This window comes from Actinomadura sp. NEAU-AAG7 (assembly GCF_018603865.1).
Lineage (GTDB): Bacteria > Actinomycetota > Actinomycetes > Streptosporangiales > Streptosporangiaceae > Spirillospora > Spirillospora litoris.
The window spans coordinates 521,979-629,480 of the sequence record NZ_JAHFZY010000007.1 but is presented as its reverse complement, the minus strand read 5'-3'; the positions used below and the strand labels follow the sequence as shown (position 1 = coordinate 629,480).

Genomic DNA, 107,502 nt, shown 5'->3' with positions numbered 1-107,502 from the left:
GCTTGGTCGATGAGGTCGACGAAGTCGCCGAGGTCGCCGAAGTCGGGGAGGATGGTGGTGTAGTCGGCGATGTCGTAGCCGCCGTCGCGCAGGGGTGATTGGTAGATGGGCAGCAGCCACAGGCAGTCGATGCCCAGCCATTGCAGGTGGTCGAGTTTGTTGATCAGGCCGCGCAGGTCGCCGTAGCCGTCGCCGTTGGAATCGGCGTAGCCCCGGACCGACACCTCATAGAACACCGCCGTCTTGAACCAATGCGGCTGCCGTGGCGTCTCGGTGCGGAAGGGATCGGCGACCGGCTGCGCCAAAGGCTCGGGCGGCTCCGGCGGTGGCCCGGCGGCGGGCGAAGGGGCGGGCTCCAGGGCCTCCACGGCCTCCAGAAGAAGCGGATCGGCGACATCCGCGCCCGCGTTCGCGTCGCCGCCGGTGTTCTTCTGGACAGGCATGGGCCACCCCGGAGTGTTGGAGACATCTAGATCAGCAATTCCCCGGTGCCGCGGTCCGGGACGTGCGCGACGTCCAACCGTTCGTAAATTCTCAGTACGCTCCGAGATTCTCGGCGCCTCCCTTCTGTCCAGGCCCATCCGGGGGACACCAGGCGGCAGGCGCGGTGCCGGGATCCACGCCACCATCGCTTCGGCGCGAGGTTCACCAGGAAACGGTCATCGCATGGCCGAGCCTTGGTGTCACCGGAGAAAGGCGATGCAAAATCACGGCCATTTCCGCTCGTGTCAGGGGCGTTGCGTCGTGACGCTGCTTGCCGCGCGGCGGCTGTGTCATGTCCGTGTTTTTAGATTCGTCGCTTTTTCCGTCCTGGCGCCCGGGTAGATCGCCTCCATGCTCACGACCCGCCGCCCGATGCGGGCCGGCGGGCGGCCAAATGACCACCGGACGGAACGGATCTTCGTCCGCGGCGATCGGAGGGGCAGTGGAGCGCTGGGAGAAGTCGCCATCGGTCGTGCCGGCGCGCGAGGGCCTCGTGGCGCGGCTGCGCGTTCGTTTCGCGGACGTCCCGGCCGAGAGCGTGCGCCGCTGCGTGGACGACCTGTGGTGCTGCTGCGCGCATCTCGGAGTGCGGCTTGAGGAGCAGGCGATCGAGCGCCTCGCGGAGTCCCGGCTGACGGGCGTCGTGCGAGGCGCCCGCCCGCCCTATCCCGATCCTCCGCCCTGTCCGGACGGCGGCGGGACCGCTTCGTCCACCCTGGCCCGCGCGGCCGTGAGAACTCCGATCGGGATGTGACCATGCGAGACACCTCCGTGCCGGGCCTGGAGATCGGGACCCGGCGGGGCTTCACCGTGCTGCGCCTCCCCGCGCAGGTGAGCTGGCAGAACTACGCGGGCATCAGGGAGGGCGTGTGCCGGGCGCTGGCCCCGGCGGCGCGCACGGCCGGGACGGGACGGCGCCGCGCGGGCGTCGTCGTCGACTTCGGGGAGTCGGTGCTGCTGGACGCGTCGGGCCTCGTCCTGCTGGCCCGCACCGAGACCCGCGCGCAACTGCTCGGCTGCCCGCTGCGCGCCGTCGTGCCCGCGGTCGACGGGCCGGTGCGGCGGGCGCTGCGGCTCACCGGCCTCGACCGGATCGTCCCGGTGTATCCGGACGTGGCGGCGGCGACGGCCGCGCCGCCCCCCGACGGCTCCCCGGCCGCCGTGGACACCGCGCACGTGCTCGACGCGATCCGGGCGATGCATCCCGGTGACGGCGACCTGCCGCCCGCGCCGGCGCCCGCGTCCGAACTGACGATCACCACGACCGGGGCCGGCGACGGCGACCACACGGTCGTGCACCTGTCGGGCGTCCTGGACCAGATCACGGTGCGGCGCCTCGGCGCGGCGCTGACCACGCTGGTCGAGGGCGACCTGCGGCACCTCATGGTGCGGATGCACGACAGGCTCGGGCTGCGCTGCGACCCGCTGCCGGTGCTGCTCGGCATCCGCTGGCGCGTCGCCGCCGAGGGCGGCTGCCTGTCGCTGCCCGCGCTGCCGGCCCGCCTCCGCGAGATCATCGACCGCGAGGGCCTGGGCTCGGCCTTCACCGCGTGCCGGGGCGGAACGGCACTCGCCTAAGGGCGTGCGCCCCGCGCGTGTTCTCCGTCCTTCCGCCTGAAATCAACTCGGCGTCCCGGTCGCGCGCGACCGGGCCGTCCCACGCCTCGGCCCGGAACGACCACGTTCCCGTCTCCGGTCGGCGTCGCCCCGGCTCCGGTTTCCCCCGCATGCGCCCGGCACCCGCCCCCGTCCATGCCCCGCCCGCAGCCCCGGGCGTCTCCCGGACGAGAAGATCACGCGAAGAGGTCCCCGCGCGGGTGCGGCCGCCTCCCCCCGGCGAGAGCGGGTCAGGCGCGCGTCCGGCGGGCGATCGTGAAGCGGTCGATCTCGGTGCCGTTCTCGGCCAGCGCGCGGACGGACAGCGTCGCCGTCCGCCCGCGCCGGGCCGGGTCCACGTCCACGCGGATGAAGGAGTAGCCCGTGAAGCGGACGCGCGACCAGTGGACCGTCTCCGGCACCTTGTGGCCGGATCTGTCCCACGCGTAGGTCGCCACCGAGTCGAGGGGCTTCTCGTGGCCCTCGTAGGAGTCGGGCACGGGGAAGCTGTAGAGGCTCTTGCCCGCGCCGCCCGCCGTGACATAGACGACGCCGTCGGTCTGCGGACGGGCCGTCCCGCCGATCGGGACCTCCCGGCCGACCGCGCCGCCCTTGACGGCGTCGGTGCGCTCGTAGACGTGGTTGTGCCCGTTGATGACGAGATCGACCTGGTACTTCTCGAACAGCGGCACCCACGCGTCGCGCACCCCGCCCTCGGAGGCGTGCTGGTTCGTCGTGGAGAACGCGCAGTGGTGGAAGAACACGACGACGAAGTCGATGTCGCGGCGCTGCCGCAGCCCCTTGAGCCGCGCGTCGAGCCACGCGGTCTGGCGCCCCTTGGACAGGTCCAGGTTCGCGGGGATCTCGTAGGAGACGTCGTTGGCGTCCAGCGAGATCACGGCGGTGTCGCCGTAGACGAAGGAGTACACGCCCGGCAGGTTCTCCGGGTCGGGGCCGTTGCGCGGCAGCGGGAAGCGGGCCTCCTCGCCGCCGTAGCCGTTGGGGGAGTACCACGCCTCCATGTCGTGGTTCCCGTAGGACACCATCCACGGCACCTGCTTGGCGACCGTCTCGGTCTGGGCGAGGAACTGGTCCCACAGGCGGGCGTCGAAGGTGTCGGTCGGCTTGCCCGCGCCCGAGGAGTCGGCGTAGCAGATGTCACCGGCGTGCAGGTGGAACGCCGGGTTCTGCGCGAGGATCAGGCTGTCGTTGCCGAGCGCGTGGTAGCTGACGCCCTGGTCGCCGAACGCGGTGAAGGTGAACGCGCGCGGGCCGCGCGGCGCGGTGGTGAACGTCCCGATCGTCCCGGCGAGGTGGGCGTGGGCGGGGTCGAAGCCGTCGTGGCCCACGCCGTAGTAGTAGGTGGTCCCCGGGCGGAGCCGGTCGAGCGCGACGTGCAGGTAGTACTGCGTCACGTCCGGGCTGGAGCCGACCCCGGCGGGGGTGTGCAGCGCGCGGACCTCGGCGGGGATCCGCTGCGAGAGGCTCCACGGGTGCGTCCCGACGCGGAGGAACGGCTTGCGCACCGCGACCGGCACCTGCCAGGACACCCGCATCTGCGTGGACGGGTCCTCGCCGAATGTCAGGTGCCGTCCGATCGGTGCGACCAGCGCGCCCTCGACGCGGACGGGCGCGGGCTTCAGATGGGGCGTGGCCGCCGCCCGCGCGGTGCCGGTGGCCGCGCCGCCCGCCGCGAGCGCGCCCGCGGCGACCGCGCCGCCGCGCAGGAGGCCGCGGCGGGAGAACCTGGCGCGGAGGTGGTCGTGCTGCTCCGCCATGCTCAGGTGGTCGGGAGCACCCATGCGAGGTGTGTTCACGTTAGAGCAGGGTGGCGCACGGACGGGGCGCCCCCGTGAACACCAGGTGTTCGGGAGATTTCACCCCGAGGATCAGGACCGGGGGACCGGGAGCCGCGAGGGGGTCAGCGCTGCGGGACGGCGAGCGCCTCCATCGCGGTGGCCACGTCCGGGGCGATCGCGACGCGGCGCTGGAGGCCCGCCACGTCCGACACCCGGCGGACGATCCCCCGCTGGGGCAGCACGACCCACATCGGCACGCCCAACTCGCTCGCCCGTGCCTGCGACCGGATGATCACGTTCAGTCCGTTGGAGTCGCAGAACGCGCACTCGGTCAGGTCGAGCACGAGGCCGGGTGCCCCCGCGTCGAGCACGTCGAGGGCCTGGGCGAGGATCGCCTCGCCGTTGCTCAGATCGACCTCGGCGGGAAACTCCAGTACGCCGCAGGTCTCCGTGCTCTCCACTCGCGCTACACCGAGATCCATCGCCAGCCCCAAAGTCCAGTCCTCACCTGACGGCAGCCGGGGGTACTTCACTGCGACTGTAAGCCCCAAAGTTGGACGAAACCTGAAAGAGATGGTCAAGTCTCGGGACTCCCTCCACCATCCTGGCCTGTCCCACGTTTACTACGATTGATCCGGATTTGCCGTCTTGGGAGAACGCATGCGCGAACCGCTCACCGTCGCCGTGGCGCAGCCCGTCTGCGTGCCCTACGACGTGGAGGTCAACGCGCGCGCCCACGCGGCGGCGGTCCGGTCCGCGCGCTCCCGGGTCGTGGTCTTTCCCGAGCTCTCGCTGACCGGCTACGAGCTGGACGCTCCCGCCCTCTCCCCGGACGACCCGCGCCTCGCGCCCCTCCTCGACGCCTGCCGCGAGACCGGCTCCCTCGCGCTCGCGGGGGCGCCCGTGGCCGGCGACACCGCCGGTGAGGCGATCGCGACGCTCGCGGTCGGCGGCGAGGCGGCGATCGCCTACCGCAAGCTGAACCTGGGCGGCGCCGAGGCGGAGCGGTTCACGCCGGGGTCCGGGCCGTCCGTCCTGACCGTGGACGGGTGGCGCCTCGGCCTCGCGATCTGCAAGGACCTCGGCGTCCCCGAGCACGCCGCCGGGACCGCCGCGCTCGGCATCGACGCCTACGTCGCGGGCGTGTGCGAGCACGACGCGTCCGTCCTCGCCGAGCGGGCCCACCGCGTCGCGACGACGCACGACGTGTGGGTGGCGGTCGCGAGCTTCGCCGGGAACACCGGCCCCTACCTTCCGGCGGCCGGGTGCTCCGGCGTCCGCGCGGCGGGCGGGCCCGTGATCGCCCAGGCGGGCCCGGGCACCGGCGAGATCGCCCGCGCGACCCTGCACGCCCCCGCGCTGATCGACGGGGGCGACAGGTCGTGCGTCCGGCTGCTGCTGGAGCTGCGCGGCCACATCGCCGGGCTCGGCCCGGGGACGGTCGTCCACCTGATCGCCACCGACCCCGCCGCGCCGATCGACCTGCCCGCCTGGTGCCACCTCACCGGCCACACCTACCTGGGGCCCGCCGCGTCCCCCGACGGGCGTCCGGCGTACGCGCTCCAGGTGGTCGAGGACGCCCGCCCGACCGACCCCGACTCGCCCTGGCGCCCCCGCTGACGGCGTGGCCTCAGCCGTCGTCGAACAGGTGGAGCCGGTGCGCGGTCGCCGCCGCCTCGCCGCGCCCGGACACCCCGAGCTTGGCCAGGATGTTGGACACGTGCACGCTCGCGGTCTTGGCGGAGATGAACAGCGCCGCCGCGATCTCCCGGTTGCTGCGCCCCGCCGCGACCAGCCGCAGCACCTCCGCCTCGCGGGGGGTGAGCCCCAGCCGGGGCGGCTCCGGCTCGGCGCCGCCGAGCGCGATCCGCGCCCGCCGGGCCAGCCGCGCCGCCTTGTCGCGCAGCGGCGCCGCGCGCAGATCCGCCGCGAGCCGGTCCACGCGCCGCAGCCGGGCGCCCGCCGCGTTCCGGTCGCCGTCCGCGATCGCCGCCTCCGCCGTGCGGACCAGCGCGAACGCCGTCGAATGCGGCTGCTCCAGCGCGTCCCACGCGGCGACGGCCGCCTCCCAGGCGGCCCGGTCGAGCACGCCCTCCGCCCGCGCCGCCTCGGCGGCGAACGTGAGCCGGTGGGCCTCCTGCACCGGGCCGTGGACGCTCATCCCCGCCACCCGCGCCCGGATCGCCGCGAGCGGGCCGGTGTCGCCGAGTGCGGCGCAGGCGGTCGCGGCGGTCACCAGCGCGGGCAGCGCGTACCGGGGGCCGTCGGGCAGGTCCTCGTCGGTCATGACCGGGTCGAGCGCGGCCAGCGCGTCCGCCGCCCGGCCGCGTCCGAGCGCGACGAGCGCCTCCAGGCGGCACACGGGGAACAGGTGCTGCGCGCGGCGCGCGGCGCCGAGGGCGATGAGCTCGCGCGCGGCCGCCGCCTCCGCCGCCGCCGTGTCCAGGTCGCCGCGGGCCACCGCGACCCCGCCCGCGAGGAAGACCAGGCCGCCGCGGATCACGTTCGGCGGGTCCTGCGCGAGGGCCCGGCCGATCACCGCGAGCGCCTCGTCCCAGTGGCCGAGCGAGACCAGCGGCTCGGCCGTGTTGATCGCCAGGTAGGCCCCGGTGGTGCGCGCCACCCCGTACCGCTCGGCCCTGGCGATCCCCTCCGCCGCGACGGCGGCGGCCTCCCGGTGCCGGCCGAACATCTCCAGGACGTCGGCCCGGTTGACCAGCGAGCGCATCAGTGGATCGATCGCCTGGACCTCCCCGGCCAGCTCGGCGACCCGGTCGATGCGGGCGAGGCACGCCTCCAGGTCGCCGTCGCGCAGCACCTGGTCCCAGGCGAGCCGCAGGCCCAGCTCGATCTCGGGCTCCACGTCGCCGACGGCCCGCGCGACCTCCATCGCCTCCTCGGCCGCCGCGCGCGACTCGTCCCGGGTGCCGTGCAGCCCGGCGGTCTGGTGCGCGAGCGTCGCGAGGACGCGCGCCCGGGTGCGGCTGGGCGGGTCCGCGGGCACGATCCGGGCGGCGGTGCGGAAGTCGTTCACCGCGTCGTCGCGGGCGAGCTTCATGCCCATCAGCCCGCGCCGCTGGTACAGGCGGGCGGCGCGCATCGGGTCCTCGGCCTCCAGGCCCGGCGTGGCCAGCGCGGCGTTCGCCAGCCGCACGCCCCGCTCCGACTCCCCGGCGAGCCAGGCGAACGTCACGGCCTGCTCCATGACCTCCGCGTGCGGGACGCCGATGCGGTGCGCCGCGTCCGGCACCCGGTCCCACAGCTCCAGCACCCGCGAGGCCATCCGCAGCGACTCGGCGTGGGCGAGGGCCTTGCGCGTCTCGCCGACCGCCTCCCACGCGCCGGTCAGCGCCCGGACGACGTCGTGCGCCGCGTACCAGTGGTAGGCGAGCGTCACCGCGCGCTGCCGGGCGGGCATCAGCCCGGGACGCTCCTCCAGCACCCGGGCGTAGCGCGCGTGCAGCCGGGTCCGCTCCCCGGGGAGGAGATCGTCGTGGACGGCCTCGCGGATCAGCGCGTGGCGGAACGCGTACCCGTCGCCGTCCACCACGAGCGCGTTGGACGCCACGGCCGGGCGCAGCCCCCGCGTGAGGGCCTGCTCGTCCAGCCCGGTGACGGCGGCGAGCAGCTCGTGCTCGATCCGGGCGCCGCCCCCGGCCGCGACCCGCAGGATCTCCTGCGTCTCCTCCGGCAGCCGGTGGACGGCGCCGAGCAGCAGGTCGCGCAGCGACTCCGGCAGGTCGGCGTCGCCGCCGGAGCCGAGCAGCGCCTCCACGAACAGCGGGTTGCCCTCGCTGCGCGCGAACACCTCCTCCAGCCTCGCGGCGGGCGGCTCCGCGCCGAGGACGCCCCGGACCAGCTCGCGCACCTCCTCCCGGCCGAGCCGCGCGACCTCGACGCGCCGGACGCCGGGCACCCGGTCCAGCTCGGTCAGCAGCGGCCGCAGCGGATGGGACCGGTGCACCTCGTCGGTCCGGTAGGTGGCGACGATCAGCAGCGGGACGCCCGCGCCCAGGTTGCGGACGAGGAACACCAGCAGGTCGCGGGTCGACCGGTCGGCCCAGTGGGCGTCCTCGACGGCCAGCACGACCGGGCCGTCGGCCGCCAGCCGCTCCAGCAGCGTGAGGACCAGCTCGAACAGCCGGGCCCTGGCCTCGGCCGTGAAGGCGTCCCCGTCGGCCTCCCCGAAGTCGGGCAGCAGCCGCCCGAGCCCGGGGGCGGCCCCGGCGGGCAGCAGCGCGCCGACCCCGTCCACGCCGATGTCGCGGACGAGCTGGCGCATCGCGGCGGTGAACGGCGCGAACGGCAGGCCCTCGGTGCCGAGCTCCAGGCAGCCGCCGGCCAGGAACCGCGCGCCCTGCGCCCGCCACCGGTCGGCGAACACGCCGAGCAGCCGGGACTTGCCGACGCCCGCCTCGCCGCCGAGCAGGACCGCCGAGGGCGTCCCCTCGCGCGCCGCGCGGAACGCCGCGTCCAGCTCGCCCGACTCCCGGACGCGCCCGACCAGCCGGGGCGGTACGTACACCCGCGTCTCCCTCGTCCGTGGACCGTGACGCTACAAGAGTGCCCGACACCGGGACGAGGTGCTGTCGGGGGTGCGTGCGAAGCTGGGAACGTGAGCGCCGATGAGGAACGGGACGGGGTCGCGCTGACCAACCTCGGCCAGCCGCTGTTCGCGGGGGCCGAGGCGACCAAGCGCGATCTCGTCGACTATCTGGACGCCGTCTCGGGGCGGCTCGTCCGCCAGCTCGCGGGGCGGCCGCTGTCGGTCGTCCGCGTGCTGCGCGGCCAGAAGCCGTTCATGCAGAAGAACGTGCCAAGGTACACACCGCCGTTCGTCCGGACTGTGACGATCTGGGCGGAGACGTCCCAGCGCGAGGTGTCCTACGCGCTGTGCGACGACCGCCGGACGCTGCTGTGGTTCGCGAACCAGCGCGCGGTCGAGTACCACCCGCCGCTCGCGCTGGCCGCCGACCCGGGCCACCCCACGCACCTCGTCATGGACCTCGACCCGCCGTCCGGCGGCGCGTTCGCGTCCGTGGCCCGGGCCGCGCACCTGGTGCGCCGCGCGCTCACCGACCTGGGCATGGACGGCGCGGTGAAGACCAGCGGCGCCAAGGGCCTGCACGTGTTCGTCCCGCTCGACGGCCGCGCGCCGGTCGAGGACGTGGCGGCCGCGACCCGCGCGCTCGCCGCCCGCGCCGAGCGCCTCGACCCCGACCTCGCGACGACCGCGTTCATCCGCGAGGACCGCGCGGGCAAGGTCTTCCTCGACTCCACCCGGGCCGGCGGCGCGACCGTCGCCGCCGCCTACAGCCCGCGGATCCGCCCCGGCGTGCCGGTCTCGTTCCCGGTGCCGTGGGAGGAGCTGGACGACGTGGACCCGCGCGCCTTCACCATCCGCGAGGCCGTCCGGCTGCTCGCCGACCGCGACCCCTGGGCCGAGCTGATGCCCGACCCGCAGGCGCTGCCCGCCGACCTGGTCGAGGAGGGGCACACGATCCCGATCGCCCGCGTCCAGGCCATGCACGAGGGCAAACGCCGGGCCCGGGCCCGCCGCGCCGCCGAACCCGACGGCAAGGCGTAGCCGCGGACGGCGAGGCGCGGGTCCGCTGGATGGGCAGGGGCGCCCGGGGGCGCCCGGGGGCGTCAGGTGGCGGAACACCCCCGGGCGGGTCCCGTGATGGCCTCGGCCGCCGCGCGGGCGCGCCGACTGAGCGGTGGGGCGGCGCCGGAGGCGAGCCCCGCCGGGAAGACCGCGAAGCGGTGCCGCGCCCGCCACGGCGCGGTCAGGGCCCGAGCCGTCGGGCGAGTGCCTTGGGCCGGGGCTTCATGAGCACAGCCGTCAGGCGAGTGCCTTGGGCCGTGACGTGATAGGAGGCCGGTCCTTTCAGGCGGCGCGGGCCGGGGTGTAGTGCGGGGCGGCGTCGCCTTCGAGGATGTAGCTGCGGTCGCCGGTCACGCCCGCCGGGGCGTCGCCCGCGACCGTGACGCGGTGCAGGACGCGCGGCTGGTCGCCGTAGTCGTCGGGCGCGTAGTGCTGGGTGATCCGGTTGTCGAACAGCACGAGGTCGCCCGGCCGCCACCGGACGCGCACGATGTTCTCCGGCCGCGTCACATACGACTGGAAGATCCGCAGGATGTCGCGCGACTCCGTCCCGGACAGCCCGATGAGCTTCTGCGCGAACCCGCCGATGAACAGGCCGCGCTCGCCGGTCTCGGGGTGCACGCGCACGACGGGGTGCGCGGTCCGGTAGCGGCGGGACGCGAACACCCTGCGGTACTCGGCGGCCTTCTCGGCGTTGGTGCTCGGCACCGCGTAGTCGTAGTCGTTGGTGTGGACGGCCCACAGCCCGTCGGCGAACTCGCGGAGCGGGCGCGGCAGGTCGCGGTAGGCGGTGGCCGTGTTGGCGATCAGCGTCTCGCCCCCGTAGGGCGGGACGACGAGGGCGCGCAGCGTGCTCAGCTTCGGCGGCGTCCGGACGAACGTGACGTCGGTGTGCCAGGTGTTGGAGCGGATGCCCTCCTCGCCCCGGACGGGCAGGATGTCGGGCCGCCCGTCCACGGACGGCACCGTCGGGTGCGCCCTGGTCAGCTCCCCGAACCGGGCGGCGAAGGCGAGTTGGCCGTCGTCGTCGAGCCCGGCGTCGCGGAACACCAGCGCCTTGTGCCGCCGCAGCGCGAGGACGATCTCTTCGAGGGGGAGGGTGAGCGGGTCGACGTCGGTGAACTCGGCGCCGACGCGGCCGCCGATCTGGCGCGCGGTCCGGTGGACGGGCTCGCTGATGGTCTGGGACATGGGTGGTTCCTCTCTCGCGGCTGGTCTGGCGGCGGACGGTCGGGGGACGGTCAGCCCGGACAGCCCGCGGAGATCACGCGGAGGAGGTCCACATGCCGCCTGCGAACGAGGAGCCGGGAGTGCATGCCGGTATCAGAACACGCGGAGCGACCGTAAAGCAACTATTCCTACCGATTTAGTGTAGAAAATCGCCCGGCAACGGATTTCGCGTGCCGCGATGAGTTTCGGGAACGACTCCGGTCGGTATCGGTGAAGGCTCCAACGACCGGGAGGTACCGATGTCCGGCAAGGGATTCACCACCTGCCTGTGGTTCGACGGCAAGGCCGAGGAGGCCGCGCACCACTATGTCTCGATCTTCAAGGACGCCGCGCTCGGGAAGGTCGTCCGCACCGGCCCGGCCGGCCCCGGCCCCGCCGGGGAGGTGCTGACCGTCGAGTTCGAGCTGAACGGGCAGCGGTTCGTCGGGCTGAACGGCGGCCCGCAGTTCACCTTCGACGAGGCCATCTCGTTCCAGATCCACTGCGCCGACCAGGACGAGGTCGACTACTACTGGGACCGCCTCATCGAGGGCGGCGGAGCCGAGTCCGAGTGCGGCTGGCTGAAGGACAAGTACGGCGTGTCGTGGCAGGTCGTCCCGGACGGGCTGGTCGAGATGATCGGCGACGCCGACCAGGAGCGCTCCGCGCGCGCCATGCGGGCGATGCTGAGCATGCAGAAGATCGACATCGCCGCGGTCAAAAAGGCGTTCGACGGCGCCTAGGGGTATGTTCCGGGGCCCGGCCGATGGCACTCGCCCGCGCCTTCGGCGGGCCGGTCAGCGTGCCGCCCCGAGGGAATCGAGCCGGAGCAGTTCGTCTTCGGCCAGTCCCAGGTCGGCGGCGGCGATGTTGGAGCGCAGATGCCGGACGCTGGTGGTCCCCGGGAGCGGGACCACCGGCACGCCATGGACCTCTTGCCGGTGATGCGCCCAGGCCAGTGCGACCTGCCCGGGCCCGGTGCCGTGGACGCCGCCGATCTCGTCCAGGGCGGCGCGCAGGTCGCTTGCTCCCCGTTCGTCGGCCGCGGCCGGAGCCTGATGCAGGAGGCCGTGGCCGGTCGGGGAATGCGCCACGACGACCGTCCCCAGCTCGGCCGCCACGGGCAGCAGTTCCCGCTCGATGTCGCGCTCGACCAGCGACCACTGCTCCTGTAGCGCGGCGATCGGGTGGACGGCGTGCGCGCGGCGCAGGTCCTCCGCCGTGACGTTGGACAGGCCGAGGGCGCGCACCTTTCCCTGGGCGACCAGCCCGGCCATCGCTCCGACGGTCTCCTCGATGGGCGTCTCCCCGCTGCGATGGTGCAGGTAGTACAGGTCGATGACGTCGACGCCGAGCCGTCGCAGGCTCGCCTCGCACGCCTGCCGTACATAGGACGGATCGGCCCGCACGTCGAAGCCGCCCGCGACCCGGTCCCGCCACACCAGCCCGAACTTGGAGGCCAGCAGCACCTCGTCCCGCCGCCCCCTGATCGTCCGGCCGACCAGGTCCTCGTTCCGGTAGGCGTCGGCCGTGTCCACCATCGTGATCCCGGCGTCCAGGGCGGCGTGGACGACCGCCACCGGGTCGCGATCGGCGTCGCCGGCGTTTCCGCGACCCAACCTCATGGCGCCGAATCCCTGGCGCCCGAAAGCGTCCCGGTCCACGGCCCGACGCGTCGTCGTGTCATCGGATGTCATGGATCAGAACGCTAGAACCTCAAGCGCGGTTCAGATCAAGCCCGCGGAGTGCCGCTCACCACACTTCGCAAGGCCCTCAGGGGCGCACCGGGCGGATCGACACCTGGCGCACGCCCGGGACGGTGCGCGCGAGCACCTCGGCGATGCGGCGGGCGGGCTCGCCGGCCGCGCCGCGCAGCTCCACCGCGCCGCCGTCCACGGAGACGTCGAAGGGGGCGCCGGGGCCGAGTTCGGCGATCGCGGCGAGCACGTCGTCGCGGATGCGGGCGTCGCCCCGCGCCAGCACCGAGACGAGGTCGCGGCGGCTGAGGACGCCGACGATGGCGGGGCCGTCCAGGACGGGGACGCACCTGATCCGCGTCCGCATCATCAGCTCGGCCAGCTCCGCGACGTCGGTGCCGGGGCGCGCCGTCTCCACCTCGCGGGTCATGACGTCGCCGACGTGGCGCGGCGACGGCGTCCCGGGACCGGCGCTCCCGGACGGGGCGGTGCGGGGGCGGGCGAACGCGCGCGGGTCGGCCTCGAACTCGCCGAGCAGCAGGTCCATCTCGCTGACGATGCCGACCAGCCGCCCGCCGTCCACGACGGGCAGCGCGGTGATCTCGTGCTCGTCCAGGACGCGGATGGCCTGCCGCACGGTCGCCGACGGCGGGATCGTCACGACGGGCGACGTCATCGCCTCACGGACCAGCATGGCGTTCTCCTTTGCTCGCCTCCCCACCCTCTCCCCACGCGCGGACCGTCGTATGCGTCCCGGGTCAGCCGCGCTCGGCCGGTTCGCCTCCGCGTGCGGCCAGTCCGGGCGGCGCGGACGCGAGCGCCTTCTGGATCGCCTCGACCAGCGCGAGCGCCGCCTCCTCGGTCAGCTCGACCGCCGCCCGCGCGGACGGGCCGTCCGCCGGGTTGGTGAAGTCGATGTTGAGCGTGTGCTCCCGCGCGGCGTGCTGCGGGTGGTCGACGTAGACGGCGCCGTCGGTGAGGGTGAACCAGCCGGACGCGCCCTTGGCGGCGCCGTCCAGCTCGACCTTGTGGGTGGCGTAGGTGCACATGAGAGCCTCCGGGGGGACGTCAGGCGGACAGGTGGCGGCCGTAGAACGCGAGGATCTTCTTCCAGCCGTCCACGGCGGCCTCGGGACGGTAGGACGGGCGGTCCACGGCGAAGAACGCGTGCCCGGCGCCCGGGTAGGAGTGGAACTCGTGCTCCTTGCCCAGCCGGGTCAGCTCGGCGTCCAGCGCGGCGACCTCGTCCGGGGCGGGGAAGCGGTCCTCGGCGCCGAACAGGCCGAGCAGCGGGCACGACAGGTCGGGGGCGCGCGAGAGCAGCGGCGCGACCTTGAGCGGGGCGTCGGCGGGCGGCGCCTCGACGACGAACGCGCCGTAGCAGTCGACGGCGGCGTCGAGGTCGAGCGAGCAGGCGGCCAGGAAGCTCTGCCGCCCGCCCGAGCAGAAGCCGATGACGCCGACCTTCCCGTTGGCGTGGTCGAGGGAGTTCAGGTGGGCCGCCGCGGCGGCCACGTCGCCGACGAGCTGCTCGTCGGGGACGCCGCCCTTGGCGCGGGCGGCGGCGGCCTGGTCGTCGGGGCCGACCCCGGCCCCCTCGCGGGAGAACAGGTTGGGGCAGATCGCCGCGTGACCGTGCGCGGCGAACGTGCGGACGATCTCCTTGCTCGCCGCGTCGTAGCCGGGCAGGTGGTGGATCACCACCACGCCGCCGCGCGGGGCGCCGCCCACCGGCCGGGCGAGGTACGCCTCGACCTCGGCGCCCCCGTGCCCGCTGATCGTCGTCGTTCCCGCGTGCATCGCGTCGTCCATGGCGGGCCGCGCCTCCGTTCCACTCGCATCCGGGTGGTGTTCCGTCACCAGGACGACACGCTACGCGTGCCGTGAGGGGCCGGGCGTCCTAGAGTGTCGGCGTCATGCGGGTGTCGTCGATCGTCGTGGGCGCGGTGGTGCTGCTCGCCGCGTCCGGTGACGTCGTGCCCGGCGGCGCGCCGCCGCAGCGGCCGGTGATCGACGCGGCGGCCGGGCGGTGCGGCGCGGGGTGGACGGCCGGGCGCGCCGGGCGGCGGACGCTGCTGGTCGGCAACAGCGGCGCCGCCGTCGCCGAGGTCACGCTGGTCGACGCCGCGACCGGCGCCGTCCACGCGGAGATCGAGGGGCTGGCGCCGGGGACCGTCCGGCCGGTGCGGGTCAGGCTCGGCGCGGGCGCGTACCGGTTCCGCTGCGCCGTCGAGGACGCCGTGGACCCGGTCGCGGGCCCCGTGGTCCGGGTCGTCGGGCCCGGACGCGGCGGACCGGCGGTCGTCCCGGTCGGGGAGAGCGACCTGTACGGCCCGGCGCGTTCCTACCGCGCCTACGTCACGGGCGGGCTCGGCCGCCTCGCGTCCCGGACGGAGCGGCTCCGCGACGCCGTCCACCGCCGCGACCGGGCCGCCGCGCGCGCCGCGTGGACGCCCGCGCACCTCGCCTACGCGCGCCTCGGCGCGGCCTACGGAGCCTTCGGCGACCTCGCGGACGCCGTGGACGGCCTCCCGGCCGGGCTGCCCGGCGGTGCGGGCGACCCGGGGTTCACCGGGTTCCACCGGCTGGAGCGCGGGCTGTGGCGCGGCGAGCCGATGGCCGGCCTCGCGCCGGTCGCCGACCGGCTGGCACGCGACGTGCGAGCCCTGCGCGCGGCCTTCCGCGACGAGCGCGTCGACCCCGCCGACCTGCCGCTGCGCGCGCACGAGATCCTGGAGGACACGCTGCGCGTCGAGCTGACCGGCGCCGCCGACCAGGGCAGCGGCACCGCCCTGCGGACGGTCGCGGCGCACCTGGAGGGCACCCGCGAGGTGGTCGGCGTGCTCCGGCCCGTCCTGCGGCCGAGGTTCCCCGCCCTCGCCGAGGTGGACGCCTGGATGGACCGCCTGGACGCGCTGCTCAGGGGCCGCTCCTCGCTCGGCGCGCTGGCGCGCGAGGAGCGCGGGCGGCTGAACGGGACGGTCGGGCGGCTCGTCGAGCTGCTCGCGTCCGTGGCGACCATCGCGCAGCCGAGGCGGACCCGGTGACGGGCAGGCGCGCGTTCCTGCGCGGCGCGCTGGCGGCCGGTGCCACCGGCGCGGCGGGCCTCTGCGAGCCGGTGCCGGCCGGCTCCGCGGCCCGGCCCGCGCGGGGCTTCCACGGCGAGCACCAGGCGGGCGTCCTGGAGGAGCCCGCGCGGCGGACGGCCGTCGCGGCGTTCGACGTCATCGCGGGCGACCGCCGCGAGCTGACCGACCTGATGCGCGCGCTGACCGGGCGCGCCCGCGCCCTGACCTCCGGCGGCGCGCCCGACGAGCCGGGCATCGCCGGGCCGCCCGCCGACTCCGGCGTGCTCGGCCCGGACGTGCCGGGCGGCGGGCTGCTGGTGACGGTCGGCGTGGGCGCGTCGCTGTTCGACGGCCGGTTCGGTCCGGCCGCGCGCAGGCCGCCCGGCCTCGTCCGCATGCCGGTGTTCCCCGACGACGACCTCGACCCCGCCTGGTGCCACGGCGACCTCAGCGTCCAGCTGTCGGCGCCCGACGAGGACACCGTCCTGCACGCGCTGCGCGACATCACCCGGCACACGCGCGGCGCGGCGCAGCCCCGGTGGCGGATCGGCGGGTTCAGCGCCCCGCCGAGGCCGGACGGCGCGCCCCGCAACCTGCTGGGCTTCAAGGACGGCACCGCCAACCCCGACCCGTCCGACCCGCGCGAGATGGACCGGCTCGTGTGGATCGGCGGACGCGACCCCGCGGCGGGCGGCACCTATGCCGCGATCCGGCTGATCCGGATGCTGGTGGAGTTCTGGGACCGGGTCGGGCTGCCCGAGCAGGAGCGGATGTTCGGCCGCCGCCGCGACACCGGCGCGCCGCTCGACGGCGTCCACGAGCGCGACGAACCCCGCTACGCCGAGGACCCGGCCGGCGCGGTCATCCCGCTGACCAGCCACATCAGGCGCGCGAACCCGCGCACCGCGCAGGCGTCCGGGCGCCGGATCCTGCGCCGCGCCTTCAACTACGACCGGGGCATGGACGGCGCGGGCGAGCTGGACATGGGCATGATCTTCACCAGCTACCAGCGCGACCTGCGGGCCCAGTTCGAGGCCGTCCAGCGGCGGCTGGCGGGCGAGCCGCTGACCGACTACGTCAGCCCGTTCGGCGGCGGCTACTTCCTCGTCCTGCCCGGGGTCCGGGACGCGGCGGACTTCCTCGGTCGCGGGCTGATCACCTAGAGTGGGCGCGGAGCGCGAGGAGGCGGCGATGGGCCCGGGAACCAGGAGTCGGCGGGCGGCCCTCGCCCTCGCGGCGGCCGGAACGCTCGCGGCCGCGTCCGGCTGCGGATCGGGCGGCGGCGGCCGGCCGGAGACGCTCGGCCCGTCCAGCGCCTTCCACCGCACCCGGACGCCGATCGAGCACGTGGTCGTCATCTTCGGCGAGAACATCTCCTACGACCACTACTTCGGCACCTATCCCAAGGCGGCGAACACCGACGGGACGCGGTTCACCCCGGCCGGGCGCACCCCTCGCGCCGACGGGCTGACGGAGCGGCTGCTCAAGCACAACCCCAACCGCTACAACCCGCGCCGCCTCACCCACGAGCAGGCGCTCACCTGCGACCAGGACCACTCCTACGCCGCCGAGCAGAAGGCCGTCAACGGCGGGCGCATGGACAGGTTCGTGGAACACACCGAGCGGGAGAAATGCGGCGGGCAGCCGATCCTGTTCGGCGCGCCCGGCCTCGTCATGGACTACTACGACGGCAACACCGTCACCGCGATGTGGAACTACGCGCAGCACTACGCGATGAGCGACAACTCCTGGGACACCATCTTCGGGCCGTCCACGCCCGGCGCGCTCAACCTGGCCTCCGGGCAGACCCACGGCGCCTACGCGATGGACCCGGTCACGCACAGGAAGGTGACGGACGCGTCGGTCGTCCAGTCCCCGGACGCCGACGGCGTCGGCACGGTCATCAACGACCCGCAGCCCGCCTTCGACGACTGCTCCGCCAAGAACCACACCGCGAAGAACAACCTGGCGGTGATGACCGGCCGCAACATCGGCGACCTGCTGAACGCCAAGAACATCACCTGGGGCTGGTTCCAGGGCGGGTTCCGCCCGACCGGCGAGGCGAACGGCTACGCGGTGTGCGGCGCGACGCACGAGAACATCGGCGGCAACCCGGTCGTCGACTACATCCCGCACCACGAGCCGTTCCAGTACTACAGGTCGACCGCGAACGAGAAGCACCTGCCGCCGTCCTCGCCCGCCGCGATCGGGCGCACCGACCGCGCCAACCACCAGTACGACCTGGCCGACTTCGCCACCGCGCTGAAGACCGGGCACCTGCCCGCCGTCAGCTTCCTCAAGGCGCCCGCCCACCAGGACGGGCACGCCGGATACTCCGACCCGCTGGACGAGCAGCGGTTCGTCGCGGCGTCCGTCAACAGCGTCCAGCGGTCGCCGGAGTGGCGCTCCACCGCGATCGTCCTCGCCTACGACGACTCCGACGGCTGGTACGACCACCGCGCGCCGACGATCCGCAACGGCTCGGCGGACGCGGCGGTCGACTCCCCGCACTGCGTCGGCGGCCCGCCCCCCGCGGGCGGTCTCCAGGACCGCTGCGGCCCGAGCCAGCGGCTGCCGCTGCTGGTCGTGTCCCCGTACGCGCGGGTGAACCACGTCGACCACCGACCCACCGAGCAGACCTCCGTGCTGCGGTTCATCGAGGACAACTGGGGTCTCGGACGCGTCGGCGGCGCCTCGTTCGACGCGCGGGCGGGCACGCTGGACGGCCTGTTCGACTTCCGCCGCCCGCGCGCCGGCCGGCTGCTCCTCGACCCGGCGACCGGCGCGCCCGCCCGCTGACCCCGCCTTCCTCCCCGCGCCGCGGTCAGGACGCGCGCTCGCGCTCGGCGGCGAGCCCGAGCGCGACGTCGATGATCATGTCCTCCTGGCCGCCGACGTATCCGGCCTCGCCGACCCGTTGGAGGATCTCGTGCGCCGGGACGCCGTAGCGTTCGGCGGCGCGCTCGGCGTGCAGCAGGAAGCTGGAGTACACGCCCGCGTAGCCCTGGGTGATCGCGCCCCGGTCGGCGAACGGGAGCCGCTCCAGGAACGGCTTGACGACGTCGTCGGCGGCGGCCAGCGCGCCCTGCACGTCCACCCCGGTCGGGACGCCGAGCCGCTCGAACGTCGCGACCAGCACCTCGGTGGGGGAGTTGCCCGCGCCCGCGCCGAGCGCGCACAGCGCCCCGTCGATCTGCCGGGCGCCGTTCTGCTGCGCGAGGACGGAGTTGGCGACGCCGAGCGAGAGGTTCTGGTGGCCGTGGAAGCCGACCTGCGCCTCGTGCCCGATCTCCCGCACCAGCGCGCCGACCCGCTCCTGCGCCTCGCCGAGGACGAGCGCTCCGGCCGAGTCCACGACGTAGACGCACTGGGCGCCGCCGTCCACCATGATCCGCGCCTGCGCCGCCAGCTCGTCCGGGCCGATCCGGTGCGAGAGCATCAGGAAGCCGACGGTCTCCATGCCGAGGTCGCGGGCGGCGGCGAAGTGCTGGAGCGACACGTCCGCCTCGGTGCAGTGGGTGGCGATCCGGGCGACCGACGCCCCGGCGCCGTGCGCCCTGCGCAGGTCCTCGACCGTCCCGAGGCCGGGCAGCAGCAGGACGGCGATCTTCGCGGCGGCGGCCTCGTCGACGGCGGCGGCGACGAGCTTGATGTCGTCCTCCAGCGAGAAGCCGTAGTTGAAGGACGAGCCGCCCAGCCCGTCGCCGTGGGTGACCTCGATGACCTCCACGCCCGCGCGGTCCAGGGCGTGCACGACGCCGCGGACCTGCTCCTCGGTGAAGCGGTGCGCCATCGCGTGGCTGCCGTCCCGCAGCGTCGAGTCCGTGATCCTGATCTTGTCCGCCGGCCCGTTCACGCCGCCGCCTTTCCGCGCGCGAGCTGCTCGCCCACCCGGGCGGCCGCCGCCGTCATGATGTCGAGGTTGCCCGCCCACTCGGGCAGGTGGTCGCCGTTGCCCCGCACCTCCAGGAACACCGCGACCCTGGCCATGCCGTTCCAGATGTCGCGGGGCCCGTCGAACTGCGGCTCGGCGCGCAACGTGTAGCCGGGCACGTAGGCCGCGACCTCGGCCACCATCTTCTCCACCGACGCGGCGATCGCGTCGGTGTCGGCGTCGGCGGGGATGGCGCAGAACACCGTGTCCCGCATGATCATCGGTGGCGAGACGGGGTTCAGGATGATGATGGCCTTGCCCCGCGCGGCGCCGCCGACGCGCTCGATCGCGCGGGCCGTGGTCTGGGTGAACTCGTCGATGTTCGCGCGGGTGCCGGGCCCCGCCGACCGGGACGCGATGGAGGCGACGATCTCCGCGTAGGGCACCGGGACCACCGAGGACACCGCGTGCACGATCGGGACCGTCGCCTGCCCGCCGCACGTGATCATGTTGAGGTTCGCGGCGTCGGCCAGCGTGTCCAGGTTGACCGGCGGGCACACGAACGGCCCGGCCGCGGCCGGGGTCAGGTCGATCGCGGTGATCCCGGCGGCCGCGTAGCGCGGGGCGTTGGCGAGGTGGGCCTTCGCGGACGTGGCCTCGAAGACCAGGTCGGGCGGGGCGGCCTGCGCCAGCAGCCAGTCGACGCCCTCGGCCGAGGCGGGCACGCCCAGCGCGCGGGCCCGCGCGAGCCCGTCGGACGCCGGGTCCACCCCGACCATCGAGTGGACCTCGACCAGGTCGCTGCGCAGCAGCTTGACCAGCAGGTCGGTGCCGATGTTGCCGGGCCCGACGATCGCCGCCGTCAGCCTGCTCATGATCCCTCCTTGGTGAGGCGGGCCGGGGCCGGACCGGTCCGGACCCGGCGGGCGCCTCGTCGTGACCGAGCCTGGCCCCGGCGGCGGAGGGGCGGCAACGAACGCGTCCCGTCACGTGGGACACGTCTCCTACAGTGGGGGAATGCCGTCCGAGGACACCTTTCTCCGCCGCGCCGTCGCGGTGCTGTCCGCCTTCCGCGCGGACGACGACGGCCTCGGCGCGGCCGAGTTGGCCCGGCGCAGCGGGCTGCCGCGCTCGACGGCGCACCGGATCGCGCTCGACCTGGTCGAGGCGGGGCTGCTGGAGCGGCAGGGCACGCGGGTGCGGCTCGGGCTGGCGCTGTTCGAGATCGGCCAGCGGGTGCCCCGGCAGCGGGTGCTGCGGGACGCGGCGGTCCCGCTGATGTCGGACCTGCGGGAGGCGACGCGGCAGACCGTCCACCTGGCGGTGCTGGAGGGCGCCGAGGTCGTCTACGTCGAGATCCTCGGCTCGCCGGGCGGGCCGCCGCTGCCCTCGCAGGTCGGCGGGCGGCTGCCCGCTCACGTGACGGGCGTCGGCAAGGCGATCCTCGCGTTCTCCCCGCCGGAGGTCGTGCGCTCGGTGCTCGCGGCGGGGCCGGTCAGGGCGAGCGGGCGGGGCGTCCCGGCGCCGGGGCTGCTGGCCCGCGAGCTGGCCCGGATCCGCGAGGAGGGCGTCGCCTACGACCGCGAGGAGTCGGGCAGCGGCATCGTCTGCGCGGCGAGCCCCGTCCTCGGCCCGGACGGGGAGGCCCTCGGCGCGCTGTCGGTGTCGGGCCGCCCGACCCGGATGCGGCTCGCCGCCGTGGCACCCGCCGTCCACACGGCGGCGCTCACGCTGTCGCGGACGCTTCGCGAGAAGGCGCGCGACCCGTCCGCCTAGCCGCCGCCCCCGTCCTTTCCCGCGAAGTCAATGATCAGATCGGGTTTAATTACCCGGCTGATGGGACGTTTATACCGGTCCCAGGGCGGCGGCCGGCCTGAGGGGTTGACCATGGGCTGAGCTGATGGTTTAAATATGTATGTCGAGTTCGCTCGCCCTCGCCACGAACAGCGCGGAGCCCGCTCCGTCCGCGATGCCAGGGAACGGGGTCCACGGGGTGAAAAACTGTCCGATCCCGGCGGTGGTGAATATGGACGCCGGACGTCTCACCTCCTTCGGATTCGCCATCGAATCGCCCTCCGAAAAGGGTGCCGCGCGTTATCTGATAGGGCGTCGAATAAAGGGCGCGCATGCGGTCACCGGGCTTTTTGTCGAAGCCCCCGAGAATCTCGCGGGCACGCATGTGCGGATCGAGGAGGACCGTTCCGAGGGCTGGTGCGAGGTCCACACGTTCGTGCCGACGATGCGGCGGCCCGTGCGTTTGGGGGAGCGGTACGTCTTCGACCGCCTGCCGCTCACCGACGTGGGCTACCTGGACATCATGGCCTGGCCCTACCCTGGCCTCACCCCGGCGGACGGCGCGGCGGCCGACCTGTCGTGGAGCCGCTGGCCGCAGGCCCGGCCGCGCCGCCTCCACGGCCCGCCCTCCACGCCCGGCCTCACCGTCACCGAGGCCGTCGGCCCCGACGGGTCGGTGCTCGCCCGGGTCGTCGCCCGCCGCCGCGAGGTGGTCCGGCGCTGGGAGGTCCTGGAGCCCGGTGGGCCGGGACTGGCCGGCCTGCCCAGGCAGGTCAGGGCCGCGCGCGGGCGGGACGGCCCGTGGACGCGGCTCGTCCGCGCCGGGGAGCCGGTGCCGGTCCCCGAGGGCGACTTCGAGCCCGGCCGGCTGGGCGCGGCGCTCACCGGGGCGCTCAGCGGAGCGCCCGCAGCCGGGCCCGGCGCGGTCACGACGGGGGAGCGAGGTCGATGACGCGGTCGCGGCTCTCCAACTCGTGCGCGAACTGGTACCACAGGCTGCCGCACTGGCGGGCCAGCGTGGCGAGGGACTGGAGGCGGTAGGCGGGGACGGCGTCCACGAGCTGGTCCCAGTCGCCCTGGCTGATGAGGTGGGAGTGGAGCCAGCGCAGCAGCGCGCGGCCCGCGTCGGTCTGTTTGAGAGCCGGATCCCGGAGGAGGCTGTGCAATATGGAGCGCGCGTCGATATCGGGGGCCTTTCCCTTTGTGCCCGCCTGTTGTTCCTCGGTTCGATCCGCCGGCTCGTCGGGCCCGAGCCGCTGTTCCACCCGCAGCCGCACCCGGGAGCTCTCCGGGCTTTCTCCGCGCCGCACGCGCTGCCGGACGTCGTGCGCCGTTCCCACGGAGATCCCGGCGTTGGCCGCGATCTCCCGAAGCGAGGCACTGGGCCGCTCGGCAATGATCTCCGCCGCGCGGCGCCTCCCTTCCTGGCTGCTCAAAGGGCGCATGCGCCCGTCGACGCCCACCCGCGTGCTCGACTGGAAGTTTTCCCCACTTGAGCGATTTCGCATGGAACTCACCGTCTTGTGCGCGAGTCCGGTGTAGGAGCCGATGGCGCGGTCGGAAAGCTGGGGGTGCGTGGCGAGGATTCGGGCCGCCGCGCCCCGCCGGTCGGCGAGCGTCAGCGGAAGGCCGTGCACGATGTTGGCCTTCACCGCCTGGATGAAGCCCTCGTCCTCGGTGCCGTCGAAGAAGACGACCTGAATCTCCTTTCTTCCGGTCAGCATCGCCGCCCGCAGCCGGTGCATCCCGTCGATGACCCGCATGGTGCTACGGTGCACCAGGATCGGCGGGAGGGTGGTCTCCATTTCGGCGAGCCGGCGAACATGCTCCTCGTCCATTCCGCCGAGCCGGGGTGAATCGGCGGGCAGCAGCGAATTGATGGAGACGATGGAGGCGTTGTGCACCTGCCGGCCCGGCGCGGGCGCGGTCCCGGCCTGCTGACCGAGACGAGGTTGAGGATTGTGCGCATCCCGTTCCATCTCGTATCTCTTTTCATCTCATGGACGCCGATACGGCCGCTGTCCTCGCGTCGGCGCCCCCGATCCACGGCCCGGCGGGAGGCGGCGACGATGCGCGACGACCCGACCACGGTACGTGCTGTCGCCGGTTCCCATCGCTACTCCATGGAGTATTGATATCTATCTCGGTGAGCGTAAAAGAATGTCTGAGCACAAGCCATGCACAAGAGGACTTGACAGCCCGGCGCCGAGCGTATTAGGTCGTCAGGGATTCTGCTCGGTATTGCTGGCGTGGGAGGGCGCGGCGAGCCGCTCAGTGAGCCATGCCAGGGAAAGGGGATAACGGCGTTCGATGCCGTTGTGCCCACCCGGGAAAAGCTCGAAATGAATGATTTCGGAGGGCACGCCCGCCTCGGCCAGGGCGTGCCTGAAAGCCTGGGCGCCGACATCCAGGAATTGCTCGTCGGCGGTTCCGCCGTCGATCCAGACGCCGCGTGCCGAGCGCAGTGCGGCGGCGTGCCGGGCCACCATCCGGACGGGGTCCAGGGCCAGCCAGCGGCGCCAGACCGCGGGCCGGAGCCTCCCGCTCACCGGGTTGAAGGGCAGTTCGGGCACCCCGTCGCCGCCGGGGGAGAGGCAGGCGGCCATGCCCAGCATGATGTGCAGCGAGACGTCCTCGGGCCGGAGTTGCGGGCTTCGGGACCTGAAGTCCTCCCACCAGCGGAGGATGTCGCCGCCGTAGGCGCGCAGATGGCGGACGCACAGCGGGAACTTCGAGAAACAGGTGTACTCGAAAAGGGCGTCCCCCGCGTGGGTGGCGAGGGCGCCGAACAGGTCGGGCCGCAGCATCGGCGTGACCATCGCCCCGTAGCCGCCGCTGGACTTCCCGACGATGCCGCGGTGATCCCGTTCGGGCAGCGTCCGGTAATGCCGGTCCACGAAGGGCACGATCTCGTCGCACAGATAGGAGTGGTACCGCCCGGTGCCCGGCGAGTCCAGGAACTGGCTGCCGCCGTAGGTCGTCCAGGCGTCCACGAAGACGAGGAGCGCGGGTTCGGCCTCGCCGCCCGCGAACAGCGCGTCGGCGGCCTCGATGAAGGGCCGCTGGAACGGCATCCTGTTGAGCCACATCTCCAGTCGCCCGAAATAGCCCTGCAATACGTAGATGGTCGGATACCGTGCCGGGGAATCGTCGTACCCGGGCGGCACGTAGACCCACAGCGGGCGCTTGTGCGGGTCGCCGAGAGGATTCCCGCGAAGCAGTTCGCTATGGATCTCGTGGTCGTCCAGGCGGCCGGAAAGCTCACCGAGCCAGGGCAGCATCGTTCCTCCAGTTGAATCGTCACCGGGGTGAGTCCCGTCGGCTTGACTGTTTCCTGCGCGGGCGTTTTGACTAACGCCCGATCGCGGATGCCGAAACAGCCATCAGTAGACCCAATTCCGGTGCGCGGCGCCAGGCGGGAGCGAATGCGGACATGAGCGAGCCGATCAGACCGGGAGCCCTCGCCCTCCGGGTGGCCCGGATCACCGGGGCCGCCGTCCTGGCGGGCGTGCGCGCGGGCGTCCTCGCGGCGGCGTCGCCGCGCGGCGCGCGCGCCGAACGGGCGGCGGCGGAGCTGGCGCGGCTCGCCGAACGGCTCGGCGGCGCGTTCGTCAAGGTCGGGCAGCTCGCCGGGACGCGGCCCGACCTCGTCGGCCCGGTCGTGGCCGGCGCGCTCGGCCGCCTGCACGACGGCCTGCCGCCGATGCCTCCCGCGCAGGCGCGGCTCGCGGTCCGGCGCGCGTTCCCCCGTCCGCCGGACGGCCTCGCCGCGGCGATCACCGGCCCGCCGGTCGCCAGCGGCTCGATCGCCTCGGTGTACCGGGTCAGGACGGGCGGCCGCCTCCTCGCCCTGAAGGTCCGCCGCCCGGACGTCGGCCGGGTGATGGCGGCGGACCTGGCGGTCATGAACGGGTTCGCGGCGCTGGCGGAGCGGCTCCCCGGCCTGCGCCGGGTGCCGCTCACCGAGATCACCGGCCGGCTCGGGCGCTGCCTGGCCGCCCAGCTCGACTTCGCCGCCGAGGCCGCGAACCTCGCGCGGATGCGCGAGCACCTCGCGGGCTTCCCCGACCTCGTCGTCCCCGCCGTCGTGCCGGAGCTGTGCGGGGACGGGGTGATCGCGATGGAGTACGTCGAGGGGCTCGGCCACGCCTCGATCGAGGGCGTCGCGGCCCCGGCGCGGGAGGCGGAGGTCGCCGCGCTCGTGCGCGCGGTGTACCACCTGCTGTTCGTCGAGGGATTCGTGCACGTCGACCTGCACCAGGGCAACACCTACTTCCTGCCCGACGGCAGGGTCGTGCTGCTCGACGCCGGTTTCGCGTTCCGCCTCGGCGACCTCGCGCGCCGCAGGTTCACCGCCTTCTTCGGCGGCATGATCCGCGGGGACGGGGAGTCCTGCGCCGACATCCTCCGCTCCACCGTCCGCGGCGCCGCCGGCGGGCGGGACGACGCCGCGTTCCGGCGGGAGGTCGCCGCGCTCGTCCGGCGCAACGCGGGCGCCGCCGTCCGCGATTTCAACCTGCCGGCCTTCTGCGCCGAGCTTTTCAACCTCCAGCGCAGGCACGGCCTGTACGCCGAGCCCGAGTTCGTCTTTCCCATGCTGTGCCTGCTCAGCCTCGACGGGCTCGTCAAGGAGCATTACCCGCTGATGGACTTTCAGATGGAGGCCGCGCCCTTCGTCATGCGGAGCCTTCTCACCGAACCCGAGGGCCCCTGACCCCCGCGCCCGCGAACGCTTGCGCGCCCGCGCCGGCCGGACCAATCATTGCCCTGCATCGCAGGCCCGCCGAAGCGCAGGGAGATGAACCGTAATGACCAGTGATTGCGACATCGCCGAGAGCGGCGGGCGGGGAGCCGCGCGGCAATTCCCCGCCCGCGATTTCGGTTTCGACGACCTCGACCTTTCCTGGCTGCGCGCCAAGCGGGGCGAGAAATGGCACGGCTGCGGACCCGGCGCGCTGCCCGCCTCGCTCGCCGACATGGACTACCCGGTGGCGCCCGCCGTCCGCGAGGCGCTGGACGCCGCGGTCCGGCGCGGCGACCTCGGCTATCCGGCCTGGTCGACCTGGACGGGCGCCAACCCGCTGGCCGGGCCGTTCGCCGACCGCATGGACGCCCGGCACGGCTGGCGGCCCCGCCCCGAGTGGGTCCGCAACGTGAGCGACCTGCTCCAGGCGCTCCAGGTGCTGCTGCGGCTGGCGACCCGCCCCGGGGACGCCGTCGCGGTGCAGACGCCGAGCTATCCGCCGTTCCTGAAGACCATCGAGATGATGGACCGCCGCGTGGTCGCGTGCCCCTTCGAACGCGATGGCGGCGCCTGGAGTTTCGACGCAGAACGCTTGGAACGGGATGTGCGCGAATCGGAATGCCGGGTCCTGCTGCTCGTCAACCCGCACAATCCGACGGGGCGGGTGCTGACCCGCGCGGAGCTTGAGTCGCTCGCCGGTATCGCGGTGCGCCACGACCTTCTCGTCATCGCCGACGAGATCATGTCCGACCTCTGCCACGCCCCGCACCGCCATATCCCGATGGCGTCCCTCGGCGCGGAGATCGCCGAACGGACCATCACCGTGAACTCGGCGACGAAGGCGTTCAATTTCGCCGGGCTGCGGTGCGCGGTGATGCACCTCGCCCCCGAAATGGTGCGCGAGGCTTTCGACTCCTATCCGCCGGACTACTTCGGGCCCGTCAACGTCCTCGGCGTCGAGGCGACGAAGGCGGCCTGGAGCGAGGGCGACGCGTGGCTCGCCGCGCTGACGGACCACCTGCGCGCCAACCGCGACCTGGTCGCCGCGACCCTCGCCGAGCACGCCCCCGCGATCGGATACGACCCGCCTGAGTCGGCCTACCTCGCCTGGCTGGACTGCCGCGAGCTGGGCCTGGCCGCCGAGCCCGCCCAGCACTTCCGCGAGAAGGCCCGCGTGGAGCTGATCCCCGGGAGGGCGTTCGGGGCCGAGGGGCGCGGGTTCACCCGGCTGAACTTCGCCACGTCCCGGACCGTCCTGACCGAGATGCTGCACCGGATGGCCGACTCCCTCACCCCGGTCCGCTGAGGGGGTGGTGGTCCCATGAGCCCGACCGCCGACCGCGTCGTCCGCAGATGGAGCACCGGCCGGGCGAGCACCCGCGCCTACGCGCTGACGATCCGGCACGAACGCCTGTACCGGCTGCTCAGCCGGGTGGTCTGGGGATCGGACGTGCGGTCCTTCCACGACGGGATCGCGGCGCTCGCGGCCGTCCCGGCCGGGTCGAGCGTCCTGGACGTCCCGTGCGGCGGCGGCGTCGCCTTCCGGGGGCTCGATCCGGGGGTCCCGGTCCGCTACGTCGCCGCCGACGCCTCGCCCTTCATGCTGGACCGCGCCCGCGCCGAGGCCGCGCGGCGCGGCTTGAAAGACATCGAGTACGTCGAGACCGGCGTCGTGGACATGCCGTTCGAGGACGGCGCGTTCGACCTGTGCGTCTCCTTCCACGGCCTGCACTGCTTCACCGACCCGGCCGCCGCGCTCCGGGAGATGGCGCGCGTCCTCCGGCCGGGCGGGGAACTGCGGGGGACGGCGGTGGTGAACGACGGCCACGCGCTGTCGCGCCTGGTCATCGCGCACTTCCGGCGCAGCGAGGAGTTCGGCCGGCCGATGCGGGCCGACGACGTCCGCCGCTGGCTGGCCGTCGCCGGCTTCACCGAGCCGGCGCTGGATCGCCAGGGCGCCTATCTGGCCTTCTCCGCGCGGCGCTGACCGGCCCGCCGGTGAGCGCTTCTCGCCTTCGCGCTTCAGCTATACCTTCTTCAAGTAATCTTTTGATGATCGGAGTACACCATGACCTCCGACGGCGCCGTGCGCGCGTCCTCGAACCCCGACGTCCGCCCGCTGCTGGCCGCCTACCGCGCGGCGGTGGTGCCCGCCGCGGTGGACTTCCTGGAGCGCCGGATCTCGGCCGACGAGCTGCGCGAACGCTGGCGCGAGCACTACTTCGGCGCGTTCCGCGACTACGACCGCGCGGTCGAGCGGGCGTGGCGGGAGGCGTCCGGCTCCGACGGGCGGATGGAGAGCGGCGGCCCGGAGGCCGACCCCGGCCACGCCGTGCCGCTGGCGCACTTCCCGGTCAGCAACGCGCACAACAACATCGACCGGCTCGTCGAGGTGCTGGCGATCGAGTTGGGCGGCCGCACGATCGCCGAGACGCGGATGCGGGAGCGGGGGATCGACCTCGCGCACATCATCGACCGGCTCGACGCGCTGATGGCGTCGCTGGCCGGCTGACCCGGGCCGGGCCGGGCGCGACCCGGCCCGGCGCCGCACGGAAGGGCTGGAACATGAGCGAACCGACGCGGGGACGGGCATCCCCGCCGGTCCGCCCGAACCTGTGGGCGGACCGGCTCGCGTCCTACGCCTTCGCGGTGGAGGCGTCGATCGGCCGCAATCCCATGCGCTACCTGCTGGCCCGCCGCTTCGGCGCGGACGACCCGTCCCGGGCGCTGACCATGCTGTTCGTCCTGGAACCCGAGGTCCTGGCGGGCACCTACATCCGGATCCGGGAGGACCGCGCCGCCGGCGCCTGCGAGGTGCGCACCTACCTGCCGACGATGGCGCGGCCCGTCACGGTCGCCGAGGCGCTGCTGTTCGACTGCCTGCCGCTGACCGACGTCGGCTACGTGGACCTCATGGCGTGGCCGCATCCCGGCCTCCGCCCCGAGCCGCCCGAGGGCCCGTCCACGCGCGGCTACCGCTACGACCGCGCCCCGGTCCTGCGCGTCCGCGAGGACATCGACCCCGAGCGGTCGGCGGTGGCGCGCCGCGTCCTCTACCGCGACGGCCAGGAGACGCGGCGCTGGGAGGTCGCCGAATGGGGGCGGGACGGGCAGGAGACGCTGCCCTCGCGCATTCGCGTCACCCGCCCCCGGACCGGCCACGAGACGCGGTTCACCCGCACCGGACCGGCCGTCGCGGTGCCCCCCGCCGTCTTCGACGGTGAACCGGAAATTCTGCGCGACCGCATTGAAGAGTTGTTGGCACCGACTAGGAGACCGTCATGAGAATCCTTTTCGTCCTGCACGATCCGCCCTACGGGACCGAGCGCACCTACAACGGGTTGCGCTGGGCCGCGCAGATGATGACGACCGGCGCGTCCAACGAGGTCAGGGTGTTCCTGTTCGGCGACGCCGTGGCCTCCGTCCAGGACGGGCAGAGCACCCCGAACGGCTTCTACAACGTCGGCAGAATGGTGCAGGGCCTGGTGGAGCACGGCGCGTCGGTCGGCTCGTGCGGAACGTGCCTGGACGCCCGGGGAATCGACGAGAAACGGCTTGTGAAGGGATGCCACCGGTCGTCCATGAAGGAACTCGCCGCGTGGACGGAATGGGCCGACAAGGCGATCAACATCTGAGGGGGTGCCTGATGGCTCGTACAGTGGCCGTGCTCGGCGCGGGCGTCGGCGGCCTCATGACCGCGCGGCACCTGCGCCGGTTGCTGTCCGACGGCGACCGGATCGTCGTCGTCGACCGGAGTTTCGGGAGCGTGCTCGGGCTGTCGCTGCTGTGGGTGCTGCGGGGCTGGCGCAGTCCCGGGGACGTGCGGGTCGCGATCGCCCCCTCGCGCGTGCCCGGGGTCGAGTTGATGCGCGCGGAGATCCTCGCCATCGACCCGGCGGGACGGACCGTGCGCACCAGCGCGGGCACCCTCGCCTACGACGCGCTGGTCGTCGCGCTCGGCGCCGAACTCGATCCGGCCGCCACCCCCGGACTCGCGGAGGCGCTCGCGGACGGCCGCGCCCACGAGTTCTACACGCTGGACGGCGCGGACGCGCTGCGCCGGCGCCTCCGGCCGCTCGCCGGGGGCCGGGTCGTGTTCGCCGTCGCGGGCGTGCCGTTCAAGTGCCCGGCGGCCCCGTTCGAGGCGGCGCTGCTGGCGGCCGACCTGGTGCGGGCCGACGGCCGGTCCCATCCCGTCCGGTTCGACGCCTTCACCCCGGACCCGATGCCGATGGCGGTCGCGGGCCCGGCGGTCGGGGAGGCGCTGGTCGGCATGCTCAAACAGCACGAGATCGGCTTCCATCCGAACCGCGCGCTCGTCTCGGTCGATCCCGGCCGCCGCGAGGCGGTCTTCGCCGACGGCGGCACCGAGCCCTACAACGTCCTCGCGGTGGTGCCCCGGCACCGTCCGCCCCGGGTGGTCGCGGATCTGGGGCTCGGCGACGGCGGCTGGATCCCGGTGCGGGCCCGCACGATGGAGACCGGCGCCGAGGGGGTGTGGGCGCTCGGCGACGTCACCGTGCTGACGCTGCCGAACGGGAAGCCGCTGCCGAAGGCGGCGGTGTTCGCCGAGGGGCAGGCCGAGGTAGTCGCGAACGGCGTCGCCCGCCACCTCGGACGCCGCGCGCCGCGCCCCTGGTTCGACGGGCGTGGCTCCTGCTACATCGAACTCGGCGGCCACCGCGCCGCCAAGGGCGAGGGGGACTTTCTCGACGAGTCCGGGCCGAAGGTCACGCTCGCCGAGCCGTCCGCCGCGTTCCACGAGGAGAAGTGCGCCCAGGAGACCGACTGGCTCCGCCGCTGGACGCGCTGACCCTCCCGCCCTGCACACACGGAAACGGTCGTCGCGGCCACCGGATCTGATGTCCGGTGGCCGCGACGACCGTTCGCGCTCCGCCCCGCCCTAGTGGCCCGTGGCGCAGGTGCTGTACCCCTCACGGATGATCATCGCCGCCATCGGGACGTAGGCCGCCGGGTCCTCGGGGACCACCGCGGCCAGCCCGTCGCAGTACCGGTTGTACATGCAGAAGGCGGCGGCGATCAGGACGGCGTCGTGCAGTTCGGTGTCGGTCGCCCCGGCGTCGCGCGCGGCCTCGACCATCTCCTCGGTCACGTCGTGCCCGCTGCCGCTGACCGCCCCCGCGATCGCGAGCAGCGCCTTCAGCTTCGGGGAGATCGGCGCGCTCGCGGGGTCGGCCAGCACCTTGTCCACGAGCGTCCGGCCCTCCGCGTGCTGCTGCGCGCTCACCTCGCCGTGCGTGTGCAGGCAGAACCGGCAGTCGTTCAGCGCCGAGACGTGCGCGGCGATCAGCTCGCGGTCGGCGCGGCTGAGCGAGTGCTCCCCGCGCAGCAGCACCTCGGCGAGCTGGCTGAGCGGTCGGCCGGTCTCGGGGCGGTACCGCATGAGGCCGGGGGTACCGGGCATGAGCTCGGGGGGCATCGTGATGTGCGGCATTGGCGTCTCCTTACGGGTGGCGTCCGCACGCTCGGACGTCCCACCAGAACACTGCTTTAGAAAACGATAGTCAAGAATTACACTCGGGCGGTGGAACCCGTAGATGAACGTGTTCGGCGCGCCCGCGAGCACGTCATCCCGTCCATTTCCCGCTGAGAAAGGCACACCGGTTGAAGACCATCGAGGAAGTGCTCGCCCATGCCCGCGCCCGGTTGCGCAGGCTCGGCCCGTCCGAGGCGGCCGCCGCCGTCGAGGGCGGCGCCCGGTTCGTTGACACCCGTCCGTCGTTCCAGCGGCTGGCGGGGGGAGTGATCCCCGGCGCCGTGCTGATCGAGCGGAACCATCTCGAATGGCGGCTGGACCCGGCCAGCGCCCATCGGATCCCCGAGGCCACCGACCACGACATCGCCTGGATCGTGGTCTGCGAGGAGGGCTACTCCTCCTCCCTCGCCGCCGCGTCACTCCAGGACCTGGGCCTGCGCAACGCCACCGACCTGGTCGGCGGCTTCCAGGCGTGGAAGGCCGCCGGCCTGCCCGTGCGCACGGGCGAAAGCGAGCTTGATCCCGCCAGGAGCCGCTGACCCGCCACCTCTTTCCCCGGCCGCGCGCCGCGCGCTCTCCCTTCGTGGAGTCCGCGTGGCGCGCGGTCTTTTCATATGCGCCCTCCTGTCGCACGGGTGCCGCATACGAAGAAGTTGAAAGACCCATTGTTCTTTGGATTCCTGCACAATCGGGGCCACGACCGGAGCAAGAGATATCGCTCTACTTTTCGGCGGTGAACATTGACCGGTGTCTGGCGCGCGCTGCGGAGTCGCATTCTCACGCCGAGCACCTCGGAGGTGGGTCTGGACAAGCGCGGGTTCCATGTGAAGGATCCGGCGGCACGGGAGCTGCTGGAGACGATCGGCCGCACTTTCCTGGCGGGCTACGCGCGGGCCGCTCGGGCGCGGTCGCCGGAGGCGGTGGCGGAGGCCCTGCGCGGGGTTCCGCCGAGGTTCCGCGGTTTCGCCCACGAGGGCGCCGCGATGGGGTTCGCCGTGCTCGACGGGCTCTCGCCCCGCGGCGGGCGGCGGTTCGGGAGCTACCTGGACGGCCCCGGCGGCGACCACGTCTACATGGCGCACGTCGGGCTCGGCTGGGCGATGGCGCGGCTGCCGAGGTTCCGCTGGCCGGGGGCGGGGCTCGACCCCGTCCTGCGGTGGCTGGTGCTGGACGGCTACGGGTTCCACCAGGCCTACTTCCGCACCGGGCGCTACGTCCGCGAGCAGTACCGCCCCGACCGGTTCCCGTGGCCGCCCGGCGGGCCGGGACGGTACGCCGCCCGGGTCGTCGACCAGGGCGTCGGGCGGGCGCTGTGGTTCGTCGGCGGCGCCGACGCGGACGTGGTCGCCGACCTGGTCGACCGGTTCCCGCCCCGCCGCCGCGCCGACCTGTTCGGCGGGGCGGGGCTGGCCGCGACCTACGCCGGCGGCGCCGGTGAGGACGAGCTGCGCAGGTTCTGGGACCGCGCCGGCGAGTTCCGGCCGCAGGTCGCGCAGGGCTGTGCGTTCGCGGCCGAGGCGCGCCGGCGCGCCGGACTGGACGTTCCGCACACCGCCGTCGCCACGCGGGTGTTCTGCGGCATGCCCCCGGACGAGGCGGCGCGGATCGCCGTCGGGGCGCGTCCGGGAGCGGAGGAGCGCCCCGCCGGCGGGGTGCCCGCCTTCGAGGTGTGGCGCCGCCGCATCGCCGAGGAGTTCGTGTCACTGGGGAGGTGCTAGCGGATGACCGCTGTACGCGGCTGGGTGCCGGGGTTCGTCGTCGTGCTCGTCGTCGTGGTGATGTTCGCGGCGGTCGGGCCGCCGTCCGTGCCCGCGTCCGAACGGGACGCGATCGCCGGGCGGTACGCGTTCGCGCCGATGTCGATCGAGCTGCCCGGAGGGTACCGGCAGCAGGCGATCCGGCGGGTGAACCGCGACTACGCCGACATCGACGCGTGGATCTCCTCGGTCGGCGCGGCGATCGCGATGAACGACATGGACGGCGACGGGCTGCCCAACGACCTGTGCGTCACCGACCCCCGCATCGACCAGGTCGTGGTGACGCCCGTCCCCGGCGCCCGCGCGGGACGGTACGCCGCGTTCGCGCTGAACCCCGCGCCGCTGCCGATGAACGAGGTGATGGCGCCGATGGGCTGCGTCCCCGGCGACTTCAACGAGGACGGGCGCATCGACCTGCTCGTCTACCTGTGGGGCCGGACGCCCATCGTCTACCTGGCGCGGCCCGGCGCGAAGGCGCCGGCGGCCGCCGCCTACACGCCGGTGGAGCTGGTGCCGAACGCGGGCGGCGCGCGCTACACCGGCCCGCAGTGGAACAGCACGACCGCCGCCGTCGACGACTTCGACGGCGACGGCCACGACGACATCTACATCGGCGACTACTTCCCGGACGGCCCCGTCCTGGACGACCGGGTCGGCGGGGGCGTCGCGATGAACCGCTCCCTGTCCAACGCCTCCAACGGCGGCGACGACCACTTCTTCCGCTGGACGGGCGCCTCGCGGGGCGTCACGTACGAGGAGCAGGGCGGCGTGCTGCCCCGCGACGTCTCCCGGGGATGGGTGCTCGCGGCGGGCGCCAACGACCTCGACGGCGACCAGCTCCCCGAGCTGTACCTCGCTCAGGACCACGGCAGGGACTCCCTCCTCTACAACAGGTCCGTCCCGGGGGCGATCCGGTTCTCGCGGGTGACGGGCGCGCGCGGCCCGATGGTCCCGAAGTCCAAGCGGATCGGGACGGACTCCTTCAAGGGCATGGGCATCGACTTCGCCGACCTCGACCACAACGGCCTCTACGACATGTTCGTCAGCAACATCACCACGACGTTCGGCCTCCAGGAGAGCAACCTCCAGTTCATGGCGACGGCCCGCGACCAGGCCGACCTGCGCGCGCGCCTGCGGCGCGGGGACGCGCCCTGGAAGGACCGCAGCACCGGCGAGGGCACCGCGTGGGCCGGCTGGGGGTGGGACGTGAAGATGGCCGACTTCGACAACAGCGGCGATCCCGCGATCGTCCAGGCGACCGGGTTCGTGAAGGGCGAGGTCAACCGCTGGGCGCAGCTCCAGGAGCTGGCGACGGCCAACGACGGGCTGCTGGAGCACGAGCGGTGGTGGCCGCACGTCCGGGCCGGGGACGACATCGCCGGGAACCAGCCGCTGCGCTTCTTCGCCAGGCGCGAGGGCGGCGGCTACGCCGACGTCGCGGGGCCGCTCGGGCTCGCCGTCCGCGTCCCGACGCGGGGCATCGCCACCGGCGACGCGGACGGCGACGGGCGCGTCGACATGGCCGTCGCCCGCCAGTGGGACGAGCCGGTCTACTACCGCAACGTGAGCCCGTCCGGCGGCGCCTGGCTGACGCTGGCGCTGACCCGCGACGCCGCGTCCCCGGCGACCGGCGCCCCCGGCTCGCCGGCCACCGGGGCGCAGGTCACCGCGACGGCGTCGGACGGCCGCGTCCAGCTCGCCCGGGTCGACGGCGGCAGCGGCCACTCCGGCAAGCGCAGCAGCGAGATCCACCTGGGCCTCGGCCGGGCCGCCGGGCCGGTGCGGGTGCGGCTGCGCTGGCGCGACCGGACGGGCCGGGTCCGCACGCAGGACCTCCGGCTGGCCCCCGGACGGCACGAGATCGGCCTCGGAACCCGCGCGACGGAGAGGTGACGGAGATGGCGGAGATGGCGGAGGCGGACAGGGCCGCGAGGCCGCCCCGGCACGACCCGAAGGTCGTCAAGGCGCTGCGCAACTTCACCGTGTCGATCTCGGTGTTCAACGTCTTCGGCTACACGCTGCTCGGCTTCGAGCAGCCGTGGCTGTGGCCGTTCATCGCGCTCGCCGCCGGCTACACGACGGAGACCGTGCTGGAGGCGCTCGCCGCCCGCCTGGAGGGCCGGCGGCCCCGCTACCGCGGCGGCGGCCCGCGCGGCCTGCTGGAGTTCCTCTACCCCGCGACGATCACCGCGCTCGCCCTGAACATGCTGGTCTACGTCAACGACCAGGTCTGGGTGATGGTGTTCGGGGTCGTGGTCGCGGTGGGCGGGAAGTGGGTCTTCCGGGCCCCGGTGCGGGGCCGGATGCGGCACTACATGAATCCGTCCAACCTCGGGATCGCGGTGATCCTGCTGCTGTACCCGTGGGCGGCGATCGTCCCGCCCTACCAGTTCACCGAGAACATCGCGGGGCCCGCCGACTGGCTGGTCCCGGCGGGGATCCTCGCCGCGGGCACGCTGCTGAACGCCAGGCTCACGGGGCGGATGTGGCTGGTGGGCGCATGGCTCGCCGGGTTCGCCGCCCAGGCGGTCGTGCGCGGCCTGGTCCTGGACACCGCGATCCTCGGGGCGCTCGGCACGATGACCGGGGTCGCGTTCGTGCTGTTCACCAACTACATGATCACCGATCCGGGGACGAGCCCGAGCAGGCCCGCCTCGCAGGCCGCCTTCGGCGCCGGGGTCGCCGCGCTCTACGGCTACCTCGCCGGCGCGGGTGTCGCCTACGGGCTGTTCTTCGCGACCGCGGGGGCCTGCCTCGTGCGCGGCGGGTTCCTGTGGTCGCTGCACATCGCCCAGCGGGCCGCCCGGGAGCGCGAGCCGGGCGCCGGGCCGCCCGCGCGGGCGACCGAGCCCCCGGACGGCAAGGAGGTCGTGCCCGCATGAGCACCCACCCGGCGGCGCCCGGCCCAAGGATCGCGATCATCGGCATGGCGTGCCGCTACCCGGACGCCGCGTCCCCGAGGGAGCTGTGGGAGAACACGGTCGCGGGCAGGCGCGCGTTCCGCCGCATGCCCGCCGAGCGGACCCCGCCGTCCGACTACTGGGACCGCGACCCCGCGGCCCCGGACCGGTTCTACGCGCGGACCGCCGCCGTCATCGAGGGCTACGCGTTCGACCGCGTCGGCTACAAGATCGCGGGCAGCACGTACCGGTCGACCGACCCGACCCACTGGCTGGCGCTCGACACGGCCGCCCGCGCCCTCGCGGACGCGGGCCTGCCCGGCGCGCGGGGCGTGCCGCGCGACCGCGCGTGCGTGATCGTCGGCAACACGCTCACCGGCGAGTTCACCCGCGCGAACACGATGCGGCTGCGCTGGCCGTACGTGCGCCGCACCGTGGCCGCCGCGCTCGCGGAGCAGGGCTGGGACGGCGCGCGCGCCGCCGCGTTCCTCGACGACCTGGAGGGGCGCTACAAGAGCCCCTTCCCCGGCGTCGACGAGGACACCCTCGCCGGCGGCCTGTCCAACACCATCGCGGGCCGCGTCTGCAACTACTTCGACCTCGGCGGCGGGGGCTACACGGTGGACGGCGCCTGCTCCTCCTCGCTGCTGTCGGTGGCCACGGCGTGCCGGGCGCTGGTGGACGGCGACGCCGACCTCGCGATCGGCGGCGGCGTCGACCTGTCCCTCGACCCGTTCGAGCTGGTCGGGTTCGCCAAGACCGGCGCGCTCGCCACCGGCGAGATGCGCGTGTACGACCGGAACTCCACCGGCTTCTGGCCCGGCGAGGGCTGCGGGATGGTCGTGCTGGTGCGCGAGCGGGACGCGCTCGCGGCCGGGCACCGCGTCTACGCGACCGTCGCCGGGTGGGGCATGTCGTCCGACGGCGGCGGGGGCATCACCCGCCCGGAGGTCGCCGGATACCGGCGCGCCCTCGACCGCGCGTACGCGCGGGCCGGGTTCGGCATCGGCACCGTGCCGCTGTTCGAGGGGCACGGCACCGGCACGCCGGTCGGCGACACCACCGAGCTGACCGCCCTGTCGGCCGCACTGTCGGCCGCGCTGACGGCGGACGGTCCGCGCGCCGCTCCCGCCGCGATCGGCTCCGTCAAGGGGGTCATCGGGCACACCAAGGCGGCCGCGGGGGTCGCGGGCCTGATCAAGGCGGCGATGGCGCTGCACGAGCAGGTGATCCCGCCGGCGGTCGGCTGCGTCGACCCGCACCCCCTCCTGGACGCCCCCGCCCCGCTGCGGGCGCCGCGCGCGGCCGAGCCCTGGCCGGACGGCGCGGACCTGCGCGCGGGCGTCACGTCCATGGGGTTCGGCGGCATCAACACCCACCTCGTCCTGGAGAGCGCGGCGCCCCGGCGAGGCGCGCTCGACGCCCGCACGCGCGCGCTGGCCTCGTCCGCCCAGGACGCGGAGCTGCTCCTGCTCGACGGCGCCTCGGCGGACGCGCTCCGCGACCGGCTCACACGGCTGATCGACTTCGTCCCGGCGCTGTCGCGTGCGCAGCTGCGCGACCTTGCCGGAACCCTGCACCGGGAGCTGCGCGACCTGCCCTACCGCGCGGCCGTCGTCGCGTCCTCGCCCGACGACGCCGAGCGGCGGCTGCGCCGGGTGCTCGCCGTCCTGGACGCGGGGGAGGGGTCGCTGGTCGAGACCGGCGGACACGCCTTCCTCGGGCATCCCGCCGGGCGCGCCCGCATCGGCCTGCTGTTCCCCGGCCAGGGCACGGGCGGCGCCGGACGCGGCGGAGCGCTGCGCCGCCGCCTCGCGGAGGTCGACCGGGTCTACCTCCGCGCCGCGCGGACCACCGCGACCGGGGACGGCGCCGCGACGGCGGTCGCGCAGCCGCGCGTCGTCACCGGGTCGGCCGCCGCGCTCGCCGCGCTGGCGGCGCTCGGCGTCGAGGCGTCGGTGGCGGCCGGGCACAGCCTCGGCGAGATCACCGCGCTGCGCTGGGCGGGCGCGATGGACGAGACCGCGCTGCTGGAGCTGGCCGCCGCGCGCGGCCAGATCATGACCGAGCACTCCGCCGCCGGGACCATGGCCGGGATCGCCGCGACCCCGGAGGCCGTCGCGCGGCTCGGCGCGGGCCTGCCGGTGGTGGTCGCGGGCTACAACGGCCCGTCCCAGACCGTCATCGCCGGTCCGCCGGACGCCGTCGCGGAGTTCGGCCGCCGCGCCGAGGAGGCCGGGACGCGCTGGACTCCGCTGCCCGTCTCGCACGCCTTCCACTCGCCGCAGGTCGCCCCGGCCGCGCGCGTCTTCGGCGCCTGGCTGGCCGGCCGGGACTTCGCGCCGCTGCGGCGGCGGGTCGTCTCCACCGTGACCGGCGCCGCCCTCGCGCCCGGCACCGACGTCCGCGACCTGCTGCGCCGCCAGATCACCGCGCCGGTGCTGTTCGCGCAGGCGGTCGAGCTGGCGGCGAAGGAGTGCGACCTGCTCGTCGAGGCGGGCCCGGGACGGGTGCTCACCGGCCTCGCCGCCGCCGTCACCGACGTGCCCGTCCTCGCCCTCGACCCCGACGACGAGCGGCTGGGCGGGCTGCTCCAGGTGGCGGGCGCCGCGTTCGTGCTCGGCGCACCCGTCCGGCACGGGGCGCTGTTCGCCGGGCGGCCCGCCAAGCCCCTGGAGATCGGCGCGGCGCAGCGGTTCCTCTCCAACCCGTGCGAGACCGGCGCGCCGCCACCGGCCCCGCCCGACCAGCCCGACCCGCCCGAGCGCGTCGCCGTCGAACCTCCGGACGTCCCGGAGGAGCCCGCGACCGAGCCGAGCATCGAGCTGCTGCGGCGCCTGGCCGCCGAGCGCGCCGAACTGCCGGTCTCCATGGTCGCCGACGGCACCCGGCTGCTCGACGGCCTCCACCTCAGCTCGATCACGGTCGGCCAGATCGTCGCCCAGGTCGCGCGGCGGCTCGGGCATCCGGCGATGCGGGCGCCCACCAACCTCGCCACCGCGACGCTGCGGGAGCTGGCCGAGGCGATCGACGGCCTCGCCGGCACCGCCGGACCCGCGCCCGCCCGGCCGGGGGCGGACGTCGCGGGCGCCGCGTCCTGGGTCCGCGCCTTCCGCGTCGACCTCGCCGAGGAGCCGGTGCCCGAGCGCGTGGCCCCCGCCGTGCCGGGGACGTGGCGGGTGCACGCGCCGGACGGCCATCCCCTCGCCGGACCGCTGCGCGCGGAGCTGGAGCGCGCGGACCTCGGCCCCGGCGTGCTCGTCTGCCTGCCTCCCGCCTGCGCGGTGGACGACCTGGCGTTCGCGCTGGAGGGCGCGAGGGAGGCCGCCGCCGGGGAGCCGGGCACCCGGTTCGTCCTCGTCCAGCACGGGCGGGGCGGGGCCGGGCTCGCCAAGACGCTGCGGCAGGAGGCCCCGCACGTGCCGACCACGGTCGTGGACATCCCGCCCGAGCCGTGGGCGCTCGCCCGGACGGTCGCCGAGGTCGCCGCGACCAGCGGCTGCGCCGAGGTCCGCTACGGCGCCGACGGGACGCGCCGCGTGCCGACACTGCGCGTACTCCCTGTCGGGCAGGCGCGGACCAGCGAGCCGCTGGGCGCCGCGGACGTGCTGCTCGTGACCGGCGGCGGGAAGGGCATCACCGCAGAGGCCGCGCTGGCGCTGGCGAGGGAAAGCGGCGCCCGGCTCGCACTCCTCGGCCGCTCCGCGCCCGGCGAGGACCCCGAACTCGCCGCGAACCTGGAGCGGATGGCCGGCGGTGGCGCGACCGTCCGCTACGAGGCCGTGGACATCACCGACCCCGAGCGGGTGCGCGCGGCCGTCGGCCGGCTCTCGGACGCGCTCGGCCCGGTCACCGCCGTGCTGCACGGCGCCGGACGCAACGAGCCCGGCCTGCTGACCGGCCTGGACCTGGAGGCGTTCCGGCGGACGCTCGCCCCCAAGGTCGGCGGGCTGCGCGCCGTCCTCGACGCGGTGGACCCCGCCCGGCTCAAGCTCCTGGTCGCCTTCGGCAGCATCCTCGGCCTGACCGGGCTGCGCGGCGAGGCGCACTACGCCACCGCGAACGAGTGGCTGGCCGACCTCACCCGCGAGGTCGCCGCGCGCCATCCCCGCTGCCGGACGCTGTGCCTCCAGTGGTCGGTCTGGTCCGGCGTCGGCATGGGCGAGCGGCTCGACGTGGCGGAGGCCCTGGCCCGCGACGGCATCACCCCGATCACCCCCGACCAGGGCGTCCGGATGCTGCGGCGGCTGGTGACCGACCCGGACGCGCCCGTGGACGTCGTCGTCAGCGGGCGCACCGGCGACATCGACACCGTCCGCCGGGAGGCGCCCGAGCCGCCGCTGCTGCGCTTCGCCGACCGGCCGCTCGTCCGCTACCACGGCGCGGAGCTGGTCACCGAGGTCGACCTGAACGCCGGGAGCGACCCCTACCTCGCCGACCACCGGCTCGACGGGGACCTGCTGTTCCCCGCCGTCCTCGGGATGGAGGCGATGGCGCAGGTCGCCTCCGCTGCCACGGGACGGACGTCCGCGCCCGTCCTGGAGGACGTCGAGTTCCTGCGGCCCGTCGCCGTCCCGCCCGGCGGCACGACGACGATCCGCGTCGCCGCCACCGTCACCGGCGACGACACCGTCGAGACGACCGTGCGCAGCGCCGAGACCGGATTCGCCGCCGAGCACTTCCGCGCGCGGCTGCGCTACACCGGCGGCGGCGTGCCGCAGGGGCCGCCCGGACCGGGCGGCGGCGAGCTGCCGCCGGTCGAGCTGGAGCCCTCCCGCGACCTGTACGGGGACGTGCTGTTCCAGGGCGGCCGGTTCCGGCGGCTGCGCGGCTACCACCGGCTCGCCGCCCGGCACGTCGACGCCGAGGTGGCGGCCGCCGGGCGCGCCGACTGGTTCGCGCCGTTCCTGCCCGCGCGGCTCCTGCTCGGCGACCCCGGCATGCGGGACGCGCTCATGCACGGCAACCAGGTCTGCGTCCCGGACGCGACGCTGCTGCCCCTCGGCGTCGACCGGCTGCACCCCGCCGCGGACCCGGCGCCCGGAACCCTGCGCTACTCCGCGTCCGAGCGCCGCCGCGACGGCGACACCCACGTCTACGACCTCGCCGTGCGGGACGCGGCGGGCCGGGTCGTCGAGCGCTGGGAGGGGCTCCGGCTGCGCGCCGTCCGCAGGGGCGACGGCGCGGGACCGTGGGCGCCGCCGCTGCTCGGCCCGTTCATCGAGCGCGCGGTGGAGGACCTGCTCGGCGCCCGGGTCGCGGTGACGGTCGAGCCGGACCCCGCGAAGCGGTCCGCGCGGCGCGCCGCCACCGCGCTCGCCGCGAGCCGCACGGTCGGACGGCGCGTGTCCGTCGGGTACCGGCCGGACGGACGCCCGGAGATCGGCGCCGACCGGCACCTCTCCTCGTCGCACGGCGCCGGGGTCACCCTCTGCGCGGTCGCCGGGGCAACGGTCGGCTGCGACGTCGAGACCGTGGCCGAGCGCCCCGCCGGGGAATGGGACGGGCTGCTCGGCCGCCATTCCGCCGTGGCCCGCCTCGCGGCCGCCGAGACCGGCGAGGGGGCGGCGGTCTCCGGCACCCGGGTATGGGCCGCCCTCGAATGCCTGGCGAAGGCGGGGCTGCCGTCCGACGCGCCGCTGAACGTGACCACGACGGGTCGGAGGCCGTGGCTGGTGCTCTCATCCGGAACCCTCGAAATCGCGACGCTCGTGACCCGGCTGCGCGACGTTCCCGCGCCGGTGGTGTTCGCGGTTCTGGCCGAAGGGCGGGCATGACCCATGAACTATTTCGAATACCGGCACATCGTCGGCTTCGAGGACACCAACCTCGTCGGAAACGTCTACTACACCCATTACCTCCGGTGGCAGGGGCGATGCCGCGAGATGTTCCTCAGACGGCACGCCCCCGAGTTGCTCGCCGAGCTGCGCGAGGATCTCCGGTTGTTCACCTTGAACGTCGACTGCCAGTTCTACGCGGAGATCACCGCGTTCGACGAGATCTGCGTCCGGATGCGCCTGATCGACCTCGCGCAGACGCAGCTGGAGTTCGGGTTCGACTACCTGCGGCTCGACTCCGGCGGCGGAGAGACCCTCGTCGCCCGGGGCCGCCAGCGGGTCGCGTGCGTGCGCGGCGCGGGCGGCGGCACCGCGCCGGTCCGCGTCCCCGGCGCGCTGACCCGCGCGCTGGCGCCGTTCGCCCCGTCCGGGGCGGAACCGTCCGGCGGGAGGGCGTCGTGACCGTCGAGTACGCCGACACCACCGACGTCGCCGAGCCCGGCCTGCTGCGCCGGGCGTTCGGGACGTTCGCGACCGGCGTCACCGTCGTGACCGTCGGCGGCCGGACCCCGCACGGCATGACCGCGAACTCCTTCACCGCCGTCTCGCTCGACCCGCCGCTGCTGCTGGTCTGCGTCGACCGCACGGCGGTCATGCACCGGCGGATCTGCCTCGGCTTCTTCGGGGTCTCGGTGCTGGCGGCCGGGCAGGAGCGGGTGGCCCGGCACTTCGCCGACGCGCGCCGCCCGCTCGGCGCGGCGATGTTCGAGGGCGTCGGCTGCGAGCCGGGCCGGCTCACCGGCGCGCCGCTGATCACCGGCGCCGCCGCGCGCTTCGAGTGCGAGCTGTTCCGCACCTGCGACGGGGGAGACCACACGATCGTCATCGGCCGCCTGCTGTCGGTGGACCGCGCCTCGGACGCCGCCGCCCGCGGCGGCCTGCTGTTCGCCGGGGGCCGCTTCCGCCGCCTCGCGCCGGAGGGCGAGGAGAACTGAGAGGGGCTCACCGCCGCCCGGCGGGCGGCAAGACGCCCGAACCGAGCACGAGCGCCCGGTAGCGGGAGGGCGGCAGCCCGACGGTGTCCTTGAATGTGGCGCTGAACGTCCCCGCGCTGGAGTAGCCGACCCGCGCCGCGACCTCCCGCACGCCCAGCGAACTGGTCAGCAGCAGTTTCCTGGCCTCCCGTATGCGCACCGCCTGGAGGAAGCGCGCCGGGGTCATTCCCGTGACGCGCCGGAACTCCCGGGTGAGGTGCCCCCGGCTGTAGCGCACCGACCGCGCCATTTCCTCGACCGTCAACCGCTCACGGAAACGCTCGTTGATAACGGCGATGACCTGGTCCACGGCGGTGGCCGCGCAATTCTCCCGCATATCCAGCTCTTGGTCGGTCCGGTACCTTTGAATCGCCATTCGATAATACCGGCCGAAGGGCCGGAAGACTGTGAGGAGGCGGGAAATGACGACCACGCCGCAATCCCCGGCCGACCGGGCCAGAAAAGTGTGGGAGGCGACCGACTACCAGCCGATCGCCACCCGGGACGTCCTGGTGAGCGAGCTGCTCGCGCGGGCCGCCGACGTGCGGAGCGGGCAGCGGGTGCTGGACGTCGCGGCCGGCAGCGGGAACACCGCGCTCGCCGCGGCGCGCCGGGGCGCCCGCGTCACCGCCGCCGACGTCGTGCCGGGGCTGCTGGAGACCGCGTCCCGGCGGGCGGCCGTCGAGGGCCTGGAACTGGGCGTCGAGGTCGCCGACGCGCAGGAGCTGCCGTTCGCGGACGGGAGCTTCGACGTGGTGCTGTCGAGCTTCGGCGTCATGTACGCGCCCGACCAGCCGCGCGCCGCCGCCGAGCTGCTGCGGGTGTGCCGGCCCGGCGGGCGTGTCGGCTTGGTGAGCTGGACGCCGACCGGCCTGACCGCCCGGCTCCAGAAGGTGATGGCGGCCTTCCTCCCGGCGCCGCGCGCCGCGTCCGGCCCGCCGCCGGTGATGTGGGGCGACGAGGACCACTGCCGCGGGCTCTTCGGCGCCGGGGTCGCCTCCGTGCGCTCGCGGGTGCGGGTCAACGAGTGGTGCGCGCCGTCGGCCGTGGCGCAGGTGGAGTTCCTGGTCCGGCACCTTCCGCCCTGGCACGCCGCGTTCGGCCGCCTCGACCCCGAGGCCAGGCGGAAGGTGAGCGAGGCCGCCGCCGCCGAGATCGACGGGGAGAACCGCGCCGAGGACGGCACGCTCGTCGCCGAGGCCGAGTACCTGGAGCTCGTCGCCACCGTCGCCTAGAGGCGCTTGAACAAAAGACATCGGCCGCAGCACGCGAGTGCTGCGGCCGATGTGTTTCCAGCGGTACTACCGCTTCTCGTTGTAGGCCCTCACCGCGCTGCTGTAGAACCGCGCGGCCTGCCCGCGCGACAGGCGACGCGCCTGGACCAGGTCACCCAGCGCCCCGCGGACGCAACGGGTGTAGCGGCGGAACGACACCGAGCGGTCGGTATAGCTGCACGGGATCTCGGGGAAGGCGATCCGCTCGCCCGCCCGGACACCGTAGAGCCTGTTCCGTACCCCGCCCGGCCACAGCACCTCGACGGTCCCGGAGCGCTGCCGGCCCATGCCGAACGTGCCCTCCAGCGCGTCCTGCGAGGCGAAGCTCGACCCGGCGATCACCGGCCGGACCGCCGCCGGGCCGCGCCGCGGCGTGAACTTCACGACGGCGCCGACGCCGTCCCGGTTGACGCGCGCTCCACGGGTCAGCCCGACGCTGCCGAACGTGCGGACCGACGCCGACCGGTTCCGGTTGCCGTCGTTGAGCTGCACCGACAGGTCGCCGTCCACCGTCCTCGTCGGGGTCGGCTGCAGCGTGATCGACGGGACCGAGGGCCCGCCGCCGGTGCGCCGGTAGGTCCGCAGGTAGTTCGCGTCGTCGAACGGCGAGCCGAAGTCGAACGGGCCGTCGTCGGAGTACGGCGTGAGCTTGCCGGCCTTGCGTGACTGGGCCACGCTCACGATGTCGTCGAACCCGTCCTGGTTGAGGTCGCCGACGGAGACGCCGGTGACCGTCCGCCGCCGGTGGTCGGTGGCGCGGGCGACCGCGTCGTCGTACCGGAAGGACGGGTAGAAGCCCTTGCGCAGCGCCCCGGGGCCCTGGTTGCGCAGCAGCGCGCCGGGGTTGTCGGACGTCACCCAGAACATCCCGTCCAGGGCGCCGTGGTAGATGATGTCGGTCGCGCCGTCGTTGTCGTAGTCGAGCGTCGAGGCGCCCCAGCCCCACGGCGTGGCGTTCAGCCCGCCGAGCGTCGGGTCCGCCCCGTCCTTCGTCGGGTTCCGCAGGCCGGACGCGCGCGGGTCGGCGAAGGTGTGGTCGGGCTTCTGCAGGATCCACCGGCTGCTCAGGTCACCCTGCTTGATCCCCATCTCCGGCAGCGGCAGGAACATGTAGTCGCCGCCGCTGCTGTCGAAGACGTCCAGGTTCCCGTCGAAGTTGAAGTCGCCGTAGGCGAGCCCCATCCACGCGCCCGGCTGGTCGGTGCCGACCTGGTGCGTGACGTCGGTGAACCTGCCGTGGCCGTCGTTGCGGTGGATGCGCAGCAGGCCCCGGTCGAGCCCGCCGTACTTCTTCATCGGGTAGGCGGCCTGGTCGTTGGCGTCCATGATGTCCAGGTCGCCGTCCTGGTCGTAGTCGACGGCCGCTATTGCCCAGGAGATCTCCGCGTATGAGCCGTTCCGGGGGGTGTGGGGGGTCGTCCCCCCACGAGAGGTCGGGCCGGTCTCCTTGGGCGGCGGGTTCGTCACCACGATCTTCGCGAAGCCCGAGCTCTCGCCGGCGTCGGTGAAGCGCCGTCCGCCCGCGTTGCGCAGCAGCTGGTTCTGCTGGTTCAGCGCGTACGGGACGGCGAAGATCGCCGCCGCCTTCTTCATGTCGAAGCTGTTGGCGATCGCGATGTCGAGCAGCCCGTCGCCGTCGAAGTCGCCCATCGTGCAGCTCGCATGGCTGGACGTCCCGGCCCCCGCCCGGCTGGAGGTGGTGATGTCCTGGAAAGTGCCGTTGCCCCGGTTCCTCAGCAAATGGTTGTTGGCGTTCCTCCCGAGGACGTAGAGGTCGGTGCGCCCGTCGTTGTCGATGTCGCCCGCGCACGCCCCGTTGGAGTCCACGTTGGTCAGCGCCGCGCCCGAGGAGCGCCCCACATCGGTGAACGAGACCCGTCCGCGCCTGCCCAACGTGTTGCGATAAAGGCTGTTAGGACGGCCCGGGCCGTTGGTCACATAAAGGTCGAGGTCGCCGTCACCGTCGGCGTCGAAGGTCACGACGCCCGCGATGCCGTGGTCGTGCACCGGTTCGTTCGCGTAGTCCCCGAACGTGATCTGGGACTTCTTCTTGTTCGCCAACCGGATCGCGTGCTCGGGCGACGGCCCGCGGCGGTAGTCCGCGAGCCCGCTGCCCCGGACGGCGATCTCGGTGAAACCCGTCCCGGGGCGCCGCTCGGCCTCCCCGCCGGGCGCCGCCGAGGCGGGCGGCACCACGGCGGTGTAACCCGCCATCGCCGACACGCACACGGCGGAGAGCCCGATGCTGAAAATGCGACTTCTGTAGATCATCACGCCTCCGTTCCCTTGGTTCTTCTCAAACAGGCGGTCAGGACCCGGTCTCATCGGCGGCCGGCCTGGCGAAACCGGCGAAAAGGAGGCGTGCCTCGTTGTACGCCTGCACGCCGATCTTCCGCCCCATGCTGGTGCCGTATTCGACCGCGTCCTTGAAATGAATACCTCCGTATTCTCGCGAAACACCGTTCTCCTCGATCGCCGAGGAGAATGTCGGCCAGCGCAGCGTCACGTTCCGCCGCGGTGAGCGCCCCGGTTCCACCCGCGACGACCCCGCCCGGACGGTGACGGAGTCCCCGTACCTGTCGCTTCCGGTGAACATCTTCAACACCTGGCCTCCTGCCGCGCCGAAAGCGGAATGGCCGGACGGATACTCGGCGAACGCCGGGGTGACGAAGAAGGGGGGTTGGTAGGGCCACCACGTTCCGCCGTCGATCACCTTCTGGTGCCGCCGGCCGTGCTCCGGCCAGGACGGGATCCGCTTCCCGCCGTAGAGGTAGCGGATCGCGCTGATCGGCCGGACGGAGTCATGATGTCTCTTGTAGCCCCAGACGGCGATGCTCGAATCAAAGACGGCGTTGGTCATCGCGAAGAACATCTTCACGTCGTCGTCGACGCCGTTCCGGTCGCGCAGGGAGACGAACCGCGCGATGTTCGCCCACGTTCCCGGCGGCGAGACGAAGCCGGGGCCCTCGTCCGCCCAGTATTCGCTGATCACTTTCTGCCGGTCGGTGAGATGGGCCGTGGTCCGCATGATGTCGCGCGCTTGGCGGGTGTAGGCGCGGCTGCCGTATCGGGCCGGGGCGGGTATCTTGAATTGGTCCCACGAACGCAATGCGAACGGTTGTACGTAGCCCATGTGCGGGCCCATGTACTCCTGCGTCCTCGGTACGCCGGCGTCGTCCATGAGCGCCAATGCCTGCCACCGCCCCGGGTCCCTGAGGGTCCTTTTGTCCATCGGCCGACCGACCATCAGCGGGTCGTTGACGGGCCGGTATCCGGTGTAGTCCGAATAGGCGCCCGGTTGGAGGTCGCCGAGTTGGTTGGCGCCGTCGTCGTGCCGGCTGCGCAGCACCGCCTCGCACGCGCGGACGCCGATCTCGCCCGCCCTTCCCGCGGGCGAGACCGGGTAGCCGAGGGCGGCCATCAGCGCGTCGAACCTCGGCCGCTCGGTCGGCCACAGGTCGACGGCCGCGGTGTAGGCGGCGTAGCTGATCGCCTGGTCCTTGTTGCGGGCGGTGCGCTCCGCGCGGGGCCGGCGCAGCCGGGTGCCGAAGCGGGTTCCGGCGGCCCGCCGGTCGTAGGCGGCCCACGCGTCGTACATGCAGGTGTGCGTGACCGCGAGGGCACGCGCCACCATCGGCGGGCCGAGGTGGGTCCTCGTGGTGGCCTCAAGCTGGGCCTGGCTCCAGCGGAGCACGACGTTCTCGCGCCCGCCCCGCGGCCTGTCGCCGGGCCCGGCCGCGCGGGCGGGCGCCTCGGCGAGCCCGAGCGCGAGGCCCAGCGTGGTGGTCACGGCCAGCGCGGCCGTCCCGGTCCGGTGGGGCCGCCGGGGGCGGGCGGCCGGTCCCGCTCTTCCTGTCGGTGACACGGGGTCACCCCCTCGCCGAACCTGCAGGTGGCATGGCGCCACGGTGGCTGCGGTTCGGAGTTACTATAAATTTCTTAAGTCTTGTCGTCCACGGTTGACTTTAGAAAAATATAGTTTTAGGGGTGACGGTCCCGGGGTCAGCCCATCAGGCCGAGGAGCCGCGAGCAGCGCAGCACGGCCTCGTCGTCGCCCTCCATGACGACCCGGCGGGTGAGCGTCGCCTCCAGCGGGTTGAGCCGCCCGGCCCCGATCTCGACGAAGGTGACCGCGTCGGTGTGGACGACGAGCGCCGGCCCGTCCGGCGCCGGGCCGTGGGCGACCCGCACCCGCCCGCCGGCGACGGCGACGTGGAAGACCTCGTCGTCGAGCCGGAACTCGTACTGCTCGTCCGGCCCCGCCTCCCTCGGGTCGATCATCGCCTCGACCGCGAGCACCCCCCAGCGGGGGCGGACGATCTCCTCGGCGTCGGGCGCCCCGAGCGTCCCGAGGCCCCAGCGCGCGAGGGAGAGCACGGCCTCCCGCAGGGCCTCGCCCTGCTCGGTCAGCTCGTACATGCGGGTCTTGGTGCCCGCCTGCGGGCGCTGCCGGACGATGCCCTCCTCGGTGAGCAGCTTCAGCCGGTCGGCGAGCAGGTTCGTGCCGATCCCCGGGAGGTTGGCCAGCAGTTCGTTGTAGCGGCACGGGCCGGTGAGCAGCTCGCGGACGATCAGCAGCGTCCAGCGCTCACCGAGGATGTCGAGGGCGGCGGCCAGGCCGCAGTACTGCCCGTAGTTGCGACGCTGATGCTTCACCTTCGCACGCTCCCATGACGATTGAACACTTGAGAAGTGTATCGCGATGGGGTATCGGCAGGTGGGTCGTGTGACGCGCGGGCCGTCAGCGGACGATGAGGCGGCCGGTGCCCGCGCCGACCGTGCCGATCGCCGCCGCCGGAACGCCGTCGCCCGCCAGGCTCGCGAGCGCCGCGTCCACCCGTCCCGGCTCGACGCCGAACAGCAGCCCGCCGGAGGTCTGGGCGTCGGCCAGCAGCAGCGCGGTGCCCGCGTCGACGGCGGTGAGGTCGGCGCGGTCGCCCACCCAGTCGAGGTTGCGGCGCGTCCCGCCGGGGACGATCTCGCGTTCGACCAGGTCGCGGACGCCCGGCAGCAGCGGCACCGCCGCCGCGTCCAGCCGCGCGTCGACGCCGGACGCCTCGGCCATCCGGCCGAGATGCCCGAGCAGCCCGAACCCGGTGACGTCGGTGCAGCCGGTGGCGCCCGCGGCGACCGCCGCCGCGGCGGCCCGCGCGTTGATCGTGGTCATGGCGTGGATCGCGGCGGCCGCCACCTCGGGCTCGGCGATCCCGTGCTTGATCGCGGTGGCGACGACACCCGTCCCGAGCGGCTTGGTGAGCACGAGGACGTCGCCCGGACGCAGGCCCGCGTTCGTCAGGATCCGGTCGGGGGAGACCTCGCCGATCACCGCGAGTCCGAACTTCGGCACGTCGTCGTCGATCGTGTGCCCGCCGATCGTGACGTAGCCGCACTCGGCGGCCACCTCGGCGGCGCCGTCCAGCACCTCCGCCAACTCCTCGGCGGTCAGCTCACCGCTGTTCCACTCCACCAGGTTCAGCGCGAACAGCGGACGGCCGCCCATGGCGTACACGTCGGAGACCGAGTTCGCGGCGGCGATCCGCCCCCAGGTGCGCGGGTCGTCCACCAGCGGCGTGATGAAGTCGGCGGTCGCGACCAGCGCGCGGCCGTCGTCGATCCGCCACACGGCGGCGTCGTCGCCGGTCTCCGTGCCGACGAGCAGGTCGGGATGACCGGTGGGCGTCAACGAGCGCAGGACCTGCGCCAGCTCGCTGGGCGCGAGCTTGCAGGCTCAACCGGCGCCGTGGCTGAACTGGCTCAATCGGCGTCTGGCCTCCATGGGGGCGAGCGTAATCACACCACCGCGCCGCGTCAACGGGAATTGCCCGGGTGATCACGAAAGTTTCGCCGTCACCTGCATCTTGGGCCTGGCCGGGATTCACCGATGAGAATACCCTGCGAACGACCTGAGGAAATGGCCGTGACAATTAGTAAGGGGGCGCCGTGCGTCCGAATGCTCCGGCGGCGGGGGAACTGGCCGGGTGGGTCGTCGAGGCGGCCGGGCGCGCGCTGGACCTCGTCGCGGACCTGGACGACGAGCAGATGATCGGCCCGCTGCTGCCGACCGTCAACCCGCTGCTGTGGGAGATCGGGCATCTCGCTTGGTTCCAGGAGAAGTTCGTCCTGCGGGACGTGTGCGGCCTGGAGCCCGCGATCGCCGGCGCCGACGCCCTCTACGACTCGGGCGCCGTCCCGCACGACACCCGCTGGCTGCTGCGGCTGCCGGCGCGCGAGGAGACCGCCGCCTACGTGCGGACGGTCGCCGAACGCGTCGCCGAGCAGGTGGAGCGCGCGGACGCGGTCGACGTCGTCCACCATTTCGCCAGGTACACCGTGCACCATTACGACACGCACACCGAGGCCCTTACCTACACGCGCCAGAACCTCGGATATCCGCCGCCCGTATTGCCCGGCCTGACCGATGCCGGCCCGCCCGAAGGACGGGACGCGGGCGCGCTTCCCGGCGACGCCGGGTTCGCCGGGGGCACGTTCCCGCTCGGCGCGCGCATGTCCGACCCGTTCGTCTACGACAACGAGAAATGGGCGCACGAGGTCGTGGTCGCGCCCTTCGCGATGGCGCGGGCGCCGGTCACGCAGGCGGAGTTCGCCGCGTTCGCCGACGACGGCGGCTACACCGACCCCCGGCTCTGGCCGGACGGCGGCGCCTGGCTCGCCGCGACCGGCGCGACGCAGCCGGCCTACTGGCGGGGCGGCCCCGGCGGCCGGCAGCGGCGGAGCTTCGACACCTGGGTCGACCTGGAGCCGCACCTGCCGGTGTGCCATGTGTCCTGGTGGGAGGCCGAGGCGTACTGCCGGTGGGCCGGGCGGCGCCTGCCGTCCGAGGCCGAGTGGGAGTTCGCGGCGACCGGCGGCGCCCGCGCGCGGCCCGCCTACCCGTGGGGCGACGACCCGCCCGGCGCGGCGACCGCCGCGACCGACTGGCGCTCGACCGGCCCGGTGGACGTCGGGGCCTGCGCGGCGGGGGAGGGGCTCGCCGGCTGCCGGCAGCTCGTCGGCAACGTCTGGGAGTGGACGGCGAGCGACTTCACCGCCTACCCGAACTTCGAGCGCGACGCCTACGCCGAGAACTCAGAGCAGTTCTTCGGCGGCCGCAAGGTGCTGCGCGGCGGGGCGTGGGCCACGCGCGGCCGCTACGTCCGGTCGGCGCTGCGCAACTACTTCACCCCCGACCGGCGGGACGTCCTGGCGGGCTTCCGCACGTGCGCCCCCGCGCGGTGATGACGTGATCCTGATCGTCACCCCCGCGCCGGTGGACGGCGCCCACGGCAACGGCGTGACCGCGCGCCGCTGGGCCGGGCTGCTCCGGGAGCTCGGCCACGAGGTCGAGGTCCGCAACGGCTACCGGCGCGGCGGCGCCCCCCGCGACGCGCTCATCGCGCTGCACGCCCGCAAGAGCGCGGACGCGGTCCGCGCCTTCCACACCGACCATCCCAAGGCGCCCGTCGTGATCGCGATGACCGGCACCGATCTGTACCCCGACCTGGTGTCCGCGCAGGTCGACCCGGAGGTGCTCGCGATCGCCTCCCGCCTGGTCGTGCTCCAGCGGGAGGGGACGGCGCAGCTCGGCCCCGCGCTCGCCGGACGCACCGACGTGATCGTGCAGTCCGTCCCGGAGATCGCGCCGCGCCCGCCGCGCGCGGACCGCTTCGAGGTCGCCTTCCTCGCCCACATCCGCCCGGTGAAGGACCCGCTGCGCCCGGCGGCGGCGGTGCGGCTGCTGCCCGCCGCGTCCCGGATCCGCGTCGTCCACCTCGGGGAGGGGCGCGATCCGGACCTCGCCGCGCGGGCCGCCGCCGAGACACGCGACAACCCGCGCTACGAGTGGCGGGGCCCGGTGCCGCGCGACGAGGCGCTCCGCGTCCTGGCCGGGAGCCGGCTGCTGCTGCTCACCTCCCTGCACGAGGGCGGCGCGAACGTGGTCTCGGAGGCGCTGGCCGCCGGGGTGCCGGTCGTCTCCTCCGCCATCTCCGGTTCGACGGGCCTGCTGGGCGCCGGTTACCCCGGCTACTTCCCGCCCGGCGACACCGACGCGCTCGCGACCCTGCTCTACGCCGCCGAGGAGGATCACGGCGGCCTCTACCGGGCGCTGAAGGCGCGGTGCGAGGCGCTGCGCCCGCTCGTCGACCCCGAGGCCGAGAAGCGGGCCCTCGCCCGCATGTTACGCGCCCTCGACCTGCCCGCTCACGAGTAGAAGGTCGGTTCGGGCGGTTCGCCGAGCAGCGCGTACCGGCCGACCTCGCGCTGCTTGTAGGCCACCGGATCGTGCAGGCTGTGCGTGCGCAGGTTCCGCCAGAAGCGGTCGAAGCCGTGCCTGGACGCGGTGGAGCGCGCCCCCATCACGTCGAAGATCCGCGTGCAGACCTCCAGGCCCTCCTTGATGATCCGCTGCTTCGCCGCCGCGATGCGGACGGCCGCCTCACCGCGCTGTTGCGGCGTGACCGCTCCCCGGGGGGCGTGGAGCAGTTCCGAAAGCTCCTCGCCGACCCGGTCGATCAGCGCTTCCGTCGCCCAGAGTTTGGAGCGGAAATCCCCGTACGCCTCCAATATGTACCATTCTTCGGTCGCCGATTCCTTGACGTCGCCGCCGTAGGGCCAGGGACGGGTCGTGGTGCGCGTGTATTCGGCCGCGGCCTCCATCGCGCCCTCGGCGATCCCCTGGTACAGGTTCGTCATGATCAGCTGGAGGGTGAGCAGCGAGAGGCTCCCGTAGGGCAGCGGCCTGGCGCTCTTGCCCGTGTAGCCGAGCGCCGCGTCCCAGGGCACCCGGACGCCCGACAGCGAGAGGCTGCCCGACTCGGTCAGCCGCTGGCCCATGTTGTCCCAGTCGTGGTTGTAGCGCAGCCCGGGGGAGTCGGAGGCGACCGCCGCGAACACCGGGCGGCCGTCGGCGAGGCCGGCCAGCAGGCAGGTCAGGTCGGAGACGGCGCCGCCGGACGCGAAGGACTTGCGGCCGTCCAGGCGCAGCGCGTCGCCCTCGTCGACCGCGACGACGTGCGCGTCCCTCGGGTTGATCGCGCCGCCGTAGAAGAGGCCGCCCCGCGTGTAGGCCGCCTCCTGCTCGGCGATCTGCGCCTCCGTCCCGAAGAAGCGGACCGCCCACGCCCACAGGTAGTGGTAGCCGAGCAACTGGCCGATGGAGCCGTCCGCCCTGGACACCTCGCGGCACACGCGCAACGCGGTGGTCCAGCGCTCACCGCCGCCGCCGTGGGCCTTCGGGCCGAGCAGCGTCACGAGCCCCGCGTCCTTCAGCAACCGGACCTCGGCGTGCGGGGGACGCGGGTGGCGGTCCCGCTCCGCCGCGTCGGCGGCGAGGAGCCGCGCCACCCGCCGCGCCCGGTCGAGCCACTCCCGCGCCGTGCCCGGACGGCCGGCGAACTCCGTGGCGGCGGTCTGCCGCATGGTCGTCATGATGAGGCCACCTCACTAATAAAATATATAGTGATACGGGCTCACCGTGACATGGCGGCGGGCGCCGGTCAAGCGCCGTCCCCGCCGCCTCACATGAAGTTGCGGGTGTGCAGCGAGGACAGCTCGGCCGCCTCGTCGGCGGGGAAGCCTAGGCGGATCAGCCGGTGCTGCCGCCCCTCGTGCATCTCCTGCTGGAGCAGCCGCACCGCCTCGTGGCCGCGCCGGATCGCCTCGGGCGTCCACTCCCCGGCCGCGAGGACGACCAGCGCGTCGAACACGTCCTGGTTGAGCCCGGCGGTGTCGGCCAGGGCGTCGTGGCGGCGCTCGACCGCGCCCCGCAGCCGGCCGCGCAGCGCGGGGTCCACGGCGGCCTGGTGCTGGAGGTGCGCGACGCCGAACGCGACGTGCCGCGCCTCGTCCTGCCGCGCCATCCGGGTGACCTGCCGGGTCACCGGGTCGGGGGCGTGCCGGTCCAGGAAGCTGAGCAGGTTGAGGAAGCTGCCCTCGCCGAGCACCGACAGCAGGAACGAGGCGAGCGAGAAGTCGGGCTCGGTCAGCAGCGTGGCCAGCGACTCGCGCCCGCTTACCGAGGACGTGCCGAGTTCGCCGCCGCGCAGCAGCGCCCGCCGCGTGAACACCTCCACGTGCCGCGCCTCGTCGGCGGCCTGCACCGCCAGCAACTGCTGCACCTCGCGGAAGTGCGGGTGGATCCGGGCGAGCAGCCGCGCCGGGATGACCAGCGCCGCCTGCTCGTTCTCCACCAGGTACGTCATGACCTGGACGACCGCCCGCTCGATCTCCTCGGGCAGCGCGAAACCGACGTCCCAGGCGATCGCCTCGTCCGGCTTCCACTGCGCCGCGACCGCGCTCGCGTACAGGCTCGGCGCGATGTCGGCCCACACCAGGTCGCGGTCGACCAGGTCGAAGCGCGGGGCCGGCCCGCCGGGCTCGACCAGCGCGCCGCGCGCCGCCAGGCCCCAGCTCGGGTCGGCGCGGGCGAGGATCCCGTCGGGACGCGGGCCGCCCGCGCGCACGGCGCCCGCCCAGCGGTCCAGGTCGGCGCGGCCCCGGATCACCCAGGCGCGGACACCGAGGCCGTCCGTCGACTCCCGGACGCCGTGGCCCTGCTTGCGGGCCCAGGCCCGCAGGTGCACGGGCAGCGCGGCGTCCAGGCCGGTCACCCCCAGCTCGGCGCCCGGCGGCAGGTCGCGCAGCGCCCGCTGCACCAGCAGGTGGGCGCCCTGCTCGAAACCGAGGAAGCCGAGGTCGAGCACCGGCGACGCCGTCACGGGGCGTACTCCGCGGCCGTCACCGCTCCCTCGGCGTCGTAGAAGCCGGCCTCGTCGACCGCCGCGTCCAGCAGGGCGTACCCCTCGGTGCGCCCCGGCCGCCACGCCGTCAGCCCCTCCAGGTCGAGCAGGGGTCTGACCTCCGGATCGGCGTAGGACATCGACAGCAGCAGTTCCTCGAAGCGGCGCCGCTCGTCCTCGCCGGCGTCGCCCACGGTCATGTTGCAGTGGTCGTAGGCGGGGGTGCGCCCGATGATCCGGGTGCCGCCGGGCGGCAGCGTCCCCTCCTGCCCGAACGCCAGATGGTTGCCGTCGATCATGCAGGCCGCGGCGACCTCGCCGTCCATCAGCGCGCGTGCCGCGTCCCGCTCCCCGCCGACGTGGTCGCCGTGCAGGCCGACGCCGACGTCGAACCGCCGGATCCGGACGTCCTCGCCCGGCCGCAGCCCCGCCGACCGCAGGTACGCGCCCGGGATCAGCGTGGCCTGCGGGGAGTCGACCGCGCCGACGCCGACCGTCTCCCCCTTCAGGTCGGCGGGCTCCTTGTAGGGGGAGTCGGCGCGCACGACGACGACGGAGGTGAGGTCCTGGTCGGTGTCCCGCATCACCAGCGGCGTCAGCGCGCGCTCCCGCGCCCGCGCGAGCCGCTCGGCCCTGACCCAGGCCAGCGGCGAGTTCCACGCGGCGGCGATCCGTCCGGCGACGAGATCCTCCACCTGCCGCTCGTACTGCGAGTACAGGACGAAGTCGAAATCCAGGTCGCGGGCGCGCAGCCACGCCCGGAAACCGCCCCAGATCGTGACGACCTTCGGGTCGTAGGCGACGGCACCCATCACCAGGGTCATGAACAGCCTCCGTGGAATGGTGACTACAGCAGCGGCAGGCCCAGGGCGGCGCGGCCGACGAAATCGGTGAGCGCCTCCGTGGTCGGCGCCATGACGCGGGCGGCGAGGGAGTCCCGGAAGAGCCGCTCGACACCGAACTCCTTGCGGAACGCCGAGCCGCCGCACAGCCGCATCACGCCGTCGGCGACCTCCGTGGCGGCCTCCCCGGCCACCACCTTCACCTGGAGTACGCGCAGCCCCGCGTCCTCGCGGCCGGTCCCGACCGCGGTGAGGGTGTCGTCCACGAACGCGCGCACCTCGTCCACGCGGGTGCGCAGCCGCGCGTAGCGCGCCCGCGCCTCCGGCTGCTCGGCGATCGTCTGGTCGAGGTGCTCCAGCCGCGTGCCGGTGAGGTGCGCCCCGGCGCGCGCCACCAGCGCCTCCATCAGCCCGAGCGAGAACGAGGCGTTCAGGATCAGGAAGTGCGGCAGGACGACCTGCATCGAGATGTCGAGCCCGGCGCCGTCGGCGCCGAGCATCGCGTCCCGGCCGACGCGCACGCGCTCGGCGTCCACCGGGTTGGAGGCGTTGCCGCGCAGCCCGAGCCCGTCGAACGGCCCGCGCGTGCCGAGCCCGGCGGAGTCGCTCGGCACGTGCCACAGCGTCATCGGCCCGGCGGCCTCCAGCGGCCTGCTCGACCACACGTAGCTGTCGGCCTCGCCGGCCGAGGTGACCCAGCTCTTGCGCGCGTCGAGGACGACCTGCCCGTCCTCGGCGATGGCGGTGCTCAGCGGCGCCCAGAAGTGGCTGCGCGACCCCGCCTCGGAGTAGGCGAGCGTGGTCAGGTGGCCGCCGGCGACCGCGCGGCGCGCCTCCTCGGACCCGTGCGCCTCCAGGACGGCCGTCGCCGCGTAGTGCATCAGCACGATCATGGCGGTCGAACCGCAGGCGCCCGCCAGCCGCTCGATCACATCGGAGGCGGCGGCGAGGTCCGCGCCCTGGCCGCCGACCTCCGCCGCGCTGATCAGGCCGAGGAGCCCGGCCTTGGAGAGCGCGTCCACGCTCTCGCGGGGGAAGGCGCCCTCACGGTCGATCCGCACCGCGTTGGGGGCGACGGTCTCGTCGATGACGGCGCTCAACGACGCCGTGTGTGCATGCGTCATACCACGTCCTCGGTCATACCACGTTCTCGCGGGCGGTCACTGGTCGCAGTCGGACGGTCTCAGCTCGCGATTGTGACGATGTCACCGATGCGGCGTCCCGACAAGGGGGCAAGTGATCCCTTTCGCAAGTTGACGCTAACGGAGAAGCATGCCTACGCTCGAAGACGCCGACACGCCCGCCAGGGAGGAGTATCCTGCGGCGCCGCCCGTCCGATCCGAGGGGTCCGCGGGCTCGCGCCGGGGCACGTCCCGTGCCCGGTTCTCCGCCCGCCCCGGCGCTTGGCGGCGCTGACCAGCCGACTGCTAGCCTGAGACCGATGCCACCCCAACGATCCGGCCTGGACGAGGACGTCGTCTTCCGCGCTCTGGCGGAACCGCGACGGCGGGCCATCCTGAGCCTGGTGGCCTCCGTCGAGCTGCCCGCGGGCAAGATCGCCGAGCATTTCGAGGTCACCCGGTCGGCCGTCTCCCAGCATCTCCAGGTGCTCAAGGACGCGGGCCTCATCACCGAGCGCCGCGAGGGCACCCGCCGCCTCTACCGGGCGAGCGAGGACACGCTGGTCGAGCTGCGCGCCGTCCTGGAGGGCCTGTGGCGGCAGAGCTTCGAGATGGCCCGCGACGTCCTGGAGGCCGACTCGCAGGACGCCGGCGACGCCGCCGCCGGCTGACCGGCCCTCCCGCGTTTGGCCCGTTCCGGCCGCCGCCTCCTCTTCGGACCCGTGGCGCGTGGGAGCGGGGGGAGCAGCGGTTGGATCTGGCACACTGGGCACCGCTGGGGCTGACCGCACGGGGTAGGAACACTCACTGTGAAGCCTGTTGAGCCGATCCGCCAGGCCTTGATGATCGAGGCGAGCCAGGAGCGGACGTTCCACACCTTCGTCAGGCGGCTGTCCGCCTGGTGGCCCATCGAGGGCCGCGCGGCGGCGACCGGCAAGCCGGGGGACGTCCGGGTCGAGGAGTGGGTCGGCGGCCGCGTCTACCAGGCCGGGCGCGCGGGCGCCGAGCGCGAGCGGGGCCACGTCACCATCTGGAACCCGCCCAGCTCCTTCGCCTTCACCTGGGAGGTCGCCCCCGGCGCCGAGATCACCGAGGTGCACCTCCAGTTCCAGCGGCTCGGCCCGGCGCTCACCCGCGTCGTCATGGTCCACCGCGGCTGGGAGTACCTGAGCACCGCGCTGCTCGACCGCTACACCGGCCACGCGGGCGGCTGGCTCGCCGCGCTGCGCAGGTTCGCCGCGATGTTCGAGACCGACCCGCGCCCCCGGCGGCAGGCCGCCGACGACGAACCGCGCTAGGTACTTCTTTCTAAAGTTTTCTGAGATCCCCGCTTCGCTGCGCCGCAGGTGGCGGGGCTGCTCCGACGTGCTCGGAAGGCGTGCGTCCCCGGCCCGGTCGAGATGACCTTCGGTCGGCTCTTGACTATATGAATTTAAAGTGTCGTACTGAAGGGGACAGCGAACCGGTGAGTGGTCAGGAGGAGCACATGACAGCCCTGGACGCGACGGCCCCGCCCGACATCGACCGTCTCGTCAGCGAGTTCCGCGCCACGGTCCTTCCCTCGGCCAGGGACTTCCTGAAGAAGAAGATCTCCGCGAACGAGCTGCGGCGGGTCTGGCGGCCCTACTACTACGACGTCTTCCACCCGTACGACCTCAGCGTGGAGCGGGCCTGGCGGAGCGTGGCGGGCTCCGAGGGCCGCCTGGAGAGCGGACCGCCGCAGGCCGACCCCGCCCACGAGCTTCCCCTCCTGCACTTCCCGGTGAGCATCGCGCACAACAACTTCGACCGGCTGATCGAGGTCCTCGCCGTCGAGCTGGGCGACGGGACCGTCGAGGCCACCGGGATCCCGGAGCGGATCGTTGACTTCGCGCACGTCGTCGACGCGCTGTACGAGCTCATGACGTCGCTGGCCGAACGGTCATGACGTCATCCCCCCGGAAATCCGAAACGAACTTTGGAAAGGAGTGGCCATGGACACGCAGAACATCCTGCAACAGCTGATGGACCGCGGTCTCGCGCCCGGCATCGACGGCGCGACGCTGTCGTCCGCCGACGTCGTCAAGGGGCACGAGTCCGCCTGGGGCGGCGCCGGGAACCTGTACCCGATCCGTCCCTACACCCTGACCCCGGCCGCGCTGGAGAGCTTCACGGTCCGCGAGCGGATCCACGTCAGCGTCGACGGTCTCGGCGAGGACGTCGTGGACCTGTACGGCCTCGGCATCTACCGGCGCCACGACCCGAAGGCGGCCGAGGGCCGCGAGCTCGACTGGGCGGGCGCCATCGTCACCGCGCAGTTCCTGTCCCTTCAGGTGACCGGGCACAGCGATGTGTTCGGCCAGGTGAAGGTGTCCAACTCGCCGCACAAGGCCGAGGGCGCCCGGGTGAAGCCGAGCCCCGCGCCGGGCGGCGGGCACGTCATGCCGATCAAGGACTGCGTCACCTCGCTCTACCCGCGGTTCGAGATCGAGGACCTCGGGACGACCATCGACACCGGGGACGAGGTCGTGCGGCTGGAGTCGCGCATCGCGATGGTCCCGCCGGTCGGTGACGTCTCGCGCACCTCGCGCAGGTACCCGCTGTACGACGAGGCGGGCAGGCCGGTCGGCGAGCTGATCGCCGCCGACATCGAGATCGGCGCGCTGCTCCACCACGTCCCGATCACCAGCGTCGTCGTGCCGGAGGCCCTGGCCGCGGTCGTCGCCTAACCGGGACGCCGCCGTCGACGACGAATGCGTTGGGGGTGGGCCGGTCCGCGCGGATCACCGTGCGGGCCGGCCCGCTTCGGCGCGCCGGGCCCGCGCCGGCACGCGCCGAGCCGCGCCAGGCCGCAGCGGGCGGCTTCGGGCCGCTCCCGATCGTGAGCGTCGGTTGACGCTTTCGAAAGCAATCGCTAACGTTTTTCTGGTCACAGTCACAGCCAGTGAGCCCGACGGAGCAGCGTCCATGGTTTCCGCCGATCAAGGGTCCTACGCGCCGGACCGGCAGCGCTGGACGGTCGTGATCGTGTCGTTCATGTCGTTCATGGTCGGCCTCGACGTCCTCGTCCTGATGACCGCCCTGCCCACGATGCGCACCGAACTCGGCGCCGACGCCGCCGAGCTCGGCTGGACGATCAACGCCTACGAGATCGGCTTCGCGGCGCTCATCCTCACCGGCTCCTCCCTGGGCGACCGGTACGGCCGCCGCATGCTGTTCCTCGCGGGCGTGGCGGTGTTCACGCTGGGCTCGCTGTGGGGCGCGCTCAGCTCCACGATCGAGATGCTGATCCTCGCGCGGGCGTTCCAGGGCCTGGGCGGCGGCGTGGCGACCGCGCTGTCGATCGCGCTGATCAGTGCCGTGACACCGCCGGAGCGGCGCGGCGCCGCGTTCGGCGTCTGGGGCGCGGTCACCGGGATGGCGGTCGCGCTCGGCCCGCTGGTCGGCGGCGTGATCGTGCACTTCCTGGCATGGGAGTGGATCTTCTGGCTCAACGTGCCCATCGGCGTCGCGCTGTTCGCGATGACCCGGTGGCAGATCTCCGAGTCCAAGGGCGAGCGGCCCCCGGTCGACCCGGTCGGGCTCGTCCTGTCGACGATCGGCGTGGTCGCGCTCGCCCAGGCGCTGCTGCGCGGCGGCGACGCCGGGTGGACCACGCCGTCGGTGCTGTACGCCATCATCGGCGGCCTGGTGTTCCTGGCCGCCTTCCTGTTCTGGGAGAACCGCAACCCGGCGCCGATGATGCCACTGTCGATCTTCCGGAACCTGAGCTTCACCGGCGGCTGCGGCGCGAGCTTCGTCATGGGCGTCAGCCTCTACGGGCAGGCGTTCCTGTTCTCGCAGTACCTCCAGTTCGCCCTCGGCAACGACGCCCTCGGCGTCGGCTTCCGGCTCCTGCCGTGGGTGTCGCTCACGCCTGCGATCGCGCCGGTCGTGGGCCGGCTCACCGACCGGATCGGCGAGCGCGCCCTGGTCGCCACCGGCTTCGTGCTGTTCGCCGCGCCGTTCCTGGTCATCGGTCCGCTGACGATGTCGGGCTCCACCTACGGCGCCCTCGTGGTCCCGCTGCTGGTGGCCGGGATCGGCGTCCCGATGACGTACGTGACCATGGTCTCCGCGGTGATGCGCTCGGTCGAGCCCGCGCGGTTCGCCATCGCCTCCGGCGTGAGCATCACGATCCGCCAGGTCGGCGCCGTCTTCGGCGTCGCGGTCGCGGTGGCCGTGTTCTCCAGCTACGGCGACTTCACCACCCCCGGCCGCTTCGTCGACGGCTACGGCCCGGCGGCGACGGTCCTCGCGGTGATCACGCTGGTGGGCGTCGTGCCGTCGCTGATCATCCGCCCGCTGACCGGCCACGCCCCGGCGCCGGCGGACACGGGCGCCACGCACGCCCCGTCCTGACCCGGGGCCGGGGCCCGCCACCGGGCCCGCTCCTCCCAGACCGCCCATCACCGCCGCGCCTCCCCCCGTGCGCCGCGGTGATGGGCCACTTTCGTATGGCCCCGCCGGTGTTCCGGGGGTCGCCGTGGTCGTGTCGGAAGGGGTGCGGCCCGGCCCGTTCGATCTGTTGACAAGCCGCTTTCGACGTTATTAATTGGTCGTGCATTTGTCCGCGCCACCCGTTCTCAGCCATTGTCGGGTGCGGATCGGGATGGGGCATGGTGATGGCCGATACGCACAAGATCGCGCTGTATGAACAGTTCTCCAGGGTCGGGAAGGCGTTGGCGAACCCGGTCCGGCTGATCCTGCTGGATCTGCTCGCGCAGGGGGAACGCAGCGTGGAGGATTTGGCGGACGCCGCGGGAATGAAGGTCGGCAATACTTCGGCGCAGCTCAAAATACTGGCCGGGGCGGGGCTGCTGGCCACGCGGCGGTCGAGCGTGCATGTCTACTACCGGCTGGCCGACGAGCAGGTCGGCGCGTTCGTGGACCAGGTCCAGGAGTTCGCCGCCGCCCGGCTGGCCGAGGTCGAGTGGACGGCGCGCGAGTACCTGGGCGATCTCGCGGCGCTGGAGCCGGTGGCGCAGGAGGACCTCGCCCGGCGGATCGACTCCGGGGACGTCGTGGTCGTCGACGTGCGGCCGCCCGCCGAATACGAGGCCGGGCACATCGCGGGCGCGATCAACGTCCCCAACGACGAACTGGTGGCGTGGCTGGCGGAACTCCCGCACGGCTCCGACGTCATCGCCTACTGCCGCGGGCGCTACTGCGTCCTGGCGCCCAAGGCCGTGCGGCTGCTGCGCTCGCACGGATACCGCGCGCGGCTGCTCGCGGGCGGGATGCCGGAATGGCGGCGCGCCGGAAGACCGGTCACCTCGGGATGACGGCGCCTCGGGATGACGGCGCCCCGGGATGGCGGCGTCTCGGGGATGACTAGGCGGGGAGGCGTTCGACGTAGGCAGCCAGGCACCACGTCCAGCCGCCCTGGGACTCGACCGCGCCCCGGACGGCCGCCGCGCCGGCGCCGTGGCGCTCGAAGTAGCGGTGCTCCAGCTCGACCCGCGTCCGGTCGCCGTCCTCGGCGACGAAGCGGATCTCGACCTCGCTGGCGTGGTCGGGGTCGGGGTCGAACCGCCAGTCCCCGTCCAGATGCCAGGCCAGGACGACCAGCGCCGGGGACTCGAACGCGGTGACCCGGCCGATGTCGCACTCGCTTCCGTCCACGCCCACCTCGTACCAGCGGCCGCCCGCCCTCGGTTCGAGGACGAAGTCGGCCATCTCGGCCTCGCCGATGCTGTACTGCCTCGGCCACCACGCGCCGAACTGCTCGGTGAACACGCGGAATGCCAGGTCCCGGTCGGCGGCGACCGTGATCGTCTGGCGCACCACGTCCCTGAGGTCGACCGGCTGGCTCATCCCCGTGTCCTCCCGCTCGGTGCGTCGCCCAACGCCGTATGAGCGACCTACGCTGTGTGATGGATCACTGACGTCACGCTATGACCTGCCGTCGCACAGCGCAAGCATGGCCAGGGTAGCCGGAGCATGCCTCCGTGGTGGGCCGGACGCGCCGGCGGCTAGGCGGCCGCGCCCGCCCACCGGCGCGCCGCGCGGGACAGCACGTCCACCGCGAGCATCAGCAGCAGCACCGCGATGACGAGCGTGGACAGCTCCGCGTAGCGGAAGAGCTTGAGCGAGATCGCGAGTTCCTGGCCGACGCCGCCCGCGCCGACGAAGCCGAGGACCGTCGAGGTGCGGATGTTGCACTCCCACTGGTAGAGCAGCAGCGAGGTCAGCCCGGCGGCGGCCTGCGGCACGATCGCGAGCGCCGCCGTCGTGAACCGCCCGGCGCCGGTCAGCCGGATCGCCTCGACCGGCGCGGGGTCGACGGCCTCCAACTGCTCCGCCCCGAGCTTGGCGAGCAGCCCGCCGCCGTGCACGCCGATCGCGAGCGCGCCCGCGGCGGGACCGGGGCCGATCGTCGCGACGAACAGCAGCGCCCACATCAGGTCCGGGACGCCGCGCAGCACCGCCGCGTACATCCTGGCGGCCGACCGGACGAGGGACGGGACGCCGACGTTGCCCGCCAGGGGGACCGCCGCCGGGACGGCGAGCACGACCGCGAACAGGAGCCCGGTCAGCGAGATCTGGACGGTCTCCGCCACGGCGCCGCCGACCAGGTGAAGGAACCCCGGCGTCAGGTCCGGGTGGGCGAACGCGCGCAGCAGCCGCAGGCCGCCGGACCGCCCCTCGATGAGCGCGCCGGGCCGCACGCCCGCCCCGGTGACGGCCCAGCCGAGCGCCGCCGCCGCGACCAGCGCCGCCGCCCACCGTCCGCGCGGACGGGCGCGCGGCGCGGGCCGCGGGGCCTGCGCGCGCCAGGACAACTCGTCGGGGGTCATGTCGCGCCCGGGGTCATGCGGGGGACACCGCCCCCGTAGATCGCGGCGGCGGTCCGGTCGTCGATATAGGAGCCGTCATGGACGAGCCGTCCCCCGCGCAGCGCGATGACGCGGGAGAAGTGGCGCGCGAGCGCGAGGTCGTGGGTCGAGACGATCAGCGTGGCGCCCGCGGAGCGCAGCGCCTCCATCGCGGTCCCGGCCGTGACCGGATCCAGCCCGTTGGTGGGTTCGTCGGCCAGCAGCAGGCTCGGGCGGGGGAGCAGCGCCCTGATCAGCGAGATCCGTTTGCGCTGGCCGCCGGACAGGTCGGCCGCGCGGGCGGGCAGGCAGTCGGCGACGTCGAGCGCCTCGGCCAACTCGGCCAGGCGCTCGGCGTGCGGGGCGGGCACGCGGCCCGCGCAGGCCGCCGCCCAGTCGCGGGCCCGCCAGCCGGCCGCCGTGCCCGTCAGCGCGTTGAGCCGCGCCGAGAGGCCGAGGACCAGGTCGTCCCCCTGCCGGACGAAGCCCGTCGCCCGCCGCACCCGCCGGTCGCGCGGGTCGTGCCCGCCGACGCGGAGCCGCCCGCTCACCGCGACCGCGCCGAGGACCGCGCGCAGCAGCGTCGTCTTCCCGGAGCCGGACGGCCCGAGCAGCGCGACCTGCTCGCCGTCCTCCACCGACACCGTCAGATGGTCGACCGCCCGCACGCCGCGTCCGGCGAACTCGACCGTGAGGCCCCTCGTCCGGACGTCTATCGGACCGCTCCTCCCAGCCCGAGCCGCCCGGCCTGGCGGCGCACCTCGTCATAGTCGCGCGCGGCCACCCGCGTGTACCGGCGCGCGCGCATCAACTCCAGCGTGCGCGGATCCCGCATCGTGGTGAACGCCCTGGCCAGCGCCTGGACGGCGCGGTCGCCGAGGGCCGTCCTGGCCACCCAGGGATAGCCCATCACCTGGCGGGTCTCGATGACGCGCAGCGCCCCGGCGGGCACCTTCCCCTCGCGTTCGAGCCGGTGCAGAATGCGCAGCTCGATTCCGCCCGCGTCGGCCCGCCCGCCGAGGACGGCCGCGGCGGTCGCGTCGTGCCCGCCGGTGAACGTCACCCGTTTCAATGGCGGGCACTCGTCCATGCGGCGGGTGGAGCAACGGACTCCGGCGGCGTCGAGCATGATTCTCGGATAAAGGCTTCCGGACGTGGAACTCACGTCCCCGAACGCGAACGTCCTACCGGGCCCGACGATATCGGAGCGCAGATTCCGGTACGGAGAGGCGGCCCGGACGACGATCGCGGAAAGGTAGCGCGGGGTACCGGTCTCCCGGTCGATCTCGGTGACCAGAGGGGTGAGTCCGACCTGCCGCTCGGCCTGGACATAGGTGAGGCCGCCGAGATAGGCGAGGTCGATCCGCCCGCTCGCGAGGGCCGTGACGACGCCCGCGTAGTCGGCCGCGACGAAAAGCTCGACCTGCACGCCGAGGGCGTGTTCGAGATAGTCGCCGAACGGGCCGTACTGCGCCTTCTGCCGATCCGGCGCGACGTTGGGGATCAGGCCCACCCGCAGGGTCTTCGGAACGCCGTTCGCGGCGACCGCCGCCCCGCCGTCGCTCCCCCCGCACGCGGTGAGCGGCGCGGCGAGCGCGAGAACGAAGGCGAGAAGTATTCGTGAAATGCGCACCGGACACCTCCGCGATCTCGCCCGCCGGACCCGGCGAGCGTACTACGCAGGCCGGAATCAAAGGAGACCTCCAAAAATGGACCCGTCGAGCCGGATGTTCTTTCTCAAAGGCGGAGCAGGTCAGCGACGGAGGCCGGGGAAAAAGGATCACTGAGGTGGCGGCGCACAGTTCCGGGCGGCATTGATCCCGTGCCCTGGGATAACCTCATCGCAGCTCAGGCGCTCAACGTGCCCGGCCGCAGCCGGAAGGACGAACGGCGCCGCCCAGCGGTGGCGGGCGCGAGCGCGACAAGCGGCTTGGTTCTTCTTACCGCCCACCCAACCCGAACGTAGTGTCCTTTTCAGGACGCTCCGCCCGCATTTCGGACGCGGCGCAACTCCCCTTACCCCGCGGCGTCGAGGGGTGCCGCCGGACGACCGTGTCAAGGGCTCGAACGCGGGGTAGGGGACGTGCCGGTGGGCGACACCATAACCCTGTTCAAGCACGCCTTAGTCCCCACTTGAACGCTCCGCGCGCCGGGTGGTGCGGCGGGGGTAAGCGTCGGTTGACGCTTGCGAAAGCGTCCACTAACGTTCCAATCATCGGGCACCTTCTGCCCCCGCTCGCGCAGCACCCGCAGCCTCACCGGAGGATCGACCATGGCACCGAAACCGATTCCCGAGTCATACCGCCGCGTCACACCGAGCCTCGTCGTCCGCGGCGCCGCCAAGGCCATCGAGTTCTACGGCGAGGTGTTCGGGGCGACCGAGCGCCTGCGCTTCCCCGGGCCCGGCGACACGATCGTCCACGCCGAGATCGAGATCGGCGACGCGGTCGTCATCGTCGAGGACGAGTTCCCCGAGCAGGGCACCAAGGCCCCGCCGGCCGAGGGCCTCGACGGCTCCCCGGTCTTCCAGTTCATCTACGTCGAGAACGTCGACGCCGTCATCGAGCAGGCGGTGAAGCTCGGCGCCAAGCTCGTGCGCCCCGCCACCGACCAGTTCTACGGCGACCGCGACGGCTACATCATCGACCCCTTCGGCCACGGCTGGACCATCGCCTCGCACGTCGAGGACGTGTCCGAGGAGGAGATGACCCGCCGGATGGCCCAGATGATGGGCGGCTGAACGGATTCGCGGCGAGGTATCGCCTCGCGATCTCCCCGGTGGGGCCCGCCTCGGCGTCGCCCCACCGGTCAGCCGACGCGTTCGCGTGGGCGCTGAGGCCGCGTGAGATCACGGCTTCGGGCCTGGTGGCGAACCGCCGCCCCTCCGGATCTCCGGGGCCCGCACACGTAGCGGGCCTAAATCGGGCGTGCCGGTTCTTCCGGTACGCCCGCGGAGCCTTCGCTTCGCCCGCGCGGTGGCCGCCTCGGGAGGCCGCGCGGGCGAACGGCGTCAGTGGTGGTACTGGTGCACCACCGCGTGTCCCTTGCCGCGTCCGATCATCCAGCGGTTGATGGGGGTGGTGAGGACGAACGCGACCACCAGGGCCAGGGCGAGCGTGCTCCAGAACAGCAGGTCGTCCAGGCCCGCGTGGAGCGCCCCCGGGATCACCAGCATCGTGGCGTTGTCCAGGACCTCCATGACCGCGATCGACACCGTGTCGGCGGCGAGGGCGACGCCGAACGCGGCGCGCAGTGAGAGCCCGGCCTTCAGGACGCCGCGCATCGTCAGCGCGTAGCCGAACACGAACGCCAGCGCCACCGCCGCGACGATCGTCGCCAGGTTCGACCATCCGAACGCGGTCCCGATCACCATTCCCAGCACCTCGCCGATGGCGCAGCCCGTCAGGCAGTGCAGGGTCGCCTGCGCGGCGACCGCCCAGGTCACCGGTCCGGCGTGGCCGCCTCCACCGTCCGGGGCGGAATCGGGCGCCGGGACGGTCCGGTCCATGTGCGGATGGTCGTGAGCGGGCATGAGCGACCTCCCTTGGCCCAGGTCAGCGACATAGGAGTCACCAAGCAGCCTGGGCGGAGTCCTATTCCCTGACGGGGACCGGGCCATGCCCGAGTGCGCCCCGCCCTAGTGGTCGTGGTGCCGCGCGGCGGCGTCGATGACCTGGTCGAGGACGTCGCGGGAGTTGACCAGCTCGGTGATCATCCGGTCGATGCGGTCCCGCTCGGAGGCGAGTTCGGTGGCCAGGCGCGGGGTCGCGATCTCCGACGGGCCGCCGTCGGCGTCCCGCATGCAGGGGAGCAGCCGGGCGATCTTCGCGCTGCTCAGGCCCGCCGCGAACATCTCCTGGATCCGGATGACGCGGTCGACCGCCCGCTCGGGGTAGTCGCGATGCCCGCCGGGCGTGCGCGTGGACGCCAGCAGGCCCCGCTGCTCGTAGTAGCGCAGCGACCGCTCGCTCACCCCGGTGCGCCGGGCGAGCTCACCGATCCGCATCCGGCCTCCTCGTGTTCGCAGCGTGCGGTTGAATCTGACACCAATGTTAACTTCTACCGTGTCGTCATGACGAACACAGGCGAGAACCGGCTCTACGACTACAGCCCGATCACCGCGCGCCCGCCGCTCGACTGGCCCGGCGGCGCCAGGGTCGCCGCCTACGTGGGGCTCAACATCGAGCATTTCCTGGTCGGCCGGCCGTCCACGAGCATCTGGTCCGGCACCTCGCACCTGGACCCCGACGCGCTCAACCACGGCTGGCGCGACTACGGGACGCGCGTCGGGATCTGGCGCACGATCGCGAGCCTCGACCGGCACGGCTTCCGGGCGAGCGCGCTGCTGAACTCCGACGTGGTCCGCCACTATCCGCAGATCATCGAGGCGGGGATGGAGCGGGACTGGGCGTGGCTCGCGCACGGGCGCACCAACTCCGTCCTCCACACCGGCATGGGCGTCGACGAGGAGCGCGCCGTTCTGACCGACATCGTCGACACCATAGCCGGGGCCACCGGTCGGCGGCCGCGCGGCTGGATGGGCCCCGGGCTGACGGAGACGCACAACACCCCGGCCCTGCTCGCCGAACTCGGCCTGGAGTACGTCCTGGACTGGACGAGCGACGACCAGCCCTTCCCGCTGAACGTCCCCGGGATGCTCAGCGTCCCCTACACGCTCGAACTCAACGACCTGCTGCTCTTCTCGAACGGCACCACGGGCCCGGAGTTCGTGCGGATGGTCAAGGACCAGTACGAGCAGCTGCACGCCGACTCCGAGCACGGCGGCCGCGTCATGGCCCTGGCCCTGCACCCCTTCGTGACCGGGCAGCCGTTCCGCGCCAAGTACCTGGACCTCGCGCTCGAATTCCTGGCGGCCCAGCCCGACATCTGGCTGACCACCAGCGACGAGATCGCCGCCCACTACCGGTCCCTGTGAGGACCGGAGCCGGTGACGGGGTTCCCGGGGGTGGGCGGGAACCCCGTCACGACCGGGTTACTTCAGGGTGAGGTTCTGGGACTGGAGCGCCTCGTCCAGGGGCTGGAAGTAGGACTCGAAGCCGCTGCCTCCGCAGGAGTTGCTGCTGATGCCGGACGTGATGCCGACGGCGGTGCTGCCGCTCTGGAGGGAGCCGCCGCTGTCGCCGGGCTGCGCGCACGCGCTGGTCGAGACCAGGCCGGTGACCGCGCCCTGCGGGTAGTTGACCGTCTGGTCGTAGGCGCGGATGGTCCCGGACGTCGTGCCGGTGGTGGAGCCCTTCTTCTGGATCTGGGAGCCGACCGGCGGGCGGCCGACCTGGGTGAGCTGGGCGTTGCTGGTCTGGAGCGAGCTGTTGGTCACCCGGATCGTGCCGTAGTCGTTGCCGGGGAAGCTGCTGGCCTGCCGGGTGCCGACGGTCTGCCCGCCGGAGGTCTTCCAGCTGGCGCCGGCGTTGGTGCAGTGGCCCGCGGTGACGACGTAGGTGGTGCCGCCGCCGACGGCGATCGCCGACACCGAACAGCGCGAGCCGCCGGTCAGGATCGCCTCGCCCGGCGCGAGCACCACGCGGGCCGCCGCCCCGGCGCGCTTGATCTGGACGGTGTCGCCGAGCGCGCGGGCGCGGGCGAGGAACGCGCGGGTCGCGGCGTCCTTGGCGTTCTGGGGCACGCGGACGACGACGGCGTTGGAGACCACGTCCACGCCCCACGACAGCCCGACGGTGCCGCGCGTGCCGGCGAGCCGGTCGAGCCGGGCCTTGGCGTCGTCGAGCGGCCGGATGCCGTGCTCGACCACGCGGGCCTTCGCGCCCGACGCCTCGACCTGGCGCGCGGCGGCCTGGTCCGTGACGTTGACGACGAGGTTCCCGGCGCCGTCGAGGTAGGAGCCCGCGTGCCGGGCGCCGAGCCGGTGGGTGATCTGGTCGGCCAGGGTCTGCTGGGGGAAATGGGCGAGCCTGACGGTCCCGGCGGAATGCGTCTGCGCGGACGCGGGAGCGGTTCCGAACGCCGGGAGCGTGATCAGCGCCGCGGCGCTCAACAGCGGGGGCACCACGCGTTTGAGGTGCGATCCACGGTTCACTGTCGTCCACCTTTCGCCGCCGGTCACCGGTCGGGTGGCGGCGGCTTTTCCGGGGGTTGGCGGGGGACGAACACCTGATCACGTCGACCCGGGGTGGGGGTCTCGTGACCGGGTGTCGCGTGGGAGCAACGTACTGCGAGGAACTGTCCGCAACCAGATTTCGGGACGTCATTGAAATTTCAGTACGTTCCGTTCCTCTTCACATTCATCACTCCCGGGGCCGCGGGCGATGGATCCGCTCCGGTAACGGGCCGGCTACCGGCGGGCTCCCGGGCCGGGGAGCCACAGCCAGGCGCGGGCGCGCGTCTCCTTGCAGCGCACCGCCAGCGGCTCGTAGGCGGCGGGGTCGAAGAACCCGCCGCACGCCCGCGCGATCCCGTGCAGGTGGTCGGAGGCGAGCAGGCCGACGTCGGCGCCCGAGGCGGCCAGCGCCCGCTTGAACGCGGGCGCCTCCAGCAGCCGGAACAGGTGCACCAGCGACGTCCCCGCCACCCCGTTGTCGTCGCCGTGCACGCGGCCGATGTGCGCCGCCACCCGCACCCGCAGGTGGGCGGCCTCGCTGGCCATCCTGTTCGAGCGACGCAGGACGGCGTTCAGGTGGTGGCCGAGCGGTGCCAGCAGGTTCCCGGGGTCCACCTGCGGCGGGACGACGACCAGCGCGCCGTCGCCGCGGTCCTCGCGGTAGCAGCCGGGCCAGGGCAGCCCGGTCATGGTGAACGCCTCCTCCAGCCGCGCGTACAGCGAGCTTCGCAGGTGCAGTTGGACCTCGTCGTCGCGGCGCGGGTCGCCGAACGCGGCGATGTCCACGGCCAGCAGCGGCAGTTCGCGGTCGGAGTGCGCGACGTGCACGGCGTGCGGCGGACGTCCGGCGAGCGGCGGGTCGGCGGCGCGCAGCCCGGTCGGGGACGCGGTCATGGCCGGGGAGCCTCCTCGAAGACGGGATCGGCCCAGAAGGCGATCAGCTCGTGCTCGGCCAGCCGCGCCGGCGGCACGCCGTCCGGCAGGGCGCGGCCGGTGGCGAGCGCCCACAGTGTGATCAGCGTGCGGGCGATGAGCTCGTCGTCGGAGCGGGGACGGTGCGCGCCGGGCCCGTGTCCCGCCGCCGGCGCGCCGGAGGCGGCGGGGCCCGGTCGCGGTCTGGTCGAGGTGTCCATGGCGCCGAATATGGACGCTCCGGCGCCCGCCGCGGCGCTGGTTTCCGGCTACCCGGAACCGCGCGGAGACCCCCGGAGGAATCCGGATGGCGGCGGATGTTCCAGCGCAACCGGACGCGGCGTCCCGTCCCATCCGGATTCATCCGGATCGATCCGGCGACGTCCGGACCGATCCACCGCGGTCCGGGTTTTCGCGGGTACGGGCGAGTATTCATGCTCCGGGCCGCGAGTCGCGATGGAATTCGGAGTGGCGAAGCGCTCCTGACCGCCGTAAGCACTCCGAGATGTGGCAAACCTGACAGAACGGCGTGTCGCGCGGTGGGAGCATGTCGCCCCTTACCGGTTGATCGTCATCCACAGGAAGTGGCCGGTCCGCACAGATGCCTGATGACACCCGCGCCGGCGCGGCGCTGCACACCTTCATCGGCGACCTGCGCGCCGCGTTCGAGCGCGCGGGGCCGCCCACCTTCGCGCGCCTGGAGACCCTGTCCGAACGCTGCCGCGAACCGGGCCCGGCCGCGCGCCCGCGCGAGCCCGGCGGCCCGCGCGACACCGGTGGGCCGGGCGGCCCCGGTGGGCCCGGCGGCCCCGGTGGGCCCGGCGGCCCGCGCGAGACGGGGGCCCCGGGCGGTCAGCGGGTCCGCGTCCTGCCCCATTCGACCACCCACGACATCCTCGCGGGAAAGCGCGGCAGGCTTCCGCCCTGGCCGTGGGTGTCGTCCTTCCTGCACGTGCTGCGGATCGCCGCGTGGGAGAACGGGCTCGATCCCGAGGAGATCGGCTCCACCCGCGACTGGCACGCCCGCTACCTCGCGGCGCGCTCGGCCATCCTCGACGCGCAGCGGCCCCCGCTGGCCGCGCCCGTCCCCGTCCTCGTCCCGCTCGCCGAGGCGCGCCCCACTGCCTATGCCACCGCCACGGCCGCCGCCCCGGAGCCTCCGGAGGAGGAGCCCGAGCCGCCGTCCCTCACGCCGCCGGCGGGGCACACGACCATGATGCGCCGCTACGCCGACGCCTACGGGCGCACCGGCATGCGGCTGCTGCGCCACGCCGAGGCCGACGACGGGCAGGACCGCGGCGTTCCCGCCTACCGGCTGGCGACGCTGCTGGCCTGCGACAACCGTCCGCACGAGGCGCTGTACTGGCTCCAGCGCGCGGCGCGCGTCGGGCACCGGCTCGCCCGCCGGCTCGCCGTCGAGTGGGACCCGCACACCGACCCGTGGCCGCCGCACTACTGGAAGCGGGGCGACGCCGCCTTCGAGGTCGGGATGGACTACGAGGCCAACGGGTACCCGCACGCCGCCGCCGTCTTCTTCGAGCGCGCCGCCGACAACGGCGTCCAGGAGGCCGCCTACCGCTCCGGCCTGCACCGCATGCAGTACGGGCAGACGTGGGAGGCGATGCTGCTGTTCAACCGCGCCGCCGAGGCCGGGCACCGGCCCGCGCAGCGCGAGCTGGACGGCCTGCTGCCCCACTACCACGGCGAATCGCAGGAGGGCTTCAGCCCCTACGGACCTTATTGAGTTGCCCCCCGCCCGCGGCCATTGCCACGCTTGGGAAAACCCATCCGAGGGGGAATGCCCATGTCGACGCTGCGTGTGACCGCCGAAGAGCTGACGATCCATCCGCACGGAAACGCCGACGCTCTCGAACTGGCCCAGGTCGGCCTTTACCGCGCGGTCGTCGGGAAGGGGCGGTTCCAGACCGGGGACCTCGCCGTCTACATTCCCGAGGGTGCGCTGCTGCCCGCCGAGCTGATCGGCGAACTCGGGCTGGAGGGGAAACTCGCCGGATCGGCGAAGAACCGCGTGAAGGCCGTCCGGCTGCGCGGGGAGCTGTCGCAGGGGATCGTCTGCCTGCCCCGCGCCCTGGCCGGGACCGACCTCGCGGCGGCGCGCGCGGAGTCCCGCGACCTCGCCGGCCTGCTCGGCGTCACCAAGTGGGTGCCGCCCGTGCCCGTCCACATGAACGGCGAGGTCGTGCCCGCGCCCGACCTGCTCCCGTGGATCGAGATCGAGGACGTCAAGAGGTATCCGGCGGTCTTCGAGCCCGGCGAGGCGGTCGTGGCGACCGAGAAGATCCACGGCTCGGCGTGCCTGTTCTCCCTGGTCGGGGACGAGGCGTTCGTGTCGTCCAAGGGCTTCGGCCACAAACGGCTCGCTCTGGTCCGCGACGACAAGAACCTCTATTGGCGCGCCGTGGAGGCGCACGGCGTCCCGGCCGCCGCCGCCGCGATCGCGGCGCGGTTCGGCGCCGACCGCGTCGGGGTGTTCGGCGAGGTCTACGGGCGCGGCGTCCAGGACCTGCACTACGGCCGCCAGGAGATCGGCTACGCCGTCTTCGACGTGGCGGTCGCCGAGGGCGAGGGGCCGGTGCGCTGGCTCGACCCCGCCACGCTGGCCGAGGTCCTGGACGAGACGGGCCTCCCCTCCGTCCCGCGCCTGTACGAGGGGCCCTACGACGAGGCCGTGCTCACGGAGTCGGCGAGCGGGCGCGAGGCCGTGTCGGGCGAGGCCGCGCACCTGCGCGAGGGCCTGGTCGTCCGTCCGGCCGTCGAACGCTACAGCGAGGTCACCGGCGGGCGCGCGATCGCCAAGTTCGTCTCCCCGGCCTATCTCACCCGCAAGGGCGGCACCGAATACGAGTAGGCCGCGAACTGCGGCGGGCCCCGGAACATGCCCATGTTCCGGGGCCCTGGTGATTCCGCTCGCACGGCACGCCGGCGGCTTTTAAGGGGGCAGGTCAGTTCTCAGGTCACCGCGTTCTTCCATTGAACTACCGCGCCGCGAGAGGCGCGGGCCAGATTCGAACTGGCATCTCGGTGATTGACGCCTGCCTCCGGTCGATCCGGCGATGAGCGGAAATGCTGATTCTGGAGCGAGAGCCTGAGATTGAACGGCTGCCTCTACCATCTTGGGCTACCGGGACTCGGGTGCCCCGGGGAGGAGTCGAACCTCCACTGTCACCGTGGTTCAGACTGAGCCTCATCCTCAGCTTCGGGACCTGGTCCGGTCCCGCCCCCGCGCTCCTGCGGGGGAGCCTTTTGTGTTCATGCCGTTTCCGTGCCGTTTCCGTGCCGTTTCCGTGCCGGGTCAGGCGAACAGGTAGCCGAACACCGCGTCGCCGACCTTCCGGTCGGTCACCTCGGCGCCGTTGGCCTCCTCGCGCGCGAACTTGACCGCCGCCTGGAGCTTGGTCACGCGTTCGCGCAGCTCGTTCACGCGCCGGGCGGGCAGCGCCCCCGAGAACGCCGTCTTCGTCCAGGTGCCCACGATCACGTCCTCGGTGTAGGTCTCCACCTGCGCGGGGTGCTCGGTGGTGGCCTCGTACAGCACGTGGGCGCGCGGGATCTTCTTGGTGCGCGTCGTCTTCACCGGCTCGGTGCGCCACACGTCGGCGGACTCGTCGAAGCTCCACGACTCGGCCGCGTCCAGGACGGGCAGCTTGTCGACGAAGGTGTGCAGGTCGGTGAGCTGCTTCTCCAGGAACAGCAGGTGCGACACGGGGACGTCGGCGACGATCGTCCGCCCGTCCACGACGACGTCGGCGCGCGCCTCGCAGTTCGCCCAGTCCTTGGTGGCGGTGACGTCGAACAGGCGGGTCAGCGCCCTGGCGGCGTCCGCCAGCGCCTCCTCCGCCTTCACCTGCACCCGGGTCGACTCGGGCGGGAGCTGCTCGCCCTCGTCGTCCAGCGGCTGGTAGGTCCGCGAGATCCCGGACAGCAGCGGCGTCTTCTGGATGCGGTGGTGAATGTCGGTCAGCTCCCGCTGCGCGCGGGATTTCGTGCCCTTCTCCACCGCGATGATCTGGTTCAGCTTCGTCATGTGCGGCACCCCTCCCCGTGACGTGACCGGCGCAACGCTACTGATTCCAGGCCATTCGTGCACCCGGATTTACCCTGACAATTGCCGAGAACGGGGATATCAGTGGCCGGACAAGGGTGTGCCCGGCCCGGCCTCCCACCCCTGCGGAGGCCGGCCGGACCGGGCACGTTCTCGGGTCGTGCTAGAGCGTGATGCTCCAGCCGTTGAGGGTCCCGGTGTCACCGGGGCCCTGGTCGTAGACGGTCAGTTGCCAGTTTCCGGCGGCCTGCGAGCTGACGCCGGGGACGGTGAAGGTCATCGGACCGTCCCACGGTGTGCACTCGTACTGGCCCTGCCCCATCGGCTTGACCGTGTAGGTCCGGCCGGACGGGGAGACCAGGCCGATGGCCATGTCCTCCGTGCAGGTGTGCTGGATGTCGACGCTGAGCGTCACCGTGCTCGACGCCTGCCCCTGCGTGGTGACCTGGAGGGGACTGCTGATCCGCTGGTAGTCGTTGATCGGGTACCGGGTCGTGCTGGTGGAGGTCCGGTTGTCGGCCTTCTTGACCGTCAGCGTGTAGGTGGCGGTCCTCGCGACCGACCCCTGCCCGCTGACCGTCACCGTGTAGTCGCCCGGCTGCGTGTCGGCGGTGGTCGCCACCGTCAGCGTCGCCGTGCTCCCGGTCTTCACCGTGGACGGGCTGACGGTGGCCGTCGGCCCCGCCGGGGACACCGTCGCGGACAGGTTGACCTCCTGCGCGACACCGGCGGTCACGGCCGTCCTCACGGTGGCCGTCGCCGACTTGCCGGCGTCCACGCTCCCCGTCGCCGGGTCGACCGACACCGAGAAGTCGTTGGTGCCGTCGCCCTCCACGTTGAGGGTGAAGGTGGTGGTGTGCTTGACCGCCCCACCGGCGCCGGTGCCGGTGACCTTGACGGCGTAGCTGCCCGCGGCGGTCTGCGCCGTGGTCGCGACCGTCAGCTTGGACGACCCGCCCGCGGTGACCGACGTGGGATCGAGGGTCACGGTCGGGCCGCCCGGCGACACGGTCGCCGTCAGGTCGACCTGCTGGGCGCTGCCCTTGGTCACCGCCGTCCTGACGGTGGCGGTGGCCGACTCCCCGGGCTTGACGCTCCCCGTCGGGGGATCGGAGCTGATGGAGAAGTCGTTGGCGGGCGTCGAGTCGCCGACCGCGACCTTCCACAGCGCCCACGCGATCGCGTCCGAGCTGCGGTCCAGCCCGGTCGTGTCGATGTTGCCCGGGTAGCTGTCGCAGGACTGGTGGTAGCACCGGTCGAACGCCTGCCCGGCGGTGCCGCCCCACTTCTGCGCTTGCGCCGAGGTCTTCGTCGCGGACGCGCCGGTGGACAGGAACGTCGTCGGGATCCCGGCGTCGCGGAACGGCCCGTCGTCGCTGCAGCACTCCGACATCTCGTCCGGCACCAGCCTGATCGAGTCGAAGTATCCCTTCAGGTACTGCGACAGCGCCGAGTTGACGCCGTCGATGAAGTAGCCGGGGTTGGGCGAGCCGACCATGTCGAAGTTGAAGTAGCCCTTGATCTTCGTGCGGTCGGTGGCCGACAGGCGGGAGACGTAGTTCTGCGAGCCGCGCAGGCCCTGCTCCTCGTCCGTCCACCAGCCGAACCGGACGTGCTTCAGCATCGTCGGCTTGGTCTGCGCCAGCTTCAGCGCGACCTCCAGCAGCGCCGCCGAGCCGGAGCCGTTGTCGTTGATGCCCGGACCCGCCGCGACGCTGTCGAGGTGGGCGCCGAACATGTAGATGTTGTTCTCGTCCCCTCCCGGCCAGTCCGCGATGAGGTTGGGCCCGGCGCCGGCCGAGCAGCCGGACGTGCACGTCTGGCGGGACGTCGTGAACCCGGCGTTCTTCAGCGCCTGCTCCAGGTAGGACACCGACGCGGTGTACCCGGCGCCCGTGGAACGGCGGGTGCCGCCGTTCTGCGTGGCGATGGTCTGGAGCTGCTGGAGGTGGGCCTTGACGTTCTCGACGCTGATGTCAGGCGGGTTGCCCGTGTCGGACCCTCCGCTGACGTTGACGCTGTAGGTGGCGGTGTGGGAGCCGCTCGTCCCGGTTCCGTTCACGGTGACCGTGAACGGGCCGGTCTTGGCGGTGTCGCTCGCCGCGAGGGTGAGCGTGGCGGTGTTCCCGGACTGGACCTGGGCGGGGTTGAAGGTCGCGGTCAGGCCGGGGTTGGCGGGGGACACGGTCGCCGACAGGGTCACCGGCTGGGAGGAGCCGCTGGTGACGGTGGTGTTGACCGTCGCCTGCACGGACTCGCCGGCCTTGACCGTCCCGCTGTTCGGCGCCACCGACAGGGAGAAGTCGTTGCCGCTCGGGACGCAGCTCGGCTCGCCGGACTGCGCGCCCATCTGGACGGCGTTCCAGGCGTCCTTGACCCGGTTGTACCAGGCGCAGGAGGGGTCGAGGTTCTTCGCGGCGGTGAGCGTCAGCGTCCGGTACCGGGGGTAGCTGGTGCTGGACGTCTTCAGCATCATCGCGTTGTAGAAGATCTTCGCGGCGTTCAGCACGCCGATCCCCGTCACCGAGGACGGCCCGCCCGAGCAGATCGGGCTGTTCGGCTTGCCGCCGCCGGGGTTGGAGCCCTCGGCGAGCAGGTAGAACCAATGGTTGCCCGGTCCCGCCGCCTTGTGCACCTCCATGTTCGGAACGGAACTGGAGTAGCAGTTCGGGTCGCCGTTGACGAGCGACGGGTTGTACATGTTGCGGATCGGGCCCTGCCCGACCAGGTTGATCTCCTCGCCGACGGTGTAGTCGGGAGTGTCCTCCGGGTTGTTGAGGAAGGCCTCGGATGCGGCCCCCCACACGTCACCGACGAATTCCTGGGTTCCGCCGCCGGACATTCCACCGGGGGTGAAGTTGTCCAGCCCGTGCCCGAATTCGTGGTCCACCACGTCCGTCGAGGTGATCCACTGGTTGGACTGGTTGTGGCCGAACTGCGCGTCGGTGCCGTTCCAGTAGGCGTTGACCTCGTTGAGGCCGACCCGCGCGGGGGCCCACTGGCCGTTGCGCAGCCCGTCGCGCCCGTACGTCTTCAGCAGGTCCCAGAACCCGCCCGCGGCGTACATGACGTCGACACAGCCGGCTTCCTTGCTCGTCTTGGACGTGCTGCCCCAGACGTCGTCCGGCCCGGAGAAGATGCCGCCGCTGTAGTCGGCGCACGTGAGCCCTGGCCGCTTCGGGTCACGCATCGTGTAGGAACCACCCGACTGGGTCGTTCCAATATTGAGGTTCGGGCCTTCCCAGATTCCGGTGCCCGTGCCCGCGTAAACGGTCTCCTTCGCGTCGAACCGCTTTCCGGTCAGCGCGTCGACATAGACCTTCTTGCGGCTCAGCTGCTTGCCGTCGCGGCCTGAGACGGTCGTCTCCCAGGCGAGGCGGGGCTTGCCCAGCGCGTGCACCACAAGGTGGGGCTTGAGCTGGCTCTTGTCAGGTTTCGACACAGCGGCGCGCGAGGCGCGCGCGGCGGCGTCCGCGCCGACCTCGGGGGCCGTCGCCACCTTGATCTGCTGCTTCTGCGCCACCGAGAGCGTGCGCACATGGCCCTTCGCGTCGGTCGCGACGACGAAGTCGCCGCCGACCACGGGAAGGTCGCGGTACGTGCGCTCATAGGCGACGTAGTACTGGTTCCACGGCGTGCCGACGACCTGCGTGCGGACGAATTTCTCGTCCTTGCCCGCGTGCAGTTCGGCGACGCGTCCGGTGACGATCCGGTCCGCGGACGCCATTGCGGCGACCTTCGGATCGGCGCTGGATCTCGGGCCGCTCGGCGGCGCCGACATGGCGATTGTCGCCAAGCCGGTGACCGGGAGCGCGACGGCCGCCAGGGCCGCCAGAAGGGGTTTGCGTTTCACAGCCGCATGCCTCCATTGGTGCGGGGGGAGAGGCCGCCCCGCAGGGGAACGGGGCGGCGGCCGACACGGCGGCGGCACCGGCGTTGGCCGAGCGAGCGGGGAATGGGGGTGGGTTTCGCGCGGGAGCGGCCGTCGTGTCCTGCGAAGATGAGATTGACACCTGATCAACGCTTGCGGGGCCTCGCATTTAGGCATAGCTTCGCGGCTATGCAGGTTGAACTGCGCCATCTGCGCGTGCTCAGCCGAATCGCCGAGGCGGGCAGTATCACGCGCGCCGCCGCCGACCTGGGCGTCTCCCAGCCGACGCTCAGCGCCCAGCTCCGCCGTATCGAGCAGGCGTTCGGCGGACCGCTGTTCGACCGGAGCCCGGACGGCATCACGCCCACCGCGCTCGGCCGCCACGTCCTCGCCCGCGCCCGGGGCGTGCTCTCGGACGTCGACGACCTGCTCGCCACCGCCCGCAAGAACGGCGAGCGCTCCGTCATCCGGCTCGGGACGCACCCGAGCATCCTGCTGGGGGAGTGGTTACGGCGCCTGGAGGGCGGTCCGCTGCGCCGGACGGTCAGCACCAGCCTCGACTACTCCGGCGGCGTCCTCAACCAGCTCCTCGCCAACGACCAGGTCGACGTCGTGTTCATGGGACGGGTCGCCGACCACCACGCCCCGCCCTGCCCGCCCGGCACGGGCGAGCGCGTGGTCTGCGTCGAACCCTGCGGTGTCGCGCTCCCCTCCGGGCACCGGCTCGCCTCCCGCGGCCGCGTCGAACTCGCCGACCTCGCGGACGAGATCTGGATCCCGCCGCAGGGCGGCGACGACGGCGGCACCGCGATGCTCCGCTCGGCGTGCGAGGCCGCCGGGTTCACCCCCCGCTTCCGCTACCACGACGTCGACCTCAGCGGCATGGCGGGCTTCGTCGCCGCCGGGTTCGCGATCGCGCTCGTCGCGCCCACCTGGCGCCCGTCCGAGGGCGTCACGGTCGTCGCGCTCGCCGGCCGCGCCACCGACGCGCACCGCGTCCTGCGCTGGCGCAACTCGGGGATGACCGTCGAGGAGATCGACATCCTGCACCGCAGCTTCACCGCGCTGTACGAGCCGCTGGTGCGCCGCCACACCGCCGAACTCCGCTGGCTCGCCGACAACCCCGACGCCCGTCCCCGGCTGGCCCGGGCGCCGTTGGAAAATTCTTCCGCGGGGGATGTCGAGGACGATCCGGCGGCTCCGATCACCAGGTGAGCGGCGCCGCGGGGCGCCGGTGATCGAAGGAGCGGACGATGGGGCAGACGATGGGGCAGACGACGGGCAAGGTCACGTGCGACATGGCGGTCTCCCTCGACGGGTACACCGCGGGGCCGAACCAGAGCCTCGACAAGCCGTTCGGCGAGGGCGAGGACGGCCGGCTGACCCGCTGGATGATCGAGGAGGCCGAGGCCAACGCCGAGGTCATCGAGGGCATCACGGACGCGGGCGCCTTCATCATGGGCCGCAACATGTTCAGCCCGGGACGCGGCGACTGGGACCTGGACTGGACCGGCTGGTGGGGCGACGAGCCGCCCTACCACGCGCCGGTGTTCGTCCTCACCCACCACCCGCGCGAGACGGTGACGATGCGGGGCGGCACCACGTTCACGTTCGTCACCGAGGGGATCGAGGAGGCGCTGGTGCGGGCCCGCGCGGCGGCGGGCGGGCGGAACGTCGCGATCGCGGGCGGCGCGCACACGGTGAACCAGTACCTGGCCGCCGGGCTGATCGACGAGTTGCGGCTGCACGTCGCGCCGGTCGTCCTCGGGGCGGGGGAGCGGCTGCTGGAGGGCGTCGGCGACCTCGCCCTCGAACCGGTGAGCGTGGCGGGCATCGGCTCCGTCGCGCACCTGACCTACCGCGTCACGCGGTAGCGCGCCCGGGGCCCGGCCAGGCGCGGCGGTCCAGCGTGAAGACCTTGACCGCCTCGCCCCGGGCGGCGACGGCCTCGCCGTGCAGGCGCATGCCGAGCCGGGTCGCGACGCGGGCGGACGCGTCGTTCCCGATCCGCACCCGGGCCGCGAGCCGGGGGGCGCCGAGCCGCCCGAACGCGTCGTCGCGGGTGGCTCGCGCCGCCTCGGTCGCGATGCCGCGGCCCTGGTACCGGGGATCGAGCCACCAGCCCACCTCGAAGGCGGAACCCTCGACGCCGGGAACGCGGGTGCCGGCGTAGTTCAGGGCGGCGATCCCGAGGAACTCCTCGCCGTCGGCGGCGAGGACGCCCCGCCATCCGAAACCGTGCGACCGCCAATGTTCCAGATAGGCGCGGTGCCTTTCATCGACGTATTCGGGCGTCCACCGTGTGCCGAGGCCGAGCGTCCGGTACACGCGGGGGTCGGAGGTGAGCCTCGCCACGTCCGCCCTGAACTCCTCCCGCCAGCGGACGAGGCGCAGCCGTTCCGTCGTCAGCACGTCCATACGGCCGATCCTAGGTCCTTGAGGGCGCCGGTGGCATGCCAACTCCATTCGTCCCGGAAGTAAAATCCGCTCCTCGTTTCAAATGGCCTTCGTCAAGGACCGGGGACGGTTCTCCGGGTGGGGTACGGCCTTTTTCAAAGGGGATCCGGTGGCCTGACAGCGTGACCGGGACGAATGATGAAGTTCTACGAGAGCGGGCGGGAGCAGCAGCGGGACGCGGCGGCCCGGCGGGTGAGCGAGCGGGCGCCCGCGCGGCGCGGGCACGAGGCGGCGCTGGCGTCGCCGGGCGGGATCGCCTCCGCCGACAGCCCCGAGCGGATCGCGAAGCGGGTGGGACGGCTCGGCCGGTTCTACCGCGAGGGCGACGCGCCCGACCCCGCCGCGCACCTGGAAAAGATCATCAACACGGTCGACTACCTGGGCGTCCGGTACCTGGACGCCGGGGTGGCCGCCGCCCGCGCCGTCGCGCGGGTCGACATCCGGGACGAACGCGGTACGCCCGCCGGCTACGGCACCGGCTCGCTGGTGTCGCCGGCGCTGCTGCTGACCAACCACCACGTCCTCCCGGACGCCGGGACGGCCCGCACCAGCGTCGCCGAGTTCGACTACCAGGACGGGATCGACGGGCGGCCGCTGCCGTCGGTGGTCCACCGGCTGGACCCGGACCGGTTCTTCCTCGCCGACCCCGAACTCGACTTCGCGCTCGTCGCCGTCCGCGCCTCGCCCGCCGAGCTGGCGGTGTTCGGGCACAACCCGCTGATCGAGGCCGAGGGCAAGGCGATCATCGGGGAGTTCGTCACGATCGTCCAGCACCCGCGCGGCGGCCGGAAGCAGGTGGCGCTGCGCGAGAACCGGATCGTCGACATCGCCGACCGGTTCCTGCACTACGCCACCGACACCGAGCCGGGATCCTCCGGCTCGCCGGTGTTCAACGACCAGTGGGAGGTCGTCGCACTGCACCACGCGGGCGTGCCCGCGCCCGAGCAGGACGAGCTCGGCGGGTTCGTCAACGAGGGCGTCCGCGTCAGCCGCGTCTGCCACGCGCTGCGCGAGGCGGAACTTCCCGAGGAGCAGCGCGCGCTCGTCGACCAGCTCTTCGCCGCCGTGCCGGACGCGCCCCCGGCGCTCCTCGCACCCGCCGCCGCCGCGCCCGCGCCGCTGCTGCTCGCGGCCTCGGCAGCCTCCGCGGCCTCGGCGTCCGCGGCCCCGGCTCAGGCCCCGGCTCCCGTTAGGGCGGCGCCGGAGGTGTCGTTCGCGGCGGTCCCGGCGTCGGTGCTGGACCGGGCGGTCACGGTCTCGGTGCCGCTGGAGGTCACGGTCCGGCTCGCGGACGGGCACGCCCCGGACGGCGGGCCACCGGGCGGGGGTCCCCCGGAGTCGCGGGAGGCCACCGCGATCGACCCCGACTACGCGAGCCGCGGCGGGTATGACCCCGCGTTCCTCGCGCGGCCGCTCCCGCTGCCGGCCCTGCCGCCCGAACTGGCGGCCGACGCGTCCGCCGAGCTGCGCTACCACCACTTCAGCGTCGTCATGCACCGGCGCCGCAGGCTCGCGCTGTTCACCGCCTGCAACATCGACGGCAAGCAGGCGCAGCGGCCGAAGCGGCGGGACGACCGGTGGATCCTCGACCCGCGGCTGCCGGTGGACGAGCAGACCGGCGAGCGGGTCTACGCCGACAACGACCTCGACCGGGGGCACCTCGTGCGCCGGCTCGACCCCGCCTGGGGCGCCGGTGAGGCGGAGGTCAAGGCGGCCGTCGACGACACCTTCCACTTCACGAACTCCACCCCGCAGCACCACGCCTTCAACGCCGGCGGGACGCTGTGGCTCGGGCTGGAGGACTACGTGCTCGACAACGCCGACAACCTCGACCTCGCCGTCAGCGTGTTCGCCGGGCCGGTCCTCGCCGCCGACGACGACGCCTACCGGGGCGTCCGGCTCCCGCGCCAGTTCTGGAAGATCGTCGCGATGGTCGGGGAGTCGGGCGCGCTGTCGGTGACCGGCTACCTGCTCAGCCAGGCCGCCCTCATCGCCGACCTGCCCACCGAGGAGGCGTTCTCCTACGGCGCCTACCGGACGTTCCAGCTCCCCGTCCGCCGCATCGCCGAGCTCACCGGGCTCGGCCTCGACCCGTTCGTCAAGGCCGACCCGCTCGAACGGACGGAGGCCACAGAGGTGCCCCGCGAGATCGTGCGGCCGGACGATCTGGTCCTGTGAAGGGCGCGTGGTATTGACCCGGCCTCGCGTCCAAGCGTCGGCCAAGAATGCGTCACCCCGGGTTTGCTGCCCCGCCGGGGAGTGAACATAGCCCGGGAAATGCCTCCGCGGAAACCGGCACGGAAACCGGCGGGGTGCGGGGGAGACGGCCGGAAGGTCTGAAATGTATTCGGGGCTGCGATGTCCGCGGGGCTGAACACCGGCGACTCGGCATGGCTGATGACGGCGACCGCGATGGTCCTGCTCATGACGCCGGGCCTCGCGTTCTTCTACGGCGGAATGGTCCGCTCGAAGAACATGCTGACGATGCTCTACATGAGCTTCATCTGCATCGGCCTGGTGACGATCCTCTGGTTCCTCTACGGATACGGGATCGCGTTCGGCGACGACGCCGGCGGCGCCGGGCTGATCGGCTGGGGCGACTGGCGGCTCGGGAACGTCTCGGTGAACGCGCTGCAGGGCAGGATCCCCGAGCAGATCTACGTCTGCTTCCAGCTCACCTTCGCCATCATCACGGTCGCGCTGATCAGCGGGTCGGTCGCGGGCCGGGCGAGGTTCGGGCCGTGGCTGCTGTTCGTGGTGGCCTGGGTGACGCTGGTCTACCTGCCGGTCGCGCACTGGGTGTTCGCCTCGTCCGGGTGGATCAACAAGTGGGGCGTCATGGACTTCGCCGGCGGCCTGGTCGTCGAGTTGAACTCGGGCGTCTCCGGGCTCGCGCTCGCGCTGGTGCTCGGGCGCGGCGTCGCGTTCCGGCGCGGTGAGGGGCCGCGTCCGGGCAACGTCCCGTTCGTCCTGCTGGGGCTCGGGCTGCTGTGGTTCGGCTGGTTCGGGTTCAACGCGGGCTCGGCGCTGAGCGACGGCGCGCTCGCCACGCGCGCGTTCGTCAGCACGATGATCGCGGGCTGCGCGGGGATGCTGACCTGGCGGCTCATCGAGTGGCTGCGCGTCCGGCACCTGACGCGGCTGGGCTCGGCCAGCGGCGCGCTCGCCGGACTTGTGGCCATCACCCCGTCCTGCGCGTACGTCGGCGTCGAGGGCGCCTTCGCGATCGGTGCCGTCGCGGCGGCGGTGTGCACCTACGCGGTCGAGTTGAAGCTGGTCGCGGGCTACGACGACACCCTGGACGTGACGGGCATCCACGGCGCGGGCGGGATCGTCGGGGTCGTGTCCCTCGGCTTCCTGGCCACCGGCTGGGACGCGGGCTCGGCCGGGCTGTTCTACGGCGGGTCGGTCTCGGTGCTCGGCAAGCAGGTCGTCGCGGTGCTCGCCGTCGGCGCCTACGCGTTCGCCGCCACCTACCTCGTCGGCACCGCCGTCGACCGCCTCACCAGGATGCGCATGACCGACGAGGAACAGGCCAGGGGCACCGACGCGGCCTTCGCCGACGGCTGACCGGGCGGACCCCGGTGCGCGAACCGAGCGAGGACGGCACGGCGGCGCCGCGCCGCGGCGTCGTCCCCTCGCGCGGCCTGCTGGGGGCGCGGCGCGGGCCGCGCCTTCCGCTGCGGCACGGCGAGGGCGACAGGAGCCGCCTGACCAGCCTCCAGGGGCTGGTCGCGCTCTCGCTGGACGCGCTGAGCTCGGTCGCCTACGGTCCCGAGGCGATCGCGCTGGTCCTGGTCACCGCCGGGGTGTCCCGGGTGCGGCTCACGCTGCCGGTCACGCTCGCGATCGCCGGGCTGCTCGCCGTGCTGGTGGTGTCCTACCGGCAGGTCATCGCCGTGCACCCGGACGGCGGCGGGTCCTACGCGGTCGCGCGCGACGACATCGGGCCCCGCGCGAGCACGCTGGCCGCCGCCGCGCTCGTCGTCGACTACGTCCTCACCGTGGCGGTCAGCCTCGCGGCGGGCGCCGCGACCCTCGCCTCCGCCTTCCCCTCGCTGCTGCCGTACCTGCTGGAGACGTCGCTGGTCGTGCTGGCCGTGCTGACCGCCGTGAACCTGTACGGGATCGCCGACAGCGCCCGCGTGCTCATGCTGCCGACGCTGCTGTTCGTGGCGACGGTCCTCGGCATCGTCGTCGCCGGGCTGGCGCGGTCGCATCCCGCCGCCGCCGTCGGGACGGTGGTGGCCCCGCACGCCCACGAGGCCCTCGGCGTGATGCTCATCCTCAAGGCGTTCTCCGCCGGGTGCGCCGCGCTGACCGGGGTGGAGGCCATCGCCAACGGCGTGCCGATGTTCCGCAGGCCCCGCGTCGCGCGGGCCCAGCGGACCGAGTTGATGCTGGGCGCGCTGCTCGCCGTCATGCTGATCGGGCTGGCGCTGCTCATCCGGCGCGACGCCGTCGTGCCGAAGGAGGGCGTGACGATCCTCGCCCAGCTGACGGCGGGCGCCTACGGCACGGGATGGCCGTTCAGGGCCGCGAGCATCGTGGTCGCCTTCGCGCTGGCGCTCGCCGCGAACACCAGCTTCGGCGGGCTGCCCGTGCTGCTCAGCCTGCTCGCCAAGGACCACCGGCTGCCGCACCTGTTCGCGCTGCGCGGGGAGCGCCCCGTCCACCGGTACGGCGTGCTCGCGGTCGCGGCCGCCGCCGCGCTGCTGCTGGTCGCGGTGGACGCGCGCACGCACCGCCTGCTCCCGCTGTTCGCCGTCGGCGTCTTCACCGGGTTCACGATCAGCCAGGCCGGGCTCGTCCTGCACTGGGCGCGGGAGCGGCCGCCGGGCTGGGTCGGTACCGCGCTGCTCAACGGCACCGGGGCGGCGCTCACCGCGCTCGCGACGCTGGTGCTCCTGATCACCAAGTTCGACGAGGGCGCCTGGGTGGTCGTCGTCGTGGTCCCGCTGCTGATCCTGCTGTTCACACGCGTCCGGCGCTACTACGACCGGGTCGCGCGGGAACTGCGGCTCGGCACCGTCCCCGCCGAGCGTCCCCGGCCCGACCGCGCACCGCGCCTGCTGATCGTGCCGATGGAGGACGTCGGGGCCATGGTCGGCCGGGCGCTGGGCATCGCGCTGAGCCTGGACGGGGAGGTCGTCGCCGTGACCGTCGCGGGGGACGACGGCCGCGCCCGCGACCTCAGGGAGCAGTGGGACCGCTGGGACCCGGGCGTGCGGCTGGAGGTCCTCGACAGCCCCCGGGACGCGCGGATCGGCCCGATCGTCGAGTACACCAGGCGCTCCCTGGCCGGGGGCGGCCGGTCGGTCATCGTGCTGATCCCCATGGTCGAGTCGAGCCGCCCGCGCTACCGCTTCCTCTACGACCAGTGGGGCCTGCTCCTGGCGGAGGCGCTGCGCGAGCACGCCCCCGACGCGCTGGTGTGCGTCCTGCCGTACCGGATCAGGGCCTGACGCCTTGCCCGCGCCGGCACACACGGTCAGGCAAACGACGTTTTCCCGGTGCCCGGTGAACTGTTGACCGGGCATCGCCTTAGTGACGCGGATTCCAGGGAATCCGAGATCACAGCCGGACCGCCGTTCATGTTGACCGTTCGCGCCGGAATGGGCTTTCGACCGAGGAGGGTGGGCCGTGTCGTCATCGGTGGCTGACGCACCCGACCCGCGGAGTCCCGCGGCCCATGACCGCCCGCAGGACGCCGTCACGGCGATTCTCCGAGGCATCGCCCAGGTCGATTTCCAGCCCAATCACTGGACCGGCCTCATTTTCCTGGCCGCGCTTTTCGTCGGCGGCTGGCGGTTCGGCGTCTTCGGGCTTGTCGGCACCATCACCGCGACCGCGACCGCGTACCTGCTCGGCGCCGCGCGGGACCGCGTGGCGGCCGGGCTCGAAGGGTTCTGCGGGACGCTCGTCGGCGTGGCCCTGGTGCTCTACCTGGGCGTGCACTGGATGACGGTGGCGCTGGTCATCGGCTCGGCGGTCGCCGTGAGCGTGCTCACCGCCGCGATGGTCACCGTCCTCGCGCCCTACCGGCTGCCCGCCTCCACCGCGCCGTTCTGCGTCGTCACGCTGGTGATGGTGCTGGGCGCGCCCTCCTTCGACCGTGTCTGGGCGCACCACCCGAACAGCGCGCCGCCCTCGGCGTCCGACCCGGGCACGGCGATGACCTGGCACGACTTCTGGCACGGCCTGTTCAGCGGGATCGGCCAGGTGTTCTTCCAGGACGAGTGGTACGTCGGGCTGATCTTCCTGGCCGGGTTGGCGGTGGCGAGCCGCCTCGTCGCCGCGACGGCGCTGGCGGGGAGCCTGGTCGGGCTGCTCACCGGCTGGTGGCTGGGCGCGCAGGCGGCCGACATCGGCGCCGGCCTGTACGGCTACAACGCCGTGCTGACCGGGATCGCGCTGACCGGCACCTACATCGCGCTGAGCCCGGTCGGCGCGCTCTACGCGGTGATCGGGGCGGCGACGTCGGCCGCGCTGACCGCCGGGCTCACCAATCTGTTCACCGTGGTCGGCGGCCACACCCTGACCTGGCCGTTCGTGCTGGTCATGTGGGTGTTCACGGCGGCCGTCCCGCACCTGTCCAGGCTTGCGCGCGCCGGTTGAGGGCCGGCCGCAGAGAGGATCCCGATGAACCTGTCACCGCGAGAGATCGACAAGCTGCTCGTCTTCACCGTCTCGCGGCTCGCCGAACGGCGCCGCCAGCGCGGGCTGAAGCTCAACTACGGCGAGACCGTGGCGCTGATCAGCGACGCCATCGTGGAGGCCGCCCGCGACGGCAAGTCCGTCGCGGACTGCATGGAGCTGGGCAAGAAGGTCGTCGGACCGGACGACGTGCTGCCCGGCGTGCGCGGGATGCTGAAGCTGATCCAGGTCGAGGCCACCTTCGACGACGGGACCAAGCTGGTGTCCTGCCACGATCCCGTCGGCGGCGGCAAATGACCGCACCGCTCGGCCGCGTGGTCCTGCGGGTGGGCGGGCACGAGTCCCCGGGCACCCCCGGCCCGGGGCGGGCGCTCGCCCTCGCCCTCGCCGACTACCCGCACGCCGTCGCGGTGCCGATGACCCTCGGCCGCGACCCGGGGCTGGCGCCCGCCGCCGCGCAGACGATCGCGTGGGCCGCGCGCGGCGGCGGCCCCGGAGACCTGCTGCTCGCCCGCCCGCTCGGCACGCTCACGCACCTGGTCGGCTGGCTCCGGGCGGCCGTCGCGCGGGCGCTGCTCGGCGGCGGCGCCGGACGGGCGGTGCTCCTCGTCGCGCCGGAGGGCGGCCCCGACGCCGACGCGGAACTGTGCAAGGCGGCGAGCCTGGTCGCGCGGCACCTCCCGCCGGGACGGGTGGAGGTCGCCTTCGACAGGGGCGTCGCCGACGGAGTGGACCGGTGCCACCGGCTGGGCGCCCGCGAGATCGTGCTCGTCCCCGCCTCGCTCGCGCCGCCCCCGCCCGCGCCGTGCGGGGGCGTCCGGGTGGCGGGGCCGCTGCTCGCCCCGGCCGCCGTCGAGGCGCTCGTCCGGCGGCGCGCGGGCGAGGCGGAGGAGCGGTGGCTCCGGGCCGCCGACGACGGGCTGGACCTCGCACCGGAACACCACCATCACCACGAGTACGAGCACGAGACCACAGGACCCCGTGAGTTCGCGGGGGCGAGCCTTAGGGGGGCGGTCGCGCATGGCACATGACGGATACATGTTCGGACGGGGTCCGATCGAGCTGAACGCCGGGCAGCGCAGACAGGCGCTCACCGTGCACAACACCGGTGACCGGGCCGTGCAGATCGGCTCGCACTTCCATTTCTTCGAGGTCAACCGGGCGCTGGGCTTCGACCGGGAGAAGGCGTTCGGGATGCGGCTGGACATCCCGGCGGGCACCGCCGTCCGGTTCGAGGCGGGCGACACCAAGGAGGTGCGGCTGGTCGAATACGGCGGCGGCATGCGCATCGTCGGTTTCGGCGGCCTGCTGGACGGCAGCATCCGCTCGTCCGCCGCGAAGAAACGAGCCCTTACCAGAATGCGGGAACGGGGATATCTGGACGAGCCCGAGCCGGAGAAGAGCCGCGCGGGGACAGGGAGGCACGTCGCGAAGAGCAGCGAGCGGAAGCCGACCGAGCGGAAGAGCGCAGCGCGGAAGAGCACGGCGCGGAAGACGACCGCGCGGAAGACGACGAGGACCGCCGCCAAGAGCGCGCCGCGGAGGGCGGGCTCGCGGGCCGCCGCGTCCCGCTCCAGGAAGGGCTGACGCCATGACGACGATCTCTCGCGAGCGGTACGCGAGCATGTACGGCCCGACCGTGGGCGACCGCTTCCACCTGGGGGACACCAACCTGGTGGTCGAGGTGGAGAAGGACCACACCGAGGGCCACTACGGCGACGAGTCCCAGTACGGGGGCGGGAAGACGGCCAGGGACGGCATGTCGTCCGACCCGGCCTCGCGCAACACCACGATCGCGCTGGACACGGTGATCACCAACGTGGTCGTCATCGACCCGGTGCTCGGCGTCGTCAAGGGCGACATCGGGATCAAGGACGGCCGGATCGCGGGGATCGGCAAGTCCGGCAACCCGCACACCCAGAACGGGGTGGACCGGCGGCTGATCATCGGCGTCGGCACCGAGGTGATCTCCGGGGAGAACCTCGTCGCGACCGCCGGGGCGATCGACACCCACGTCCACTTCATCTCGCCGCGGCAGGCGCAGGACGCGCTCAGCAACGGGGTCACGACCCTCGTCGGCGGCGGGACCGGCCCCGCCGACGGCACGCGCGGCACCACCTGCACGCCGGGCCCGTGGAACATCGCCCGGATCCTCCAGGCCTACGAGGAGATCCCGATCAACGTCGCGGTCTACGGGAAGGGCAACAACAGCCTGCCGGGCTCGCTGGACGAGCAGGTCCGCGCGGGCGCCGCCGGGCTGAAGGTGCACGAGGACTGGGGCTCGACCCCGTCCGCGATCGACTGCGCGCTGCGCGTCGCCGACGACCACGACGTCCAGATCGCCCTCCACACCGACACGCTCAACGAGGCCGGGTTCGTGGAGGACACGATCGACGCGATCGACGGCCGCGCGATCCACACCTACCACTCCGAGGGCGCGGGCGGCGGGCACGCGCCCGACATCCTGCGGATCACCTCGGAGCCGAACGCGCTGCCCGCCTCGACGAACCCGACGCTGCCCTACACGGTGAACTCGACCGACGAGCTGCTCGACATGACCATGGTCTGCCACCACCTCAGCTACGACGTCCCCGAGGACCTGTCGTTCGCCGAGAGCCGCGTCCGGGCGGAGACCATCTCGGCCGAGACGGTCCTGCACGACCTCGGCGTCATCAGCATGATCGGCTCGGACTCCCAGGCGATGGGGCGGATCGGCGAGTCGTTCACCCGCGCGTTCCAGGTCGCCCACCACTGCAAGGACCAGCGCGGGCCGCTGCCCGAGGACTCCTCCCGCAGCGACAACCACCGCGTCCTGCGCTACCTCGCGAAGCTGACCATCAACCCGGCCCGCACCAGCGGGATGGCCGACGTGATCGGCTCGCTGGAGGACGGCAAGCTCGCCGACATCGTGCTGTGGCAGATCCACTCCTTCGCCGCGAAGCCGTTCATGGTCGTCAAGGGCGGGCTGATCAGCTGGGCGCAGATGGGCGACCCGAACGCCTCGCTGCCCACCCCGCAGCCGGTGTACCTGCGGCCGTCCTTCGGCGGCTTCGGCGAGGCGCTGCGCAAGACCTGCGTGACGTTCATGTCGGACGCCTCGATCTCCGCCGGCGTTCCCGAGCGGCTCGGGCTGCGGCGGCTGGTCCGCCCCGTCCGGCAGTGCCGGAGCGTGGACAAGCGGCACATGCTCCACAACTCGACCCTCGCCGAGATCGGGGTGGACCCGGAGACCTACCGGGTCACGGTGGACGGCGAGCCCGTCTCCATCGCGCCGGCGCGCTCGCTGCCGCTGTCCCGGCTGTTCTTCATCGCATGACCGGCGGGCCGCCGGGGTCCGCGGGCCTGGAGGCGCTGCTGGCGCAGTTCCAGCTCACCGACTCCGGCTTCCCCAGCGGCCTCTACACGCTGTCGCACGGGCTGGAGGGGTTCACCCAGCTCGGCCTGGTGGGGCCGGAGGATCTGCGCGACCTGGTCGTCGACCTGGTGCGGGCCATGGGCACCGCCGACGCGGCGGCGCTGGTCCTCGCGCACCGGGCCGTCACCGCCGGGGACTACGACCGGCTGGTGGAGACCGACCGCAGGCTGCACGCCATCAAGCTCAACCGGGAGCAGCGGACCGCGTCGGCGCGCACCGGCCGGCAGGTCCTGGCGACCGCCGGGCCCGCGTTCGGGTCCGCTCCGGCCGAGCGGCTGGCCCGGCTCGTGGACGACCGCGTGACGCCCGGCAACCACGCCGTCGTCGTGGGGGCGGTGCACGCGGGGCTGGGGGTGCCCGCCCGGGACGCGGTGGCCGGGGACCTGTTCGCCTTCGCCGCGAGCTGCGCCGCCGCGCCGGTGCGGCTCGGCCGGATCGACTTCCGCGCGGCGCAGGCGCTGCTGCGCGACGTCCGGCCGGAGCTCGCGCGGGCGGCGGGCACCGCACTCGCCGCCCGGGACCCGCGGGACCTGCACGCCTGGACGCCGGTCGCCGACGCCGTCGCGGCCGGGCACGAGCGGGCACCGGCCCGCCTGTTCATCACCTGACCCGAGGAGGGGCACGCATGGAGCCGGAGCACACGTTCAAGATCGGTGTCGGCGGACCGGTGGGATCGGGCAAGACCGCGCTCATCGAGGCGCTGGTGCCCCTTCTCGTCGCCCGGGGGCACACCCCCGGCGTGATCACCAACGACATCTACACGCAGGAGGACGCGGAGCACGTCCGCCGCACGCTCGCCGGGACGCTGGACGCGGACCGCGTCGTCGGCGTCGAGACCGGGGCGTGCCCGCACACCGCCGTCCGCGACGACCCGACGATGAACCTCGCCGCGGCGGCGGAACTGCTCGACCGCCATCCCGACATCGACCTGCTGCTGTTCGAGAGCGGCGGCGACAACCTGACGCTCACCTTCAGCCCGGCGCTCGCCGACGTCTACGTCTTCGTCCTGGACACGGCCGAGGGCGAGAAGATGCCGCGCAAGCGCGGCCCCGGCACCACCGACTCCGACCTGCTGGTCATCAACAAGATCGACATCGCCCCGTACGTGCGCACCGACCTGGCCGTCATGGAGCGCGACGCCCACGCCGTGCGCGGCGACGGCCCGGTCGTGCTCACCGACTGCCTCACCGGGACCGGGGTCGCGGACGTCGCCGACTTCGTCCTCGCGCGCCGGGAGGCGATGTGCTCACCGGTCCGCTGACGGGCCCGCCGCCCGCGGCGGTGGCCGACCACGCCGCCGTCCCCGACACGCTGCCGGTCGGCGCGCCCGGCAAGGCCGGCGTCCTGGAGCTGGGCTTCGGCCTCGCCGACGGCCGGACGGAGCTGACCGCCCACTACCAGCGGTCGCCCCTGCACACCACGCGCCCCCTCTACCCCGACCCGGGGCGCCCGGACATGCCGACGGTGATGTTCATGTCGTCCGGCGGAGGCGTCCTGCAAGGCGACCGCTACCGGATCGGGCTGGACTGCGGGCCCGGGACGTCCGTGCACTTCACGACGCAGACCGCCACGCGCCTGTACCGGATGGAGCACGACTACGCCACGCAGGCCGTCGACCTGCGCGCGGGGCCCGGCAGCTACGTCGAGTACCTGCCGGCCACCACGATCCCGTTCGGCGGCTCGCGCTTCTACCAGCGCACGGACGTCACCCTCGCCCCGGACGCGACGGTCGTCCTGGGCGAGAAGCTGATGGCGGGGCGCCTGGCGCGCGGGGAGCGGCACGCCTACACCGCCTACTGCGCGGACCTTGAGGTCCGGGACCCGGACGGACGGCTCCTGTTCGCGGACCCGGTCCGGCTCGTCCCGGGCGAGCGCGCCGTGACCGGCCCCGCGTGCATGGGCGGCTTCGGGATCGCGGCGTCGCTCTACGTCGTCACGGCGGCGCGGTCGGGCCTGGAGATCGCCGACACGATGCACGAGGCGCTCGCCGGGACGGGGCTGCGCGGCGGGGCGAGCGTCCTGCCCGGCGACCACGGCGCGTGGGCCAGGATGCTCGGCGACCGGTCCCCGGAGCTGGAGGAGGCGTTCTTCCGGACCTGGGACGCCGTCCGCCGCCTCCTCCTCGGCGTCCCGGCCCCGGACCGGCCCGGATGAGGGCCCCGATGTCCGGCCGCCTCGGCGACCGCGAGCGGGCCGAGGCCGTCGCGCTCCACCCGCACCGGGGCCGGCCGCCCCGTCCCGGACTGAAACCGCGCGCGATCGCCGAGGTCGCGATGGGAGGCGCGCTCGGCGCGCTCGCGCGGTACCTGCTCGGCGAGGCGATCCCGACCTCGAAGACCGGCTTCCCCTGGAACACCTTCACCGTCAACGTCCTCGGCTGCCTCATCATGGGCGTCCTGACCGCCTACCTGCTGCGCGGCCGCCCGCACCCGCTGGCACGCCCCTTCGCCGTGACCGGCTACCTGGGCGGCTTCACGACGTTCTCGCATCTCATCGACGACGTCTACACGCTCGGCGACGACGGCAGGGCGGCCCTCGGCATCGGCTACGCGGCGGTGAGCGTCGTCCTCGGCTGGGCCGCGATCGTCGCGGGCTTCTCGATCGGGCGGAGGCTGCCGCACCGCGACGCGGGGGAGGAGACCTGATGGAGGCGCTCCTGGTCCTGGTGGGCGGCGGGGTGGGCGCGGTGGCCCGCTACGTTCTGGACGGCCTCGTCAAGTCGGCGGCGGGCAAGTCGTTCCCGTGGGGCACGCTCACGGTGAACGTCCTGGCCGCCGCCGTCCTGGGCGCCCTGCACGGGGCGGGCGCCGGCACCGACGTCGAGGCCCTCATGGGCACCGGCCTCTGCGGCGCGCTGAGCACGTTCAGCACATTCGAACTCGACACCGTCCACCTGTTCCAGAACGGCCACCACACCCGCGCCGCCGTCTACGCCCTAGGGAGCCTCCTGCTGGGCTTCGCCGTCTTCCTCGCCTTCCACGGCCTCCTCGCCCACCTGACCTGACCGGCGGGCGAGGCGGCGTATCCCGCGTCCGGGGCGCGGCGTGCCGGCCCCGGTCAACGCAGGCCCTCGTGGCCGCGGGCGCTCCAGACCGCCAGCGCGGCCGCCAGGGCGCACGCGCCGCCGAGCCACAGGATCGCCTGGAGGGCGAGCGAGTCGACGATGACGCCGCCGGTCAGGGCGCCGAGCCCGATCGACAGGTTGAACACCGCCACCCACAGGGCCGAGGCCGCCTCCACGGCCTGCGGCGCGCTCTTGATCATCCAGGTCTGCAGGCCGACCGACACGCCGCCGAAGGCCAGGCCCCAGGCGATCAGCAGCACGGCCCCGCCGACCGGGCCGCGGCCCAGCAGCAGGTAGAGCGGCATCGCGGCGGCCAGGGTCAGCGCGATGACCAGCACGGTCCGGTGCGCGTCGCGGGCCAGCGCGGCGCCGGCGGCGAAGTTGCCGATCATGCCCGCCAGGCCGAAGGCGAACAGCAGGGGGCCGACGAGCCGCTCGTCGATCCCCGACAGCCGCTGGAGCGCCGGGCTCACGAACGTGTAGGCCGAGAAGTGCCCGGTGATGATGAGGAACGTCGCGAGGATGCCGACGCGCACGCCCGGGTTGCGGAACTGCTCGGCCAGCAGCCGCGGGCGGATGGGCTGGGACGCCGCCAGCGGCGGCAGCACGGCCAGCAGCCCGAGCAGCGCGGCGAGCGCCAGGACGCTCAGCGTCGCGAAGGCGACGCGCCAGCCGGAGAACTCGCCGAGCAGCGTGCCGAGGGGGACGCCGAACACGTTCGCGGCCCCGACGCCGCCGAAGATGATCGCGGTGGCGCGCGCCACGTGCGCGGGGGCGACCAGCCGGACGGCCAGCCCGCTGGCGACGGCCCAGAACCCGCCGATCGCCACGCCGACGAGCACCCGCGAGACGACCAGGACGGCGAAGCTCGGCGCCAGCGCCGAGGCGATGTTGGCGAGCGTCATCAGGGCCATCAGCCCGAGCAGCAGCAGCCGCCGGTCCATGCCGCCGACCAGCATCGGCACCAGCGGCGCCGCGACGGCGGCGACCAGGCTGGGCACCGTCACCATCAGCCCGGCCGTCCCCTCGGAGACGTGCAGCGCCGATCCCACGGCGGTCAGCAGCCCGATCGGCAACTGCTCGGCGGTCACCAGCAGGAACGTCCCGAGGGCCACCGCGGTGACCGCCGCCCAGCGGCTGCGCGGCGGAGCCTGGGCGTCCGCCGCCCGGGTCCCGGCCTGGTCCGTGGTCGTCATGAGCACTCTCCCTCACCTATTCGGGAGCGATCGCTCCCATATGAGGGGGGACTCTAATATGGGAACGATCGCTCCACAAGTCGGGTAGGGTGGCGGCATGGCACGCCCCCGACAGTTCGACGAGCAGGACGCGGTCACCAGGGCGACCGAGCTGTTCTGGCGCCGCGGCTACAACGCCACATCGGTGCGCGACCTCGGCGCCGAGCTCGAACTCACTCCGAGCAGCCTGTACCGGACGTTCACCGACAAGCACACGCTGTTCCTGCGCGCACTCGACCACTACCGGGCCACCGACTCCGCCGAGGCCGAGCGGCGGCTGGACGCCGATGGACGGCCCGTCCGCGACGTCCTGCGGGACTGGATGCTGTGGCTGGTCTCCTGCCCGTCCGACGGCGAGCCCGGCCGGGGCTGCTTCGTGGTCAACACCGCGACCGAACTCGGCACCACCGACGTCCAGGTCCGGCGGCGGACCGAGGCCGCCTTCGAGGTCACCCGGCAGGCGATGCGCTCGCTGCTGCACCAGGGCCGCCGCGCCGGTGAGCTGCCCGCCGACCTCGACATCGACGCCACCGTGGAACTGCTGTTCACGACGCTGCTCGGCCTGCGGGTACGGGAACGGGCCGGGCACGACCCCGCGCGGCTGGCCACCGCGATCGACGCCGCGATCCGGGCCCTGGGCCCCGCCTCCGCCCCACCGTCCTGACCCCGGCTCGCCCTCGCGGCCCTCGGACGGCGCGGCGGCGCCGGGTCGTCCCTTCAAGACATGCCGGACGTCTGATGGCGGACCCCGCGCGCGCGTGACAGAACCACTCCTTCATGGAGTGTAGTCGCGTAACTACGTGCAGTGATAATCGTGGGCTTCCAGCGCATCCCGCCCAGGAATGGAGGCGATCATGCGACGCACTACCACCACTCTGGCCGCCCTGGCCACCGGCGCGGCGCTCACCCTGACCACCGCCGCGCCCGCGCTGGCGGCCCGCGGCGTCCTCACCGTCAGCGGCAAGCAGTACACGGACCCGGCCAGAGGCTGCTATACCGGCGGCTTCCGGCCGCTGGTCGTCGACAACCAGACCGACACCCCGGTCCTCGTCTACGCCGACCACGCATGCAAGCGCCACAGCCTCGGCGTGGTCGCGCCCCGTCAGCGCCGGGTCTTCGAGTTCGGCGGCGGCGTCCTCGTCCCCAGCTGACCTGGCCGACGGGCCCGTCCCGCGGGTCGCGCCGGAGCGCGGCCCGCAGGTGACGGTCTCCGCCCGAGGGGCCGAGCGGCTGCCTCCCAGGTGCTGTGGAGGGTGATCACCGCTGCCGCGGTCGCGCGCGGCGGCCTAGCCGCACAGGGCGGTGTCGATGACGTGCATGGCCCGCCGGAAGTCGTCCATGTCCTCGGGTTCGGTGGTCATCGACATGGTCACGGCGGCCCCGGGACGGCCCCGCCGGTCGACGAGGACCCCGGCGACCGTCGAGTAGCCGTGCATCTGACCGGCGTGCCCGACCAGGTCCCCGCAGGACAGGTGGTTGACCTCCAGCCCGAGCCCGTACGCGTCGACGGTGCCGCCGGCCGGGAGCACGCGCCGCATCTCCGCCAGCTCGGCCGGACGCAGCAGCCGCCCGCGGAGCAGCGCGGAGAAGAACCGGTTGACCTCGGCGGGCGTGGACACCATGGCCCCGGCCGCGTCCAGATAGCCCGTGTCCTGCTCGGTCACGTCCACGTACTCGGGCACCCTGACATAGCCGCGCGGGTGCGGCCCGCCGATCCGGTAGGAGTACGGGCCCGGCGCGTAGGTGTTCCGCAGCCGGAGCGGGCGGGCGATCCGGCCGGCGACCTCGTCGCGCCACGTCCGCGCGCCCGTGACCGCCTCGATCAGCCTGCCGAGCAGCAGGTACCCGGTGTTGTTGTAGGACCAGGAGCCGGTGGTGGGTTCCTGGGCGAGCGCGTACCGGAGCAGCTCGTCCCGGTCGCGGTGCCGGAACCGCTGGTCCGCCCACTCCCTGCCGTGGGGGAGCAGCGGACCGGGATCGGGGAGGTGGCTGGTGTGCTGGAGGAGCTGCCGGACGGTGATCGTCCGCCCGTCGCCGCCGCGCCCCCGGACCGCGCCGGGCAGGTAGGTCTCGACCGGCGCGTCCAGCCGCACCCGCCTCTCACCGACCAGCTGGAGCACGACGGTCGCGACGAACGCCTTGGTCGTGGAGCCGATCCGCACGCGCCCGTTCACCGGTACGGGACGCCCGGTGCGCAGATCGCCGGTCCCGCTGCGCAGGGTGAAGGTCCGGGTGCCGGTGACCGACAGCAACGCGCCGGGCGCGCCGACGTCGCGGACCATCCCGTCCAGATCCCGCTGGAGCCGCCCGTGCGGATCGGGCGAGGCCGACGCGGGCGCCGCGGGGGCGGCGCCGAGGGTGACCGCGGCCGCGAGGAAGAGCCGAAGAAGCACGTGATCTCCTGTCCCTGAAACCGAAGATCAGCTTCCCGCCCGGCGGCCCCCGCCCGCATCGGGCCCCGCCCCCCGATCAGTGGTGTAGCCACCTCCACCAAGCCTCCGGCGGCGCCCGGACCGGGACGGATGGACGGGGGGATGGGACGTTCGGCCCTGAACCCTGCGGCGGAGCGCATGGTGGGCTGATTCCCAGCGAACCCTGGAGGAAGCGTGACGTCCAACGTCCTGGAAACCGAGCCGCGGAACGACTCCGAATTCGAGTCGGTCGACGCGTACTGGCGGGCGGCGAACTATCTGTCGGCGGGTCAGATCTATCTGCTGGGCAATCCGCTGTTGCGGGAGCCGCTGCGGCCGGAGCACATCAAGCCCCGGTTGCTGGGGCACTGGGGTACCTCGCCGGGGTTGAACTTCTGCTACGTCCATCTGAACCGGACGATCAGGGCCCGTGACCTCGACATGATCTACATCATGGGCCCGGGGCACGGCGGTCCGGCGGCGGTGGCGAACGCGTGGCTGGAGGGGACCTACAGCGAGGTCTATCCGCATGTGTCGCAGGATGGGCCGGGTATGGCGCGGTTGTTCCGGCAGTTCTCCTTCCCCGGCGGTATTCCGAGTCATGTGGCGCCGGAGACGCCGGGGTCCATTCACGAGGGCGGTGAGCTGGGGTATTCGCTGGCGCACGCTTACGGCGCCGCCTTCGACAATCCGGATCTGGTGGTGGCGTGCATCGTCGGGGACGGGGAGGCCGAGACGGGGCCGCTGGCGGCGAGCTGGCATTCCAACAAGTTCCTCGACCCGGTGCACGACGGCGCCGTGCTGCCGATCCTGCACCTGAACGGCTACAAGATCGCGAATCCGGCGGTGCTCGCCCGGATCCCCGAGGAGGAGCTGGTCCGGCTCTTCGAGGGTTATGGGTACGCGCCCCTGGTGGTGGCAGGGGACGAGCCCGCCGTCATGCACCGCGAGATGGCGGCGGCGCTGGATCGGGCGCTGGAGGAGATCCAGGCCATCCAGCACGCGGCCCGTCAGGGCGGGGCGACCGCCAGGCCGCGCTGGCCGATGATCATCTTGCGTACGCCGAAGGGGTGGACGGGGCCGAAGGAGGTCGACGGTCTGCCGGTGGAGGGGACGTGGCGCTCGCATCAGGTCCCGCTCTCCGGGGTCCGGGACAATCCCGAGCACCTCGCGCAACTGGAGGCGTGGCTGCGCTCCTACCGTCCGGATGAGCTGTTCGACGACGAGGGGCGTCCGGTCGCGGAGCTTCTTGCATCGGCGCCTCAGGGCGAGCGGCGGATGAGCGCGAACCCGCACGCCAACGGCGGTCTGCTGCTGCGCCCGCTGGCCCTGCCCGATCGCCGTGCCTACGCCGTGCCGGTGGACAGGCACGGTACGGCCACCGCTGAGGCCACTCGGGTCCTCGGCGACTATCTGCGTGATGTCGTCGCGGGCAACCCGCGCATCTTCCGGATCATGGGACCGGACGAGACGGCGTCCAACCGGCTGGGCGCGGTCTTCGAGGTGACCGACCGGGCCTTCGAGGGCGAACTGCGCGACACCGACGAGCACCTGGCCCGCGGCGGGCAGGTCATGGAGGTGCTGAGCGAGCATCTGTGCCAGGGATGGCTGGAGGGCTACCTCCTGACCGGACGGCATGGGCTGTTCAACAGCTATGAGGCGTTCATCCACATCGTGGACGCGATGTTCAACCAGCACGCGAAATGGTTGAAGGTCACGCGCGGGCTGCCGTGGCGGCGCCCGATCGCGTCGCTGAACTATCTGCTGTCCTCGCATGTGTGGCGGCAGGACCACAACGGCTTCACCCACCAGGACCCCGGCTTCCTGGACGTGGTGATGAACAAGAAGCCCGAGATCGTCCGGGTGTACCTGCCGCCGGACGCCAACACGCTGCTGTCGGTGGGCGACCACTGCCTCCGCTCCCGCGACTACGTCAACGTCATCGTCGCCGGAAAGCAACCCGCGCCGGTCTGGCTGTCGATGGAAGAGGCGGAGCACCACTGCGTGCGCGGTATCGGCATCTGGGAATGGGCCTCCACCGACGAGGGCGCCGACCCCGACGTCGTGCTGGCGTGCGCGGGCGACGTGCCCACGCTGGAGACCCTGGCGGCGGTCGACATCCTGCGGCGCTTCCTCCCCGAGTTGAGGATCCGGGTGGTGAACGTGGTCGACCTCATGCGCCTGCAACCGGTCGAGGAGCACCCGCACGGGTTGTCCGACGCCGAGTTCGACGCGCTGTTCACCACCGACAAGCCCGTCATCTTCGCCTTCCACGGCTACCCGTATCTCGTCCACCGGCTCACCTACCGCCGCAACGGGCACCACAACCTGCACGTCCGCGGCTACAAGGAGGAAGGCACCACGACGACGCCGTTCGACATGGTCATGCTCAACGACCTGGACCGCTTCCACCTCGTCATGGACGTCATCGACCGCGTCCCCACCCTCGGCGGCCGCGTCGCCCACATCCGACAGCGCATGGCCGACGAACGGCTCCGGCTGCGCGCCCACACGCGCGAACACGGCGAGGACGCCCCCGAGATCCGCGACTGGACCTGGCCCTACTGAAAAGCCCAAGGAGTCGTGATGCGGATCCTCACCGTCAACCCAGGTTCCAGCAGCCTCAAGATCAGCCTGCTGGAGCCGGACGATGCCCTTCACACGCGTATCGAGTTGCCCACCGGCGGCGCGGACCGCCAAGCCGAACGCGTGCTCGCACAGGTGGCGCGACTGCCGCGACCCGACGCGGTCGGCGTCCGCTTCGTCCATGGCGGCCGTGACCACACGCGTCCCGTGCTGATCGACGAGGAGGTCACCAAGCGGCTGTACGCGCTGGCGGACCTGGCGCCGCTGCATCAGCCGCAGTCGCTGTACGCGCTCGGCGAGATCCGGAGGGCGCTGCCCGGCGTCCCCGCCGTGGCCTGCTTCGACACCGCCTTCCACGCGGACCTGCCCGACGCCGCCGCCACCTACGCGCTGCCGGTCGAATGGCGCGAGCGGTTCGGTCTGCGCAGGTACGGCTTCCACGGCCTGTCGCACGCCTACGCCACGCGCCGGGCGGCGGAGCTGCTCGGCGCCGCCCCGTCCGGCCTGCGCATGGTGGTGTGCCACCTGGGCTCCGGGGCGTCGCTGGCCGCGGTGGACGGGGGCCGGTCGGTCGACACCACGATGGGCTTCACACCGTTGGACGGCCTCGTCATGGCGACCCGGGCGGGGGCGATCGATCCGGGCATTCCGCTGTGGCTGCTCGCCCACGGCGTCCCCGCCAGGGAGATCGGCGACGTCCTCGAACACCGGTCGGGGCTGCGCGCCCTGGCCGGCACGGGCGACATGCGCCGGCTGCGGGCTCGTGCCGCGTCGGGTGACGAGGCGGCGGAGGCGGCGCTCGCGGTGTACCACCACAGGCTGCGCGCCGCCGCCGCCGCGATGACGGCGGCGTTGGGCGGTCTCGACGCCCTGGTGTTCACCGGCGGGGTGGGCGAGCACGATCCTGACCTGCGGCGGCGGCTGGTCGCGGGGATGGCCCACCTGGGCGCCGAGATCGACCCCGCGCTCAACGCCGCCGCCCGCGGCGACGCCCTGATCAGCCCGGCGGGCGCGCGGGTCGCGACCATCGTGGTCACGGCCCGCGAGGACCTGGAGATCGCCGCGGGAACCCGCTCGGCCCTGACGGGGACCGCGGCGCCCTAGCGCGGCTCTGCGGCGAAGGTGTTTCTCCGACCTCGGGGGAGTGCCATGGACACCGTCGCGATGGCGGTGGCGGGCGCCCTCCTGGCCTTGGGGGGCGGTGCGCCGTTCGGGCGCCGGGACCTCACCGGCGACTGAACGTCCCTCCCGGCTGGGATGTTCGGCACTGGTCGCGCCGGACGGGGCGGGGCGAGCCTCGAAGTGACGGTGAGCAACGGTGACGAAGGAGGCCCGTCATGCGAACGCTGGCGTACCACGGCCCCGGGCAGAAGGCGTGGGAGGAGGTCCCCGATCCGGTGATCACCGATCCCGGCGACGCGGTGGTGCGCGTCGACGCGGTGACGATCTGCGGAACGGACCTGCACATCCTCAAGGGCGACGTTCCAGAGGTCACCGGCGGGCGGATCCTCGGGCACGAGGCGGTCGGGACGGTCGAGGAGGTCGGGCCGGGCGTGCGGACGGTCGAGCCGGGGGACCAGGTCCTGGTCTCCTGCATCACCGCGTGCGGGACGTGCCGGTTCTGCCGCGAGACCCGCTACGGCCAGTGCCTGGGCGGCGGGGGCTGGACCCTCGGCCACACGATCGACGGAACCCAGGCCGAGTACGTCCGGGTGCCGTTCGCCGACACCTCGACGCATCCCGTGCCCGCCGGAGCCGCGCCCCAGGACGTGCTGATGCTCGCCGACATCCTGCCGACCGGATACGAGGTCGGCGTGCTCAACGGCGGGGTGCGGCCGGGCGACGTCGTCGCCGTCGTCGGCGCCGGCCCCATCGGGCTGTCGGCGGTCATGGGCGCGCGGCTGTTCAGCCCGAGCCACGTCATCGCCGTCGACCTCGCCGACGGCCGGCTGGATGCGGCCAGGGCCTTCGGCGCGGACGTCACCGTGAACAACTCCCGGGAGGACCCGCTCCCGGTGGTCCGGGAGATGACCGGCGGGCTGGGGGCGGACGTGACGATCGAGGCGGTCGGGGTCCCGGACGCGTTCGAGTCGGCCGTGGCCCTGGCACGTCCGGGCGGGCGGATCGCCAATATCGGCGTTCACGGCCGTCCGGCGGCGCTGCATCTGGAAGAGCAGTGGATCCGGGACATCACGATCACCACCGGCCTGGTGGACACCTTCTCCACGCCGACGCTGATGCGCCTGATCACCGGCGGGCAGCTCGACGCCGGGCGGTTCGTCACCCACCACTTCGCGCTGGAGGAGTTCCCCCAGGCCTACGAGGTGTTCGCGGACGCCGCCGGGACCGGGGCGCTCAAGGTCGTCCTGACCAGGTGAGCGGCGTCCCGCGCGGTGGCCGCGGCCTCCGTCCGGAGACCGCGGCCGCGCGGCTTCAGGGGCTTCAGGGGAGCGGTCACAGGTGGGCGGCGATGTGGTCGACGAGGTCGGCCAGGCGGCAGGTGTAGCCCCACTCGTTGTCGTACCAGCCGAAGATCTTCACCAGCTCGCCGCCGGACTGGGTGAGCGGCGCGTCGAAGACGCAGGACGCGGAGTCGCCGATCACGTCGCGGGAGACGATCGGGTGGGTGTTGTAGCGGAGGATCCCCGCGAGGGAGCCGCCCGCGGCCTCGGCGAACGCCTCGTTGATCTCCTCGGCGGTCGCCGGCCGCTCCAGCAGGCAGGCGAGGTCCACGAGCGAGCCGTCCTCCACGGGGACGCGCAGCGCCATGCCGTCGAACCGTCCCGCCAGCTCGGGGATCACGACCCCGACCGAGCGGGCGGCGCCCGTGCTGGTCGGGATCACGTTCACGGCCGCCGACCGGGCCCGGTGCAGGTCCTTGTGCGGGGAGTCGAGGAGGTTCTGGTCGTTGGTGTATCCGTGGACGGTGGTCATGAAGCCCTTGACGACGCCGAAGGTCTCGTGGAGCACCTTGGCCATCGGCGCGACGCAGTTGGTCGTGCACGAGGCGTTGGAGACGACGGTGTGCAGGTCGGGCTCGTAGGTCCGCTCGTTCACGCCCATCACGACCGTGGCGTCCACGCCCTTGCCGGGCGAGGACAGCACGACCTTGCGCGCCCCGGACTTCAGATGCGCGGCGGCGTCCTCCCGCCTGCGCAGCCGGCCGGTCGACTCGATGACGATCTCGGCGCCGACGGAGCCCCAGTCGAGGTCGCGCGGGTCGTGGTGGGCGGTCACGGGGATCGGGCGGCCATCGATGACCAGGGCCGTGCCGTCGTGCTCGACCGTCCGGCCGAGCCTTCCGTAGGTGGAGTCGTACATGAGCAGGTGCGCGAGCGTGGCGGTGTCGGCGATGTCGTTGATCGCGGCGATCTCCTGCCCGCGCTCCAGCGCCAGCCGCAGGTAGTTGCGGCCGATGCGGCCGAATCCGTTGATCCCCACCGCAGGTGCCATCGTCTTCTCCTGTTCACCGGGCCTGTGGTCGTCCAGGGCCCGTGTCCGCGGACGTCCTGGATCGCGTTTCCAGGGTTCGCCGATCGGGGGCGCGGCCCTAGGGACCTTGGTCATCACGGATCGGCCGTGAGGTCCCGACCCGGCGGCACGTCCGGCACCTGATGCGGCCGCGGGGCCGAAGGTCCCCCGAACCCCGGACGGAGGCCACTGCCCCCCGCGCGGGCGTGGGCGGAGGCTGGAGTTCCCAGTCCGGGAGTACGAGCGGCGGTCGGCCGCCGCGGCCCGGGCGCCAGCGAAGGAGTCGTCATGGTCCGTGTGCTGGTCGCCTACGCGTCCGAGCGGGGCGGCACCGCCGAGATCGCCGACTGGATCGGCGCGGAGCTGCGCGCGTCCGGGATGGAGCCCGACGTGCGGTCGGCGGGCTCGGTCCCCTCCGTCGACGGATATGACGCCGTCGTTCTCGGCGGTGCGCTCTACGCCGGGCGCTGGCACCGTGAGGCGCGGCACTTCGCCCAACGGTTCGCCGAGGAGCTGGCCACGCGGCCGGTATGGCTGTTCAGCAGCGGCCCCCTCGACCACACGGCCGAGGAGAAGGACGTGGACCCGGTGCCGGGCGTCGCCAAGGTCGCCCGCAGGCTGGGCGCCAGGGGCCACGCCACGTTCGGCGGCAGCCTCGCCCCCGACGCCCGCGGCCTCCTCGCCTCCAAGATCGCGAAACGCGCGGGCGGCGACTACCGGGACCACGACCACGTCCGGGCCTGGGCGGGCGAGGTCGCCCGGGAAATCCTGACGGTCGGTACATGATCGAAGGACCAAGGTCCTCGGGTGGCGGCACGGCGGTGCCCTAGCGTGCGGGTATGAACCAGATCGTCGTCGGAGCGGACGGCTCGGAGCAGAGCCTCGCCGCGACCGCATGGGCGGCCGAGGAGGCCGCCCGCCGAGGCGCCTCACTGCGCGTCGTCCTTGTCGTGGCCCCTTGGCTGTTCGACGTCCCGGTGGATCCGCGGGCCGGGGCGGTGCGGAAGTGGCTGCTGGACGGTGGGGAGGAGATCGTCGGCCGTGCCGTCGCCGTCGCCCGCGAGCGCGCGCCCGGCGTGGAGGTGACTGGCGTCCAGCGGGGAGGCAACGCCGCCGAGGTGCTGATGGAAGAGGCGCGGGACGCACTGATGCTGGTCGCCGGCACGCGCGGCACCGGCGGCCTCACCGGACTGGTGCTGGGGTCGGTCGCGCTTCAGGTCGCCTCGCACGCGGAACGCCCCGCCGTGATCGTCCCAGCCGGTGAGGCCGCCGACGGGGGCCACGGGGAGGTCGTGGTCGGGGTGGACGGCTCGGCCGGAAGCGCCGCGGCGATCGGGTTCGCCTTCGAGGAGGCGGCCCTGCGGCGCGCCCGGTTGCGCGCGGTTCTGGCGTGGACGCACCCGGCGTCCACCGCGCCGGAGGCCCTGCGCCCTCCGGCGTTCGATCCGGAGAATGCGCGGGCCGAGAGGGAACGCGCCCTCGCGGAGTCGCTCGCTGGATGGTGCGAGCGGTTCCCCGAGGTCGAGGTGGCGCGGGAGGTCGTCTACCGCCGGGCCGTCCGGGCCCTGGCGGATGCCTCGGCCGGCGCCGAACTGCTGGTGGTCGGCTCGCGGGGGCGCGGCGGGTTCACCGGGCTCCTGCTCGGCTCGGTCGGTCACGCGATGCTGCACCGCGCCGCCTGCCCCGTCGCCGTGGTCCGTTCGCCGCGGGACTGACCGGGCACTCGGGGGCGGCCGTGCGCTCAACCCGGCCGCCCCTCGGCGAGCCGCCCTCAGCAGGCCTTCGCCGAGGCCATGGGAGTGTGCGGGATCCTGCGTCCGGAGAGCAGTTCGGTGCGGACGGTGATGAAGTGGTCGCGTTCCTCCGGAACCCAGCTGTGCAGCGGCAGGCCCTGGAGGACGGCGATCTGCTCGTGCTCGGTGACGAGCCTGGCGCGGCCGACGACGACCACCGACCAGCCGGTGCGGGTATCGGCGTCGAAGTCGTCGATCTCGAAGGCGACGACGGTGTCGGTGGCGGCGCGGGCGAGCCTGGAGTCGCGGGCGGTGCGGATGACCACGTCGGTGCCGTGGAGGGCGTAGTTGACGGGCTGCACGGCCGGGAGGGCGCGGTCGGTGAACACGATGCGTCCGATGACCGCGCGGGAGAGCAGGGCACGGCATTCGTCCGTATCGAGGATCTCCAGCCCGCCATGGTCGAATTGCATGTCCTCAGAATCCCCTGAAGCGAGCACGAGCGTCAGGGCCAAAGGTCCCGACGCCGGTGCCGGGCGTCCTATGCCTCGTGTCCCGGTTGGCGGGCGGCGTCGGCCTTGAGCTGCGCGGCGAACGCCGCGGCCTGGGTCCGGCGGCTCATTCCGAGTTTGGCGAAGATGCTGGAGATGTAGTTCTTGACGGTCTTCTCCGCCAGGTACATCCGCTCGCCGATCTGACGGTTGGTCAGCCCTTCGCCGATGAGTTCGAGGATGTGGCGTTCCTGATCCGACAGGGCCTCAAGGGGGTCCTTCTTCTCCTGGCGGGTGCGGATGCGTTCGAGCATCCGGGCGGTGCTGCGGGGGTCCAGCAGCGACTGGCCGGACGCGACCGTGCGGACCGCGCCGACCAGGTCGGAGCCGTGGATCTGCTTCAGGACGTATCCGGCGGCCCCCGCCATGACGGCCTGGAACAGCGCCTCCTCGTCGTCGAACGAGGTGAGCATCAGGCACGCCACCTCGGGCATCCGCGAGCGGATCTCGCGGCAGACGCTCACGCCGTCGCCGTCGGGCAGCCGGACGTCCAGCACGGCCACATGCGGGCGGGCCGCCGGGATGCGCGCGAGGGCGTGCGCCGCGGAGCCGGCCTCGCCGACGATCTCGATGTCGTCCTCGGAGGACAGCAGGGCCGCCACACCTCGGCGGACGACCTCGTGGTCGTCCATGAGGAACACCCGGATGGCGCCCCCGCCTTCCTGGTCGCTGCCGGTCATCGTCCCGTCCCCTGCCGTCGTGTCTTTACCCCGACGCTACCCGCGCCGGAGGCGGCCACCAAGAACATCAGGTCCCACGATCCCGGGACCAAGGTCCCGAAGCTGACACCGGCAAGCCGGGACGGGAATACTGACATCCATGGCTCCAGTGTCAGGGTTCGGTGAGGAACCCGCCCGGATGATCCTTCCCCAGTTGCAGTTGGACGATCTGCTGACGGAGTTGCAGGCGCGCCTGGAAACCGCGCGGGCCACGCGGGACCGGGTGCACGCGCTGCTGGAGGCCGTGGTCTCGATCGGCGGCGAGCTGGACCTGGCCTCGGTGCTGCGGCGGATCATCGAGTCGGCCACGACGCTGGTCGACGCCCGCTACGGCGCGCTCGGCGTGATCGGCGAGGAGGGCGAGCACCTGGTCGAGTTCATCACCGTCGGGGTCGGCGAGGACGAGATCGAGGCGATCGGGCACTGGCCGCACGGGCACGGGATCCTCGGGTTGCTGATCAAGGAGCCGCGCCCGCTGCGGCTGCCCGACCTGGCCGACCATCCCGAGTCGTACGGTTTCCCGGCCAACCATCCGCCGATGCGGAGCTTCCTCGGTGTGCCGATCCGGGTGCGGGACGAGGTTTTCGGCAACCTTTACCTGACCGAGAAGGCCGGGGGTGGGGAGTTCGAGGAGG

General features: G+C 73.2%; 99 protein-coding genes and 1 pseudogene (1 of these 100 cut by a window edge). 60 read left to right on the top strand and 40 right to left on the bottom strand.

The features are described 5' to 3' along the window. A partial coding sequence (locus KLI87_RS32305) for an alpha-amylase family glycosyl hydrolase (protein WP_250904437.1) occupies nucleotides 1-443 on the bottom strand: 443 nt, incomplete at its 3' end. 482 nt (nucleotides 444-925) lie between these two features. Between KLI87_RS32305 and KLI87_RS32300 the strand changes: the two genes are divergently transcribed. Together KLI87_RS32300 and KLI87_RS32295 are read left to right on the top strand one after the other, a co-directional pair. Further along, nucleotides 926-1,237: a hypothetical protein gene (locus KLI87_RS32300; protein WP_156222538.1), complete on the top strand. Its 312-nt coding sequence runs from the start codon at nucleotides 926-928 to the stop codon at nucleotides 1,235-1,237. A gap of 2 nt (nucleotides 1,238-1,239) precedes the next feature. Then, nucleotides 1,240-2,061: an STAS domain-containing protein gene (locus tag KLI87_RS32295; RefSeq protein WP_214620049.1), complete on the top strand. Its 822-nt coding sequence runs from the start codon at nucleotides 1,240-1,242 to the stop codon at nucleotides 2,059-2,061. Nucleotides 2,062-2,330: 269 nt separating this feature from the next. On the opposite strand, the gene KLI87_RS32290 is transcribed toward KLI87_RS32295, so the two are convergent. Both KLI87_RS32290 and KLI87_RS32285 read right to left on the bottom strand, forming a co-directional pair. Then, nucleotides 2,331-3,881: a metallophosphoesterase family protein gene (locus tag KLI87_RS32290; RefSeq protein WP_214620048.1), complete on the bottom strand. Its 1,551-nt coding sequence runs from the start codon at nucleotides 3,879-3,881 to the stop codon at nucleotides 2,331-2,333. Nucleotides 3,882-4,000: 119 nt separating this feature from the next. After that, the gene (locus tag KLI87_RS32285) at nucleotides 4,001-4,339 is read right to left on the bottom strand and encodes an STAS domain-containing protein (protein WP_173391026.1); all 339 of its coding nucleotides are present in this window, start codon (nucleotides 4,337-4,339) and stop codon (nucleotides 4,001-4,003) included. 199 nt (nucleotides 4,340-4,538) lie between these two features. On the opposite strand from KLI87_RS32285, the gene KLI87_RS32280 reads away from it, so the two are divergent. Further along, the gene (locus tag KLI87_RS32280; RefSeq protein ID WP_250904436.1) at nucleotides 4,539-5,498 is read left to right on the top strand and encodes a nitrilase-related carbon-nitrogen hydrolase; all 960 of its coding nucleotides are present in this window, start codon (nucleotides 4,539-4,541) and stop codon (nucleotides 5,496-5,498) included. 10 nt (nucleotides 5,499-5,508) lie between these two features. On the opposite strand, the gene KLI87_RS41225 is transcribed toward KLI87_RS32280, so the two are convergent. Continuing rightward, on the bottom strand, nucleotides 5,509-8,403 hold the full coding sequence (locus KLI87_RS41225; RefSeq protein ID WP_214620047.1) for a LuxR family transcriptional regulator: 2,895 nt from the start codon (nucleotides 8,401-8,403) through the stop codon (nucleotides 5,509-5,511). Between the two features lie 90 nt (nucleotides 8,404-8,493). Here KLI87_RS41225 and KLI87_RS32265 point away from each other — a divergent pair, with 90 nt between their 5' ends. Continuing rightward, nucleotides 8,494-9,465: an ATP-dependent DNA ligase gene (locus KLI87_RS32265; RefSeq protein WP_308166354.1), complete on the top strand. Its 972-nt coding sequence runs from the start codon at nucleotides 8,494-8,496 to the stop codon at nucleotides 9,463-9,465. A gap of 303 nt (nucleotides 9,466-9,768) precedes the next feature. On the opposite strand, the gene KLI87_RS32260 is transcribed toward KLI87_RS32265, so the two are convergent. Beyond that, nucleotides 9,769-10,677, bottom strand: coding sequence for a TauD/TfdA family dioxygenase (locus tag KLI87_RS32260; RefSeq protein WP_214620045.1), 909 nt, complete (start codon nucleotides 10,675-10,677; stop codon nucleotides 9,769-9,771). A gap of 278 nt (nucleotides 10,678-10,955) precedes the next feature. Here KLI87_RS32260 and KLI87_RS32255 point away from each other — a divergent pair, with 278 nt between their 5' ends. Then, on the top strand, nucleotides 10,956-11,438 hold the full coding sequence (locus KLI87_RS32255; RefSeq protein WP_214620044.1) for a VOC family protein: 483 nt from the start codon (nucleotides 10,956-10,958) through the stop codon (nucleotides 11,436-11,438). A gap of 54 nt (nucleotides 11,439-11,492) precedes the next feature. Here KLI87_RS32255 and KLI87_RS32250 read toward each other — a convergent pair whose 3' ends face one another. The 4 genes from KLI87_RS32250 to KLI87_RS32235 all read right to left on the bottom strand — a co-directional run bounded on the left by KLI87_RS32250 (nucleotide 11,493) and on the right by KLI87_RS32235 (nucleotide 14,204). Beyond that, complete coding sequence (locus KLI87_RS32250) at nucleotides 11,493-12,320, bottom strand: aldo/keto reductase (RefSeq protein WP_214620043.1); 828 nt, start codon at nucleotides 12,318-12,320, stop codon at nucleotides 11,493-11,495. Nucleotides 12,321-12,468: 148 nt separating this feature from the next. Next, nucleotides 12,469-13,086 carry a CBS domain-containing protein gene (locus tag KLI87_RS32245; RefSeq protein WP_156222552.1) on the bottom strand — a complete coding sequence of 206 codons (618 nt, stop codon included), beginning with the start codon at nucleotides 13,084-13,086 and terminating at the stop codon, nucleotides 12,469-12,471. A gap of 64 nt (nucleotides 13,087-13,150) precedes the next feature. Next, nucleotides 13,151-13,441 (bottom strand): DUF6295 family protein, encoded by a 291-nt coding sequence (locus tag KLI87_RS32240; RefSeq protein WP_156222554.1) that lies wholly within the window; start codon nucleotides 13,439-13,441, stop codon nucleotides 13,151-13,153. 19 nt (nucleotides 13,442-13,460) lie between these two features. Further along, nucleotides 13,461-14,204 (bottom strand): dienelactone hydrolase family protein, encoded by a 744-nt coding sequence (locus tag KLI87_RS32235; RefSeq protein ID WP_156222556.1) that lies wholly within the window; start codon nucleotides 14,202-14,204, stop codon nucleotides 13,461-13,463. 104 nt (nucleotides 14,205-14,308) lie between these two features. On the opposite strand from KLI87_RS32235, the gene KLI87_RS32230 reads away from it, so the two are divergent. Genes KLI87_RS32230 through KLI87_RS32220 form a run of 3 tightly spaced genes read left to right on the top strand, consistent with a single transcriptional unit; the run spans nucleotide 14,309 to nucleotide 18,259 of the window. After that, nucleotides 14,309-15,439 carry an EfeM/EfeO family lipoprotein gene (locus tag KLI87_RS32230; RefSeq protein WP_214620042.1) on the top strand — a complete coding sequence of 377 codons (1,131 nt, stop codon included), beginning with the start codon at nucleotides 14,309-14,311 and terminating at the stop codon, nucleotides 15,437-15,439. Next, nucleotides 15,436-16,623: a Dyp-type peroxidase gene (locus tag KLI87_RS32225; RefSeq protein ID WP_214620041.1), complete on the top strand. Its 1,188-nt coding sequence runs from the start codon at nucleotides 15,436-15,438 to the stop codon at nucleotides 16,621-16,623. The genes KLI87_RS32230 and KLI87_RS32225 overlap by 4 nt, the downstream gene beginning before the upstream one ends. 28 nt (nucleotides 16,624-16,651) lie before the next feature. Further along, the gene (locus KLI87_RS32220; protein WP_214620040.1) at nucleotides 16,652-18,259 is read left to right on the top strand and encodes a phospholipase C; all 1,608 of its coding nucleotides are present in this window, start codon (nucleotides 16,652-16,654) and stop codon (nucleotides 18,257-18,259) included. A 25-nt stretch (nucleotides 18,260-18,284) separates the two neighbouring features. On the opposite strand, the gene dmpG is transcribed toward KLI87_RS32220, so the two are convergent. Both dmpG and KLI87_RS32210 read right to left on the bottom strand, forming a co-directional pair. Further along, complete coding sequence (gene dmpG / locus KLI87_RS32215; RefSeq protein ID WP_214620039.1) at nucleotides 18,285-19,316, bottom strand: 4-hydroxy-2-oxovalerate aldolase; 1,032 nt, start codon at nucleotides 19,314-19,316, stop codon at nucleotides 18,285-18,287. Further along, nucleotides 19,313-20,212 carry an acetaldehyde dehydrogenase (acetylating) gene (locus KLI87_RS32210; RefSeq protein ID WP_374225492.1) on the bottom strand — a complete coding sequence of 300 codons (900 nt, stop codon included), beginning with the start codon at nucleotides 20,210-20,212 and terminating at the stop codon, nucleotides 19,313-19,315. Before KLI87_RS32210 ends, dmpG begins: the two co-directional genes overlap by 4 nt. 139 nt (nucleotides 20,213-20,351) lie before the next feature. On the opposite strand from KLI87_RS32210, the gene KLI87_RS32205 reads away from it, so the two are divergent. Together KLI87_RS32205 and KLI87_RS32200 are read left to right on the top strand one after the other, a co-directional pair. Beyond that, nucleotides 20,352-21,110 carry an IclR family transcriptional regulator gene (locus KLI87_RS32205; protein WP_214620038.1) on the top strand — a complete coding sequence of 253 codons (759 nt, stop codon included), beginning with the start codon at nucleotides 20,352-20,354 and terminating at the stop codon, nucleotides 21,108-21,110. Between the two features lie 403 nt (nucleotides 21,111-21,513). Beyond that, complete coding sequence (locus KLI87_RS32200) at nucleotides 21,514-22,080, top strand: hypothetical protein (RefSeq protein ID WP_156222566.1); 567 nt, start codon at nucleotides 21,514-21,516, stop codon at nucleotides 22,078-22,080. On the opposite strand, the gene KLI87_RS32195 is transcribed toward KLI87_RS32200, so the two are convergent. Then, nucleotides 22,055-23,107, bottom strand: coding sequence for a ParB/RepB/Spo0J family partition protein (locus KLI87_RS32195; RefSeq protein WP_156222568.1), 1,053 nt, complete (start codon nucleotides 23,105-23,107; stop codon nucleotides 22,055-22,057). The two genes, KLI87_RS32200 and KLI87_RS32195, sit on opposite strands and share 26 nt — an antisense overlap. A 243-nt stretch (nucleotides 23,108-23,350) precedes the next feature. Further along, nucleotides 23,351-24,409, bottom strand: coding sequence for an alpha/beta hydrolase-fold protein (locus tag KLI87_RS32190; protein ID WP_214620037.1), 1,059 nt, complete (start codon nucleotides 24,407-24,409; stop codon nucleotides 23,351-23,353). A gap of 152 nt (nucleotides 24,410-24,561) precedes the next feature. Between KLI87_RS32190 and KLI87_RS32185 the strand changes: the two genes are divergently transcribed. From KLI87_RS32185 to KLI87_RS32155, 7 genes are all read left to right on the top strand, one after another. Next, nucleotides 24,562-25,842, top strand: a complete 1,281-nt coding sequence (locus tag KLI87_RS32185) for an AarF/ABC1/UbiB kinase family protein (RefSeq protein ID WP_214620036.1) — start codon at nucleotides 24,562-24,564, stop codon at nucleotides 25,840-25,842. Nucleotides 25,843-25,936: 94 nt separating this feature from the next. Continuing rightward, nucleotides 25,937-27,178 (top strand): MalY/PatB family protein, encoded by a 1,242-nt coding sequence (locus KLI87_RS32180; protein WP_250904435.1) that lies wholly within the window; start codon nucleotides 25,937-25,939, stop codon nucleotides 27,176-27,178. Between the two features lie 15 nt (nucleotides 27,179-27,193). Further along, nucleotides 27,194-27,859: a class I SAM-dependent methyltransferase gene (locus KLI87_RS32175; protein WP_214620035.1), complete on the top strand. Its 666-nt coding sequence runs from the start codon at nucleotides 27,194-27,196 to the stop codon at nucleotides 27,857-27,859. Between the two features lie 81 nt (nucleotides 27,860-27,940). After that, nucleotides 27,941-28,384: a hypothetical protein gene (locus KLI87_RS32170; RefSeq protein WP_156222578.1), complete on the top strand. Its 444-nt coding sequence runs from the start codon at nucleotides 27,941-27,943 to the stop codon at nucleotides 28,382-28,384. Between the two features lie 53 nt (nucleotides 28,385-28,437). Beyond that, entirely contained in the window at nucleotides 28,438-29,157 is a 720-nt protein-coding gene (locus KLI87_RS32165; protein WP_214620034.1) for a hypothetical protein, read from the top strand. Next, nucleotides 29,154-29,507: a DsrE/DsrF/TusD sulfur relay family protein gene (locus tag KLI87_RS32160; RefSeq protein WP_156222582.1), complete on the top strand. Its 354-nt coding sequence runs from the start codon at nucleotides 29,154-29,156 to the stop codon at nucleotides 29,505-29,507. The genes KLI87_RS32165 and KLI87_RS32160 overlap by 4 nt, the downstream gene beginning before the upstream one ends. Nucleotides 29,508-29,518: 11 nt before the next feature. Next, the gene (locus tag KLI87_RS32155; protein WP_156222584.1) at nucleotides 29,519-30,685 is read left to right on the top strand and encodes an NAD(P)/FAD-dependent oxidoreductase; all 1,167 of its coding nucleotides are present in this window, start codon (nucleotides 29,519-29,521) and stop codon (nucleotides 30,683-30,685) included. Between the two features lie 90 nt (nucleotides 30,686-30,775). On the opposite strand, the gene KLI87_RS32150 is transcribed toward KLI87_RS32155, so the two are convergent. Next, the gene (locus tag KLI87_RS32150; RefSeq protein ID WP_214620033.1) at nucleotides 30,776-31,327 is read right to left on the bottom strand and encodes a carboxymuconolactone decarboxylase family protein; all 552 of its coding nucleotides are present in this window, start codon (nucleotides 31,325-31,327) and stop codon (nucleotides 30,776-30,778) included. Nucleotides 31,328-31,497: 170 nt separating this feature from the next. Here KLI87_RS32150 and KLI87_RS32145 point away from each other — a divergent pair, with 170 nt between their 5' ends. The 7 genes from KLI87_RS32145 to KLI87_RS32115 all read left to right on the top strand — a co-directional run bounded on the left by KLI87_RS32145 (nucleotide 31,498) and on the right by KLI87_RS32115 (nucleotide 42,798). Next, nucleotides 31,498-31,908, top strand: coding sequence for a rhodanese-like domain-containing protein (locus tag KLI87_RS32145; protein ID WP_156222588.1), 411 nt, complete (start codon nucleotides 31,498-31,500; stop codon nucleotides 31,906-31,908). 201 nt (nucleotides 31,909-32,109) lie between these two features. Next, on the top strand, nucleotides 32,110-33,087 hold the full coding sequence (locus tag KLI87_RS32140) for a DUF1702 family protein (RefSeq protein WP_156222590.1): 978 nt from the start codon (nucleotides 32,110-32,112) through the stop codon (nucleotides 33,085-33,087). A 3-nt stretch (nucleotides 33,088-33,090) separates the two neighbouring features. Continuing rightward, complete coding sequence (locus tag KLI87_RS32135; RefSeq protein ID WP_214620032.1) at nucleotides 33,091-35,019, top strand: ASPIC/UnbV domain-containing protein; 1,929 nt, start codon at nucleotides 33,091-33,093, stop codon at nucleotides 35,017-35,019. A 5-nt stretch (nucleotides 35,020-35,024) separates the two neighbouring features. Then, nucleotides 35,025-36,008: an RnfABCDGE type electron transport complex subunit D gene (locus KLI87_RS32130; protein ID WP_214620031.1), complete on the top strand. Its 984-nt coding sequence runs from the start codon at nucleotides 35,025-35,027 to the stop codon at nucleotides 36,006-36,008. Beyond that, the gene (locus KLI87_RS32125) at nucleotides 36,005-41,803 is read left to right on the top strand and encodes a type I polyketide synthase (protein ID WP_214620030.1); all 5,799 of its coding nucleotides are present in this window, start codon (nucleotides 36,005-36,007) and stop codon (nucleotides 41,801-41,803) included. Before KLI87_RS32130 ends, KLI87_RS32125 begins: the two co-directional genes overlap by 4 nt. 3 nt (nucleotides 41,804-41,806) lie before the next feature. Then, a complete protein-coding gene (locus tag KLI87_RS32120) occupies nucleotides 41,807-42,265 on the top strand; it encodes a thioesterase family protein (RefSeq protein WP_156222596.1) in 459 nt (152 codons plus the stop codon). After that, nucleotides 42,262-42,798, top strand: coding sequence for a flavin reductase family protein (locus KLI87_RS32115; RefSeq protein ID WP_156222598.1), 537 nt, complete (start codon nucleotides 42,262-42,264; stop codon nucleotides 42,796-42,798). Before KLI87_RS32120 ends, KLI87_RS32115 begins: the two co-directional genes overlap by 4 nt. Before the next feature lie 7 nt (nucleotides 42,799-42,805). On the opposite strand, the gene KLI87_RS32110 is transcribed toward KLI87_RS32115, so the two are convergent. Then, nucleotides 42,806-43,174 carry a helix-turn-helix domain-containing protein gene (locus tag KLI87_RS32110; protein WP_214620029.1) on the bottom strand — a complete coding sequence of 123 codons (369 nt, stop codon included), beginning with the start codon at nucleotides 43,172-43,174 and terminating at the stop codon, nucleotides 42,806-42,808. A gap of 85 nt (nucleotides 43,175-43,259) precedes the next feature. Here KLI87_RS32110 and KLI87_RS32105 point away from each other — a divergent pair, with 85 nt between their 5' ends. Beyond that, nucleotides 43,260-44,072 (top strand): class I SAM-dependent methyltransferase, encoded by an 813-nt coding sequence (locus KLI87_RS32105; protein ID WP_214620028.1) that lies wholly within the window; start codon nucleotides 43,260-43,262, stop codon nucleotides 44,070-44,072. A 66-nt stretch (nucleotides 44,073-44,138) separates the two neighbouring features. Here KLI87_RS32105 and KLI87_RS32100 read toward each other — a convergent pair whose 3' ends face one another. The 4 genes from KLI87_RS32100 to selD form a co-directional block, all read right to left on the bottom strand. Next, entirely contained in the window at nucleotides 44,139-46,382 is a 2,244-nt protein-coding gene (locus KLI87_RS32100) for a CRTAC1 family protein (RefSeq protein WP_214620027.1), read from the bottom strand. Between the two features lie 37 nt (nucleotides 46,383-46,419). Next, nucleotides 46,420-47,976 (bottom strand): vanadium-dependent haloperoxidase, encoded by a 1,557-nt coding sequence (locus tag KLI87_RS32095; protein WP_214620026.1) that lies wholly within the window; start codon nucleotides 47,974-47,976, stop codon nucleotides 46,420-46,422. Between the two features lie 137 nt (nucleotides 47,977-48,113). After that, nucleotides 48,114-48,767 carry a winged helix-turn-helix transcriptional regulator gene (locus KLI87_RS32090; protein ID WP_214620025.1) on the bottom strand — a complete coding sequence of 218 codons (654 nt, stop codon included), beginning with the start codon at nucleotides 48,765-48,767 and terminating at the stop codon, nucleotides 48,114-48,116. A gap of 85 nt (nucleotides 48,768-48,852) precedes the next feature. Continuing rightward, a complete protein-coding gene (gene selD / locus KLI87_RS32085; RefSeq protein ID WP_250904434.1) occupies nucleotides 48,853-49,887 on the bottom strand; it encodes a selenide, water dikinase SelD in 1,035 nt (344 codons plus the stop codon). 164 nt (nucleotides 49,888-50,051) lie between these two features. Between selD and senA the strand changes: the two genes are divergently transcribed. Beyond that, entirely contained in the window at nucleotides 50,052-51,347 is a 1,296-nt protein-coding gene (senA, locus tag KLI87_RS32080; RefSeq protein ID WP_214620024.1) for a selenoneine synthase SenA, read from the top strand. 4 nt (nucleotides 51,348-51,351) lie between these two features. Further along, complete coding sequence (gene senB, locus KLI87_RS32075) at nucleotides 51,352-52,320, top strand: selenoneine biosynthesis selenosugar synthase SenB (protein WP_156222610.1); 969 nt, start codon at nucleotides 51,352-51,354, stop codon at nucleotides 52,318-52,320. On the opposite strand, the gene KLI87_RS32070 is transcribed toward senB, so the two are convergent. The 4 genes from KLI87_RS32070 to KLI87_RS32055 form a co-directional block, all read right to left on the bottom strand. Beyond that, nucleotides 52,311-53,537: an acyl-CoA dehydrogenase family protein gene (locus KLI87_RS32070; protein WP_214620023.1), complete on the bottom strand. Its 1,227-nt coding sequence runs from the start codon at nucleotides 53,535-53,537 to the stop codon at nucleotides 52,311-52,313. The two genes, senB and KLI87_RS32070, sit on opposite strands and share 10 nt — an antisense overlap. Nucleotides 53,538-53,626: 89 nt before the next feature. After that, a complete protein-coding gene (locus KLI87_RS32065) occupies nucleotides 53,627-54,826 on the bottom strand; it encodes a hypothetical protein (protein WP_214620022.1) in 1,200 nt (399 codons plus the stop codon). Beyond that, on the bottom strand, nucleotides 54,823-55,671 hold the full coding sequence (locus KLI87_RS32060) for a phosphate/phosphite/phosphonate ABC transporter substrate-binding protein (protein ID WP_156222614.1): 849 nt from the start codon (nucleotides 55,669-55,671) through the stop codon (nucleotides 54,823-54,825). The genes KLI87_RS32065 and KLI87_RS32060 overlap by 4 nt, the downstream gene beginning before the upstream one ends. Nucleotides 55,672-55,694: 23 nt before the next feature. Beyond that, nucleotides 55,695-56,813 (bottom strand): acyl-CoA dehydrogenase family protein, encoded by a 1,119-nt coding sequence (locus KLI87_RS32055; RefSeq protein WP_214620021.1) that lies wholly within the window; start codon nucleotides 56,811-56,813, stop codon nucleotides 55,695-55,697. A gap of 317 nt (nucleotides 56,814-57,130) precedes the next feature. Between KLI87_RS32055 and KLI87_RS32050 the strand changes: the two genes are divergently transcribed. The 6 genes from KLI87_RS32050 (at nucleotide 57,131) to KLI87_RS32025 (ending at nucleotide 62,113) form a co-directional block, all read left to right on the top strand. After that, complete coding sequence (locus tag KLI87_RS32050) at nucleotides 57,131-57,481, top strand: helix-turn-helix transcriptional regulator (RefSeq protein WP_214620020.1); 351 nt, start codon at nucleotides 57,131-57,133, stop codon at nucleotides 57,479-57,481. A gap of 138 nt (nucleotides 57,482-57,619) precedes the next feature. Continuing rightward, on the top strand, nucleotides 57,620-58,108 hold the full coding sequence (locus tag KLI87_RS32045; protein WP_214620019.1) for an SRPBCC domain-containing protein: 489 nt from the start codon (nucleotides 57,620-57,622) through the stop codon (nucleotides 58,106-58,108). 188 nt (nucleotides 58,109-58,296) lie between these two features. Next, nucleotides 58,297-58,737 carry a hypothetical protein gene (locus KLI87_RS32040; protein WP_156222623.1) on the top strand — a complete coding sequence of 147 codons (441 nt, stop codon included), beginning with the start codon at nucleotides 58,297-58,299 and terminating at the stop codon, nucleotides 58,735-58,737. Between the two features lie 46 nt (nucleotides 58,738-58,783). Then, entirely contained in the window at nucleotides 58,784-59,518 is a 735-nt protein-coding gene (locus tag KLI87_RS32035) for a DUF6073 family protein (protein ID WP_156222625.1), read from the top strand. Nucleotides 59,519-59,756: 238 nt separating this feature from the next. Further along, the gene (locus tag KLI87_RS32030) at nucleotides 59,757-61,190 is read left to right on the top strand and encodes a DHA2 family efflux MFS transporter permease subunit (RefSeq protein WP_214620018.1); all 1,434 of its coding nucleotides are present in this window, start codon (nucleotides 59,757-59,759) and stop codon (nucleotides 61,188-61,190) included. Nucleotides 61,191-61,453: 263 nt separating this feature from the next. Continuing rightward, nucleotides 61,454-62,113 (top strand): metalloregulator ArsR/SmtB family transcription factor, encoded by a 660-nt coding sequence (locus KLI87_RS32025; protein ID WP_156222629.1) that lies wholly within the window; start codon nucleotides 61,454-61,456, stop codon nucleotides 62,111-62,113. Nucleotides 62,114-62,162: 49 nt separating this feature from the next. On the opposite strand, the gene KLI87_RS32020 is transcribed toward KLI87_RS32025, so the two are convergent. From KLI87_RS32020 to phnD, 4 genes are all read right to left on the bottom strand, one after another. Next, nucleotides 62,163-62,645, bottom strand: coding sequence for an SRPBCC family protein (locus KLI87_RS32020; RefSeq protein ID WP_214620017.1), 483 nt, complete (start codon nucleotides 62,643-62,645; stop codon nucleotides 62,163-62,165). Between the two features lie 158 nt (nucleotides 62,646-62,803). Further along, on the bottom strand, nucleotides 62,804-63,628 hold the full coding sequence (phnE, locus tag KLI87_RS32015) for a phosphonate ABC transporter, permease protein PhnE (RefSeq protein WP_214620016.1): 825 nt from the start codon (nucleotides 63,626-63,628) through the stop codon (nucleotides 62,804-62,806). Further along, nucleotides 63,625-64,314, bottom strand: coding sequence for an ATP-binding cassette domain-containing protein (locus KLI87_RS32010; RefSeq protein ID WP_214620015.1), 690 nt, complete (start codon nucleotides 64,312-64,314; stop codon nucleotides 63,625-63,627). The genes phnE and KLI87_RS32010 overlap by 4 nt, the downstream gene beginning before the upstream one ends. Before the next feature lie 44 nt (nucleotides 64,315-64,358). Beyond that, nucleotides 64,359-65,279: a phosphate/phosphite/phosphonate ABC transporter substrate-binding protein gene (gene phnD, locus KLI87_RS32005; protein ID WP_214620014.1), complete on the bottom strand. Its 921-nt coding sequence runs from the start codon at nucleotides 65,277-65,279 to the stop codon at nucleotides 64,359-64,361. 639 nt (nucleotides 65,280-65,918) lie between these two features. Between phnD and KLI87_RS32000 the strand changes: the two genes are divergently transcribed. Continuing rightward, nucleotides 65,919-66,386, top strand: a complete 468-nt coding sequence (locus KLI87_RS32000) for a VOC family protein (RefSeq protein ID WP_156222639.1) — start codon at nucleotides 65,919-65,921, stop codon at nucleotides 66,384-66,386. A 270-nt stretch (nucleotides 66,387-66,656) separates the two neighbouring features. Here the strand turns inward: KLI87_RS32000 and KLI87_RS31995 are convergent, their stop codons facing one another. After that, nucleotides 66,657-67,178, bottom strand: coding sequence for a DUF4396 domain-containing protein (locus KLI87_RS31995; RefSeq protein WP_246251313.1), 522 nt, complete (start codon nucleotides 67,176-67,178; stop codon nucleotides 66,657-66,659). 105 nt (nucleotides 67,179-67,283) lie between these two features. Continuing rightward, nucleotides 67,284-67,652 (bottom strand): MerR family transcriptional regulator, encoded by a 369-nt coding sequence (locus KLI87_RS31990; RefSeq protein ID WP_214620013.1) that lies wholly within the window; start codon nucleotides 67,650-67,652, stop codon nucleotides 67,284-67,286. Nucleotides 67,653-67,718: 66 nt separating this feature from the next. On the opposite strand from KLI87_RS31990, the gene KLI87_RS31985 reads away from it, so the two are divergent. Beyond that, nucleotides 67,719-68,582 (top strand): polysaccharide deacetylase family protein, encoded by an 864-nt coding sequence (locus tag KLI87_RS31985; protein ID WP_214620012.1) that lies wholly within the window; start codon nucleotides 67,719-67,721, stop codon nucleotides 68,580-68,582. Nucleotides 68,583-68,639: 57 nt separating this feature from the next. On the opposite strand, the gene KLI87_RS31980 is transcribed toward KLI87_RS31985, so the two are convergent. From KLI87_RS31980 to KLI87_RS31970, 3 genes are all read right to left on the bottom strand, one after another. Next, nucleotides 68,640-69,701, bottom strand: coding sequence for a S1 family peptidase (locus KLI87_RS31980; RefSeq protein ID WP_156222645.1), 1,062 nt, complete (start codon nucleotides 69,699-69,701; stop codon nucleotides 68,640-68,642). A 255-nt stretch (nucleotides 69,702-69,956) separates the two neighbouring features. Beyond that, on the bottom strand, nucleotides 69,957-70,616 hold the full coding sequence (locus KLI87_RS31975; RefSeq protein ID WP_214620011.1) for a hypothetical protein: 660 nt from the start codon (nucleotides 70,614-70,616) through the stop codon (nucleotides 69,957-69,959). After that, nucleotides 70,613-70,855 (bottom strand): hypothetical protein, encoded by a 243-nt coding sequence (locus tag KLI87_RS31970; RefSeq protein ID WP_156222649.1) that lies wholly within the window; start codon nucleotides 70,853-70,855, stop codon nucleotides 70,613-70,615. Before KLI87_RS31970 ends, KLI87_RS31975 begins: the two co-directional genes overlap by 4 nt. Nucleotides 70,856-71,235: 380 nt before the next feature. On the opposite strand from KLI87_RS31970, the gene KLI87_RS31965 reads away from it, so the two are divergent. Together KLI87_RS31965 and KLI87_RS31960 are read left to right on the top strand one after the other, a co-directional pair. Continuing rightward, nucleotides 71,236-72,378 carry a hypothetical protein gene (locus KLI87_RS31965; protein WP_214620010.1) on the top strand — a complete coding sequence of 381 codons (1,143 nt, stop codon included), beginning with the start codon at nucleotides 71,236-71,238 and terminating at the stop codon, nucleotides 72,376-72,378. 60 nt (nucleotides 72,379-72,438) lie between these two features. Continuing rightward, nucleotides 72,439-73,503, top strand: coding sequence for an RNA ligase (ATP) (locus KLI87_RS31960; RefSeq protein ID WP_156222651.1), 1,065 nt, complete (start codon nucleotides 72,439-72,441; stop codon nucleotides 73,501-73,503). Between the two features lie 444 nt (nucleotides 73,504-73,947). Here the strand turns inward: KLI87_RS31960 and KLI87_RS31955 are convergent, their stop codons facing one another. Then, nucleotides 73,948-74,679: a hypothetical protein gene (locus tag KLI87_RS31955; RefSeq protein ID WP_156222653.1), complete on the bottom strand. Its 732-nt coding sequence runs from the start codon at nucleotides 74,677-74,679 to the stop codon at nucleotides 73,948-73,950. Nucleotides 74,680-74,860: 181 nt separating this feature from the next. Further along, on the bottom strand, nucleotides 74,861-78,424 hold the full coding sequence (locus KLI87_RS31950; RefSeq protein ID WP_214620009.1) for a M28 family peptidase: 3,564 nt from the start codon (nucleotides 78,422-78,424) through the stop codon (nucleotides 74,861-74,863). A 333-nt stretch (nucleotides 78,425-78,757) separates the two neighbouring features. Here KLI87_RS31950 and KLI87_RS31945 point away from each other — a divergent pair, with 333 nt between their 5' ends. Then, on the top strand, nucleotides 78,758-79,783 hold the full coding sequence (locus KLI87_RS31945; RefSeq protein WP_173391031.1) for a LysR family transcriptional regulator: 1,026 nt from the start codon (nucleotides 78,758-78,760) through the stop codon (nucleotides 79,781-79,783). Nucleotides 79,784-79,821: 38 nt separating this feature from the next. Then, the gene (locus tag KLI87_RS31940) at nucleotides 79,822-80,442 is read left to right on the top strand and encodes a dihydrofolate reductase family protein (protein WP_250904433.1); all 621 of its coding nucleotides are present in this window, start codon (nucleotides 79,822-79,824) and stop codon (nucleotides 80,440-80,442) included. Here KLI87_RS31940 and KLI87_RS31935 read toward each other — a convergent pair. Continuing rightward, nucleotides 80,432-80,986 carry a GNAT family N-acetyltransferase gene (locus KLI87_RS31935; protein WP_173391032.1) on the bottom strand — a complete coding sequence of 185 codons (555 nt, stop codon included), beginning with the start codon at nucleotides 80,984-80,986 and terminating at the stop codon, nucleotides 80,432-80,434. The two genes, KLI87_RS31940 and KLI87_RS31935, sit on opposite strands and share 11 nt — an antisense overlap. Nucleotides 80,987-81,160: 174 nt before the next feature. Between KLI87_RS31935 and KLI87_RS31930 the strand changes: the two genes are divergently transcribed. The 13 genes and pseudogenes from KLI87_RS31930 (at nucleotide 81,161) to crcB (ending at nucleotide 94,101) form a co-directional block, all read left to right on the top strand. After that, on the top strand, nucleotides 81,161-83,203 hold the full coding sequence (locus KLI87_RS31930) for a DNA/RNA non-specific endonuclease (RefSeq protein ID WP_214620008.1): 2,043 nt from the start codon (nucleotides 81,161-81,163) through the stop codon (nucleotides 83,201-83,203). A gap of 180 nt (nucleotides 83,204-83,383) precedes the next feature. Then, nucleotides 83,384-84,595 (top strand): ammonium transporter, encoded by a 1,212-nt coding sequence (locus KLI87_RS31925; protein ID WP_214620007.1) that lies wholly within the window; start codon nucleotides 83,384-83,386, stop codon nucleotides 84,593-84,595. Nucleotides 84,596-84,609: 14 nt separating this feature from the next. Next, nucleotides 84,610-86,490, top strand: a complete 1,881-nt coding sequence (locus KLI87_RS31920) for an APC family permease (RefSeq protein ID WP_308166345.1) — start codon at nucleotides 84,610-84,612, stop codon at nucleotides 86,488-86,490. Nucleotides 86,491-86,680: 190 nt separating this feature from the next. After that, complete coding sequence (locus KLI87_RS31915) at nucleotides 86,681-87,643, top strand: urea transporter (protein WP_308166344.1); 963 nt, start codon at nucleotides 86,681-86,683, stop codon at nucleotides 87,641-87,643. A 24-nt stretch (nucleotides 87,644-87,667) separates the two neighbouring features. Then, nucleotides 87,668-87,979 (top strand): urease subunit gamma, encoded by a 312-nt coding sequence (locus tag KLI87_RS31910; protein ID WP_156222667.1) that lies wholly within the window; start codon nucleotides 87,668-87,670, stop codon nucleotides 87,977-87,979. Continuing rightward, nucleotides 87,976-88,713, top strand: a complete 738-nt coding sequence (locus KLI87_RS31905) for a hypothetical protein (protein WP_214620006.1) — start codon at nucleotides 87,976-87,978, stop codon at nucleotides 88,711-88,713. The genes KLI87_RS31910 and KLI87_RS31905 overlap by 4 nt, the downstream gene beginning before the upstream one ends. After that, nucleotides 88,703-89,005, top strand: a pseudogene (gene ureB, locus KLI87_RS41685) (urease subunit beta); the annotation flags it as partial. The gene KLI87_RS31905 and the pseudogene ureB, both read left to right, overlap by 11 nt. Before the next feature lie 268 nt (nucleotides 89,006-89,273). Continuing rightward, the gene (ureC, locus tag KLI87_RS31895) at nucleotides 89,274-90,998 is read left to right on the top strand and encodes an urease subunit alpha (protein ID WP_156222673.1); all 1,725 of its coding nucleotides are present in this window, start codon (nucleotides 89,274-89,276) and stop codon (nucleotides 90,996-90,998) included. Further along, nucleotides 90,995-91,705, top strand: coding sequence for an urease accessory protein UreF (locus KLI87_RS31890; protein ID WP_214620004.1), 711 nt, complete (start codon nucleotides 90,995-90,997; stop codon nucleotides 91,703-91,705). Before ureC ends, KLI87_RS31890 begins: the two co-directional genes overlap by 4 nt. A gap of 17 nt (nucleotides 91,706-91,722) precedes the next feature. Further along, nucleotides 91,723-92,358 carry an urease accessory protein UreG gene (gene ureG / locus KLI87_RS31885; RefSeq protein WP_156222677.1) on the top strand — a complete coding sequence of 212 codons (636 nt, stop codon included), beginning with the start codon at nucleotides 91,723-91,725 and terminating at the stop codon, nucleotides 92,356-92,358. Next, nucleotides 92,340-93,251, top strand: a complete 912-nt coding sequence (locus KLI87_RS31880; RefSeq protein ID WP_214620003.1) for an urease accessory protein UreD — start codon at nucleotides 92,340-92,342, stop codon at nucleotides 93,249-93,251. The genes ureG and KLI87_RS31880 overlap by 19 nt, the downstream gene beginning before the upstream one ends. Nucleotides 93,252-93,259: 8 nt before the next feature. Continuing rightward, a complete protein-coding gene (locus tag KLI87_RS31875) occupies nucleotides 93,260-93,742 on the top strand; it encodes a CrcB family protein (RefSeq protein WP_214620002.1) in 483 nt (160 codons plus the stop codon). After that, nucleotides 93,742-94,101: a fluoride efflux transporter CrcB gene (gene crcB, locus KLI87_RS31870; RefSeq protein ID WP_156222681.1), complete on the top strand. Its 360-nt coding sequence runs from the start codon at nucleotides 93,742-93,744 to the stop codon at nucleotides 94,099-94,101. Before KLI87_RS31875 ends, crcB begins: the two co-directional genes overlap by 1 nt. 53 nt (nucleotides 94,102-94,154) lie before the next feature. Here crcB and KLI87_RS31865 read toward each other — a convergent pair whose 3' ends face one another. Further along, on the bottom strand, nucleotides 94,155-95,357 hold the full coding sequence (locus tag KLI87_RS31865; protein WP_214620001.1) for an MFS transporter: 1,203 nt from the start codon (nucleotides 95,355-95,357) through the stop codon (nucleotides 94,155-94,157). Between the two features lie 97 nt (nucleotides 95,358-95,454). Between KLI87_RS31865 and KLI87_RS31860 the strand changes: the two genes are divergently transcribed. Together KLI87_RS31860 and KLI87_RS31855 are read left to right on the top strand one after the other, a co-directional pair. Beyond that, complete coding sequence (locus tag KLI87_RS31860) at nucleotides 95,455-96,060, top strand: TetR/AcrR family transcriptional regulator (RefSeq protein WP_156222685.1); 606 nt, start codon at nucleotides 95,455-95,457, stop codon at nucleotides 96,058-96,060. Between the two features lie 190 nt (nucleotides 96,061-96,250). After that, nucleotides 96,251-96,547 (top strand): hypothetical protein, encoded by a 297-nt coding sequence (locus tag KLI87_RS31855; RefSeq protein WP_156222687.1) that lies wholly within the window; start codon nucleotides 96,251-96,253, stop codon nucleotides 96,545-96,547. A gap of 135 nt (nucleotides 96,548-96,682) precedes the next feature. Here KLI87_RS31855 and KLI87_RS31850 read toward each other — a convergent pair whose 3' ends face one another. Then, nucleotides 96,683-97,789 (bottom strand): serine hydrolase, encoded by a 1,107-nt coding sequence (locus KLI87_RS31850; protein WP_214620000.1) that lies wholly within the window; start codon nucleotides 97,787-97,789, stop codon nucleotides 96,683-96,685. 213 nt (nucleotides 97,790-98,002) lie between these two features. Between KLI87_RS31850 and KLI87_RS31845 the strand changes: the two genes are divergently transcribed. From KLI87_RS31845 to KLI87_RS31835, 3 genes are all read left to right on the top strand, one after another. Next, entirely contained in the window at nucleotides 98,003-100,375 is a 2,373-nt protein-coding gene (locus KLI87_RS31845) for a phosphoketolase family protein (protein ID WP_308166341.1), read from the top strand. A gap of 18 nt (nucleotides 100,376-100,393) precedes the next feature. Next, on the top strand, nucleotides 100,394-101,497 hold the full coding sequence (locus tag KLI87_RS31840; protein ID WP_214619999.1) for an acetate/propionate family kinase: 1,104 nt from the start codon (nucleotides 100,394-100,396) through the stop codon (nucleotides 101,495-101,497). 233 nt (nucleotides 101,498-101,730) lie between these two features. Then, a complete protein-coding gene (locus KLI87_RS31835; RefSeq protein ID WP_214619998.1) occupies nucleotides 101,731-102,771 on the top strand; it encodes a zinc-dependent alcohol dehydrogenase family protein in 1,041 nt (346 codons plus the stop codon). A 76-nt stretch (nucleotides 102,772-102,847) separates the two neighbouring features. Here the strand turns inward: KLI87_RS31835 and gap are convergent, their stop codons facing one another. Continuing rightward, the gene (gap, locus tag KLI87_RS31830) at nucleotides 102,848-103,846 is read right to left on the bottom strand and encodes a type I glyceraldehyde-3-phosphate dehydrogenase (RefSeq protein WP_214619997.1); all 999 of its coding nucleotides are present in this window, start codon (nucleotides 103,844-103,846) and stop codon (nucleotides 102,848-102,850) included. Nucleotides 103,847-104,152: 306 nt separating this feature from the next. On the opposite strand from gap, the gene KLI87_RS31825 reads away from it, so the two are divergent. Continuing rightward, nucleotides 104,153-104,650, top strand: a complete 498-nt coding sequence (locus tag KLI87_RS31825; RefSeq protein ID WP_156218800.1) for a flavodoxin domain-containing protein — start codon at nucleotides 104,153-104,155, stop codon at nucleotides 104,648-104,650. A 53-nt stretch (nucleotides 104,651-104,703) separates the two neighbouring features. Then, the gene (locus KLI87_RS31820) at nucleotides 104,704-105,579 is read left to right on the top strand and encodes a universal stress protein (protein ID WP_156218799.1); all 876 of its coding nucleotides are present in this window, start codon (nucleotides 104,704-104,706) and stop codon (nucleotides 105,577-105,579) included. A 56-nt stretch (nucleotides 105,580-105,635) separates the two neighbouring features. On the opposite strand, the gene KLI87_RS31815 is transcribed toward KLI87_RS31820, so the two are convergent. Both KLI87_RS31815 and KLI87_RS31810 read right to left on the bottom strand, forming a co-directional pair. Further along, the gene (locus tag KLI87_RS31815; protein WP_156218798.1) at nucleotides 105,636-106,070 is read right to left on the bottom strand and encodes a pyridoxamine 5'-phosphate oxidase family protein; all 435 of its coding nucleotides are present in this window, start codon (nucleotides 106,068-106,070) and stop codon (nucleotides 105,636-105,638) included. 68 nt (nucleotides 106,071-106,138) lie between these two features. Beyond that, nucleotides 106,139-106,828, bottom strand: a complete 690-nt coding sequence (locus tag KLI87_RS31810; protein ID WP_156218797.1) for a response regulator transcription factor — start codon at nucleotides 106,826-106,828, stop codon at nucleotides 106,139-106,141. Nucleotides 106,829-106,967: 139 nt separating this feature from the next. Between KLI87_RS31810 and KLI87_RS31805 the strand changes: the two genes are divergently transcribed. Continuing rightward, nucleotides 106,968-107,502: the 5' portion of a GAF domain-containing sensor histidine kinase gene (locus tag KLI87_RS31805; protein ID WP_156218796.1), read on the top strand. It continues 1,187 nt past the right edge of the window; the window shows 535 of its 1,722 coding nt (coding positions 1-535); it begins with the start codon at nucleotides 106,968-106,970; the stop codon falls past the right edge of the window.

Coding starts and splice junctions, on each gene's coding strand:
- KLI87_RS32220 (WP_214620040.1), top strand. CDS start 16,652: ATGGGCCCGGGAACCAGGAGTCGGCGGGCGGCCCTCGCCCTCGCGGCG.
- KLI87_RS32185 (WP_214620036.1), top strand. CDS start 24,562: ATGAGCGAGCCGATCAGACCGGGAGCCCTCGCCCTCCGGGTGGCCCGG.
- KLI87_RS31840 (WP_214619999.1), top strand. CDS start 100,394: ATGCGGATCCTCACCGTCAACCCAGGTTCCAGCAGCCTCAAGATCAGC.
- KLI87_RS32135 (WP_214620032.1), top strand. CDS start 33,091: ATGACCGCTGTACGCGGCTGGGTGCCGGGGTTCGTCGTCGTGCTCGTC.
- KLI87_RS32055 (WP_214620021.1), bottom strand. CDS start 56,813: ATGACGCATGCACACACGGCGTCGTTGAGCGCCGTCATCGACGAGACC.
- KLI87_RS31945 (WP_173391031.1), top strand. CDS start 78,758: ATGCAGGTTGAACTGCGCCATCTGCGCGTGCTCAGCCGAATCGCCGAG.
- KLI87_RS32030 (WP_214620018.1), top strand. CDS start 59,757: ATGGTTTCCGCCGATCAAGGGTCCTACGCGCCGGACCGGCAGCGCTGG.
- KLI87_RS31960 (WP_156222651.1), top strand. CDS start 72,439: ATGTCGACGCTGCGTGTGACCGCCGAAGAGCTGACGATCCATCCGCAC.
- KLI87_RS31995 (WP_246251313.1), bottom strand. CDS start 67,178: ATGCCCGCTCACGACCATCCGCACATGGACCGGACCGTCCCGGCGCCC.
- KLI87_RS32260 (WP_214620045.1), bottom strand. CDS start 10,677: ATGTCCCAGACCATCAGCGAGCCCGTCCACCGGACCGCGCGCCAGATC.
- KLI87_RS32155 (WP_156222584.1), top strand. CDS start 29,519: ATGGCTCGTACAGTGGCCGTGCTCGGCGCGGGCGTCGGCGGCCTCATG.
- KLI87_RS31865 (WP_214620001.1), bottom strand. CDS start 95,357: ATGACGACCACGGACCAGGCCGGGACCCGGGCGGCGGACGCCCAGGCT.
- KLI87_RS32280 (WP_250904436.1), top strand. CDS start 4,539: ATGCGCGAACCGCTCACCGTCGCCGTGGCGCAGCCCGTCTGCGTGCCC.
- KLI87_RS32125 (WP_214620030.1), top strand. CDS start 36,005: ATGAGCACCCACCCGGCGGCGCCCGGCCCAAGGATCGCGATCATCGGC.
- KLI87_RS32255 (WP_214620044.1), top strand. CDS start 10,956: ATGTCCGGCAAGGGATTCACCACCTGCCTGTGGTTCGACGGCAAGGCC.
- KLI87_RS32130 (WP_214620031.1), top strand. CDS start 35,025: ATGGCGGAGATGGCGGAGGCGGACAGGGCCGCGAGGCCGCCCCGGCAC.
- KLI87_RS32035 (WP_156222625.1), top strand. CDS start 58,784: ATGGACACGCAGAACATCCTGCAACAGCTGATGGACCGCGGTCTCGCG.
- KLI87_RS32170 (WP_156222578.1), top strand. CDS start 27,941: ATGACCTCCGACGGCGCCGTGCGCGCGTCCTCGAACCCCGACGTCCGC.
- KLI87_RS32245 (WP_156222552.1), bottom strand. CDS start 13,086: ATGCTGGTCCGTGAGGCGATGACGTCGCCCGTCGTGACGATCCCGCCG.
- KLI87_RS32250 (WP_214620043.1), bottom strand. CDS start 12,320: ATGAGGTTGGGTCGCGGAAACGCCGGCGACGCCGATCGCGACCCGGTG.
- KLI87_RS32190 (WP_214620037.1), bottom strand. CDS start 24,409: ATGCTGCCCTGGCTCGGTGAGCTTTCCGGCCGCCTGGACGACCACGAG.
- KLI87_RS32235 (WP_156222556.1), bottom strand. CDS start 14,204: ATGGACGACGCGATGCACGCGGGAACGACGACGATCAGCGGGCACGGG.
- gap (WP_214619997.1), bottom strand. CDS start 103,846: ATGGCACCTGCGGTGGGGATCAACGGATTCGGCCGCATCGGCCGCAAC.
- KLI87_RS32295 (WP_214620049.1), top strand. CDS start 1,240: ATGCGAGACACCTCCGTGCCGGGCCTGGAGATCGGGACCCGGCGGGGC.
- KLI87_RS31950 (WP_214620009.1), bottom strand. CDS start 78,424: ATGGCGTCCGCGGACCGGATCGTCACCGGACGCGTCGCCGAACTGCAC.
- KLI87_RS31820 (WP_156218799.1), top strand. CDS start 104,704: ATGAACCAGATCGTCGTCGGAGCGGACGGCTCGGAGCAGAGCCTCGCC.
- KLI87_RS32050 (WP_214620020.1), top strand. CDS start 57,131: ATGCCACCCCAACGATCCGGCCTGGACGAGGACGTCGTCTTCCGCGCT.
- KLI87_RS31930 (WP_214620008.1), top strand. CDS start 81,161: ATGATGAAGTTCTACGAGAGCGGGCGGGAGCAGCAGCGGGACGCGGCG.
- KLI87_RS31940 (WP_250904433.1), top strand. CDS start 79,822: ATGGGGCAGACGATGGGGCAGACGACGGGCAAGGTCACGTGCGACATG.
- KLI87_RS32160 (WP_156222582.1), top strand. CDS start 29,154: ATGAGAATCCTTTTCGTCCTGCACGATCCGCCCTACGGGACCGAGCGC.
- KLI87_RS31985 (WP_214620012.1), top strand. CDS start 67,719: ATGACGAACACAGGCGAGAACCGGCTCTACGACTACAGCCCGATCACC.
- KLI87_RS31875 (WP_214620002.1), top strand. CDS start 93,260: ATGTCCGGCCGCCTCGGCGACCGCGAGCGGGCCGAGGCCGTCGCGCTC.
- KLI87_RS32205 (WP_214620038.1), top strand. CDS start 20,352: ATGCCGTCCGAGGACACCTTTCTCCGCCGCGCCGTCGCGGTGCTGTCC.
- KLI87_RS32230 (WP_214620042.1), top strand. CDS start 14,309: ATGCGGGTGTCGTCGATCGTCGTGGGCGCGGTGGTGCTGCTCGCCGCG.
- KLI87_RS31835 (WP_214619998.1), top strand. CDS start 101,731: ATGCGAACGCTGGCGTACCACGGCCCCGGGCAGAAGGCGTGGGAGGAG.
- KLI87_RS32060 (WP_156222614.1), bottom strand. CDS start 55,671: ATGACCCTGGTGATGGGTGCCGTCGCCTACGACCCGAAGGTCGTCACG.
- KLI87_RS31925 (WP_214620007.1), top strand. CDS start 83,384: ATGTCCGCGGGGCTGAACACCGGCGACTCGGCATGGCTGATGACGGCG.
- KLI87_RS32070 (WP_214620023.1), bottom strand. CDS start 53,537: ATGACGACCATGCGGCAGACCGCCGCCACGGAGTTCGCCGGCCGTCCG.
- KLI87_RS32290 (WP_214620048.1), bottom strand. CDS start 3,881: ATGGGTGCTCCCGACCACCTGAGCATGGCGGAGCAGCACGACCACCTC.
- KLI87_RS31910 (WP_156222667.1), top strand. CDS start 87,668: ATGAACCTGTCACCGCGAGAGATCGACAAGCTGCTCGTCTTCACCGTC.
- KLI87_RS32100 (WP_214620027.1), bottom strand. CDS start 46,382: ATGATCTACAGAAGTCGCATTTTCAGCATCGGGCTCTCCGCCGTGTGC.
- KLI87_RS31890 (WP_214620004.1), top strand. CDS start 90,995: ATGACCGGCGGGCCGCCGGGGTCCGCGGGCCTGGAGGCGCTGCTGGCG.
- ureC (WP_156222673.1), top strand. CDS start 89,274: ATGACGACGATCTCTCGCGAGCGGTACGCGAGCATGTACGGCCCGACC.
- KLI87_RS32120 (WP_156222596.1), top strand. CDS start 41,807: ATGAACTATTTCGAATACCGGCACATCGTCGGCTTCGAGGACACCAAC.
- KLI87_RS32000 (WP_156222639.1), top strand. CDS start 65,919: ATGGCACCGAAACCGATTCCCGAGTCATACCGCCGCGTCACACCGAGC.
- KLI87_RS31935 (WP_173391032.1), bottom strand. CDS start 80,986: ATGGACGTGCTGACGACGGAACGGCTGCGCCTCGTCCGCTGGCGGGAG.
- KLI87_RS32105 (WP_214620028.1), top strand. CDS start 43,260: ATGACGACCACGCCGCAATCCCCGGCCGACCGGGCCAGAAAAGTGTGG.
- KLI87_RS31905 (WP_214620006.1), top strand. CDS start 87,976: ATGACCGCACCGCTCGGCCGCGTGGTCCTGCGGGTGGGCGGGCACGAG.
- KLI87_RS31825 (WP_156218800.1), top strand. CDS start 104,153: ATGGTCCGTGTGCTGGTCGCCTACGCGTCCGAGCGGGGCGGCACCGCC.
- phnE (WP_214620016.1), bottom strand. CDS start 63,628: ATGACCCCCGACGAGTTGTCCTGGCGCGCGCAGGCCCCGCGGCCCGCG.
- crcB (WP_156222681.1), top strand. CDS start 93,742: ATGGAGGCGCTCCTGGTCCTGGTGGGCGGCGGGGTGGGCGCGGTGGCC.
- KLI87_RS31965 (WP_214620010.1), top strand. CDS start 71,236: ATGCCTGATGACACCCGCGCCGGCGCGGCGCTGCACACCTTCATCGGC.
- KLI87_RS32110 (WP_214620029.1), bottom strand. CDS start 43,174: ATGCGGGAGAATTGCGCGGCCACCGCCGTGGACCAGGTCATCGCCGTT.
- KLI87_RS31955 (WP_156222653.1), bottom strand. CDS start 74,679: ATGACGAAGCTGAACCAGATCATCGCGGTGGAGAAGGGCACGAAATCC.
- KLI87_RS32240 (WP_156222554.1), bottom strand. CDS start 13,441: ATGTGCACCTACGCCACCCACAAGGTCGAGCTGGACGGCGCCGCCAAG.
- KLI87_RS32175 (WP_214620035.1), top strand. CDS start 27,194: ATGAGCCCGACCGCCGACCGCGTCGTCCGCAGATGGAGCACCGGCCGG.
- KLI87_RS32180 (WP_250904435.1), top strand. CDS start 25,937: ATGACCAGTGATTGCGACATCGCCGAGAGCGGCGGGCGGGGAGCCGCG.
- KLI87_RS32040 (WP_156222623.1), top strand. CDS start 58,297: ATGACAGCCCTGGACGCGACGGCCCCGCCCGACATCGACCGTCTCGTC.
- KLI87_RS31810 (WP_156218797.1), bottom strand. CDS start 106,828: ATGACCGGCAGCGACCAGGAAGGCGGGGGCGCCATCCGGGTGTTCCTC.
- KLI87_RS31975 (WP_214620011.1), bottom strand. CDS start 70,616: ATGACCGCGTCCCCGACCGGGCTGCGCGCCGCCGACCCGCCGCTCGCC.
- KLI87_RS32025 (WP_156222629.1), top strand. CDS start 61,454: ATGGCCGATACGCACAAGATCGCGCTGTATGAACAGTTCTCCAGGGTC.
- KLI87_RS31990 (WP_214620013.1), bottom strand. CDS start 67,652: ATGCGGATCGGTGAGCTCGCCCGGCGCACCGGGGTGAGCGAGCGGTCG.
- KLI87_RS31860 (WP_156222685.1), top strand. CDS start 95,455: ATGGCACGCCCCCGACAGTTCGACGAGCAGGACGCGGTCACCAGGGCG.
- KLI87_RS32165 (WP_214620034.1), top strand. CDS start 28,438: ATGAGCGAACCGACGCGGGGACGGGCATCCCCGCCGGTCCGCCCGAAC.
- ureG (WP_156222677.1), top strand. CDS start 91,723: ATGGAGCCGGAGCACACGTTCAAGATCGGTGTCGGCGGACCGGTGGGA.
- KLI87_RS32020 (WP_214620017.1), bottom strand. CDS start 62,645: ATGAGCCAGCCGGTCGACCTCAGGGACGTGGTGCGCCAGACGATCACG.
- KLI87_RS31855 (WP_156222687.1), top strand. CDS start 96,251: ATGCGACGCACTACCACCACTCTGGCCGCCCTGGCCACCGGCGCGGCG.
- KLI87_RS31815 (WP_156218798.1), bottom strand. CDS start 106,070: ATGCAATTCGACCATGGCGGGCTGGAGATCCTCGATACGGACGAATGC.
- KLI87_RS32150 (WP_214620033.1), bottom strand. CDS start 31,327: ATGCCGCACATCACGATGCCCCCCGAGCTCATGCCCGGTACCCCCGGC.
- KLI87_RS31970 (WP_156222649.1), bottom strand. CDS start 70,855: ATGGACACCTCGACCAGACCGCGACCGGGCCCCGCCGCCTCCGGCGCG.
- KLI87_RS32195 (WP_156222568.1), bottom strand. CDS start 23,107: ATGGAACGGGATGCGCACAATCCTCAACCTCGTCTCGGTCAGCAGGCC.